The following is a 115,343-nucleotide window of genomic DNA, read 5'->3' on the forward strand; positions in this document are numbered from 1 at the left end:
CGACAGATAGAAGCCTAAAACAAAGACTGGAACCTATTAAAACAGTGGATAGAATCTTCTAGATACATATAGAATTGTTAAATACTTCTTAGTCATGTAAAATAAAAGATATAATATTCTGATAATTTTAATTTTTGAATAGTTTATTATCAAGAATATATTTCATAACATCTAAATACATTGGATGATAGGAAATGTGAGAATTGACAGTGCAAAGGGGATTTTTAAATGAGAGAAGTGGTGATTGTATCAGCTGTTCGTACAGCAGTTGGTAGAAGTAAAGGTGCATTAAGCAATGTTCGAGCAGATGATTTAGCAGCAGATGTGCTGCAAGAAGTGGTGCAACGGGCAGGCATCAACAAGGATCAGGTGGAGGATGTTATTTTTGGCTGTGTGACTCAAACTGCCGAACAAGGAGCAAATATAGCCCGTACTGCTTTATTAATGGCAGGCTTTCCAGAAAGTGTCCCAGGTGTGACAATCGATCGTCAATGTGGCTCGAGTCAGCAGGCTGTCCATTTCGCCGCACAGGCTATTTTAGCAGGCGATATGGACATTGTTATTGCTGGTGGGGTTGAAAGCATGACGAGAGTGTCAATGGGGTCTAACATGAAGGGTGCTCACGCAGGTAAACGACTACAAGACAACTATACAATTATTCATCAAGGGTTATCAGCCGAGAAAATAGCGGGAAAATGGAACTTATCAAAAGAACAGCTAAATAGCTATGCTTACAATAGTCATAGACGAGCATTAGCTGCAATTGAGGCAGGCCATTTTAAAAAGGAAATACTGCCTGTCCAAGTTACACAAGAAGACGGCGCGCTTACAACGTTTTCTGTTGACGAGGGACCTCGGGCAGAAACGACAGTTGATAAATTAAATGGACTAAAAACCGTTTTCCAGGAAGATGGTGTAATAACAGCTGGCAACGCAAGTCAAATGAGTGATGGTGCCTCAGCTGTAGTGATTATGTCTTTAGAAAAGGCACAAGAGCTTGGCATCCAACCGCTTGCTAAAATTGTTACAAGAGTTGTCGTTGGTTCAGATCCGACGTTAATGTTAACTGGTCCAATTGAGGCAACTAGACAAGCACTAAAACGTTCAGGTCTGACGATAGAAGAAATTGATACGTACGAAGTGAATGAAGCTTTCGCGCCTGTGCCACTTGTTTGGTTGCAGGAAATTGGAGCAGATCCAAATAAATTAAATCCAGATGGAGGGGCAATTGCTTTAGGGCATCCATTGGGAGCGACTGGTACAAAGCTGTTAACAACGATGCTATACAGAATGGAACGGGAAAATTTACGTTTTGGCTTACTTGCAATTTGCGAAGGCATGGGAATGGCGAATGCCACTATTATAGAAAAAATGTAAAAGGGGTTGTGTTTGATGAATAATGTAATAGCAGTTGTAACAGGGGGAGCATCTGGTTTAGGAGAGGCGACTGTTCGCAAAATTGTAGCGGAGGGTGGCAAAGCAGTAATTTTTGATCTTAATGACGAGCGAGGACATGCACTTGTAGAGGAGTTAGGAGAGAATGTCCAATATGCACGTGTGGATGTCACAAAGGACGCTGATGTAGCGGCAGGGCTTGAGCAAGCAGTAGCAGGATTTGGGTCTATTAATGTCACAGTGAATTGTGCTGGAATTGCTGATGCAAGTAAAGTACTTTCTAAGCGAGGTGTACATGCGCTCGATTTATTTGAAAAGGTGATTTCGGTAAATTTAATCGGTACTTTCAATGTTATTCGCCTAGCAGCTGAGAAGATGCAACATAATGACCCAAACGAGGATGGTCAGCGTGGTGTTATTATTAATACTGCATCTGTGGCAGCATTTGATGGGCAAATAGGACAAGCTGCATATAGCGCATCAAAGGGAGGTGTGGCAGCGATGACGTTACCGATTGCCAGGGAGCTTGCTGAAATTGGTGTGCGTGTTATGACTATTGCTCCAGGTTTAGTAGAAACACCAATGTTTGCATCGTTACCAGAGCCAGCAAGAACAGCGCTTGCTCAAATGACTCCATTCCCTAAACGACTTGGAAAGCCATCAGAATACGCGCTATTAGTTGAAAGTATCATCAAAAATGGTTTATTAAATGGTGAAGTAATTCGCTTGGACGGCGCGATTCGTATGCAGCCGAAGTAGGAATAACTTAAACGTGCTTGACTCCTGCAAAATAAGCTAGACAGATAAAGCCTCCTTATGTCGAGGCATAATTAATCTCGTTTGTAATTATTGGTAGTAGCATTCAGCCTTGGACGATTCAAAAATTTATGAACAAAGGGGAGCGTTTTTATGCATATGATGGATACACCTTTATTATTAACAAGCTTTTTGGATCGAGCAGAACGATTTTTTTATGCGAAAAAAATATATTCGCGGACAAGTCCTACAACAATTCACGAGTTTACTTATAAAGAATATGTAAAACGAACTCGAAAGCTAGCAGATGCCCTTACTAAGCTGGGAATGGAGCGAGGTATGAAGGTAGGTACCTTTGCTTGGAATCACCATCGCCATTTAGAAGCTTATTTTGCAGTACCATGTGCGGGTGCTGTCTTGCATATGATTAATATTCGATTAGCACCTGAACATATTGCTTATGTTATTAATCATGCAGAAGCTGAAATATTACTAATTGATGATAACTTAGTTCAGCTTATTGCACCGATTGTCTCACAGCTTAAAACAGTTAAGCATTTTATCGTAATGGGAGATGCTGTCGAGCTAGAAAACATCCCATTACCGAATGCTCTTTCTTATGAGGCATTACTCGAAGAGGCGAATGATAATTTTAGATTTCCAGATGATTTAGATGAAAATACACCTGCTGGCATGTGTTACACAAGTGCAACTACAGGAATGCCAAAGGGTGTAGTATATACTCATCGTAGTATTGTTCTCCATACTATGGCAGCAGGAATCTCCGATAGTATTGCGATTGGCGAGGCTGATGTTTTACTACCTGTAGTTCCGATGTTCCATGCGAATGCATGGGGATTTCCGTTTGCTGGTGTATTATTTGGCGCTACACAGGTGCTTCCTGGGCCAATGTTTACACCGCAGCTACTACTTGATTTATTTGAAAAATATAAGGTAACGTTGACTGCAGGAGTACCAACAATTTGGCTCGGGGTATTACAGGAGCAACGTAAAAATCCTCGTGATTTGTCTTCGATAAGATTGATTGTATGTGGTGGTTCAGCATCGCCGCTCGGTCTAACTCGTGGCTTTGAAGAGGAGCTTAAAATTCCTTACATGACTGGCTACGGTATGACCGAGACATCACCACTTGTTAGCATATCGACGTATTTAACACATATGCAAGATTATACGATGGATGAAAAAATGGATGTTCGTATTACGCAAGGAATAACAGTGCCGCTTATTGAAACGCGCGTAGTCAATGAAAACGGTGAAGTACCTTGGGATGGCCAAACAATGGGCGAATTGACAATTAGGGGCCCGTGGATTGCTGCCGAGTATTATAACGATGAACGAACAACGGAAGCTTTTAAAGATGGCTGGCTCTACACTGGTGATATTGCTGTAGTGACAGGAGATGGTTATATTAAAATTTCAGATCGCACAAAAGATTTAATAAAAAGTGGTGGAGAATGGATTTCCTCAGTAGATCTTGAAAATGCTTTAATGTCACATCCTAAAGTGTTTGAGGCTGCTGTTATAGCTATTCCCCACGAAAAATGGCTTGAACGACCGCTAGCGTGTGTTGTACCAAAGCCTGAATTTAAGGATTCTATTACGAAATCAGAGTTACTAGAAGATTTACGATCGCAATTCCATAAAACATGGATTCCTGATGATGTTGTATTTTTAAATGAAATACCGAAAACCTCTGTAGGAAAATTCATGAAAGTAAAATTATGAGAAGAATTAAAGAATTATCGAGTAGAGGTTTAGTAGACTAAAAACTGTTGAAGGTGGTGACTAACTACCTTCATTTTTTACGTAAAAATTTAGGGGATTAGGTTTATCCCCATAACGAGGGTTCCGACTGGGAGCTATGCCGCTGACGCTTCGCTTTCGCGCAGAGCAGAGCTTCCTGGGGACGTCAGATGAGCTGCTTGGAACAAAAGGAATATGTCATGGAATAGGCTTTTATGCTTGCACAAAGCTTATTCCAGACGCAATTATAGTGAGGCATAATTGATCTAGTTACGTATAACAAATGGCGAAGAGAATATTTTAGCTGAAATAATGAAAGAATGAAAAGAAAAATGAAACTATTTTTTCCATATTGCCGTATAATCTTTATTAATGAGAGGATGTGGATGTGTTGTCAATTGCAATGATTGCGATTATTGGAGGAGTAATTATTAGTTTAGCAGGGATTTTTACAGATGCTCAAACAAAAAAACAAAAAATTAAATTAAAGGCTATTGAGAAGGAAGTAGAGCTAGAAAAGCTCAGATTAGAAACGTATACGGTGGAGACAGAAAAAATGCGTCTAGAATTAGAGCAATCCAAAGTGTTATTATTAGAGGAAAAACAAAACTCAACTAAGTAACTTGGATTACATGTGAAAGACTATTTCAGGAATGGCACTTTTCAGCTATAATGGAAATACGTCGCTAGAGGGGAAGAAGACCGCATGTCTGATTATGAACAGTTTATAGAAGGTATAAAGCGCAAGACAGGAATAGATTTAGCGCTGTATAAAGAAGCGCAAATGAAAAGACGATTAACATCTCTGTATGAGAAAAAGGGACATCGTAATTTTGTGGACTTTCTAAAGGCGCTTGAACAAGATCGTGATTTAATGAATGAGTTTTTAGATCGTATGACGATCAACGTTTCTGAATTTTATCGCAATGGAAAGCGTTGGGAAGTTTTACAGAAAAAAATATTTCCGAAATTACTGCAATCTAATAAGCGTTTAAAAATTTGGAGTGCTGCTTGTTCAACTGGGGAAGAACCTTATTCTTTAGTCATGGTATTATCGCAATTAGTGCCATTATCTCAAATTCAAATCATTGCTACTGATCTAGATGAGAATGTCATTCAAAAGGCGAAATTAGGTGTGTATCCAGAGCGCTCATTAGCTGAAGTGCCGAGTGATATTAAAGCCAAGTATTTTGAGCAAGAAGGTTCCTTTTATAGGGTCAAGGATGAGATTAAACGTTGTGTGACTTTTAAGAAGCATAATTTACTTAATGATCAATATGAGTCTAATTATGATTTGATTGTTTGTCGCAATGTTATGATTTATTTTACTGAAGAAGCGAAGGATCAGATTTATACGAATTTTAGTAAAGCATTGCGCAAGGATGGAATTTTATTTGTTGGATCAACAGAGCAAATTTTTAATCCATCTCGTTATGAGTTTGAAGTCGAAGATACATTCTTCTATAGACGAAAATAGTTAATAATATGAGAAAAGCATTCGTACAGTAGACAATATGAATGTCATGTACATATTTTAAAGCTTTAGACATAGATGAATCGTACGCTTTTCGCTTGTTAATAGCAAAAAGCGTATTTTTTATTAGTTCTCGGAACAACGGCAGTTAGACTACAACCTCAAAATTTAGCTAAAGCTTGGGTAAGGGATTAACTGATTAGTGAAGACTAATAATAAGTGAGATGAAGATCCTTTTCTAAACGAATCGTTCAGAATATTCTAATTTAACGAAGTGGACAGTTGTTGAAACAATTCGAAATTTGTAAACAATTAAAACGAGTCTTAAAAGACATTTGCAAAAGGACTGTTTTTTTAGAGAATATATGTTATAGTGAAAAATACATACTTTAGCGAGTTGAAGGGAGAAAGTGTTTATGCGTTACTTAACAGCGGGAGAGTCACATGGACCCCAATTAACAACAATTATTGAGGGCTTACCGTCGCTCTTACCAATTACAACAGAAAAAATTAACCATGATTTAAAACGTCGTCAAGGAGGACATGGACGAGGTCGCCGTATGCAAATCGAAACGGATACAGTGGAAATAGTCGCTGGTGTTCGTCATGGACAAACACTTGGTTCTCCCGTTGCACTCGTAGTCACAAATGATGACTGGAAACATTGGACAAAAATAATGGGAGCAGAACCGTTAGCAGAAGATGTGAATCCTGAAGACATTAAGCGTCAAATTTCACGCCCTCGTCCAGGACATGCCGATTTAGTTGGAGGCATGAAATACGGACACCGTGATTTACGTAATGTGTTAGAGCGTTCCTCAGCACGTGAGACAACTGTACGTGTTGCAGTAGGTTCAGTTGCAAAAGCACTATTAAATGAACTAGGCATTTCCATTGTGGCACATGTAACAGAAATTATTGGTATTAAAGCAGACACTTCGTTAGTAGAAGGAAAATCTGCAGATGAAATTCGTGCAATTGTTGAGGCAGATCCATGCTATTGCGTTGACCCAGAGGCTTCTGCAAAAATGGTAGAGGCAATTGATGATGCGAAAAAAGCGGGTGACTCAATTGGTGGTGTAGTTGAAGTCATCGTTGAAGGAATGCCAGCTGGTGTTGGTTCATACGTTCATTATGATCGTAAGCTAGATTCAAAATTAGCCGCAGCAATGTTATCTATCAATGCATTTAAAGGTGTTGAATTTGGAATTGGCTTTGAAATGGCACGCCGTAAAGGCTCTGAAGTACATGATGAAATCATTTGGTCAGAGGAAGAAGGTTATACGCGTGCAACAAATCGACTTGGTGGTTTAGAAGGTGGAATGTCTACTGGAATGCCAATTGTCGTACGTGGTGTAATGAAACCAATTCCTACATTATATAAGCCGTTGCAAAGTGTTGATATTGAAACGAAAGAGCCATTTAAAGCTAGTGTAGAGCGCTCGGATAGCTGTGCAGTACCAGCAGCATCAGTTGTTGCTGAGCACGTTATTGCCTGGGAAATAGCGAATGCAATATTGGAACAATTCCATAGCGATCAATTACCTCAACTAAAAGCTCAAATCGACGAACACCGTCGTTATACAAAGGGGTTCTAATATGCGAGTACCAGTAGCAACGAAATCACATCAATATGAGGTTGTCCTTGGTCATAAATTTTTAGCAGAGGCAGTAAAAGCATTTGATGATAAACTTCAAAAAGCGGATAAGCTCATTGTGTTTACGGATGCTAATGTATGGGCGGCGCAAGGAGATTATTTCAAAGCTAATTTCCCTTATCATTTTGAGGTCTTTGTCTTACCAGGTGGTGAGGCATGTAAAACTTTCGAACAATACAAAGCAGCACAAACATTTTTACTTGAACAAAAATGCTCACGTAAATCATTTATTTTTGCATTTGGTGGGGGTGCTGTAGGTGATTTAACAGGCTTTGTGGCAGCCACTTATATGCGTGGGGTGCCGTTTATTCAAATCCCAACGACGATTTTAGCACATGACTCAGCAGTAGGCGGTAAAACAGCTATTAACCATCCACTAGGTAAGAATATGATTGGTGCATTTTATCAACCCGAGGGAGTTATTTACGATACTGTATTTATCGAAAGTTTACCTGAGCGTGAGGTACGTTCAGGAACAGCAGAAGTGATCAAGCATGCGATGATTTCTAATGCAATGTGGTTAGAGGAATTAATGGCTGCAGAGACGGTTATTCATTTCAACACAGAAGAATTAGCGAAGCAGCTTAGAAAAGGTATTGAAGTGAAGGCACAAATCGTAGCAGAGGACGAAACTGAGCAATCTGTGCGGAAATTTTTAAACTTAGGTCATACTTACGGGCATGCCATTGAAGCGGCCGCTGGTTATGGAAAAGTAGCGCATGGAGAGGCTGTGATGATTGGCCTCGTATATTGTTTATTATTAAGTGAACGATATGGTAAATTAGATCGTAACTTCACTACAGCATTTTTGCAATTTGCAGTAAAGAATGGCTATCCATTTGAAGCTGTGAAAGAATATACATTTGAACAGTTAACAGAGTATTTAATGAAAGATAAAAAAGCGGAGTATGGTATTTTACAATTTGTGTTGTTGGATAAAATTGGTAAACCTTTCGTGCGACCAATTGATATAGCAGAGTGCAGAGAAGTAGATGCCGAGTTCCGACAGCTATTAGCGGAGGTGCTTGTATGATTCGTGGACTTAGAGGAGCAATTACAATTGAATCTGACAAGCCAGAGCTTGTATGGGATGAGACAGCAAGATTAGTGCGTGAAGTAGTAGCAGCCAATAATGTGGAAGTAGACGATATTGCTTCCATACTAATATCCACAACACCTGATATTACGTCAGCATTTCCAGCACGTGCTGTAAGGTTAATGGATGGCTGGCAATATGTACCTGTCATGTGTACACATGAAATGGATGTGCCGAATGCATTGCCACTTTGTATTCGTGTATTAATACACGCGAATGTGGAAGTGGCACAAAAGGACGTAAAACACTTGTATCTCAATGATGCAGTGAAATTAAGACCAGATTTAGCCCAAGCTAAATGATAAGAGGAGATGTTTGAGATGAAATGGAAACAACAATTGGACGGTATGCAAGCATATAAGCCAGGTAAACCAATTGAAGAAGTACAACGTGAATATGGCTTACAAGAAGTCATCAAATTAGCATCTAATGAAAATCCATTTGGGTGCTCACCTAAGGTAACTGCTTATTTACAAAATAATTCAGTAAATCATGCTATCTATCCAGACGGCTATGCGCAAAATTTACGAACGGCTGTTGCAAATCATCTAGGTGTCAAAGAAACACAGCTTCTTTTTGGTAACGGCTCCGACGATATCATTGCAATTATTACTCGTGCATTGTTGTATCCAGGTGTAAACACAGTGATGGCAGACCCATCCTTCTCTCAATACTGGCACAATGCTGAAATAGAAGGCGCAGAGGTACGCAAAGTCCCTTGTATCGAAGGTGCACATGATCTAGATGCAATGGTAGCAGCAATTGATGATAGCACTTCGATCGTTTGGGTTTGTAGTCCAAATAATCCAACAGGTGTTGTGATACCTGATGTTGAATTGCGTGCGTTTTTAGCTAAGGTACCAAGTGATGTGCTTGTAGTATTAGATGAAGCATATATCGAATACGTAACGCATCCTGGTCACAAAAATACTCTACCGCTAATTAACGAGTTTCCCAATGTACTATTGATGCGTACATTCTCAAAAGCGTATGGTCTTGCTTCTTTCCGAGTTGGTTATGCAATTGGGCAACCAGAAGTAATTGCAAAGCTTGATCCAATAAGAGCGCCATTTAATAATACAATTTTAAGTCAAGCAGTTGCGGCAATTGCTTTAAGTGATCAAGAATACCTAAATGCTTGCCGTGAAGCAAATGAAATAGGTAAAAAACAATATATTGAATTCTGCGAAAAACATAATTTGAAATACTTCCCTTCTGATACGAACTTTATTTTCTTTAATACGAATACTGATAGTGATGTTGTTTTTTATGAGCTAATGAAACGAGGCTTTATAGTCCGTAGTGGAAATGCGTTAGGATTACCTGGGTTTATCCGCGTGACAATCGGAACAGAGGCTCAAAACGAAGCGTTATTAGGTCACCTTGAAAACGTCCTAAAAGAGCAAGGAGTTTTTGCATGACACGCAACGTGCTCGTTATTGGGCTTGGTCTAATTGGAGGCTCTATTGCCTTGGCTTTGCAAAAGGCACCAGAAACAAAAATTATAGGCTATGATATGGATTTGAAAACACGTGAACATGCGAAAACATTAAATATTGTTCATGATATTGTGACAGACCCAAAAGAAGTTGCGGAAGAAGTGGATGTAATTATTTTTGGAACACCCGTCAACGCAACGCTTGAATGGATGGAACAATTAAAAACATGGCCGTTAAAAAATAAAGTAATCGTAACAGATACAGGTAGTACAAAAAAGATGATTATGCAAAAGGCTGGGGAGCTACGTGAGTTAGGAATTACCTTTATTGGAGGACATCCAATGGCAGGCTCACATAAAAGCGGTGTTTTAGCTGCAAAGGCTCACCTTTTTGAAAATGCGTATTATATGCTTACGCCGCTCGCAGGTGAAGAGATTGTCAATATGGCACAGCTTGAGAGTCTATTAAAATTTACACATGCAAAAGTTGTTAGTGTATCTGCCCGTGAGCATGATCATATGACAGCTGTAGTTAGTCATTTTCCACATGTCGTTGCTGCTTCTCTTGTGCATCAGTTGGGCGGAGAAAATGGGGAGTATCCAATGACTCGTTCACTTGCTGCAGGCGGCTTCCGTGATGTAACGCGTATTGCCTCGTCCAATCCGATTTTATGGCGTGATATTACATTACAAAATCGAGATGAGCTTATTGCACAGCTAGAAGGCTGGGAAAAGGAAATGAGTCAAGTGAAGGAGCTGCTTGTAAATGGTAGCTCGGATGACATAGAAACATATTTTGCGGTTGCCAAAGAGCTAAGAGATGAATTACCGATTAGTGCAGGAGCTATGTTTACATCATTTGACTTATATGTTGATGTTCCTGACTATCCAGGGGTTATTTCTGAGGTGACAGGCTTACTTGCAGACGAAGCGATTAGTATTACGAATTTACGTATCGTAGAGTCACGTGAGGACGTTTTCGGGATTCTTGTTATTAGCTTACAAAGCGAAAGTGACCGTGAACGTGCAGCAGCGTGTATACAAAAGCGGGCAAATTATGAAACATATATTTCATAGGTAACATAGACTTGTTTAAAAGAAAGCGTCGGAAAATACGGCGCTTTCTATCTTCATATTGGGGGGAAGAAAACGATGAGTGAAAAAGTATTACAATATGATAAACCTTCCTTACAAGGGACTTTAACGATTCCAGGTGATAAATCTATTTCTCACCGTTCCGTTATGTTTGGAGCTATTGCAACGGGTAAAACGACAGTTGACGGCTTTTTATTAGGTGAAGATTGTTTGAGTACAATTGATTGTTTCCGAAAACTTGGTGTAAAAATTGACGTGGAAGGAACAAATGTATCCATCGACAGCCCAGGTATAGAGGGGTGGCAAGAGCCGACAGAAGTACTATACACAGGAAACTCTGGTACGACGACACGCTTAATGTTAGGGATTTTAGCTGGATCTACTGTACATTCAGTGATGACAGGAGATGCGTCAATTGGAAAGCGACCGATGCGCCGTGTTATTGATCCGTTACGTCAAATGGGTGCTCACATTACCGGAAGAGCAGATGGGCAATATACGCCATTAGCCATTCAAGGTACGACAGTACAAGCTATTGATTACCAAATGCCTGTTGCAAGTGCACAGGTAAAGTCAGCTATTTTACTTGCGGGTTTACGTGCTGAAGGTACTACAATTGTGCGAGAAACTGAAGTATCTCGAGATCATACCGAGAGAATGCTACGTCAATTTGGTGCGCAGGTTGATGAGATGGATGGTGTTATTTCGTTAAAAGGAGGGCAAACTTTAACAGGGACGCATGTTTCTGTACCAGGTGATATTTCATCTGCAGCCTTTTTCTTAGTAGCGGGAGCTATCTGTGAGGATAGTAAAATAACGCTAGAAAATGTCGGAATTAATCCAACACGAGATGGTATCATTGAAGTACTTCATAATATGGGAGCTTCTATGACAATTATACCGAATGAAGATAGCCAATCAGAGCCGACAGCAACAATTACAATTGAAACGTCAGCTTTAAAAGGAACTACAATTGAGGGAGATATTATTCCTCGTCTTATCGATGAAATCCCGATCCTTGCTTTATTAGCGACGCAGGCAAATGGGAGAACTATAATTAAGGATGCCGAGGAATTAAAAGTGAAGGAAACAGACCGGATAACGGCTGTAGTGGATGAATTGAAAAAACTAGGTGCTAATATTGAAGCAACTGAGGATGGAATGATTATTGAAGGACCAACTCCATTACGAAGTGCTTGCCTTCAAACTTATGGTGATCATCGTATAGGAATGATGGGCGCAGTTGCAGCATTAATAACGGATGGGGCTGTTACTTTAGATGACGCAGAATGTATTGCGGTTTCTTATCCATCGTTTTTCGAGCATATAGAGGAAGTAAGATAAAGTCTATGCTTGACTCTCCAAGTCTTTTGGGGAGTTTTTTCTTGTTTCGAAAGAAAATGTTTTGTAGCATAAAGATATTAATGAAAGAATAGGTGAATGACTGTGAACAATGCGATGACTGAAATGATGCAAGCACTTGAACAAGGGGACTTAGCATTAATTGAACAGCTACTTGAAACATTTTTAACGAAGGAGCTACCTGAGGAAATTTATGCGCTATCTGAAGTTTTTATGCAGTATGGATATATGAAGGAAGCTGACCGTGTACTGGAGCATCTACAATTTTTATTTCCAGAAGAGGCACAGTTAAAAATTGATCGTGCAAACGTCTTAATGGAACTTGGTGATGAAGATGAAGCGTTAGACTTTTTATTAGAAGTAGAGGAGTCATCTCCTGAATATCCTCAAGCATTATTAGTATTAGCAGATTATTATCAAATGCAAGGGTTATTTGAAGTAGCAGAAATGCGCATCAATGAGGCATTATCTATATTACCCGAAGAGCCATTACTACAATTTGCAAAAGCGGAGCTTTTATTTGAAACGGGTCGTTTTTTAGAGGCTGCGAGATTATATGAAGATTTGTATGAACAACAAGTTGAATTTGCTGGGGTAAGTCTTGTTGAAAGACTTGCTGAGGTATATCGTGCAGGAGCTGCCTATGAAACGGCTTTAGATTACTATTTAAAAGCACTTGATGATGAAGTAAAGCCAGATGTTTTATTTGGTGCTGCGTATTCAGCCTTTCAATCACAAAAATATGAAATGGCCATTAAACAATTAGAGGAATTAAAAGAATTAGACCCTGATTATTTTTCAGCCTATTTACTACTTGCTGAAAGCTATGCAATGACGGAGGACAATAAAAAAGCATACGCAGCCATTCTGGAAGGATTAAAGCGTGACGAATATGATAAGTCCTTATTCTTATTCGCTGGTAAAATGGCTTTGAAAACGGGTTTGCCAGCTGAAGGCGAGCAGCATCTCCGTGAAGCCATTGCTTTAGATCCTGAATACATGGAGGCAGTATTAGCATTAATCTCTGTGTTGTCACAACAAGAGCGTCATGAGGATGTAATAGAATTATTTGAAACGTTGCAAAAAAATGATTTTGAATGGAGTACTTTATACCCATTTGCTGCAGTTGCATATGAAAATTTAGAATTGTACGACCGTGCATACGAATTTTACCGTTTGGCATATAATGATTTTAAGGAAGATGCAGCATTTTTAGAAAAGTATGTTTATTTCTTATTAGAGGAAGGAAAGCGTTCAGAAGCTAAAGAAGTGCTCGGTCAATTAATAACTATTCAGCCGGGTGAACTTGAGTGGCAAGAGAAGTTAGAAACCTTAGAATTTGAGTAAAGGAGGGAGTGGGTATGACTGCTTCTGTATCAGTTGTCGATAAAAAAGCATTTGTTAGATGGTTTTTAAAAAATTATCAATTGAAACGTCGTGAGTGTGTATGGATATTGAATTACTTATTAAGTAACGATGAGTTATTAACACGAATTCGATTTGTTGAAGAAGCTCACTATTGCCCTAGAGCAATGGTAATGTCAACGGTCGATTCAACAGGAGTGCCGTTTCGTTTTTACAAAGGCAATGTAATGACAGCAGATGCTGAGAAATCCTTCCATGATTTACGTTTACATGAGCATGAAGATATGTATATACAATTGAATTTTCCAAATGTACCACCAAGTGCACAATACTTAGCAGTTCTTGAAGAAAACCCTTATATGCCGGAAGCACTGATTGTCAGTGAAAAAGATCGTTTACTGGCAGAAGAGCTGCTTTCCAACAGCTTACTCGTATTCCAAGAAGAAAAATTACTCGCACAAATTGATGAAGCCCTCGATCAGGGAGATGAAGAGCGCTTTTATGAATTGTCTAATTTGTTACAAGCATTAAAGGAAACGGCTAATTTACATTAGTTTTAGGGAAAATTGAATGTCCTTTATCTACCTCAATATGATAACATAACAAGTGAATGATTGTTTTCACTTTTTATTGGCTATCCTTATTGAAGAGTGGAGAAGGGCATTTTTTTTATCTTCATTCAGTGGTACCAAACACCTACTGAAATAGAGGAACTCACTACGTCCTGTGGCTTACTGAATGACCACATTGTGTCGGCCTTACAGGCCCTGGCAAGCGGCAAATACGCCAAGACGAAATTGATTTATGCAACATGAGGAGGTTTATGAGATGTATTTTAATGCAAACGATGTGACATCGTTTATGGCACAGAAGGAATTTATCGATACAGCAATTGTTCCACTCGTAACCGTCGATTTAACTCCTGAAAAAATGAAACAGAGTGGTGCAGAGGCGGATTTTTTGTTATCGCTCATAGCTTTTATCGAACAACAGTTTAAAGGCCGTCTATTACTGATGCCACCATTTTCGTATAGTGCAACATTAAAAAACGAAGATATGCCAAAGCAATTAGAGACACAATTACATAATGCTGGTTTTAAGCATGTGTTCTTCATTACTTGTGACCATTTTTGGACAAATATTGGAGATGAAGTAAATGTTATTTGGCTACCAGCGATTCCGTTAGAAAGTATGGATAAAGGTGTGAAAAATTCTATTCTCGAAGATCAATTACGTCAAGTGATTCCGATGTTTTCGACTAAATGGACACAGATTTAACAATTTGTTTCAATAATTGTTCACATTCTCCAGCTTTCCACAGAATGCTATATTGACCAAGCTATGGAGTTGATATATCATAGATATGTCCTAGTATTACTATTTGTAAAAGAATGTCCGTTGGACTGACCTTTAAGTTAGAGGGGGGAAAAAAATGAGTAATAATCGAGTTTCACGTCGTCAATTCCTAAGCTATACACTAACTGGTGTAGGTGGATTTATGGCGGCAGGTATGCTGATGCCAATGCTTCGTTTTGCAATAGACCCAGTACTACAAAGTCATGCTGGTGGCAACTTTGTAAAAACAGAGCATAAAATCGCTGATATTACTGACAAACCTGTTAAAGTTGACTTAACATTCGAACAAGTTGATGCATGGTACAAATCAGACGTAACAAACGTAGCATGGGTTTTCAAACAAGGCGATCAAATCGTAGCATTATCTCCTGTTTGTAAGCATTTAGGATGTATGGTGGACTGGGGATCAGATTCAACACACCCAGATCAATTCTTCTGTGCTTGTCATGGTGGACGTTACGAAAAAAATGGTAAAAATGTACCAGGAACACCACCATTAGGTCCATTGGATGAATATGAAATTAAAGAAGATAATGGTTATTTATCTCTTGGTCCAATTCATGCAAATACTCTAGTTAAGTAAGGGGGTACAAAACAGTGCTAAATAAAATTTATGATTGGGTCGATGAACGCTTAGATATTACACCGATTTGGCGTGATATTGCCGACCACGAAGTGCCAGAGCACGTGAACCCTGCACATCATTTTTCAGCATTCGTTTACTGTTTCGGTGGATTAACTTTCTTCATCACGGTAATTCAAATTCTATCAGGTATGTTCTTAACAATGTACTATGTACCAGACGTAGTGAATGCTTGGAAATCAGTTTATTATTTACAAAACGAAGTAGCATTTGGTGAAATCGTACGCGGTATGCACCACTGGGGAGCTTCATTAGTAATTGTAATGATGTTCTTACATACGCTTCGTGTATTCTTTACAGGTTCTTATAAAAAACCTCGTGAATTAAACTGGATGGTTGGTGTAGGTATTTTTGGTGTAATGATGGGTCTTGGCTTTACAGGATACTTATTACCTTGGGATATGAAAGCATTATTCGCTACAAAAGTTGGTATCCAAATTGCTGCATCCGTACCGTTTATCGGTGAATGGATTAAAATCTTATTAGCGGGTGACTCAACTATTCTTGGTGCTCAAACGTTAACACGATTCTTTGCGATTCATGTATTCTTCTTACCTGCAGTATTGTTTGCGTTACTTGCAGCACACTTTATCATGATTCGTCGTCAAGGAATTTCAGGGCCGTTGTAATAGTTCTTGACGGTTCGATGATTTTTTAAAGGAGGGGACATAATGCATCGCGGAAAAGGAATGAAATTTGTTGGTGATTCTCGTATTAAAGCGAATCACAGAATGCCGAACGTTCCAAAGGATTATTCCGAATATCCAGGTAAGACGGAAGCCTTCTGGCCGAACTTCTTACTAAAAGAATGGATGGTTGGTGCTGTATTTTTAATAGGTTATTTAATATTAACAGTTGCACATCCATCACCACTTGAAGGACCAGCTGATCCGACAAGACAATACGTGCCATTACCGGACTGGTACTTCTTATTCTTGTATCAATTATTAAAATATTCATTTGCTTCAGGTCCGTATAATGTTATTGGAGCAATTGTAATTCCAGGTCTTGCATTTGGATCGCTATTATTAATGCCATTTTTAGATAAAAGTCCAGAACGTCGTCCATCTAAACGTCCGCTACCAACAGCGTTTATGTTATTGACACTGGCAGCTATGTTTTACTTAACATGGGAAGCAGTTGTAAACCATGATTGGGAAGCTCAAAAAGCAATGGGTGCAATTGAAGAAGAAGTTGATGTTGATATTGATGAATCGCTTCCAGGATTTGCGATTTGGAATGGTGATACAGGAGAACAAGCTAAATCTTGTATCGGATGTCATGCTGCTGATTTAAAAGGTGGCCCAGCTGCTCCAAAATTACTAGGTAATGAGCTAACAGCTGAACAAGTTGAAGATATTATTCATAATGGTCGTAATGGAATGCCACCTGGTCAATTCCATGGTACAGATGAAGAAGCGAAGCAATTAGCAGAATTTATTGCGAGCTTAAAGGCTAAGAAATAAGCTTTGTTTTAAAAGAGTCAGGAAACTGGCTCTTTTTTTCTTCTTGCTTAGTAATGTGACTATTACAACTTCAAAAAAGTTCCCGTAAAATAAATTTTAGTTCTATAATATTTATTTGGATATACATAATACAATTTAAGATAGAGGTAAATGCCCTCCCACAACTGCAGAATTGGCTATTCAAGACCTGACAGTGTTTGTGTGAACAAATTAAGGAGCCTAGGTGTCAGTCAGCGATTATTGAAAATGTGGCAAATTAAAGACTATTTTATACATAATAACAATTAAAAAAGGCATCTTAGAAAAGACAGAACATAAAGGAGTTTTAAATATGCAAATTACACGTGCAAACATCTGGTATCTCCTTACGCATAAGTCATTTTTAATTCTATTACTTATTATCAATTTATTAGGAACTATTTACGGTTATTATTGGTATGGATGGCAACTTGCCATCACGAAGCCAATTTTTTATATTTTCGTACCGGATAGCCCGACAGCTAGCTTATTCTTTTGCTTTGTATTGATAGCTTGGATTATGGATAAAAAATGGCCGCTAATGGAAGTTCTAGCACTTATTACGTCGGTGAAATATGGAATCTGGGCTGATGTGATGAATATTTGGACGTTGATTGAAACTGGATCTATAGGTTGGCAAGGCTGGATGCTTGTGGGCTCGCATTTTGCTATGGCAGTCCAAGTAATTTTGTATCTTGGTAAATATGTTTTTTCATATTGGCATATTGCCGTGGCAGCGGTATGGACATTGCATAATGATGTAATTGATTATGTATTTGGGCAAATGCCGATGTATCGTGATTTAGCAGATTATACGAGCTATATTGGCTATTTTACTTTCTGGTTATCAGTTACATGCATTTTTTTAGCGATCTTCTCAATTAGGTGGCGCAAATATTTGCCGAATTAGGTAAATGATTATAGAATTATAGTATCGAAGTAGAAAGGGGTTAGAAAATTGTCAACAAGTATGTATATTGTTTATTTTGCAATAATAATGCTACTACCGCTTTACGCACAGATGAAAGTAAAGGGTACGTACAATAAGTTTGCAAAAGAACGAACAATGAAGGGACAAACAGGTGCAGAGGTAGCGCGTGCGATTTTAGATGCGAACGGCTTATATGATGTACGAGTTGTTCCAACACAAGGTGTGTTGTCTGATCACTATAATCCGGCGACAAAAACAGTTGCTTTATCGGAAAGTAACTTCTACGAGGCTAGTATTGCTGGTGCTGCAGTTGCTGCCCACGAGGTTGGCCATGCCATCCAGCATAAAGAAGCTTATTCAATGCTGACATTACGCAGTAAGCTAGTGCCAGTTGCAAATATTTCATCAAATATGTCTTGGATATTTGTCATGATTGGTATTTTTGCAAGTAGCGCAAATATGTTACTTTTAGGTATCGTATTATTGGCAGCAGGTGTAGTTTTCCAATTAGTAACGTTACCAGTAGAGTTTGATGCATCGAAGCGTGCGTTAGTGCAAATGAATTCTCTAGGAATTATTACAAATGAAGAAGAACGTCCAGCACGAAAAGTGTTAAGTGCTGCAGCATTAACATATGTGGCCGCAGCAGCGGTAGCTGTATTAGAATTATTACGTTTAGTATTAATCTTTACAAATATGCGAAATGACGACTAATAAAAAACTTGTTGTAGTGGTAATTCACTATAGCAAGTTTTTTAATCCGTTAATTTACTATGAAAAAAGCCTACCTTCAACGAAAAAGTAAAAAGTTTCGAGGAGAGCAGGCTAAATTGTTATTTTTAGTGCAGCGGCTGTTTTTTGTCGTCTAGCGTGAAGCCTTCTCCTGCAACATCTCGTACTTCTATTATAGATACGAAGGCGTGTGGATCAACCTCATGAACAATAGCTTTTAAGCGTACAACCTCATTGCGGCCAATGACACAATAAATAACTTCTTTTTGTTGCTTAGTAAAGTGGCCATGTCCTTCAAGAATAGTAATGCCACGTTCCATTCGTAAGGCAATCATCTCAGCAATAGTGCTAGATTTTTCAGAAATAATAAGTGCTCCACGTGCTGCATATGCTCCTTCTTGAACAAAATCAATGACTCGTGCACCAACAAATACCGCAACGAGGGTATACATCATTGAGCGTGCATCTAAAAATGTTAACCATGATAGGATAATGACAATTGCGTCAAAGATGAACATCGTTTTACCCATACTCCAACCAAAATATTTATGCCCAAGGCGAGCCAAAATATCTACACCGCCGGTTGTACCACCGAAGCGAAAGACGATACCGAGCCCTAGTCCAACAAAAACCCCTGCAAAAAGAGCAACAAGTAGCATATCGTCCTCTAAATGAATAGTAAATTGATACTTTTGGAAAACTTTAAGGAAAACTGAAACAGATAAAGTTCCAACAAGCGTATAAATAAATGATTTTTTCCCAAGTAAACGATAACCAATAATAAACATAGGAATATTTAATAGTAAATTCATTAAAGCAGGGTCCCAGCCAAGTGTAAAATAAAGTATGAGTGTAATGCCACTGAGGCCACCTTCACCAAGTTGATTTTGCATGTTGAAGTGGACGAAGCCGAAGCTAAAAATTGCAGCTCCGAGCATTATTGCGATGATATTGCTAATTTTGATCTGTTTTAGCATATGACCTCCTGAAGTTCCAAACAAATGAAGTAGTGTTATCTATTATCTGACATTTTATTGTTTTTGACAACAATGGTGTAAATTTTATACGATGGTAAGTAGGAGTGTGATTTAGATGACTGAACAAGTGACAATGCATGCTTTACAGCAGCGTGTGGATGATTATATAGGGCAATTTAAAGAAGGCTACTTCCCACCATTTGAGCTACTGGCACGGCTAACCGAGGAGCTTGGTGAATTGTCTCGTGAGGTGCAGGACGTTTACGGGCAAAAGAAGAAAAAGAGTACAGAAGAAACAAACAGTATTGAAGAAGAATTAGGTGACTTTTTCTTTGTTTTAGTGTGCTTTGCAAATGCGCAGGGCATTAAATTAGATGAAGCACTTTTACGCGTTATACATAAATTTGAAACAAGGGATAAAGATCGCTGGACTAGAAAGGATGGAGAATAATGTCAATTCGTGTAGCAATAGCAGGACCTAGGGGAAAAATGGGGGCTGAGGCTGTACATACGGTCATGAAGCATGACAAAATGGAATTAGTAGCTGTGCTAGATTATAAAGAAGTAGGAAAAACATTAGCTGATTTGGAGATGTTTCCGGCAAGTTATACGGCTCCAATCTTTACGGATATGTCTGAACTTGTAGAGGCGACTGCACCAGATGTATTAGTTGATTTAACAAGCCCGCATGCAGTATATAAACATACTAAAGAGGCCTTGAATTTGAATGTACGACCTGTAATTGGTACAACAGGCTTTACAGATGAACAACTAGTAGAATTATCAGCAATTGCGAAAGAAAAAGAGCTAGGCTGTATTATTGCTCCAAACTTTGCGATAGGGGCAATCCTTATGATGAAATTTGCTAAGGAAGCGGCAAAATATTTACCTGATGTTGAAATTATTGAAATGCACCACGATCAAAAGCTGGATGCGCCATCTGGAACAGCTGTTAAAACGGCACAATTGATTCAAGAGGTGCGAACACAAAAAATGCAAGGACATCCAGAGGAAAAAGAAACAATTGAGGGTGCAAGAGGGGCAGAATTTGATGGCATGCGTATTCACTCTGTTCGTTTACCTGGTTTAGTGGCACACCAGCAAGTGTTATTTGGCGGAGATGGGCAGCTATTAACTATTCGTCATGATTCGTTAAATCGTAATTCTTTTATGTCGGGTGTAGCATTTTGCGTAGAAGAGGTCATGAAAATGGATCAACTTGTATATGGTTTAGAAAACATCATTTAAAGATTGGGATGGAAGCATTATGAAAATCGCATTAATTGCACATGATCGTAAAAAAGATAATTTAGTACAGTTTGCTATTGCATACCAAAATATTTTAAATGAGCATAAGTTGTTTGCTACGGGTACAACAGGACAGCGTGTTATTGAAGCTACAGGCTTAGAGGTAACACGTTTTCGTTCAGGACCACTCGGAGGAGATCAACAAATTGGCGCAATGATTGCCAATAATGATATGGACATGGTCATTTTTTTCCGTGATCCTTTAACAGCACAACCACATGAGCCAGATGTTTCTGCACTTATTCGTCTTTGTGATGTTTACCAAGTGCCACTGGCCACAAATATGGGAACAGCAGAAATATTACTAAAAGGCCTACAAGAAGGCTTTGTGGATTGGAGACTGATTCAAGAAAGACGAAATTAAAAAAGACGTGATTTAGAAAGGATGATAATCGAATGAAAAAGCTAAAAATCGGCATTACCTGTTATCCAACAGTTGGAGGCTCTGGTGTTATTGCAACAGAATTAGGAAAAATGCTTGCAGAGAGGGGACACGAGATTCATTTCATCACCTCAAGCGTACCATTTCGATTGAATAAAATTTATCCAACCGTCTTTTTCCATGAAGTAGAAGTTAACAATTATTCAGTATTTCAATATTCGCCATATGATATAGCATTAGCGAGTAAAATGGCGGACGTGATTAAGGATGAAGAACTAGATGTGCTTCATGTGCATTATGCAATACCACATGCTGTCTGTGCTGTTTTAGCACGTGAAATGAGTGGTCGCGACATTGGGATTGTCACAACGTTACACGGTACAGATATTTCGGTGCTTGGGCAGGATTCCACTCTTTCACAGGCAATTAAGTATGGCATTGACAAATCTGATATCGTTACGACAGTGTCAGAGGCATTAAAGCAGCAAACCTATGAGCTTATCGATACAGTAAAGCCGATTAACACGATTTATAACTTTGTTGATGAACGTGAATACTTCCCACGAAATTCAGGAACCCTTAAGGAACAATTTGGAATTGAAGAGGATGAAAAAGTTATTATTCACGTATCAAACTTCCGTAAAATTAAAAATCTTCCGCATATTATAGACGCCTTTATGAAGATTCGTGCAAACATGAAGGCAAAGCTATTGCTTGTAGGAGATGGCCCAGAAAAGCATCGTGTAATGGATCAAGTAAAGGAAAGCCCTTATATGGAGGATGTTCTATTTTTAGGCAAACAAGAAAATTTGGCTGAATTGTATGCGATCAGTGACCTTAAATTATTATTATCACAGCAGGAATCTTTCGGGTTAGTCTTACTTGAAGCAATGGCTTGTGGTGTACCTTGTATTGGATCAGCTGTAGGCGGTATTCCAGAAGTCATTGAGCATGGTGTAGATGGCTATATAGTAGAATTAGGTGATACGGACGCAGTGGCAGAGTATGCCGTAAACCTATTAAATGATGAAGAGAAACTACAACGTTTCCGTGAAGCAGCTATCCGTGCTGTTGATGAAAAATTCCATTCATCTAAAATTGTAGAACAATATGAAAAATTGTATGAAAAGGTTGCTGAAAGAAATCATGCAAAACAATAAAGAATGGCAAGCAGCCTATTCAGTTATTGAAAAACTAGAAAACGCAGGCTTTGAAGCAGTGATAGTCGGCGGCGCGGTTCGAGATGCTATACTCGGTCGTCCTGCTCACGATGTAGACGTTGCAACAAATGCCATGCCAGACGAAGTAAAGTCTATCTTTAATCACACGGTTGATATAGGGATTCAGCATGGGACGGTACTTGTTATCGTGCCAGCTGGATCGGTGGAAGTAACGACATATCGCACAGATGGTGAATATACGGATCACCGTAGACCCGAAGAAGTGCAATTTGTACGTTCGTTAAAAGAAGATTTACAGCGCCGAGACTTTACGATGAATGCCATTGCGATGCGTCGTGATGGTTCTTTTGTTGATTTTTATGGAGGACGCCAAGATATTGAGGCTGGTATAATTCGAGCTGTTGGTAACGCGCAGAAACGCTTTTCGGAAGATGCATTACGAATGCTACGAGCCGTGCGTTTTTCAGCTCAGCTCGGTTTTCTAATTGAATCAGAAACCTTGAAAGCAATGCAGGACAAGGCTGATAATATTTCTTGGATTGCGAAGGAGCGCATAAAGGCAGAGCTCGATAAGCTATGGGTAGGGAAAGATGTTTTTAACGGTATAAGAAAGCTTGAAGAAAGTAGCTTGGTGAATTATTTGAATGGTACTTTTCAAGCTGATGACTGGTTTGAATTTAACACACAGGACAAGCTATTAGGCTGGGCATATTTTGCGGCTTTACAGGGTGATCATTGGCGTGAAGTGCTAGGTGACTATCGTTTATCGAATAAGGAGATGGCATTTGTCAAAGCTGTGTTAGAAGCTTTAAAAGCTTTAAAAAGTGGCTGGTCGAAAATGGATTACTTTTTATATACACAACAGGAACTAGAGACAGCTTGTTATTTTGCGAAGCTGAGACAGCTTGACGTGCAAATGCCACAGCTAAGTATTCATGAAATACAGACGAAGCTTCCCATTAAACACAAGCGAGAGCTAATTGTAAACGGTACAGATTTAATAAAATGGTCTGGAAAAAAAGGTGGACCATGGGTAAAAGAAGCTTTGCAGGTGATGCTTGAAGCAGTTGTTAATGGCAAGCTTCAAAATGATCGACAACAGATAAAAAATTGGATAGAACACGATTATTTCAACAAAGAATATTAAAGATAGATTTAAAAACGGGGAGCCGGTCTCAAAAAATGAATGAGACGGCTCCTTATTAATTTATTTGCTCTATTTTTTGGATGGTCAGAAATTGGAGGTTACATTGATTGGAGTGAAGATAACTAGTAGCTAAAAGATATTTGATGATAGATTGTGGTCAATTGTCATAATTTACAGTATGATTAATACAATTGAATCAATATTCAAATAAAAAAATATAGCAGAGTTTAATAAAGGATTGATTAGCATGAGTACTTCTATGAAGGATGAAATTTTAAAAAGAATATTAGCTGCTAATGGTGAAGCGGTTTCGGGTCAGGAGCTAGCAGATTCCCTTGGAGTATCACGTACAGCTGTATGGAAACATATGCAGTCGCTACAGGAGGAAGGCTATACATTTGAAACGGTAAAGAAAAAGGGCTATGTACTGACTGGTGTGCCAAATAGCTTAAGTCCAACACAAATTGAACTATTTTTAAATACAGAACATTTTGGACGTGAAATTCATTATTTTGATGTTGTAGATTCAACACAAACAATCGCTCATAAGTTTGCACAAGAAGGCGCTCCGCATGGCACGATAATAATCGGGGAGGAGCAAACTGCTGGTCGTGGTCGTATGGCGCGTCCATGGGAATCTGCAAATGGTACAGGTATTTGGATGACCGTGATTGTGAGACCTGATGTTACTCCTCAGCAAGCTTCATCGTATACGCTTGTCGTAGCTGTTGCGGTTACGATGGCTATTAAAACATTATATAAACATGTTGAACCAGCCATTAAATGGCCAAATGATTTACTCATTAAAGGGAAAAAATGTACTGGTATATTAACAGAAATGCAGGCTGAGGCAGACCGTGTACAAGCACTGCTAGTAGGCATAGGTATTAATGCAAATCAAGGTGAATCAGACTTCTCCCCAGAAATTGCTGATATTGCGACATCCTTACGTTTAGAAGCGGGTGAGGAAATTAATCGTGCAGCCCTTGTTGCATCTATTCTTCAATATTTAGAACAATTCACGGATCTATACGTGAGAGATGGCTTTGCTAGCATTAAAAAGCTATGGGAACAAATGTCATGCACCATTGGACAACGTATTGAAGTAACAACTTTACGCGGGCGCTTTGAAGGCATTGCCAGTGGGGTTACGGATGAAGGTGTACTACAGCTAAAAGAGGATGATGGCACAGTTCGAACAATTTATTCTGGAGATATAAAAATTTTGTAGAGCATAGGGTTACTCTGTTATTGTATTTAGTATGTACTGGTTTATCTGTTAAAAAAATTAAATCAAGAACGTATATTTTCAATTTGAGAATATACGTTCTTTCATATTTTTAGATTATAACAGTTTCGCATAGTTCCCTATTTTATTTTTTCTGTAACCTCATCAATATCACTCCATACATAAATAAGCTCTTCTACTATTTTTCCACCAATTTTTATTTCTACATTATTGACATACTGTGCACCATAATATTCATAGAAATAGCGTGTTTTATTTTCTGCTAATACTTCAACAAATACTTTTTCGTATCCTTTTTGTTTAAAATAGGTGAATATTTCTTTGAGTAGTTGTTTACCGATTCCCGTCCCTTGATATTCTTCTAATAGATAGATAGACGTTAAATCAGTTGCATTGGGTACTGAATTAGTTTTTCGCGTGCCACCAGTTGCAAAGCCAATTATTTCACCTAGTTCATTTTCCGCCACCAGTACATAATTCGAAGTATCTGAAATATTCTTCTTCCAAAGTTCTGTTCGCTGCTTGTAAGATAAATTATTCAAAAAATCATCTGGAAGAATGTCTTTATAAGTTGTTCTCCAACTGTCAACATGTACTTTTCCGATACCTTGAGCATCTTCAAAGTTTGCTTTTCTAATTTTCATATTGATCACCTCAAAAATCGTATTTTTTATCTAAGATGATGCCATAATTGACGCGCGACAGCGACAAATGTTTTCTGTGCGAAAGCGAAGCGTCAGCAACAAATGTTTACTGTGCGAAAGCGAAGCGTCAGCAACAAATGTTTTCTGTGCGAAAGCGAAGCGTCAGCAACAAAGCGCCTAGCCGGAACGGAAATCAACTCCTCATTTTGCCAAATCTCTTTACTTCAACATTAATTGTAAGTCACCGTAAGAAAGTGTTACTTTTAGCTGGTTATCACCCTTATATATTTGTGATACCTTGCTGTTTTGATCTTCCTTATCAACTGAAAGATCCCCGAAGTCAGTTTCTAATTCATAGCCAAGCTCACTTTTCTTGTTTTGTAAGTGAAGTGTTGTATCTCCAAAGTCAGACGTAATAGTGGATTGACCATTTAATGTTCCATCTATGTTAATATCACCATGTTCACTTTCGGCAACGAAGCCATTACTTGAAAATTGTTGTAGCTTCATATCACCAAATGATTGTGTAATCTCTGTTTTATCACCAGTAGAGTCTTTAAATAGTATGTCTCCAAAATCTTCAATTAAATTTAACTCTTGATATTTCAAACCACGAATCGTTGTATCTCCAAAATTACTATTAAGGACAATGGTTTTCAATTTTATATCTGAAGGAACATAGATTTTGATGGAAGGAGTACTGAAGTTAAAAAATCCGAATTCGAAACCATTCTTCTTCTTACTCTTTGTTTCAACAGTTAATGTATTGTCTTTAATAATGTACGTCACATCATCATCTTTAATAACATTTGTTTCTAATGCATAACGATCACTAGTAACAATTTCAACATCTCCATAGTGATTGATAATATTGAGATTAGTGAAATCATCTAGTTTATAGGAATTGTTTACTAGTTTATTGTTCTCAGGCAGTTGGATACCTTCATCATTTATCACAAAACTCCATTTTCCACCAGAGAAATAACCAACTAAAGCTAACAATACGCCTAAAGCAATCATTGTAATGGCAATATGGGTATGTCGAGACGTCATTAGTATCCCTCCTTTTGCTTCTTCGTTATTATATGGAATAGTTTACCTAATGCTTCAACACAAACAACAACGATTGTTTTGATTAAACGAGCAACGATTGGGAAAAGTAGGATGCCCAAACCTGTTACGATAAAGCCAACACCCATAAAGAGTGATGCTGTTGGCCAGTCCTTAGTTAAAATGAAGAAGCCTGAAATAAGTGCAGCGATTCCACCGAAAAAGATACCAAGTACAGTTGCGATAATTGCGATGATAACGCTGAATACAACTGCTCCAAATGAAAAAATAAGTGCTATAGCTACTGCAAGTAGCGGTAAAGAAAGTGGGGCAGATAATATTGCTAGAATGATAAGCCAAATCGCAGACATATTCTTCTTAGTTGAAGCTGAAGTTGAAGTTGAAGTTGAAGTTGCTTCTATATCCTTTAATGCATAGTCTGCCATTATTTGTGATGCAACATGAGAAGGGGAGCCTAGTTGTTGTATGACCCGCTGTTCATTTTCCTCTCCTGCTTCATCGAAATATTCCTCATAATAGGCAAGCGCAGCATCAATCTCATGCGCTGGAAGACGTTGTAATTTCCCCCGTAGCTTTTTCAAAAAGCTTGCTCTATTCATCTTATTTCCCTCCTATAAGTACACAATCAACCTTTTCTTTATACTTGTGCCATTCTTTTAATAGTTCCAGTAATCGTATTCGGCCTTGCTCGGTAATTTGGTAATACCGTCTATTTCTGCCTTGGTAGGGCTGATCGTAGGTTGTTAAGCAATTTGCTTTTTGTAAACGACGTAATACTGGGTACAGCGTAGATTCTGATATATCCATCACGGATTGTATTTGCTGTGTTAATGAGTAACCATAAGCATCCTCTTTATCGACGATGGCGAGTACACAAGCGTCAAGTAAAGCTGAGCCAAGTTGAAATGTCATTTTCTCTCACCTCACATTGTAATACCTATACAAGGTTTTATATTATACGTCGTATAGTATGGTGGAAGTATATTACATATCATGTTGAATTGTCAAATTTTAATCAATTATGCCTCGGCATAATTGCGTCCAAAATCGGCTTTGTGCTTAGGCCTGCGATGCAGACTATAAACATATTATCGATGAAATTACGGATACGAGTAATTCTCCTACAAAAACAATCATTAAATTATTTAATTTTCTTGGAGAGTACATGAAGGAGAACGTATCAACAGTTGGCAAAATCCAATTTGAGCTTACGATTTTATGTGCTAACAATCCAGAAAGAGAAAAGAAAATTTTATCGAACATTTACGAGAATGAAAGTGGGCAATATTTGATGCAACAAATTTTTCATTCAATCCATAAGGGTATTTCTTCAGGCTGCTTTAAGCCTGAGATTTCGATAGAGGATTTATCTACCTTTATGATGACATCCATTGATGGCATTGTGAGAGACGTTGTTTTGCAAAAATGTTACGGGATGTTCCCAAATAAAAATGTTCAACTTGATGAAATTCGTTTAATGAATACACTTTGCAAATCCGTATTGTTACTATTGAGTACGAATGAAGGAGAGGATACAAGTTGGGTTTAGAGATAAGGAGATTTCTATTTTATACCTTTGCTACGTCTTGGATAATATGGGGCAGTTTGGCCTTATTAACACAGCTGAATTTACTGAAGTTTGGCAATGCAATATATATGCTATTGTTTATTCTCGGCGGAATTACTCCTGCAATTTGTGAGATTTGGTTGAAAAAGAAATATTCGACTAAAGAAGAGTTTAAATTATTTATCCATAATGTGAAAAATCCAAAACATCCTGTATCTTGGTGTATTTTTGTAATCGGATTGGCATTTGCGCCTTTTTTTACCAACGCTATGGGGCGGAGCAACTATGGAGAATCCAATATATCTGGCGTTACTTGAATTGCCAATCATGATTATAGGAGGAGGGGTGGAAGAAATCGGCTGGCGTGGTTTTTTACAGCCTACATTACAAAAAAGATGGTCTCCCTTCACGAGCACAATGATTGTGGGCGTTATTTGGGCAGTCTGGCATCTGCCATTATGGTTTGTCATAGGGTCAAATCAAATGAACATGAACTTCCTATGGTTTTCTCTAATAACTTTAGCGTTATCCTTTTTATTGACGATCATTTACCAATCCACTAAAAGTATTTTTCTCTGTATTATTTTCCACGCATTAACCAATTCATTTTGGGATGTCTTTGTACCAGTTACAAATGTAATTTCTGGTATATTCACATTTTTATTTGCCTTGTTCCTATTTACAATGTTTGAAGTTTATCGAAAATCAATCTTTCAGAAACGAATGGTTTAAAATTGGAATTACTATTGATCGTAATTATTAGAAAATAATAATTGAAGATTACTAGGAGAATCTGTTATAGTATGTGCGAAGGGCAGTATCCTTTTGTGAACGGCACCTTCAAAACGTAAGAACAATTTACAATAAATATCTGCCTTGATCTTTTAATGACAGGGACGGAAGAAAACAAGCGTTCAAAAATATAACTTGAGTCAATGGAATGGGCAATTCTCTCAAAGAGATTTGCTTCGATATCCCTTTATTAAGTTATGGCCTCTAATCTAAAACAAGAGGTGATTTTTGAAAACGAACGAAACACTACCCTTCTGTCTATTTTAGGAACAGAGGGGTTTTTCTGTTTTCTTTCCTTAAAAAAGGAGGACTACATGATGAAAACAACTTCAGATTTTTTAAAGATGAAGGCTGCAGGTGAGAAGATCGTTATGCTTACTGCATATGATTATCCTGCAGCAAAATTTGCCGAGGAAGCAGGCGTCGATATGATTCTAGTGGGAGATTCACTAGGTATGGTAGTACTAGGCTATGATTCTACAATGCCAGTAACAGTAGCCGATATGGTTCATCATGCAAAAGCAGTGCGCCGAGGGGCAAAGGAGACGTTTGTTGTTGTTGATATGCCATTTGGTTCGTACCACGGTGATGTACACGAGACGTTGAAAACGGGGGTAACTATGATGCAAGAAACAGGAGCAGATGCACTGAAGTTAGAGGGTGCAGACGATGTTCTACCAGCAATTCGTAAATTAACGTCAGCTGGCATTCCGGTGGTAGCTCATTTAGGTTTACTACCTCAATCAGCAGGAGTACTTGGTGGCTACAAGGTTCAGGGTAAAACAGCTGAACAGGCAACGAAACTCATTGAAGATGCAAAAAAATGTCAAGAGGCTGGAGCATGTGCAGTCGTTTTAGAATGTATTCCGCATCAGCTAACAGAGATGGTATCTGCTAATCTCATTATTCCAACAATCGGCATTGGAGCTGGTGTAGAGGCTGATGGACAAGTTTTGGTTTATCATGACATGTTAAGCTACGGTTCGCATCATGTGCCAAAATTTGTAGAACAGTTTGCTAATATGGGTCAAGAAGCAAGCCGTGGAATTGCTGGTTACGTAGAAGCGGTAAAGGCAGGTACATTCCCTGCGCCGAAGCATTTCTTCACGATGAAAGAGGAAGCGTTGGATCAGCTATATGGGGGCGTAAAATAATGAAAGTCGTCACTACAATCCAAGCACTAACCGTAGAAATCCAAGCAGCTAAGCAAGCTCAAAAAACAATTGGACTCGTTCCAACAATGGGGTACTTACATGAGGGCCATTTAACGCTAGCGAAAACAGCTCGTGCAGAAAATGATTTAGTTGTTATGAGTATCTTTGTAAACCCAACACAATTTGGGCCAGACGAAGATTTTGAAAGCTATCCGCGTGATTTACCACGGGATACTGCTTTGGCAGAGTCTGTCGGTGTAGATATTGTTTTCGCACCGAGTGTTGAAGAAATGTATCCGCATGATGGTGGTATTCGTATTCATGCTGGTGAACAGGCAACAATTCTTTGTGGAGCGAGCCGTCCAGGACATTTTGATGGCGTTTTACAAGTCGTTTCAAAATTATTTCACCTAGCACAGCCGACACGAGCTTATTTTGGACAAAAAGATGCACAGCAGGTTGCTATTATTGCTACGATGGTACGCGATTTTAATTTCCCTTTAGAAATGCGAGTAGTACCCATTGTACGGGAAGAGGACGGTTTAGCGAAATCCTCTCGAAATGTGTATTTAAGTGAAGCGGAGCGTCTTGAGGCACCCGCCATTAATGAAGCGCTACAGCTTGCTCGTAATAGCTTTTTAGCGCATAGGGACGCGGCAAATGCGCTTGCAAAAGCAAAGGCACACATTGCAGCGCGCACACATGGCGATATAGACTATATTGAACTATTAGCGTATCCAGATTTAACACCCGTTTTTGCTGAAACGGAGCAAGTGCTTTTAGCAGTAGCTGTCTATATTGGTAAAACTCGTTTAATTGATAATTGTATCTTTAATGTGAAAGAAGGATTGTAATATGTTACGAATGATGATGAACAGTAAAATCCACCGTGCTACAGTGACACAAGCAGATTTAAACTATGTTGGATCTATTACGATTGACGAGGATATTTTAGATGCAGTAGGGATGCTTCCAAACGAAAAGGTGCATATCGTCAATAACAACAATGGCGCACGTTTTGAAACTTATATTATTGCAGGGGAACGTGGATCAGGCGTTATTTGTGTGAACGGTGCAGCCGCACGCCTAGTACAACGTGGCGATATTGTGATTATTATTTCTTATGTGTATGTAGATAACGAAGAGGCAAAAGATCATAAGCCAACAGTAGCTATTATGGGCGAGGGCAATAAAATTAAAGAAATGATTGCCTATGAGCCAGAAGCAACAGTGATGTAAAGCGAGGAAGCGTGTACAAATTGTACATGCTTCTTTTTGTGTACTATCTATAGGGGTAGAGGGATGCCGTTGAGCCAAATATATGATAAAATTCATCTATCTAATGTGAACTGTGAGTTGAGATGTATGATGGAAAGTCAAAAGTATGCAATTGTTGATTTAGAGACGACTGGTCATTCACCGGCAAATGGGGACCGAATGATTCAAATCGCAATTGTTATTATGAAAGATTGGAAAATTGAGCGTACCTTTACGAAGTTTATTTATCCAGGTAAAGCTATACCAACTTTCATTCAGGATTTAACGCATATTACGGATGAGGATGTAAAGGATGCCTTGCCGTTTGAGGCACATGCCGACTACATATATGAACTGCTTGCTGATTGTGTATTTGTCGCGCATAATGCGGATTTTGACTTATCCTTTTTACAAGCAGAATTCAAGCGTGCAGGTTTACCGAAATGGCAAGGTAAAAAGATGGACACGGTTGAGCTTGCCAAAATACTATTTCCAATGTCGCTGAGCTTTAAGCTAGGTGATTTAGCGGCGGATTTAAATATAGAGCTAACGAATGCACACCGAGCTGATGACGATGCCCGTGCAACGGCAGAGCTCTTTAAACAATGCTGGAGAGAGCTACTCAGTCTCCCGCAGCTAACTCTTGAACAAATGCATAAACGTTCGTTCAGATTGAAATCAAATTTATCCCAACTTTTCTTCGAGGCTCTTCAAATTAAACGACAGCATGTAACTGCTAATGAGAATGTCTCGTACTATCGTAATTTGGCTATTTGTGATGGTCGAAAAAAGCATACAAATAATGCAGAGATTGTATCATATCCACAAACAGAAGCTGACAAAACAGCATTAATGACAAAGGCGATGCCAAATTTTGAACAAAGACCTGCACAATTCGAAATGATGGACACTATTTGGCAGGCGCTCAATGACAAAAGGGAGTGCGTGATAGAGGCCTCAACAGGTATTGGTAAAACAGCTGGTTATCTACTCCCAGCGATTTTGTATGCTCGAGCAGTCGATAAAAAAATTGCGATTAGCACATATACGTCACACTTGCAGGAGCAGCTAGTTGAGGAAGAGCTCCCAAAAATTGAAAAAATCCTTGGCACTAAAGTAAATATTGCTGTTCTTAAAGGCATGCAGCATTATATTGACGTTGCACGCTTTGAGCAATGTATGGCTTATGCTGATGAAACTTATGATGATACATTTACGATTTTGCAAATTCTCGTTTGGCTGACTAAAACAGAAACAGGTGTGTTAAGTGAGCTCAATGTTTCTGGTGGTGGACAACTATTTTTAGAGAAAATCCGCAAAATGCCTGATGAAAAACCTTCTAAGGGCTTTGATTTCTATGAGCAGGCGTTAAAAAATAGTGAATTTGCCGATTGCATTGTAACCAATCATTCTATGGTACTCAGTGATTTAGTCCGTCAAACACCCATCTTTACACAAATTGACGGATGGATTATTGACGAAGCACATCAATTTATACAATCTGCCATGCAGCAGGACGAAATTGTCTTCTCCTATACGCAGTGGAAGTACATTTTCGGTCAAATAGGAACGATGGAGGAAGCTGCTTTGTTCCAGCAATTCAGTCAGGCAGCTAAGAAAAAACAACGTGTTTCTATGCAAAGCTTGCAACGACTAGATGCACAATTTATACGACTGCAACGGACATTCGATGACACTATTCTGCGGGCTGTTCAAAAAATGCAGCAACAAATAAAAGGAAAACAGGCTAGTAGCAAATGTACTTTGTTTTTAGAGGATGTATCGTTAGCAAAAGAACCGCTTTTACAAGTGAGTAAGTTCACACAGCAGTGGCTTGACCTTGCGACGGAAGTGGGGCAAGCCTTTGAAAATAATATTGAGCAACTAGATAAAAATGAGCACTATATATTATCGGAATGGCATTATTGGATCCGTGAATTAAAAGTAAAAATCGCTGAATGGGAGGAAATCTTCCTATCGTCACAGAATGATAATTCAGTATGGTTAGAATTTGATTTACGAAGTGTTCCAGGTAGTTTGCAAGTTTTTAAAAAGCCAGTTAATGTCACACCTATCATTGAAAAAGTACTTGCACCGCTTCGCAAGCAGGCTAGTATTGTATGGACTTCAGGTACTTTAACTGTTCCGGGTAATGAGCGTTTTGTGACGCGTCAACTCGGTATTTCCGATAGTGTGCAAGTAAGAAAGCTCCAAGCTCCAGCATCCTATTATGCAGGAGCGAAGGCATTTATTGTTACAGATATGCCTGATATTCAACATGTGTCACAGGATGAATATATTGAAGCGGTCGCTCATGCGATTACACGTACAGTGCGAATGACGGAAGGACGTTGTTTTGTCCTATTTACCGCACAGGACATGCTTCGAAAAACAGTGGAGCTTATTCAAGATAGTGAACTCCTTGATGACTATATGCTCTTTGCACAAGGTGTAACGGGTGGTAGCCGCATGCGCATCCTGAAATCATTCCAAAAATTTAGCCATGCTGTTCTTTTTGGTACAAATAGCTTCTGGGAAGGTGTAGACGTTCCAGGTGACGCACTTGCATCGGTTATCGTTGTACGTCTGCCGTTCTCCTCACCAGAAGAGCCTGTTTTTAAGGCGCGAGCAAAGCATATTACTGCACAAGGTCGCAATTCCTTTAACGAGCTATCACTACCAGAAGCCATCATGCGTTTTAAACAAGGCTTTGGTCGTTTAATTCGTTCATCACAGGATAAAGGAGCCTTTATCGTTTTAGATCGCCGAATTTCAACAAAGTCGTACGGCAAAGAATTTGTCAAAGCTTTACCACCGATTGATGTTAAGAAATTACAGCTACCTGAGTTGTTAAAGGAACTTAATAATTGGCAGAAATAACTGGAACCCCTTTTAGCAGTTTTGCTAGAAGGGGTTTTCGTATTCCCGGTTTCTTGGGACAGCGAATCTCATACAAGGATGATACTCTTCACTTATATGAATGAGAAGGATTGGCACGCTTTTTATGAATGTATAAATGAGACTATCATCTAGAAGGGGAGAGCAGGGTAGGGTTTACCCCTTGATACGAATGAAATCCGACTTGATGGTGTCTCGTATGACCTATCTCAAAAGTTCATGCTAATATAAACACTATAAAGTAGGAAATATAAACTGTAAAAGAGGTTGGTTTTATGACTAAATACAATTACTTTACATATGCCATTATGAATACCATAATATTTTTGCCTTATTTTCTTTTTACTATTATTGGTAATACTTACAATACAATTTTGAACGGTTGGTTTCCGCTAATAATCTTTTACGCTTTCCAAAACACAGGTACCTTTCTTATTAACTCATTCAGGAAAAAGGTAAACACCCGCGAATTATTGTTAGGTTTTCTTATCCTCGCAATTATCGGGACAATATGCGGAGCTTTAGCACCATTTTCATCAATTTGGATTGAACTATCTGCTGTTTTTATGGGGATTGCAGTGAGTATTTTGTTGCCACTCTACACTACAACTCAATATCATGAAAAGCACTTTTTTAGAACTACAATGAAATCAAAGCAATATTTATTCGCGTTACTAACTATTATCATAATCGTTCCATTAATTTTATTTACTGCTAACTCTAATCATCCAAGTTTAGCTTTTGTGATTTATGGGGTTGCTTTATCAATATGCTATATTTCATTAAGACATATGCCGATATACCCGATTGCCATATTGCATTCTTCTCGTTTTTCAGCATCATCATTTATATTATTTATTTTATTCACTTTATTACTTTTTGTTATAAAAGCTACCCGTGAAACAAACTTTCAAATTCTTACCGTATTATTAATTGTAAGTATCCTGATTACAATGACGGTTCTTACGTTAATGATTACAAAATCAAAAATTCAACTTCGTCTTCCGAAGTTTATTTATTTTTTTTCCTTTATCCAAGGTATGGTAGTTAATTTTTATCTATTGTACGGTACTTTTTTTGCATTATCGCAAAAAAGTAGTTCTTTCGCGATTTATAATATTTATATGCCATATGGATTAGGTATTATATTTTCATTATTTATAGGAAATAAAATCATAAATTATTTTAAACAATATCACCCACTAACCGTCATCAATATCGCTTTTGTTTTAGGAATTTTACTCACTGTGATACCTTGGACAATAGCAATTGGTGGTTTCCTTATAGGTTTCTTTTCATCACTACAGGCTGTAAGATTAAATCGCCTTGCTTATGATGCAACTGATTCATTTAAAGATTCCAGTCTTCTATTACGTAGTAGTTGGTCTAAACTAGGAAGTATAATCAATCAAATGTGTTTCTTTTTCTTCATTTTAATAAACAGCTTTATCAATCATATACCACTAAACGAAGTGTTCTTAGCGCTCAGTGGAAAGACTTTTTACTACAAAAATCAAATGTTTACCGATTTAATAACAACGGCTATTTTAATCATTACTATAATTGGATGTCTCTTATTGTTTGGATCATGGAAATTAAAACGAACATACAAATCCCCTTAACAAACTTGTTAAGGGGATGGATATATTACTTAGCATGAGGAGTAAATGTATGTTTTGATAATTTTGCAGGGGTTGCATACAAAAATTCAACACAGTTTCTCCCTCGTTCTTTTGCTTGATATAACGCTTTATCACATCTTGATAATAATGTATTTCGTGTATCACCATCTACATAGCTAGTTACACCGAAGCTACTAGTTTTTCGTTGTACAATAGGGAATTCATGAATTTCTAATTGTTGACGAAGCTTTTCAGAAAGCTTTACAGCATCATCTAGTGTAGTTTGAGGACAAATAACTAAAAATTCCTCGCCACCCCATCTTCCAATTGTATCTTGTTCTCGAATAGTATTTTGTAATATCTCTGCTACGCTCATTAAAACTAAGTCGCCTACTTGATGGCCAAACTCATCATTTACTTCTTTAAAATAATCAATATCTAATAGAATAATAGAGAACGGAACCTCTTGATGGTGAGCATGTTGAAATGCTTCATCTAAAACATCATCTAACCTTACACGATTTGGAATTTGAGTTAGGCGATCTGTATTTGCCAACTTTTCAAGCTCAAGCTTTGCTCTTTCTAGCTCTTGTGTCCGCTCCTTTACTTTATGTTCGAGCGTTTCATTTAGCGTTTGTTGCATTTTTTGATGTTCTTTTTTAATAATATTAATTTTATCGCCTAATGCTAATGATAAAAATATAGATTCAAAAATAGCACCAATTGCAGGAACTTCTTCAAATATAACTGGATGGAATGGAATTAAACTTAAAAAGGCCAATGCTTGTACAATAATGGAACCAAGTAGAACAGTCCAACCTACCATATAAAACCTAGCCATTTTCTGACCTTTTAGCAACACAAATATTCCTGATAACCAAAGAAAAATAAAGACAACTACAGAGAAAATAATTGTAAAATTATTTGTAATCGAAACATCAGGGACAACGAATGAAGCAATTAATGAAAGTATAGTGATCCATAATAATAGATTTCCGATTTTGTGGAATCGAGGTAAATATTTTTTTAGTTCAAGAAATTCTTTGCAAAATAAAAGCATAAATAAAAGTAATAAATTTCCACTGATTGCGGGAGATTTTATTAAATACCATTTAGGTAAATATTGACTTGCTATTTCAATATCTAAAGAATTCAATGTAGCTTGATAGAGGATAAAACTAAACATATACAAAACATAGTAAAAGTAAGCCTTCTCTTTTAACGAAAAAAATAAAAATAAATTGTAAATTAATAATGCTGATAAGAACCCATAAAAAATTCCTGTTAAATATTTATAGTCAATAATTTTATTGATAAAGCTATCCGTTGTAAAAAGATAAGAAATTGAATTTAATGGTAATTCACCATCTAATTTAATATAAATTTCTTTGATGGAGGTGTCTTGGATTTGAAATAAATTAGAGCGATAATGAATGCTTTGATTGTCAATATTTGAAATTCCTCTTTTTTGAATACTATAGGTGCCATCTTTTTTCACTAAATACATTTCAATGCTATCTAGCTTGTCTGTTACTTCAAACCAGTAAGACTCCTGTTTATCCTTTAATATTTCATCGGCATCTAATCGTAGCCAAATTGTATCATTTGTATGCCAAAAGAATAAATAATTCTCTTTACTAGTGACAAATGAATTGTCATATGTACCACTTAATAAATCTTCTATCGTAATTTTTTTTGACGAATCACGAAAAATATCATAATGCTTTCCCAATATAGTAGGTTCTGAAAGTTCTGCAGCATGACATGGTAAGCTGAATTGTGTAAAAGTAAATATGAGTACGATAAAAAAATAAAATATTAGGTTAGCTTTTATAATTTTTTTTTTCAACATTTATTCTTTCTCCTATCCTAATCCCTAACCTTTAGTTACTAGTAAGGATGTTAATTAAAGGTAAAATAAGGTGCTCTAAAAATAGAGTTTTTCCCGTGGCAACGAGCAGTAATTTATTTGTACCGAAAGCGAAGCGTAAGCTACAAGACTTTCATCTTCAATTTCAGTAAATGCAAAGAAGCTGGGTGGGAGATTAGCTGCTCGAAAAGGTACGATTGGTAAAGACAATTAATCAGTGGGGGATGAAGAAACCCTAACTGAATTAAGTTTAACTTTATGTAAATATATCACAATTATTATATGTTTAGGATTTTTACGAATTGCAAATAAAGGATTAACATAAAAGTTACGATAACTGAAAGAAGATAATTTGGTTAGGATTCCTTCGATTTTTTCAAAGACCATAAGAGCAAGAATGAGGACGAAATGAATGAATACTTCCTGATAATATGATGGCTAGGTAAATCAATAAGAAGGTATTTCAGAAGGGGTGTTGAGTTAACAGGCTATGTAGTTGGGATATGGAGAAAGGAATGACTACTTAAGCATGAAAAATCAAAATTTAAATGGTTTAAAAAAGGGAGGTGAGCCTATTAATGTTGGCAGAAATACACGGAAAGATTAGTAGTAGTGGCTCTAATTTAACGGATCGATTAGAGGACAATTTAACGGGTATGATTTTCGGTTCCCTGCGTTATTTATCATTTCAAAGCGGTATAGGAAAAATATTAGCTAAAGGTGTAAATAATGAACAAATCTGTAAAGAGCTACTTAAACTTACATATGATATGTGGGCTGAAAATATTACATTCTGGCCTTATGATAAGGAAGGCGAAATAGACGTAATTATTGAATTTGAGTCAGTTATTATTGGTATTGAGGTTAAATATCAAAGTGGTTTGTCATCAGATGATGAGGTTTATAACATTAAAGAAAATACAGAAACGAACATTAGCAAAAATCAATTAGCAAGGGAATCTAATATTTTAAAAAATAAAGCACCACATAAGCAGAAAATCTTGTTGTTTATAGCAGATCGTACATTCTGCAAAGCTGTATGTGATATCGTAATGGAACGCAACATTATTGCAGAAGATGTTGCTCTAACTTATATTTCTTGGCAAGATTTTTTATATCAGATGAAACAGCTGACAATTTCTGACTCATTCCAGCGTGTTGCTGTACAGGATATGATTCAGCTACTTTCAAAAAAAGGTTTTGATGATTTTAATACAATGAGTATAGGAGATGCACCGACTATAAATGCGGTGGATTATTTTAGTTTTAATCAACAAAAAAAGACTCACTTTAAGCTATTGCTGAAAAGGATTACTGGGGATTAAAATCTATAAAAAGTAAAAAAGTGAGCTTAATGGAAATAAACGCTGACAATGTAATTGAAAAAGTATTTAGCACCTTTGATTCTTTATAAACTGTGAAATAAAGTTCTAAATAGTCATTTTCTTTGTTTGTAACATAACTTAGCCTAGGTTGCATTTTGTATAAATAAGCGGTTATTGCTAAAAATAAGACCGTCAAAATGAGCGATTTAATTACAATAATTATTTGTAGTTTTCTCACTTGTTATGACAGGTTTTTTAGCAATATCGACGTTTTTTATATATGAGAAGATGGAACTTCAAGTGTATAACTGGCTTCGTTATTACAAATGAAGGAGGTGTAAAAATGAGCGTAGTTTATAGAATCGCTTTAGTGTTAGTTATCATTGGAGCAATCAACTGGGGACTTATAGGATTTTTTAGATTTGACTTAGTTGCCTATTTGTTCGGTGGACAAACAGCAGTATTGTCACGATGGATTTACGCATTCGTTGGATTAGCAGGACTAATATCCTTACCTATTCTTATTATGCGATTTGATGAGGACGAAGATCTTGTTCCTGATTTAAATGATGATCATGACCATCATACTCGCATAGACAGAAATCCAAGCTATGGTATGGAATTTGGTGATGAAGCAGATTTTACTGCATTAAAAACAACTAATGTACTAAAAGAAGAAAAAAAGGATTCACATAGCAAACATAAAAATAAAAACAAAAATAAGAAATAACCTCGAGTTTATTCCTCAAAAAACTGATGACCATTGAACTGCCCCGTAAAAGTTAGACACCAATCTAACTTTTACGGGGGTTTTTTTTATGGCAAAAGTAAGTCCTGAACAACGTATTCAAGCAGTCCAACGATACTTAAATGGAAATGAGCCTATGATTGAAATAGCGAAAGATATCGGAGTGTCAGAACAGGTTGTAAGTGAATGGGTTCGCCGTTATCAAAAAAATGGGGTAGAGACTTTCTTATAGTCCTATAACGCGATTTTACAGCGAAAAAAATGAACGAGAAATGGGTAACAGACGTGACAGAATTCCATCTATTTGGTGAGAAACGCTATTTATCACCTGTCCTTGATTTATGCAATGGCGAAATCATTGCATACACGGTAATGAATCGTCCAGTATATAATTTAGTCCATAATATGTTAGAACAAGCATTGGAGCGCCTTCAATCAGGTGATCAAGTCATTCTTCATTCGGATCAAGGTTGGCATTATCAAATGAAAAAGTATCAACAAACATTAAAACAACATGGAATTACACAGAGTATGTCCCGTAAGGCAATTGTTTGGATAACGCAGTCATTGAAAATTTCTTTGGCTTATTAAAATCTGAACTCCTGTATCTACAAGAATTCGAATCCATGCACATTTTGAACAGGAACTCCAAGACTATATTCACTATTACAATCACAAACGAATGAAGGGAAAATTAAAAGACCTAAGCCCGGTGGAGTACCGAACTCAGGTCTTAGAAGTTGCTTAACTAAATATGTCTAACTTTTTTGGGTTAGATCACATTTGGTTCGTCAGTTTTTTCGATATGGCTTAGAGAACACTTTTAGTGAAAATCCGCAAAGATATAAGGGTGGATACCCAGATAACGAAGCGGATTTATACTAGAAGCTCTTTCATTCGTATGTCCCATTAGCCTTATTACCTAGAAAGACAAGGGATCGGATTCATTATCTTCTTTAAAACTTATTTTGGAATTGCTTAGACTTTAGTAGAAACATACTTGATCGGAACCGAAATCTTATAGTGATAAGATTTATTGGTGCGTCAACACATCCTCAATCAAAAATGCAATATAGAGATTTGTTTTTGTAAATGGGTTACTTAAGTCCATATCTAATAGCGTTTCTATTTTTTTAGTTTTATAAAGTACTGTGTTGCGATGAATAAATAGGCGCTCACTAATCCTACGGGTACTTCCATTTTCATCGAGATAAATGCGTAAAAATTGTACATAATCTGAGTTATGCAATTCATCATAGCGATAAAGCACCCCTAAGATGTCTTGGCTATATGATTTGATTAATGTTTGATTTTGCACAGCCATGATAATTTTGTAGGCACCAATTTCTTTATATTTATATAGGAAACGATTGTTATGAAGCTTTGCTAATTGGATTACTGTTAATGACTCATCATAGCTTTTGCGGACATTTTCAAGCTCTTTATGAAAATTTCCTTTACCAATGATAATATCCAAGTAACCATTTTTTTGCGTAATTTTGTCGTAAATTTCTTCAACAACTTTTGAGAAGGGAGTATTTGGCGTAATAATTTGTGCTCTGTCGATTAAAAAGATGAGGTGATTTTTATGCTTTAGTTTTAAGAAGCGTTTATATCTATTTTGAAGTGCAAATTGGATCATGACCTCGTAACGGTCAATATTAGCTTGTGCACCATTTGTTGTGCATGAAATGATGGCTAGCTCCCTACTTTGTGGAAAACCTAATAGTGCTAATTGATCTTTAATGTAGTCGGCGTTTTGTTTGTAGTGAAAAAGTAAGTTATAAAGAACCTTTTCCTCGATAGAAAGCTCTTGATGGTGATTGGCAATAAATTGAAATGTTGTTTTTAATAAATCTGCTATTCGATAATTCCATGGCATGTGAAAAATAGGGAAATCATGTTCGTTGGCAAAAGTGATGACTGATTCTGGTATATTTGGAATGTATGGGCCGGTATTGATGATAAAACCTGCTACTTTTTTAGAGAAAGCTAGTTTTACAAGTTGCTCTAAGGAATCTCCTTCTGAAGATAAATTAATACCTGTAGTCACGACTAATTCATTAGGTCTACAAAACATAATTAGATCAATGCTTTCTACTACGTTAATCCCGGTAACTCTCCGAAAAGTTCCGCTCTGTCCAGCTACTAATGTTAGCATTGGGAATTGGACTCCCTCTACAATTTTGCGAATTGTCCCCATTTTTTCCCCCCTTATTATGAACATAATTTAACATATATTATGTGCAGTTGCACATATTTTTTTAGTTTGCTATCTATATCTCATAATTTTTATCTTTTATAGAATGTGTATAACTACTGTGAAAGAGAGGACTTGCATATGTATAAGTGTAATAGTAGACGATTGCAAGAGTTAATTGAACAATTTAGTCAATTTGGAGCTACTGAAAATGGTGGCGTAACTCGTTTGTCTCTTTCGAATGAGGATGTATTAGCAAGAAACTATTTTTGTGAGTGTTGTGATGAATTAGGGATGGATATCAAAGTCGATGATATGGGTAATATTTATGCTATTCTACCTGGGAAAAAGGATGTCCCTCCAATTGTTATGGGGTCGCATTTAGATTCCGTTGAAAAGGGTGGGAAATTTGATGGTGTATTAGGCGTTTTAACTGCAATAGAGGCCGTAAGAACGTTAAAGGAGAACGAGATCGAGCTAGATATCCCTATAATGATTGTGAATTTTACAAATGAAGAAGGTGCTCGTTTTGATCCTGCAATGATGAGCTCTGGTGTCATCTCAGCAAAATTTGAAAAAGAAAAAATGCTGCAATCTGTAGATAAAAATGGCACTAGTTTCAAAGCAGCACTGCAAGCAAGTGGTTATGAGGGAGATCAAGAAAATCGATTAAATGAAGCACTTGCTTATATCGAATTGCATATCGAGCAAGGGCCAGTTCTAGAGGCGAAGCAACTGGAAATAGGAGTTGTTGAAGGTGTATTAGGGATGGTTTGCTATGAAATTGCGGTTTCAGGACAGTCAAATCATGCTGGAACGACACCAATGACAATGCGTCAAGATCCGATGATCGTAACTTCAAAAATCATTACGTATTTACATGAAGAGCTCGGAAAAATTGATGAACAACTAGTGTTTACCTTTGGCCGAATGAATGTTTCTCCAAATATCCATACCGTGATACCGAACAATGTGACTTTTACGATAGATTCACGTCATCAAAAACCAGAAGTTATGCAAAAGGTTGAGGACATACTGAATAATCTTCCTACAGAGGATATGGGCTGTAGCATTAAACCAGTTAAGCTATGGGGTAGAGATACAGTATATTTTGATACTCATATTTGTAATGAAGTGGAAAGGGCTTGTCAGAGTTTCGGCTATACTGCTCATCGTATGTTTAGCGGGGCAGGGCATGATGCGCAATATATTGCAAGCATTGTTCCATCAGCGATGATTTTCGTACCTAGTATTAATGGTAAGAGTCATTGCGAGGAAGAGGAAACAACATTTGAGGATTGTGCGAAAGGAGCAGATGTATTACTTGAAACAGTGTTGACGCTGCAAACAAAGTTCAGTATGGGAGAGACCTACACTTTACATTAAGGTATGTTTCCTAACATTTTCATGATTGAGCATTCTCCATTATTTTACGAAGGGTGAGGGGCAGAATGAAAAAAATTATTAAAGGTGGACGAGTGGCGACAGCTGCAGATGTTTTTGAGGCAGACATTTTAATTGAAAACGGAAAAATTGTTCAAATTGGCAAAAATCTATCCGACGTTGGGGCAGAAGTTATTGATGCTACTGGTAAATATGTGATGCCCGGAGGAATTGATCCGCACACACATTTAGATATGCCATTTAATAATACTGTAACAGATGATGATTGGAAATCTGGTACCATTGCCGCAGCTTTTGGTGGAACAACTACTATTTTGGATTTCTGCTTAACGGCTGGCGAGGAAAAACTATCAGCTGCAGTTGAAAAGTGGCATGACAAGGCGAAGGGGAAATCAGCTATCGACTACGGATTCCACTTAATGATTGGTGATTTAACCCCTGAAACAGAAGCTGAATTACCGCAAATCTTAGAGCAGGAGGGCATTACTTCTGTAAAGGTATTTATGGCTTATGCAAAAGAATTTCAAGCAACAGATCGCACCCTTTTTAAGGCTTTTAAAATAGCGAAAGACCTCGGTGCTGTTGTTATGGTGCACTGTGAAAATGGTTCAGTTATTGATGAGCTTGTAGAAGAGGCGCGACGTGCAGGTCATAAGGAGCCGATTTATCATGCGCTCACTCGCCCAGCTGAATTAGAAGGCGAAGCGACAAAACGTGCAATTGAGTTAGCCCATATTGCTGGCGCTACCCTTTATGTTGTCCATGTAACATGTAAAGAGGCGGTAGATGAGATCATTGCTGCGCGTGAAAAAGGCTATGACGTCTATGGAGAAACATGTCCACCATATTTAACTTTGGATCAATCTGCTTTAGCACAACCTGGTTTTGAGGGTGCAAAATATGTTTGGTCCCCACCACTTCGCCCGAAATACCATCAGGATCATTTATGGAATGCTCTTAAAGCAAAACAACTGCAAACAATTGGCTCTGATCAGTGCTCATTTAGTTTTAAGGGTAAGAAGCAGTTAGGATTAAATGATTTTTCTAAAATTCCTAACGGTGGACCTTTTATTGAAGACCGTTTCAGTATTTTATATTCAGAAGGTGTTGCAAAAGGGAAAATTTCCATTCATGAGTTTGTCGATATGATTTCCACAAGTGCAGCGAAAATATTTGGTTTATTCCCACAAAAAGGAACAATTGCAATTGGTTCTGATGCCGATATCGTTATTTTTGATCCAGAGGTTAAACGAGAAATTTCGGCTAAAACACATCATATGAACGTGGATTATAACCCATATGAGGGATGGGAAGTAACAGGTGAACCAGTAAGTGTTCTAGTACGTGGAGAATATGTCATTAAAAATAAAGAATTTGTTGGTGTATTAGGTAGTGGGAAATATATCAAACGTGCATTAAAAACAATGGCTGCAGAAGCACTAAACATTTAGTACTGACCGATTGCTTTGGATGGAGAGCAGAGCAATCGGTTTCGTAATATTTTCATTTAGCTACAGAAGACTATTTATCCCTATACGTGGTGAGATGAATGTTGAATGTAGCTCTTTTTTCAATGGTGTAATCAATAATGCTCATCACCAAAAGTTGTGGATGACATATGTTCAAACGTATGCCATGTATATAGGCTGATTGGAGCGCAGCGGGTGTTTTATGTGCGAAAGCGTTGCGACAGCAATTGTTTTATCTGTGCGAAAGCGAAGCGACAGCTACAACAAAGCGACTAGCTGGAACGGAAATCAACCACACGTTATGGTGACGAGCCATTATAAGAAGGAAAAAATGAACACATGAGGGGGATGTGGAAATGGCTCCGAATCAAGAAAATACAATGTCTCAACAGCTAAACCGTAATTTTATGGAATTGACTAGCAGGATGACAAAGAATGAAGCAATTGAGGAATCTAATCGTTGCCTGTATTGCTATGATGCACCGTGCATTAAAGCATGTCCAACGAGTATTCAAATCCCAAATTTCATAAAAAAAATTGCATCTGGTAATATGAAGGGCTCTGCTACGACTATATTAGAAGCAAATCCAATTGGTGCAAGCTGTGCAAGGGTTTGTCCAACGGAGGAACTATGTGAAGGGGCGTGTGTGTTAAATTCCTCAACAAAGCCAATTAAAATCGGAGAGCTACAGCGCTATGCAACAGATTGGGCAATGGAAACGAATGCTCAGCTATTTAAGCAAGGGCAAAGAAACGGACTAAAGGTAGCGATTATTGGTTCAGGTCCCGCTGGTTTATCAGCTGCTCGTGAACTAAGTCGATTTGGTTATCAGGTTACTATTTATGAGGCTGAATCGAAAGCTGGTGGCTTAGGGAGCTATGGTATTGTGTCGTTCCGTTTACCAAACAATGTCGTTGATTGGGAAATTGAACAAATCAAAAATCTTGGAGTGGAAATCAAAACAAACACAACTGTCGGTGTTGATATTTCTGCTGATGAAATCCTAGAACAATATGACAGTGTTGTTTTATCAGTCGGTATGGGCGCTGTGCCGAATCTGGGTATTGAGGGAGAAGATTTAGACGGTGTTCATGATGCGATAGAATTTGTCAGAAAGACAAAAATGGGACCGCTTACAAAAGATATTGTTGGGAAGCGAGTGGCTGTCATCGGTGCAGGAAATACCGCGATTGACGGTGCTACATGTGCTGTCCGATTAGGTGCTGACAATGTTCAAATTCTTTATAGACGAACACAAAAGGAAATGACTGCGTACAAATTTGAATATGAATTTGCCAAGCAGGATAGTGTGGAGTTTAAGTGGCTAACAGCACCGAAAAAAATTATTGGCAATGAGTCAGGTGAGGTCGTAGGCATTGAATGTGTGAAAATGAAGCTCGGTGAAGCGGGTGCTGATGGTCGACAAAGACCTGAGGAGATTGAAGGGTCCAATTTTATTATTGAAGTGGATGCTGTTATTAAGGCAATTGGGCAAACACGTTTTGTGGCATTGATTGAAGCATTTGGCTTACGGCATACAAATGGCGTTGTCGATATTGATGAAACGACAATGCAAACTTCGAAAGACAAAGTATTTGCATGTGGAGATGTCGTCTTCGGGAATGGCCAGGGCGAAGCGATGGTTGTAACAGCTGTACAGCAAGGAAAAGACGCAGCATACAAGATCCATGAACGTTTAACTTCTTTCAGCGGAAGTCTCCCACATATATAGTTGGTGAGATGAATGCAGATTTAAGCTACTTTTCAATAGGTGTCCAAACACCAGCTGAAATAGAGGAACTCAGGCTAAGAACTTCACATCCTGTGAAAACGCCTGAGTGACCGACATCGTGTCGGCCTAAAGCCTCCGGCGGATGTCGCGGAATCGAAAAGGAGTTCTTTGTGCAAGCACAAAGCCGATTCCAGACACAATTATGCGGAGGCATAATTGATGAAATCCAAGTGAAATTGCATAAGGGAGGAACTAATATGGCAGACTTACGCATCGACTTAGCAGGCATCAAATCACCGAATCCATTTTGGCTTGCGTCAGCACCACCAACGAATTCAGGCTATCAAGTACAACGAGCATTTGAAGCGGGGTGGGGTGGAGCTGTTTGGAAAACATTAGGAGATCCGATTTTGAATGTTTCTTCACGCTTTGCAGCTGTTAACTTTAACGGACAAAAAGTAGCAGGCTTTAATAATATTGAACTGATTACGGATCGTCCGTTAGAGGTAAATTTACAAGAAATTTATGAAACGAAAAAAAAGTTTCCAAATCACGCAATCATCGCTTCCTTAATGGTGGAGCCAAAGCAAGAAAAGTGGCATGAGATTGTTAAACGAGTAGAAGATGTAGGGGTTGATGGTCTTGAGCTTAACTTTGGTTGTCCACATGGGATGGCAGAACGAGGAATGGGATCTGCCTCTGGTCAAGTACCTGAATTGGTGGAAAAGCAAACATACTGGGTGAAAGAGGCAGCGAAAACACCAGTAATTGTGAAGTTAACACCAAACATTACCGACATTACGGTAACTGCAGAAGCGGCTACAAGAGGTGGAGCAGATGCTGTTAGTATGATTAATACAATTAACAGTTTAGCAGGTGTTGACTTAGATACATGGAATACAGTGCCTCATGTAGCAGGAAAGGGTGCACATGGTGGCTATTGTGGTCCTGCCGTTAAACCAATTGCACTCAATATGGTTGCAGAGTGTGCTCGTAACCCATTAATCAATGTTCCGATTTCGGGCATTGGTGGTATTTCCAACTGGCAAGATGCTGCCGAGTTTATATTAATGGGAGCAACTGGCGTGCAAGTTTGTACAGCAGCAATGCATCATGGCTTTAGTATTGTTGAGGATATGATTGATGGACTCAATAACTATTTAGACGATAAAGGCATTGCTTCTGTCATGGATTTGGTAGGTCGCTCAGTTTCTAGATATTCCAATTGGGGTGACTTGGACTTAAATTATAAAATCGTGGCTGAAATTAATAACGATGTTTGTATTAACTGTAACAAGTGCCATATCGCATGTGAGGATACATCGCATCAATGTATTGACTTATATTCAGAAGATGGTCGCCCAATGCTGAAAGTTAGGGAAGAGGATTGTGTAGGTTGTAATTTATGCTCAATCGTTTGTCCTGTTGATGGTGCTATTACAATGGTTGAACGTAAATCTACAGTTCCACCAATGACTTGGAATGAACGTCAATCTCTAATTAGCAGTCTATCTAAGTAAAAAGTCTAAAATCAATTTTGCTTTGGCGTTATTGCGTTTGGAGGCTTAATCTTCATTCGTATGGAGTTTGAATTCACCTCACCACTCTCCGAGGTAGGAGAATTTTGCCGAATGAAGATAAACTGAAATTCCATCTTCCTTCAGCATTTTCGTTGAAGGAAGGAATAACCTCATGGAAGTTGTCACGGAAATTTGAAAAAAGAAGGAGAGATTGTATGGAACGTGATGGGAATTATTTAAAATCCCCAGATTTACTTCCAGTGACACATCAACAAAGAAATATTGGAACATTTGGTTTTGCAGTAATTTGGATAGGGATGGCAATTGTATTAGCGGCTTTTGCAATCGGTGGCACGGCAATCATAAACTTACCATTGCCAATGGTGATTTTAGCAACGTTGATAGGCTCTTGTCTAATTGGTGTATTTATGACGTTAATTGGAGATATAGGCATTGAACATGGCTTATCATTCCCAGTATATATGCGTGCTCCGTTCGGTACATTTGGCACACATATTCCGTCGCTTGTCCGAGGTGTAACGGCTGCATGTTGGTTCGGTCTGAACACTTATTTTGGAGCATTAGCGATAAACGGCATTTTAAATTTACTTTTTGGTTTTGACAATTGGTTTGTCTGTTTCATTGTCTTTGCAGCACTTCAGTTATTTAATACATCATTAGGTATTAAATCTATTGAACGCTTTGCAGATTTAGCAGCACCAGTTATTATTTTAATTTCCTGCTGGATGTATTATACACTGGCAGATAATGCAGTAGCTCAAGGGAAAAATATTTGGACGTGGGTGGAAGCGCCAACAACAGGATTCTCAGCCTTCACTGCATTTATGGTAGTGATCATGGCAAATATGGGATTTTGGTCGACGCTAGCAGCCGATATGCCTTCACTTTCACGCTTCTTTAAAGCACCAAAAAATGAACGCAGCTGGTTCAAACGCAATAAAACGCAGTTGGTAGGCTCATTAATCGTCATGCCGATTACCAATACTTTCATCGTGACAATTGGTGCTGTGTGCTATATGGCTGTTGCCTCTGCTGATCCGATCAATGCACTACAACAAAGTGCAAGTGGCTTTATTTTAGGAATATTACTGTTAATGATTGTATTAGCACAATGGTCGACTAACACCTCAGCAAATGTTATCCCAGCGGCAACTATTTTCTCAAATATAGGTGGGCCAAAAGTGCCGTTTTGGGTTGGAGTTGTTATTGCGGGAATAATTGGTATTCTAGCACAGCCTTGGAGTTTATTTGATGTGTTAGTCAATGCACTTTTAATTATCGGGGGAATTTTAACAGCCATCGTTGGTATTTTATATGCTGATTATTATTTAATCCGTAAGCGTCGCGTACATGTAAAAGCGCTGTATGAATTAGATGGCCAATTTAAATATTGGAATGGCTTTAATTTAGCTGGTTTAATCGCTTGGGTTATCGGTGGTGCAGTGGCAAATATATTCTCCACTTATTCTTCATTAGTAGGGTTCTTTGTAGGGGCACTTGTATATTATGTATTAGCGAAGTATTGGTGGTTCAAAAAATACCCTCAAGCCGAGCTAGAAGACCCAAGTGATGCAAAATATTTAGGGATTACAGTTGGTCACAATTTGGATGAACTATTTGGACAGCAACAAACGCCTGCTCCAACCGTTGTTCCAGATGAGAATGATGTCGTTGAACAACCAGATCCGCTGTTGGATATAAAAGGTGCTGATTAAAGTGAAACTTTAATCAGTGGGATTTCTTCATTGCCCACTGATTATTAGTCTAAAGCGGGATAATATTAAACACCTAACAGAATATCAAGAGGTTGATTAATGGAAAGGTGAGGTGATTGCATGTCAGAACATCAACAAAGCACAGAAGAAATAAAAAAAGTGGATCATTATTTAGATAGCGGCTTTAAAATTAAATATGTTTATGAAAATTTAAGTGGTATGTTTGTAGAATTTGCACGTCAAGAAGAGGTTATTTTGATGCAAATTCTAACAGCAGATGCACGCAAATATTTCTCTGCAAAGCTTCAAGAACAAACGTTATTGCAGTAAAAAAGTAGACTCTATTCCATTCGGTGGAATAGAGTTTTTTTACGGATCAAGTAGGTTTTTACCCTAGGTTGATTCGTTTACGGCCAAAGTGACGGATAGAGATAGAACTGCCGAAGTGACGGATAGAACCACCGAAGTGACGGATAGAACCACCTAAATGATGGATAGAATCACCGGAATGACGGATAGACCACCAAGGTAACGGATATAACACCAAAATGCTCAGAATTCTTGCCATAATTTTGTTTTTCCTAAAAATACAATTGTGTTTTTCAACAGAATTTATTATTATTATAAAATAATTGATCGTAGAAAGAACTTTAGAGAAAGAGGCGTAATTTAGTGGCAAATAAGGAATTAAAAAGGGGATTAGAGGCACGTCATATCCAAATGATTGCTCTTGGTGGTACGATTGGCGTGGGCTTGTTTATGGGGTCTGCTAGTGCCATTCAGTGGACAGGGCCTTCAGTGCTCCTTGCATATGCTATAGCAGGTATATTTATTTTTTTCATTATGCGAGCAATGGGCGAGATGCTGTATGTGGAGCCAAGTACAGGTTCCTTTGCAACGTTTGGCTATAAATATATACACCCGTTAGCAGGTTATTTAACGGCATGGAGTAACTGGTTTCAATGGATTATTGTTGGAATGTCAGAGGTTATTGCAGTAGGAACATATATGCAGTATTGGTATCCAGATTTACCTACATGGATTCCAGGTTTAATAGCAATGGTGATTTTAGGTATTGCCAACTTTATTTCTGTTAAATCTTTTGGAGAATTTGAATTTTGGTTTGCCATGATTAAAATTGTGACGATTGTATTAATGATTATTGCTGGCTTTGGTCTTATTTTCTTTGGGATTGGTAATGGTGGCGTGGCAATCGGATTATCAAATCTTTGGAACCATGGAGGCTTCTTTACAGGTGGCTGGACGGGCTTCTTCTTTGCATTATCATTAGTAGTTGCAGCCTATCAAGGCGTTGAGCTAATTGGGATTACTGCTGGAGAAGCAAAAAATCCTAAAAAAACGATTACGAATGCGATTCAAAGTATTATTTGGCGTATTTTAATATTTTATATAGGTGCAATCTTTGTCATTGTAACAGTCTATCCATGGAATGAATTGGGTACGATTGGTAGTCCATTTGTTGCAACTTTTGCAAAGGTTGGAATTACAGCTGCGGCAGGAATTATTAATTTTGTTGTTATTACAGCGGCAATGTCAGGCTGTAATAGTGGGATTTATAGTGCGGGACGTATGCTGTATACGCTTGCCATGAATGGACAAGCACCTAAATTTTTTGCGAAGCTTTCTAGTAATGGTGTTCCGATTTTCGGAACAGCAGGCGTACTAGTTGGTTTGGTTATTGGTGTTATTTTAAGCTATATTGCTCCAGAGAATTTATTTGTATATGTGTATAGTGCAAGTGTATTACCGGGGATGATTCCGTGGTTTGTTATTTTAATAAGTCAAATACGATTTAGAAAAATAAAAGGGGAAGAACTGTCAAAGCACCCATTCAAAATGCCCTTTGCACCATTTACAAACTATATAACGATTGCCTTTTTAGTAATGGTGCTAATCGGTATGTGGTTTAATGATGATACTAGAGTTTCTCTTATTGTGGGAATTATTTTCTTAGCTCTTGTTATCATTAGCTATTATGTTTTTAGAATTGGAAAAGAACGTCCGGTAAATAAATAATGAAATTGAAAGAGTGTATCTCTATTATGAGATACATCCTTTTTTGTTTTGTACTAAAGAGTTTACCCATTTTAAATGCTTATTTCAGCTTTTCAAAAATCTAACTATTTTACAGTTGAATCATTAAGACAAAACAAAAAGCATCTTCAGTGGTTTCATCACTATGTTGAATGAATATCTGAAAGAAAATGTGCAGTAAAAAAAGATGGGGTTTCCCATCTATGTATTCTACTTATCTAGCTTTTCGGATATATTCCTTAGAATTTCGTTTTGTTCCTTCTGTAAGTTGTTTTGTTCTTCCTGTAAGTTAATGAATTTAATCAAAAACCAAATTAAAAATATAAAAAATAATATCACAAGCATTATTCTAATAAAACCCCTTTTTGTGTGATTATACCATAACTGTAATGGGATTAAGAAAGAAGGGAAATGGCAATCGTGTCTGAAAGAAATTGTTCAATAAAGTTATTTATCTTTTAGGGGTTTTACAAAGAATGAAATGAACATAACAGAAAGCCCTATAGTAATGAATGTTATTGCAAAACAATATGAGTAAATAAAATAAGAAAATCAACTACTTATTACGAACATCCAAAAATTTATGAGATTTAAAAGGGACAATCCACCAGGAATGGATTGTCCCTTTAACTATTGTTCTTTACGCATAATAAAGCTTAAGTGTCTGCCAGCCTGTTTATCTTGACGGTAGGAAAAACCATCTGGGCTAAGGAATGTACACGTTGAATCAATTAAAATCTGCTTAGAAGGAATACCTGCAAGCTCACATTGTTTTTTGACAGTTTGTTGATTATCGATATGATATTTATTTGTTTCTAAGTTGTAATACATAAAGTCCTCAGCATAGCCTAGGTTGTGGAATTTTTCATAAACATCAGCATCCACCTCAAATTTCTGCTGACTAAGTGCCATACCAATTTGGACGTGAAAATCTTGTGGATTGCATTTTTCATGCTCCATCAAATGTTGGAAAAGCTTTGTTGTGACTTCCTTGACAGTACCTTGCCAGCCTGAGTGCACTACGCCAATAAGGCCATTGACTTCATTATAAAAAATGACAGGTACGCAATCTGCTGTAAAACTACATAAAAGTAAATTTGGCTCTAAAGTATAAAGTGCATCAGTATTACTTATAGCAGTGTCCATTTGCTCAGCGCCGCGTCCTTTATCAAAAATCGTTACTTTATGGAAATTAGCACTATGTGTTTGTTGAGTGCAAATAAAATTATTTAAATCACAATGTAAAGTAGCTGCTAATTTTTTTCGATTTTCAAGCACATCCGCTTCATTCACACATGTATGCAGTGCCATATTGTTATGTTCTAGCTCGATTTCATCCTTTAAGGTAGTGCCTGCGATAAATTGTTCGTTATCAAAATAAATTTTATTTTTCATATCATCACCTCGTCTTACTATATATGATTGGCTAATGAATGTATAGGCGCTTACTGTTAAGATTTTTAAGAGCCTTGAGTAACTTGCAAACCTTCTTTAATTCTTTTGACATAAACAATAGATTTCTTCACATATAGTATCGAAGAATCAATATTAGAGGGAAGGAGTTTGTAAATATGACGAAAGAGATATTCTTACTAATCTGCCAATTAGGCTCGGGGCTTTTTTGGATTATTACATACATACTCGTCATCAAACAAGGATTTCAAGATAAGAAATATGGCATGCCTATGGCCGCAATATGTGCCAATATTTCATGGGAATTTATCTTTTCATTTATGTATCCGCAAAACGATTTGCAAAAGATTATTAATTTGCTGTGGTTTCTTTTAGATGTCTTCATTCTGTTGCAATTTTTACGTTATGGTTATAAGGAGTATAAAAAAATTATTCCGAGAAAGATATTTTATTCATCTTTTTTCATCACACTCGCCATAAGCTATTTCACGATTTTAGCGATGATGCATGAATTCGAAGATATGATAGGCATGTATGCAGCATTTTTACAAAATCTGATGATGTCAGGGCTTTTTATCGCCTTATTCATACAAAGAGGGAACTTAAGTGGACAATCAATGGGCATAGCCGTCTGTAAAATGATCGGTACTGTGTTTGCAGCAATTGGCTTCTATATGTCATTTAGAACACCATTGATTACTATTATTTCGCTTGCAACCCTGATTTATGATTGGATATATATAGTATTAATCTATAGGTTTTATGTGAAATATGCTAAATAAAAATTTCCCTTCATCTAAAATAGCACTCTACAAAGTCATTCAACTTTGTAGAGTGTTTTTTACTTAAGAAGTTAAAGCCTCCTTTTCGATTCCGGACGCAATTATACCGAGGCATAATTGATTTTAAGAACAAATAAAAATGCTGAAATGAAACACACTATTAGCAATACACGAATAAGATGTCTCTGTAGTATGACGATAGGGTAGGTGTTTTATTTGAAAAAGAAGTGGATGACCACGCTATGTATTATTTGTACCATTGGGCTAATTGGCTGTCAGGGGAAATCTGAGGATGAGAAAAAACAAGAACAACAAATTCAAGAGTCAACGGAAAAAGCTGAGGATGTAAAAAAGCCTGTTACCTTTGAACAACAACAAACAGAGCGCGTTGTTGTTGAAATTGTGGATCCTTCAACAAAAGCCATCATTCAAACAATATCACCGAAAGAAATGGACTATGAACGTGATAGACAATCGTATATAAAACAAATTGAACAGTTAGTAAAAGAGTTAGCGAGAGGGAATGAAAAAACAGCCGGCTATGATAAGCGTATGATACTCGATAAGCTGGACGATCAAGGAAAGGTAATTAAAGGAAGTCCATTAATTGTTTTAAAAGAAAGTGAATTAATTGAGAAAATATTAGGAGTATCATCAACCGGTGGTAAAGTGGAGATGCCTCTTTATATTACAGAAAGCGGATATTATTTTGAAGATATTCCTTCTTTAGAAAACGTAGTTGTTGCATCCTATACAACTTACTTCAATACCCATGATGTAGGAAGAAATAAAAATATTGAACTTTCTGCGAAGGCAATCAATAATGTAATCGTTGGTAGTGGAGATTATTTCTCCTTTAATACTGTCGTTGGGCCTAGAGACGAAGTGAATGGTTATCAGCCTGCTCCGGAAATCATCAACAAAAAGGTGGTGATGGGCATTGGAGGAGGTATCTGTCAAACGTCCTCAACCTTATTTAACGCAGTTGATCAAATGCCAGTAAAATTTGTTGAACGTCATCACCATTCTTTAGATGTTGGGTATGTTCCGAAAGGAAGAGACGCTACAGTTTCTTATGGTGGCTTAGATTTTAGATTTCAAAATACAACTGACGTACCATTTTTAATTAAAGCTAACTATAGTAAAAATTCTCTTACAATTGAGATAAGAACTGCAGAAAAATATGTAGAAATCTTGAAAAAGCCATAGTAGTTTTTCGAAGACACTTATGCCAATGGTGTCTTTTTTTAGGTGACATGCTATAGTTAAATTGAGGTATTTCAGTATAAATGTGTTATGAAAAAGGGGGGAGAGTAATGCATCCGAAACTTCAGGCAGCAATAGATTCTATTGATTTTTACCAAGTAACATATCCAGAAGATGCTTGTATTATAGTTGCTGATACTGAGAAAGTCATTGCCTATAAGCCAGGTAAACAAGTGGACTTAAAGATTAAAGTTGGTGATCCTGTAGTAAAGTATCGAGGAACAACAACTGAAAATGCTCTTAGCTCAGGTAATTTTATTAGGGAAGAGCGAGGTTCTGAGGATTTTGGAATGGCGTACATTGCCTCAGCACAGCCTATTTTTGAAGGTAGGAAAGTAGTTGGTGTGTTAAGTGCCATTATTTCGAATGAAAAAATGGATGGTATGCGTTTATTAGCGACGGAGCTTTCTAGTTCTGTTGAAGAAATGACCGCAACGAATGAAGAGTTAGCAGTAGCAAGTGTAGATGTGTCAAATCGCTTGGAGGAGCTATCAAAATTTTCGGAATCAATGACTGAAGATATTCAACAAATCAATACGATTGTAAATTTAGTAAAAGATTTAGCCATGAAATCTAAAATTCTTGGGTTAAATGCTTCCATTGAGGCTGCTCGCTCAGGTGAGCATGGACGAGGCTTTGCTGTAGTAGCATCTGAAATACAGAAAATGTCTCAAAGTAGTAATGAAAGTGCCAATAGCATTACAAATCAATTAGAAAGCATTAAACAATCTATTGATCAAGTCAATGAATCAGCAAATCAAATCACAGCGTTTACTCAGCAATTTTCTGTGAGTATGCAGGAATTAACCGATACTTATAAAGGAATTAACAGCACAGCAGAAAAATTAATGCATATTAGCGAGGTAAAAGCCTAACATATAAAAAGGATAATAGCAATTTAATCGCTATTATCCTCTTCATTTAAATGATATTTAAAATTTCTTGTGGTGTAGCAACTTTGTACTCGGGTTCCTCTTGCTGTACAACTTCAATAGCGTCATATCCCCAACCAACCCAAATAATAGGTACGCCTACTTTTTTGCAGGCTACGATATCTCTTAGCTCATCACCGATGTATAAAACTTCTGATGGTGTAATGTTTGAGTCTTTTAAAAATTTCTTTATTACTTTATCCTTTCCAAAAATACGGTTTGAGCAAAGAACATTTGATACACAATGAATGCTGTTCATTTTTAGGAATTCTAAAATGTTCTCCTGTGAATTGGAGGAAATAATAAGGATTTTATAGCCTCTTTTATCAATATCCATAAGGACTTCTTTAATACCATCATAAAGATGAACATCATTTAACGACTGACGATACAAGCGATAAAACTGTGGTAAAATCATGGGCAATTTATACATAGGAAAGTCGAATAATTTACTACGTTCCGCTATAGATAATTTTTTCAAGGCTTCAATTTCCTTTAACTCAATTCCTTTAAATTTATATTTTAGCGCAAGTGTATTCCAAGCTGATGCAAACACTGCCGTAGAATCTGCCAATGTTCCATCAAAATCAAAGATAATATATTTCATGATTAATTTTCTCCTTTATAATCTAGTTGTAAAGACGTTTGTATCTTGAAAATGTTACTGCCTATCCATAAAAAAATGACATGATTATACAGGATATGAAACATCGTATTGTAAATAACCCTTGATAAATAATTTTTTTACAGGCAAATATTTTTTCCGGTTCTTTGGTAAATATTGTACTGAAAAATGCGTTAAATTCAATAACGAAATCATCAAAAAATACCTGTCACCCATAGTATTGAATTGAGTGACAGGTACGACTATTACTAAGCGTTTTCTATTTTTTCTCGTTTTTTTGTTAAATAATATGCATTTACTGAGGAAGTAATAGGAATGATAAGTGCTATTCCAATGCCTGCGCAAAATATCATGATAATTTCAGTCACAAATATTTTAGAATTTATAATTTCGCCAATTGAATAAGACAAATCTTTAAACCATATTAGCAAGCTTAGATATCCACCAAAGAAAGCGAAAAATAATGTATTTGTATCTGTACCTAAAATGTCCTTTCCTATCCTTACCCCTGATGTAAATAAATTTTTTCTGCTAATTAATGGGTTATGGTGAAGAATCTCATGCATGGAAGTAGCGATGGAAATGGCAACATCCAAAATTGCCCCAATCGTACTCATAATAATAACGGAAGCTCCAATTTGCACAAAATTGACGCCGATATAAAGTGAAAATATGCTAATTTCTTCTGTGGATTCTTCCCCAAATCCTCTAATCATTGACTTGTCCGCTACAAAAACAATGAATAGTAATAAAATTACAATTGTAATCATCGTAGAAATGAAAGCGGTCATCGTTTTACTGCTCATTCCATTTATAAAAAATAAGCTAATCCAACTTATGACGGTACAGGCAATGAGCGTTAATATAATCGGACTATTCTTTTGATTAGTCATTAAAAAGATAGTGATAAAGAGTACTCCAAAGTTTAAAAATAAAGATAGAAAAGATCGTACTCCTTTTTTTCCACCAATAGCGATCATCAATATGAATAAAATGGCAGTTAAACATACTATTACATTCATTATTTTGCCCTCTTTCGATTAATGAAAAAAATAGAAGTGTATAGACTGATCGGAATCGTTATGACAACACCGATTCCACCTGCTAGGGCCCGAGCTAATTCTAACGAAAGATTCAAGGAAAGTGTTTGCCCTAATGGATAAGAATTTTTTAAATATAAAATTAACATAGGAATTGAGCCACAAATATAAACAAAAAACAAAATACTTGTAATCGTTCCCATAATGTCTTTCCCGATATCCATCCCTGAGGTTCTCAGTGCTTTGTCAGAAATATTTTGATTTTGCTCAAATAAAGCGAACATTGAAGAAGCCATTGTAATGGAGACATCCATAACAGCCCCTAGTGCTCCAATAAATAACCCAGCCATAAATATCACTCGATAAGGTCGTGTTAAAAATTGCATTTCTTCATATCGAATTCCATTCTCGTTTGTGATCCACAGAACTAAAGCGCTAATCAATAACGAAATGAATGTTCCGATAAGTGTTGCAACAATCCCTGCAAATGTTTTTTCATTTAAACCGTTAATGAGTATTAATGAAATGACCGTAAATAAAAGAACACATATCCCACTTATAAATATCAAATTTATATTTGATTTTACATATAAATCCAAGGCGAAGGATAGAACAAGAGAATTTACAATTAAACTTATGATTGAAAAAAATCCTTGTCTTTTACCAACAATCAACAAAGCGAAAATAAAAATCCATGCTATTATCAAGACGAACTGATCACGTTTTACGTCTAAAATAGTTCCGGTTAAATCTCCATTTTTGTCAGTATTTGCTTTAATGGAAGCAAATAATTTATTCCCAACATGGTACTCTTGATCGTAGGCACCAGATGCTGAATATTCATTTGTAAAATGAATAAGCTTCCCCTTTTCTTCACCGTTTTTTAATACAGCTGTAATAAGCTGAGTATATAAGTGATCATCATTTTCATACATATCCGTTATAGGGCCTGACTCTTGTAATTCCGTTTTTATAACTTCAGCAATTGGACGATCATAAAATGCTTCATTGTGATAAACGAAAAAAACAGAAGCGATAAAGCAAATTGCCATAAAGGTATAAAATATAACTTTGTTAAAAGATTTTTTTTTCAAGATGTTTTGCAATAAAAAAACCTCCAGTGTGAGAAGGGAATCTAATCATAATCGTTGCGTCCATTGTTAGAATTGCCACGAACAATGACTCAAAATATCACTATGAATTTATAATGTCAATTTGATAAAAAAAGTGCCATTATAAATTAACGTGCTAATTGAATAGAGGTTCCTTAAATATATAGTCGAGGCTAAAGTGCCTTTTAGCTTACTTAGTTAGTTATAGCATATTTAAATTATTGTTATTCTTTGTGTAAGCATATTCGCTTAAAGACCAATAGTATGGTAAATAGTGGTGTTTATTAAGGAAATATAGACAACTTATCATATGAAGAAAGCGGAAAGATACAGAGAAATCTTCATTATTACAGGGGGAGATAATTGAATTGGCAGTGCGATCGACAATCTATCTGGTAACTTCGAGCGGGGCAGCCATTTAAGCTTGCACCTACCTATATTTACGTAGCCTCCGATGACTCATCCTTCGTTACTGGTCAGGTACTACATATGAATGGGGGTATAATGATGGAAACTTAGGCAATTAAGGGATTTGTGTTCTTTAACGTTTTGTGATAGATTAGTAGATACTAAATTCGAAAGGAGGTAAAAGTGATGGAAACTATATTCGCGAAAGGCTTAGCAGAAAAAGAGGTAAAATCTTACATGCTTGGTGGGAGATTTGCTGTCAAAGGGAGAAGTCTGCCCTTTTTTAAGCAAATTTCATATCGAAAACAGATTCCGGAAGCTTTTGCCTTCTTATTTTAACAATTGTTGTCATTAATTTTTGATTAACTTGTATAAATATAATTACGCATTGTGGCGCCGGTTCTGTCGGCGCTTTTTTACGTTCAATTGTGAAATATAAGAAATCTTTCCCTGCTTGTAGGGTTTTTTCGCACTTTTAAGGCGCCGTTCTTTCGGCGTCTTTTTTGTGTTAAAGGAGTGAAAAGAGATGTGTAACCTTATATGTCCATTTATCTGTTAAGCGTCTTTAGCTTTGCAAAAGAGATGGTCAAAATCTATAAGGAGATTAAATAAATGATACTTCAATTAAATGGAATTAGTAAAAGCTATTTGGGAGATCCAGTTCTGTCAAATATAACGATGAAAATTGAGCGAGGAGATAAAATTGGCCTCATAGGTGTTAATGGGGCTGGTAAATCCACATTATTAAAGATAATTGCGGGAGACCTTCCTTATGATAATGGAGAGCTGTACATCGGAAAAGGCATTAAAATTGGTTATTTGCGTCAAGACAGTGGGTTGAAGCTAGATAATACAATTTGGGCTGAAATGTTAGAAGCGTTACCTGACCTACTTGAGGTTGAAAAAGAACTTCGAGAGCTTGAAAAGAAAATGAGCGAGCCGACGTTCATAGACAATCCTAAAAAAATTGAAAAAATTATGGATCGATATGCAATAAAATCAGAATGGTTTATGCAGCATGGTGGCTATGAAATGGAAGCTAAAATTAACAGTATTCTGAATGGCATGGGCTTTGAAAGTACGTCAAAAAATACCCCTATTCATCAGCTAAGTGGTGGACAAAAGACTCGACTTGCATTAGCGAAAATTTTACTGGAGCAGCCAGATTTACTAATGTTAGATGAGCCGACGAATCATTTGGATTTTACAACATTAAATTGGCTTGAAGCGTATTTACACTCATACCAAGGTTCCATTCTTGTCATTTCGCATGATCGATATTTTTTAGATGCACTTGTAAACGGTATTTATGAGATTGAGCGAACAGAAGTCAGGAAATATGTTGGCAATTACTCTAAGTATGTAGAAGTAAAAGAAAAAAATCGTAACTTGCTCGAAAAAAAATATGTCTTGCAACAGCAAAAAATTTCGAAAATGGAAGACTATATACAACGCAATATTACTATGGCTACTTCTTCTAAAAGTGCAAAAAACAAAAGAAAACAGCTTGAGAGAATAGAACGAATTGAAAAACCTCTAAAAGATTTAAAACATACACAGATGGCATTTTCAATGGAAAAAAACTCTCATAAGGAAGTGTTAAAGGTACGAGATTTATCAGTTTCCTTTACGGTAGAATGCGAGCAACAACCGCTATTAAAAAATATTAATTTTCAGCTACATCGTGGTGATAAGGTTGCATTAATTGGTCCGAATGGTGTTGGAAAATCAACACTAATAAAGACGCTGTTAAAGGAGATTAATCCAGATAGTGGTGTTATCACTTGGGGGAACGGTGTAACGGTAGGTTACTACGATCAAGAGCAATCGAACTTGCACCCAAATAACACGATTTTACATGAAGTCTGGGGTATGTTCCCACACATTGAAGAAGCAAGAGTTCGTACTGTTTTAGGGAATTTTTTATTTACTGGTGAAGATGTCTTTAAAAAGATATCTACCCTCAGTGGGGGTGAGAGGGCACGAGTAGCTTTAACGAAACTCGTATTACAAAAAGCCAACGTGCTTATTATGGATGAGCCAACTAATCACCTTGATTTATTTAGTAAAGAAGTATTAGAACAGGCTCTTTTAAATTTTGAGGGAACACTTTTCTTTATTTCACATGATCGATATTTTCTTAATAAGCTAGCACGCAAAATGGTCGAGCTTTCCCCAATTGGCACGAGTATCTTTAACGGTAATTATGACGATTACATGAAAATGAAATCAAACTAAGGGCCATAAGTATGGAAAGACAAAGGGGACCTCCTATTAAGAAAATATTTGTGATTAATAAAATATAAAAGTGAAAAGAGGAAGAGAATATGACAAACAATCAAATTGCAGTTATTACAGGATCAGGTAGTGGAATTGGTAGAGCAACTAGTATTAAATTTGCTGAAAATGGCTATAAAGTTGTGCTTGTTGATTTTAACGAGAAAACTGGAGAAGAGACCCTAAAATTAATTCAACAAAATGGCGGTGAAGGAATATTCGTTAAAGCGGATGTTTCCAAAGTAGAGGATGTTCAGAATTATGTACAGCAAACGGTAAACACATATGGACGTATAGATGTATTCTTCAATAACGCTGGCATTATTCAAAAATTCGCACCGTTTACAGCGGTAGAATTGGAAGAATACGATCGTCTTATGGATATCAATGTAAAAGGTATTTTTCTTGGCATGAAATATGTCATCCCAGTAATGGAAAAGCAGGGTAAAGGGTCGATTATAAATACTGCTTCATCGGCAGGTATTCGTCCAGAACACAGTATCGCCGTATACTCCGCAAGTAAACATGCAGTAATCGGTTTAACGAAAGGCGTAGCGATCGAGTATGCAAATAAAGGTATTCGTATAAATGCTGTGTGTCCAGGTGGTATCGTTACACCATTATTTCATAGTGTTGGTGAAACACTTGCAAAAACAGGATACGTGCCAGAAGAAATGTCACGTGTACGTATGGGACGCCATGGTGAACCAGAAGAAGTAGCAGAAGCGGTTCTATTCTTAGCTTCAGATAAAGCAAGCTTCATGGCTGGTGCTGTTGTCTCTGTTGATGGTAGTTTGACTGTTTAAATTTAACTTCTTTCAGCAAGTTTTTTATGTAACGTAAGTGAAACGACAGTTACAGAAGTCTCTATGGAACAGCCACACCTTTGATCTTTATTAATGATCAAAGGTGTGGCTTGTTTTATGTAGTGAATGTGAAATTGATTAGAGTAAATTTTTATAAACAATTATCTGGATAATATAATAAAATAGTGTTATCGTAAGAAATAGCTAAATAAAAATATCCTTCAGGGTAGGGTGAAATTCCCAATCGGCGGTGATGAAGTAATTCAAAGTCCGTGAGCGCAAGCTGATTTGGTGCAAATCCAAAACCGACAGTTATAGTCTGGATGGGAGAAGGGTAAAAGTGTGAGCTTTTTAAATTCGCTTGAGTTTATAAGGTTTATTTGAGTATACTTTTTAACTACTTCCCATCGTTTCGTCGGGAAGTAGTTTTTTGTTTTATTTGGCTAAAAAATTGAATAGTAGTAGTTCTTCGGGGTAGGGTGAAATTCCCAATCGGCGGTGATGAAGCAATTCAAAGTCCGTGAGCGCAAGCTGATTTGGTGCAAATCCAAAACCGACAGTGACAGTCTGGATGGGAGAAGAACGATGAGATGACAGCCTATGGAAAAAATTTATATCCATGAGGTTTATTTGTTGACGTCTTATGTATATGAACTCCCAAACCCCTTTAAATTAAGGGGTTTTTTGTTTGAACGAAAATTATTAAATGATTGAAAGTAGGTGAAAAAATGTTTACGGGAATTGTTGAGGATATTGGTACCTTAAAAACCATGCAAAGCGATCGACAAAGTATGAAAATTACCGTTATTTCAAAGAAAATGGTAGAGGATGTAAAGCTCGGGGACAGTATAGCGGTCAATGGTGTTTGTTTAACAGTGATACATTTTAATGAACAAGAGCTAACGATGGATGTAATGCCTGAAACAGTAAGCGCAACAAATTTACAGCAGCTCGCAGTTGGAGATCCGGTAAATTTAGAGCGCGCTATGTCAGCTAATGGGCGTTTCGGTGGTCATTTTGTCTCCGGACATGTAGACGGGGTAGGGAAAATAGTACGCAAGCGGCCATTGGCAAATGCAGTCTATATTGATATTGAATTATCAAAGGAGCTAACGGGCTACTGTATTCCAAAGGGCTCCATCACAATTGATGGAACGAGTCTAACACTCTTTCAGGTCGAGAAAAACGGTGTCACAGTATCCCTGATACCCCACACTTACAAAGAAACGATTTTAGGTAAGAAGAAGATTGGTGATCTCGTCAATGTAGAAACCGATTTAGTTGGTAAATACATTTTGCATCAACTTAAGTATGGACAGGAACCGCCGACCATCACAAGAGACTTCTTAGCACAAAACGGGTTTTAAACAACACTTTAAGAACAGGAGGTGGCGATTTTGCTACATTCAATTGAAGAAGCAATTGAGGATTTAAAACAAGGTAAGATGATTATTGTAGTAGATGACGAGGACCGAGAAAACGAAGGGGACTTACTCGCTCTTGCGGAATTTATGACACCTGAAACGATTAACTTTATGGCGACCTATGGAAGAGGTCTTATATGTACACCGATTTCACAGCAACTTGCACAAAAATTAGCATTAGCGCCTATGGTCAGTATTAATACAGATAATCATCAAACGGCATTTACCGTTAGTGTAGATCATGTAGACACAACAACTGGAATTAGCGCCTTTGAACGGGCAATGACTATACAAAAAATGCTAGAGCCACAAGCAAAAGCTGCGGATTTTCGTAGACCGGGCCATGTATTCCCGTTAATTGCAAAGGACAATGGTGTATTAGAGCGTAGAGGACATACAGAAGCTACAATTGATTTGGCCAAGCTTTGTCATAGTATTCCTGCGGGCATTATTTGTGAAATTATGGGGTACAATGGCAAAATGCTACGCTTTAATGACCTTGTTAAATATGCAGCACAACATCATTTAAAAATGATTTCAATTGAAGCATTGGCAACATATCGTCGTCAACAAATAATAGAAGAAAACACACAGACAATATAAAGGATCATCAATAAAAGTTTGGAATAACATTTGTAAAAAGTACTCTAGTATATAAGTTGATTGGAGTGGAGACTGGGTGACTCCTTGGGGATTAGCGTCACAGATGAGACCATGGAGCGCAAGCGAAGCGGCTCATCGGACGCCCCCAGGAAAGCGCCCAGTCGGAACGGAAATCAACCCCACTTTATGATGATTAGACAAGATAAAAGAGGAGAGATTAAAAATGGTTAAAACATTTGAAGCACAATTAATTGGTACGGATTTAAAAATAGCAGTAATAGTAGGTCGTTTCAACGAATTTATTACAAGTAAATTATTAGACGGAGCATTAGATGGTTTAAAGCGTCATGGTGTGGATGAGGATTCTATTGATGTAGCATGGGTTCCAGGTGCATTTGAAGTGCCATTCATTGCAAAACAGTTAGCTGAAACAAAGAAATATGATGCCATTATTGGATTAGGTACAGTAATCCGTGGCTCAACAACACATTATGATTATGTATGTAATGAATCAGCAAAAGGAATTGCAAATGTGTCATTAACTACAAATGTACCAGTTATTTTTGGCATTGTTACTACTGAAAATATTGAACAAGCGATTGAACGTGCAGGTACTAAATCAGGAAATAAAGGTTATGACGCGGCAATGTCTGCTATTGAAATGGCAAATTTAAAGAAGATGATTAGATAAATCATTCCTAATAATAGAATGGAAATTCCATAGGTAAATTATTCTGAAAAACATTTTGAAATGAATATTTTTTTTAAGCATGGGGAAAATATCCGTAAGTGTATCTATGTTGTTACTCATAAATGTACTAATTTGGAGCTGGCTCAGTAGGAGATGAGGAATATTTCATCAATGGAACAAGAGTTAAATTTGAAATCTTTGAAGTCACTATTTCAACGCTCTGCTGATGTGAAATTCCAAGAGTATTTCTTTCAGCAACATAAAGTACATCTGATAAAATGTGAAGAGATGATTAATGAGCGTTTACTGCAGACCGTTATTGTACAACGAGTTCAATCATTATTTACTGCAACATCGGAGGAAATGTTAGAAGAACATATACAAAACAATTTACGCGTTCCCCATCTTCAGAAAATATCAAGTAAAGATGATGCCATCACAAGAGTTTATAAAGGACATGTTTTAATCTATTTTGAAGATATGAATTTGCTGTATTCAAGTTATATCGCTAATAAACCGAATCGGGAGCCTAAAGAAACAACTCTTGAATTAATTGTCAAAGGTCCGAGAGATGATTTTATTGAGGATGTTTTTATCAATATTGCTTTATTACGAAAACGATTACCTACTAATTCATTAAGTGTTGAGACGTATGAACTTGGTAAACGATCCAGAACAACCGTAGCTGTACTTTATTTTGAAGATGTCGTAAATCAACAGATGCTTGAGAAAATAAAACTACAGCTACAACAAATTGATACGGATATTGTATTTAGTGGAGATTTATTGATGGAAAGAATTGAGCAGGGTGGTAGGATTCTACCTAAACATGATTATACTGGACGCCCTGATTTTGCTGTACAAGCTTTAAGTAGAGGACGCATTATCATCATAGTTGATGGTGTATCATATGCAATCATTACCCCAGCTAATTCAATGTTACTTTTTAAAACTGGTGAGGATAATGAGTATCCGATTATCGTAAGTTCTATGGAGCGTATTCTACGAATTATAGCTATTTTTATCAGTGTACTTTTACCAGGTTTTTGGCTCGCCTTAACAACCCACCATCAAGAGCAATTGCCATTCATCCTATTAGCAACAGTTGTTGAATCAAGAATGGGGCTTCCATTTCCAACTATTCTTGAAATATTAATGATGCTTTTTATGTTTGAATTATTTCGAGAGGCAAATATACATTTACCCAATGTTATTAGTGGTTCAATAAGTGTTGTTGGGGGATTAATAATTGGAGATGCAGCCATTAAATCTGGTGTTACGAGCCCTTCAATGATTGTAGTTATAGCTACTTCAAGTATTGCAGCTTTTACACTGATAAACCAATCTATTGTAACATCAATGAGTATTCTCAGGTTAATCATTATTTTAGCATCTGCTTTTTTAGGGTTATTTGGATTTTTCGTTTCGGTGTTTTTCATACTTCTTTATACTGCAAATTTACGTGTATTAGGTGTTCCATACTTGAGTATGGGAGCAGATTTAGATTGGCAGGACATTAAAAGATCTTTAGTCCGCCTATCTCCTTCAGGCTATCGTAAGCGACCGAAATTTTTAAATACACAGGATGATACAAAGACATCGAGTAGGAAAAAATAAATACTTAGCACGTAGAGATCAGGCTTTTATAGGCCTGATTTTTTTTGTCTTTTTTCACTTGACCTTTTATTTACTTGAAGCTTTACGATAAATATAGAAAACCAATTACATTATATAAGGAGAGAAAAGAAATGAGATCTTATGAAGAATTAATCGTAGAAGTTATAAATGTAAGGGGTAGTTACTATCAAATTGGACTTCAGCAAAGTAAAGAACTACTGTCAACTTCTTATCCAATACAGAATGAATCTTTGGATTTTAAAAATGTCCAAATGGCAAAACAATTATTACAATATCATTCTCCAAGTCTCTTGCAAGAAATGGAAGGATTGGCCGTTGGATTAGCTCAAACACTGGATTCAGTCATTGATATGTATAGTGGCTATAATATTACCTTTCCAGAAATGGGTTGCACATCTTTTGTGCAAAACGGGAATTATATTAGAAACTATGATTTTAGTCCAATATTGTATGATGCAAGACTGGTATTTTCTAATCCAATGAATGGATATGCAAGTGTTGGATTTAGCCAACAAATTATCGGTAGACTTGATGGAATGAATGAGTATGGCTTAGTTGTCGGTCTGCATTTTGTCAACAATGAGTACCATGGTGAGGGCTTTATCGCTTCAACGATTGTCCGAATATTATTGGAGCAATGTAAAAATATTGAAGAAGCACTTAAAATAATTAGGTTAGGGAACTCCCACATGGTTATTGTTACAATTACTCAATGACAGATCAAAGCGGTCAATCTATAGTAGTAGAAGCTTCCCCACAAAAGCAGGAATTAAGAAATGGGAATCCATTAATTTGTACGAACCATTTTCAAGCAACGAGTATGAAAGAGAAAAATAAGAAAAATATTCAGGGGTCCATCAAGCGAAAACATTTTATAAATAATTTATTCGAAAAGAATTTGACTACAATGGATGCTTACCGACATTTTAATAATGGAAATTCTCCGTTATTTTTTAAATACTATCAAGAATACTTTGGCACATTACATACCGTAGTTTATTCGCCAAAGCTTCTAGAAGTTATCGTTGGAATAGGACAGGACGCAGAACCAATAACAATTTCTTTTAAAGATTATTTAGACGAAGCTCTAACGCTTCCTGAAAGATTAAAAGGTTGGATTGATCTAAACAACAAAGATGGAATAGAATAAGCAATATATAATAAGGAGGGGGTATGATAAAATGCTTCTCCTTTTTAGTTTACTTTCTAGAGAAGGATTATTAAACTAATGGTTACGACTAGAAGTTTTGCTCGAAAAATAAAAATTGTTTTAGGATTTTATCAATTCCTGACAGACTTCTCCAACGTCAATAATGGGGAGGAGATAGCCCAAAAAGTAAGCGGCGATAAATGTGGGTTGGTAATAGTCAAAATTCACTTGGGATGATAAGATAAGAACGAATATTTTTATTTAGAGCTGCGAAGAAACCTGAATCGTATGCATTTACCCAAGCCGATTCTGGACTTAATTATGCCGAGACATAATTGAACAACCATAAAAAAGAAGTTTACTATAGTATAATAGAAATATTGGATTGAAACCGTTTCTCTAGTGGAGAGTATGACATGATGTGAACTTCGGCAAAGATTTTTGTATTTGCGAAAGCCAAGCCCAACTAAATTAAGGCATTATTCATGTCTATAGATAAGGAAGTACCAGTTTGTATGAAAACACGAAAAATAAAACTAATTTTAATACTATCAACTCTCTTATTAGTACTGTTTACAAGTTTAAACATCTTTACATCTTATATAAAAATGAAAAAGACAGTAGAAGAGTCAATAGCGAACCAAAGTCTGAAAGCGGCTATTTCTATCGCATCTACTATTGATGTAGAGGCGTACAAACAATTTTTAGATAACCCCGAGGAAAATGAGTATTACTGGCAAATAAGAAGTTACTTAAACGATGCAAGAGTAAAAATAGGTGCTTTATTTGTTTATACATTAGATATTGAAAATCCAAAGGTATCCAAAGCAATGATTATGGGTTTACCAAGTGAAGTTAAAGGCTTTTATATCGGAATGGACTGTACAGTACCCGAGACACAAGTGCAAAAAGCTTATAATGGAGAAACATTTACAACAGATGTATTACAAGATTCTATATATGGCTCCTACTTAACTGTTGGTGCACCGATTAAGGATGAAACAGGGGCGGTCATTGCATACATAGGAATTGATATTAGTGCAGACACATTAAATGACATTAAGGGAAAAGTGATCGAAGACAATCTTTTAGTCTTTATTTTTAATGGTGTACTTATTTTAATCGTGATTGGCTCTGTTTTCTTCTTACAGAGATGGTATCAAAAAGAAGTAGCGAAGGAAGTTGGGGCGACAGAAGATACATATCAATCAGAAATTAAAACTTTAATCACTTCAGTGTCATCTTTAAGACATGATTTCACAAATCATATACAAGTATTGCATGGATTTCTGCAATTAGACAAACCTGATCAGGCCAAACAATATTTATATTCACTATCCAAAGAGGTTCAGGCTATTAGGTCCCTCAAATTAAATATTGATCACCCAGGCTTGTCGATTTTATTACAAACGAAAAAACTAACTGCACAAAATCATAATATTGATATGGATTTTTCAGTATCACAGGATGCATTTAATAAAATTAAAACGACAGATTTAATCAAAATCTTGTCGAATTTAATAGATAATGCGATTGATGCGGCAAATGAATTATCGGATGAGCAACGTAAAATAACAATTTGCTGTAAAGCTGATGACAAGCAATATGAATTTAAGGTTACAAATACTGGACCAAATATTGTAGAAGCAGGGCAAATATTCAAGCAAGGATTTTCTACTAAAAAACCAGAAAATGGTAAAATAAGAGGGCAGGGCCTGTTTATTGTAAATGAAATTGTCAATAAGTACGAAGGTCAAATTTCTATCGATTCAACCGAGCATTTAGAGACAACGGCAATAGTAACCATTCCAATAAAGTAAATTTCTAAACTTCCTACTGAAAATTGTAGGAAGTTTTTTATCTTTATTGATTAAAGTTCGCGACCGGCGCAATAGAGAGTTTTAGCGGCGAAGTAAAGGGGTTTGCCGGCGCAATAGAGAGTTTTAGCGGCGAAGTAAAGGGGTTTGCCGGCGCAATAGAGAGTTTTAGCGGCGAAGTAAAAGAGTTTGCCGGCGCAAGAGGAAGTTTTAGCAGCAAAGTAAAAGGGTTTAAGTAACTCCTTCGCTGCAAAACAACTTTCATATTTACATTTTCTAAGCAAATCATTTCATACATTACTAATAATCAACGTGGTATTCTATTAGGAGGAGATGAAATATTTGGATAAATCAATTCTGGATTTATTGAAAAAGGGTGGATTCATTTTGTATGCAAGGCATGGTGAGGCAACTGTCGGGGTAGATCAGCCAACTTTAAATTTTCAAGATTGTTTTACTCAAAGAAATTTGTCTGAAGTTGGGCGAAGGGGAGCGATGTACTTTGGTCAACTGCTACGATATTTACAAATTCCGATCGGTTCACCAATTGTCGTAAGTCCTTTTTGTCGTACAATTGAAACGGCACAGCTCGCATTTCCTTATTCCTATATCCAAATTGATCCACTTGGATATGAAATTTATAAATTAGGTGGAAATATTCCAATCGTTGAAAAAACAAATATATTATCAAATCTACAATCAGTGCTAGAAAGAAAGCCGCCACAGGGGATGAATCAAGTGATCATTGCTCATAGCTTTCCTGAAGGTATTGGATTAGGGGAAATTTCAAACATGGGCATGGTTATTGTTAAACCTAGGGGTCCCGGAAACGGTTATGAACTAATAAAAAAATTAACCTTAGAAGATTTATCACTTTTAGGTAGTAGCTCAAATTAACTTCTTTCAGTAGAAGCCTCCCACCTCAATAGGTGGTGAGATGAATGCGGGTCTAAATTGCTTTTCAGCGGGTGTCTAAAGCTGAAAGAGGTTAAGCCTCTGACGGATTCCGTACACAATTTTGCTGAGGCATAATAATAAATGGATGGGAGAAAAGTATGGACATAAAAACGGTCTCACAATGCACTTTAGGGGAAACTTTAAAAACTTGGAATAAAGGCTTTGAGGGGTATTTTGTACAAATAGAAATGAATGAAGAGATGTTTTTAAACCGACTTGTTGGAGAAGGACTATCGCCAGAGTTTTCAATTGTCGCATTTGATCATAATAATCCTGTGGGTATTGTATTAAATGGCTTCAGACAAATAAATGGTAAGAAAATCTCATGGAATGGCGGAACAGGTATTTCTCCAGACTATCGTGGTAAAGGTGTTTCTCGTGTTTTAATGGAAGAAACGATCGCCATCTATGAAAGAGAGAATGTGGAAGTTGCAACGCTTGAAGCTATAAAAGAGAATAAAGTAGCAATTGCGTTATATAAGAAGTATGGCTATACAATTACTAATCAATTGCTATTTTTAAGTGGCGAATATGAAGCGAAAGTAGAGGAGCAAGTCGCAATTCATGTGGAAACAATTCGGCCAGAACAGCTTCCGTATTTATCATTTTATCAGGAAGATGTTCCTTGGCAATGTAGCTGGCAAAGTAATAAACATGGTGAAGCTAAAGTTTTTTACAACGAGGATAATGAAGCGCTTGGCTATATGTTATATAAAAAAGTATGGGGTGAGGATGGAGCCATCGACCACATAGTGCTTTATCAATTAGAGCTATTGGAGAATGGCAATGTAGAACATATTCCTCACTTTATCGCAAGCATCACAAATTACAAAGTAAAACTATCCACAGTTAACTTTTTAGCAAGCAATCCAGCGGCGCGCTATTTGATGGAAAATGGGCTAGACGTGAAGACAGAGCAAGTGCAAATGAAAAAGAACATGTTTGCGAGATGAGTAGAGAAAATTAGGAATGGTTAAAATGTCAACGTTAAGCTGAACACCAACGATTAATGGGCAACAACTACTTAATACGGTTTTACTTGAGGGCTAGCTTTAACAGGTTGTCAACATTTAATAATTCCAGTATACTAATCCGATAAAGAATGTAAATAAAGGATGAATTTAAATGACGTTTGAAGAGATATTACCACGCTTAAAAGCGGGAGAAAAAGTAATTCGTAAAGGTTGGGGCGGTGCTGAATTGTATGTGAAGCTTGTTGGACAAAGCGAACATGATGGCGAGGCTTTGAATCCTTATTTTTTAATTAATGTACGTGGTGAGGGCTATACAATGTTCACACCGACAGTTTGTGATTTATTAGCGGAAGATTGGATAATTGTCAATTAATCGAAAGTGCCATCTCAAATGAGGTGGTTTCTTTGTTTTTTGAGGAGAGATATGTATGAAGTATGAAGAATATATGGGCAAGACGGTATTTGTAACGGGGGCTGCTTCAGGTATTGGTCAAGCCCAAGCTATTGCATTTTTAGAAAATGGGGCTAGTGTATTCGGGTTTGATTTAGATGAGCAAGGGTTAGTAAATCTACATCACCAATTTCCTGAACAATTTGCTTTTAAAGTAGGCAGTGTATGCAATAGGAACGATGTAGAGCAAGCATTTGAAGCGGCGATTTCAATATTTAAACAGGTAGACATTTTATTAAATACTGCAGGCGTTTTAGATGGCTTTGCTAAAACGCTTGATACAGATGAAGCTCTTTGGGATAAAATTATGAATACCAATGTAAAAGGTACTTATTTTGTGACAAATACGATTTTACCCCATATGGTTAAACGAAAATCTGGCACAATCGTTAATATGGCATCTATTGCTGGACTTGTTGCAGGCGGTGGAGGTGCGGCATATACAGCGTCTAAACATGCAATTGTTGGTTATACGAAGCAGTTAGACCTAGATTATTGTCGTGCAGGAATACGAGCCAATGCCATAGCACCCGGAGCCATTCAAACTCCTATGAATAAAGCGGATTTTGAAGGTGATGGTGCAATGGCAAAATGGGTCGCCGATGAAACGCCTGCTGGACGCTGGGCTCAACCTAGTGAAGTGGCAAGTTTAACACTATATTTGACTAGTCAATCAGCTGATTATATACACGGTGCAATTATACCGATTGATGGCGGATGGCTTACTAAATAGTATTGTTCAATCGTAAATTCTTCTGCTATAATACGCAAGTAAGCAAATTTTAGCTTGCACTGCGGCACTTCAGATAGGGTGAAAAGCTCTCTTCCTTTGGCCGTAGTTATTACTAAAATAGCGAATATGCTATTTTACAAAGGAGAATAAAATTGCATACATCTATTGTAAAAGATTCAAGCCGTACTTCTGTAACAGAACTTACTAAGACGGCACTTGTTGCAGCTTTATATGTGGCTGTAACTGTTTTATTGTCAGTTATTAGTTTTGGGGCAGTTCAACTACGCTTGTCGGAGATGTTTAACTACCTGGCCCTATACAACAAGCGCTATGTGTTAGCAGTGACTCTAGGAGTAGTACTCGCCAATTTCATGTCACCAACGTGGGTATTAGATGTCCCTATTGGCGGAATTGCGACATTTCTCGTTTTAATTCTTTGCCGCAGAGTAACGAAAAATATAACAAATAATATTATGAAAATGGTTATAACTGCATTGATTTTTGCTATATCAATGTTCACCGTTGCAGGACAATTAACAATTCTCTATGATCTTCCGTTTTGGGCAACTTGGTTTACTGTAGGTATTGGAGAATTGCTATCCATGACTGTTGGAGGTATGACTATTTATTTATTAAATAAAAAAATTGATTTGACGAAATAAATTAAAGTAAAGCGAGTTACCATTAAAAGGTGACTTGCTTTTTTGGTTTTATAAGGGAAACTGCTTGCAATCAGTCTTAGGAGTGCCTGAACATTTATGAAGAGCCATATCCATCTGGCATCTGCTCTTTTTTACCGTCAAAACTGCTCTAGACAAAGCACCAGCATGGAACGGGGGCGTCCAAAATTTATAAGCATCTGCCGCAACTTTTCCTTTTAATTAAGAGTGGTCCTTTTGAGAATAGATGAATATTTACAGTTTGATAATATTTAATTAAATATCAATATGAGAATCAAAAATTAATTATATTTAACATCTTTTTACACCAAACTAGTGGAAAGGCATAGGAAGGTGATGGAATGAAGCAACAGCAATATAGTGCAGGGGATATAGTTTTTATTTTTTATCAACATCCATCTATTGATGATGTAGCAAACATACAGGAAGCGGCAATAGTGAACAATCCGGCTAATCAAAAGGAGCTAGCGCTATTTCTCTTTGAGACGTATTACCCGCTAACAAACGATATGTTAATATTTACATGCGAAATGGATGCCGAGCAAGCTTATCACCAATATTTTCATTGATAGAGGCTGAAAAAAGTAGTTCATTTATCATTTCTGAGATTGTTTTTGCCCTCATATATGAATTGTCTAAATAACAAATAATTTGTATAATCCCAATCTTGGTGGTAACGCTAACAGAGATAGGAATAAAGAAGGGGAGAATACAATATGGACTCATTTCAAGCAAATTGTTGGTCGGAGCATGAAGAGCTTAAGGTTGTTATGCTTTGCGCGCCTTCAAAATTAGATGTAACAGATTTAACAATAGCTGAAAATGTAGGATGGGATGCTACTGTCAATCATGTAAAAGCAATGGAGAATTTCATGGAATTTAAGACAGCGCTAGAAAATGCGGGTGTCCATGTTATCGACTATTCTAAAGAGCTAACAACTGAGCAGAAAACAGTAAGTGAACAGCTTATTAATAGATACTTTGTACGCGATCTTGCCTGTGTTATAGGAAATAGTATTTTTCTTGGAGAGGCAGGTAGTTCGCTAAGGCGCCCAGAGTATCCACATGCACACTCATTATTAAAAAAGTGGTTTCCAGAAAAAAATTTAAAAGTTAAACAACCTTCTACTGCATTGGAATGTGGAGATGTCCTCATTTTAAATAAAGATGCCGTACTTATTAATATAGGAATGAGAACTACATTAGAGGCTGTGGAAAGTATTAAGGATCGTATCTTCCAAGAAGGATTTTCGGAAATTGCGATCATTGATTTGCCAAGACGCTCCGATACACTTCATTTAGATATGAACTGTAATGTTACGAACGCTAATCTGCTAATAGCTAAAAACTTTATGCGTTATTTTCCTGTACATGTGTTCACAGCTCAAACAAATCGTTTTGAAATGACTGAGCAATTTTTAAATCACCATGGCTTTGATGTTTACTGGCTTGAAAAATATAATACAATCCCTGATATCAATTTTATCAATCTTAATCCCGAAACACTGTTGATTAGTAAGCAAGCATCAAAGCAGCAATGGACGAAGCATCCACTGTTGCAAAAAAAGAATTTGATTGAAATTGATGTCTCAGAGCTTGAAAAAGGCGGTGGTGGCATTCGTTGCATGACATTACCATTGTTAAGAAAGTAGCAAAGGCAGGAGGATTGATCAAAATGACATCTAAAACAAGTAAAGGGAGGTTGTCTTGGTGGCAGCTTTCACTTCTGGGTATAGGTTGTACACTAGGAACAGGATTTTTTCTTGGGACAAGTATGGCCATTCATAAAAGTGGTCCTGCTGTCGTGATTCCTTTTTTGTTAGCGGCGATTGCTACATACATTGTCTATGATGCTCTTGTTAAGATGTCAGTTGACAATCCAGATAAGGGTTCATTCCGTACTTATGCAAAGCAAGCTTTTGGCAATTGGGCAGGATTTAGTAATGGCTGGATTTACTTAATTTCTGAGATGCTCATTATGGGTAGTCAATTGACGGCGCTTGGTATTTTCACAAAACTGTGGTTTCCAACGCTTCCATTATGGGTTGCTGCGTCTATTTATGCTGCACTTGGATTAGCCGTTATTCTTACGGGTATGAAGGGCTTTGAAAAATTTCAAAATATTTTTGGTGCGTTAAAGGCAGCGGCGGTTGTGATGTTTATTATAGTAGCAGTTGTCTTAATAATAAAAGGGTTTAATTCGGAATCAACTACACTTGAGGCATTGCATGCGAATTATGAAGAATTTTTCTCACAAGGTGTGAAAGGGCTATGGCTTGGGCTGCTATATGCCTTTTATGCATTTGGTGGAATTGAGGTAATGGGATTAATGGTCATTGATTTAAAAAATCCTAAAGAAGCACCGAAAGCTGGAAAAGTGATGCTTATTGCTATAACTATCATTTTTTTAATGGCTATTATGCTTGCCTTGGCGCTTGTTTCTTGGAAGGACTTTAATATTGAGGAAAGCCCATTTATTACAGCGCTTAACGGTTATCATATACCTTTTTTTGCAGACATTTTTAATGGCGTGTTAATTATTGCAGGCTTTTCAACAATGGTGGCTTCTTTATATGCGGTTATAACGATTCTCATTACACTGGCAGAGGATCACGATGCCCCAGCTTCTCTAGCGAAAAAAGGGAAAATGAAGATTCCATTTCCTGCATTTATTTTTTTAGCTAGTGGTTTAATCGTCACTATTGTTGTAGGCTTTCTTATGCCAGAAAAGATTTTTGAATATTTGGTTACTGCTGCAGGCTTAATGCTAATTTATAACTGGCTCTTTATATTAGTAACATATAGGAAGCTAATGGAGCTGTCGAAGTGGGAGCATGTGAAGAATGGTATCGGTATGTTACTCATAGTGGTGACGGTGTCTGGGACGTTAGGGGAAAAAACAAGCAGACTCGGTTTTTTCGTGAGCCTGCTTTTTATCATCATCATAGGAATTGCGACTTGGATTGTTATGAAAAGGCAAAAACAAGGTAAATATGTTTAACTTCTTTTAGCGGGTGCCCAAACATCTGTACCTGTCGCTATGCTTTCGGTGCAAAAAACATTTGTTGGCACAAAGCCTCTGGCGGATGTCACGGAATTATGCCGAGGCATAATTGATTAATGCTCTTTGTTCTGCAGAGAATGTTGCATACGTAAAAAAGGGCATTTCGATGCACTACTATTATCATCACTTAAAAAATACTGCTTCCATTCATAACTACCTTCTTGCCCATACCATTTTAAATCAGTATGAGCTGGAATAGCGTCGTATTCGTTAATGCGTTGACGAATAAGTTTCTTTAATTTTCGACCAAAGACAGTAGAGTCGTTCATTTCTTCAAATATCCAACGGGGCTGAAATGCCATTAATAAAGTGGAGAAATTACGACTCTTACGCAATTGATGTGCGGGCGTTGCACAAGACACAAAATAAGGTTCACCGTTAAAACAAAATTCCCATTCATGATGCGACGGATCCGTTGGAATTCCCTTTGGCCAATCGATATCATCAAATTTAGTTAAATTGTTTAAAACTGACCAAAATAAATTTCTGTAATCTTCAACATCGAAATTTTTATGCATATCATTAGGTGTTTCGAAGAAAATGGTATGAGTTGTGTATTTTCCGAATGTTTGCGCGTTCTTATTGTATTCCTTTAAGCATAGTGATAACTTCTTTATCGATTGATCCTCTCGTGGATCTCCGATAAAACTATAGCGAAGCTCGTTCGATAAAAAACCTTTTCTAGCTGGAATACAGGGAAACGTATTTTCTTCATCTGCAACCATGGCAGCGAAGTCGGTATATGCTGACTGTTGCCATAATGGAAGTGTTTCAAAATGTTCTTCTATCCACTTCTTGTCTAAAACTGCTACTTCCACTTATGTCTCCTCCTTCTATACATCCTTAGACTATTAAAGAAAGAGCAAAAATGTGACGATGTAACTGTGCTAACGTTTTCTAAATGACAGAAGTTAGGAAAATAGCAAATAGTTCCGCTTTTTAAGAAAAATCGATTAATTTTATGATTTTGGATTAAAGACCTTTTCGTCAAGAATGATTAATGCATTATGAATGTCCTCTAAGTCTTTTTTAGATGCATGTTGAATAAGCTTTTGAAAGCGCTCCTCTATACAGGAAAATGCTTCCTCCATTACTTTTTCTCCAACTTCTGTAAGGCAAACGTAGTGCTTTCTACGATCATCGGTATCGCTAATTTTTTCAATAAACTTTCTTTCCTGTAATTTTCGTAATTCACGGCTCGTATTAGGTAGGGACATATGCTGACAATCACTAATTTCAGTAGGCGTAACTGGTTGGCTTACTTTTATATATTCTAAAATTTTATATTGTACAGGTGTAATATTATCGATTTTAACGTTTTGAGTTAGTTCATGCGTAACTTGATGTACCGCTGTTGTAAATGCTACAAACTGATTAAATAATTCTTTTTTGTCCAAACGAGATCACCTCTTATTGACAAGATAACAAAAAACTTATCTTAAAACAATTATCATTTGACAACTAAAAGTAGAGCGTTTATTATTTTGTTATCAAATGATAAGTAATGGAGGATGCATGATGAACACATTAATTATTTATACATATCCCAATCATAAAAGTTTGAATTATGCTTTTTTACAGGAGGTTATGAAGGGCTGTAATGACAATCCATTCATACAGGAGATTCAAGTATTAGATTTATACGAGGAACACTTTGATCCACTTTTAGTATTTCATGAACATAAACGCCGTCGTGATATGTTTCGTGATCCAAAGCTTGAGAAATATCGAGAGCAAATTAGGCGGGCTGATAAAATCGTTTTTGTTTATCCGATATGGTGGGGAAGACCACCAGCAATGCTTCTAGGGTATTTTGATCAATTGTTTGCGGCCAATTTTGCTTATAAAGATAAAAAGGGACTTTTTCCTGAGGGGCTTCTAAAAGGAAAATCAGTGGTGTGTATTTCGACAATGAAGGGGCCAACAAAATATCCACTATTATGGCTAAACAATGCTCATAAAATATTAATGAAAAGAGCGTTATTTAATTTTGTTGGCATTAAACAAGTGAAGTTTTTTGAATTTGGTAATATGGAAAGTAAGAAGGGTGGGCATAGCAGAAAACTCGAAAAAATTTATCAATATTTTAGAAAAGTAGCTTACTAGGTCATCAGTTAAATAGACTCGTGCAGACGAAAATTGAATCTCCTATGAGTTTGCACGAGTCTGATTTATTTCTAGTGGCAGCGTTACAAAAAATGTTGTAAATTCAGCAAGCTTGCTTTCAACAGTAATGGTTCCGTTATGCATATCGATGATTTTTTTTACGATAGATAGCCCTAAACCACTTCCGCCATTCTCAGCTGTCCTTGATAGGTCAGCCTTATAAAATCGTTCGAATACATGATTTTGTTGTTCCGGCGTTAAACCCATACCATTATCATGAATGGCAATAGTGATTGTGTCCATTTTCTTCAGCATAGATATTGTAATGGTGCCAGCAGCTGGCGTGAATTTAATGCTGTTGCTTAGTAAATTCATCCATACTTGATTCATTAAATCTTCATCAGCCATTACTGAAATGTTTTCTAATTGCATATCCATGTCGATATTTTTAGCTAGCCAATTTGGTTCAAGCGTTAGTACGACATTGCGCAATTGCTTATCAAGTCGGTATTGCCTCGGCTCGAAGGGGTGATGTTGAGATTCTAATGACGTTAGCTTTAGTAAATTGTCACTAATTTTTGATAGTCGATTACTTTCCATCTCAATGATTGTTAAATAATGCTGTCGCTTATCTTCAGGGAGGTCAATGTTTTTCAATGCTTTAGCAAAGCCATTAATCGATGTTAGAGGTGACTGAATTTCATGAGATACATTCGAAATAAATTCTTGACGCATCCTTTCCATTTCACCTAATTCGACTGCCATATGGTTGATGCCATGTATTAATTGACCAAATTGATCTTCGTCATCTGCTTTAAGATCTAATTTGACAGAAAAATCGCCTTTTGCAATCCGGCTTAATGCATCTACAATCGTATTCCAATAGTTCCGTTGTCTTTTTAGCCCAATTAAAAAGGTGATGATGACTGAGCAAGCAAAGAGCACAAAAACACCAACTACGGTCCATAATTGAAGCCAGAAACCTTTAGGATGTATGCCTAACCATTCATAAAGCCAGGCCGTTATATGGTAGGAAATAAAAGCAAAGACGATGCTAATGATAAGAAGAAGCATTAAAGTTAAAAAAAGCTTAAAATAATTTTTTAGTCTTTTCATGAAACAAGTTCCAAACGATAGCCTAGGCCGCGAATTGTACGAATAGAAAATCCACTTGTCTCCTGAGGGAAACGTTGCCGAAGTCTTTTAATGTGAACATCGACTGTACGTTCATCACCTTCATAGTCGTATCCCCAAATTTCTTCGATTAACTGTTCGCGGGAAAAAGTTTTCCCAGCATAGCTTGCTAATGTAAATAATAGTTCAAATTCCTTTAAACGAAGTGTTAAAGATTCACCGTTATACAAGACTTCATGTGTATTACGATTCAACTTAATATTGCCAGCTTCCACAAGTTGAGATAGGGAAATATGGTATCTTTTAAGTATTGATTTCACACGGACGATCAGCTCAGCTGGCTCAAATGGTTTAACAAGATAATCATCTGTTCCAAGATGAAAACCCTTTACCTTTTGTGAGGTTTCTCCCTTTGCAGTTAGCATTAAGATTGGTAGATGTTCATTAAATGAACGTATTTCTTCGCATAATTCCCAGCCATCCATATTCGGCATCATAATGTCCATAATAATCATATCCACCTTATCAGAATCCAATTTGGACAATGCATCCACACCGTCCATAGCCTCAATTACCTCCAAACCTTCATTTTGTAAAAATACCTTTAACAATTCTCGAATATGCGCATCATCATCTACAATTAATAGTTTTGTCATGGGTAACAAATCCCTTCGCTATTCCTCTTTAATACGTAATTGTTGCATGGCAAACTCTCGATACATGTTATGAGTCTCAAATAGAGTTTCGTGCGTGCCACTGCCTGTAATATGTCCTTTCTCTACAAAAAGTATTTGATCAGCATCCACTACTGTAGATAGGCGGTGTGCAATGACAAGAGTTGTTCTACCTTGCATTAAATTATCTAATGCATTTTGCACATAGATTTCTGATTTACTATCTAGACTAGATGTTGCTTCATCTAGCATTAATATTTGAGGGTCACGCAAAAGTGCTCTAGCGATAGAAATTCGTTGTCGTTGACCGCCAGAAAGCTTAATGCCTCGTTCTCCTACCTCTGTATCAAATTGCTCTGGTAATTCATTAATAAATTGATCGGCATAGGCCATTTTAGCAACCCTTTTAAGCTCTTCATCCTGTACTTCTCTATCAATACCATAGCAAATATTTTCACGAATCGTCCCAGATAGCAGTGCACTTTCCTGAGCAACGTAGCCGATTTGGCTTCTCCAAGAATGTAAGGAGTAAGTGTCGATAGGGGTTTCACCGAGTGTGATACTGCCATTAGTAGGCTGATAGTATCTTTCTAACAGAGAAAATGTTGTAGTTTTTCCTCCGCCACTAGGTCCGACGATGGCCGTAACTTTACCTGGTTCAATGGTAAAATTAATATTCGATAAAATTAGGTCTTCTCCATATGCAAAGTCAACATTTTTTACATAAATCGGTTGATCTACTTTTTCTAATGTGTTTCCTTCGAAAATATTTTCTTCCTTATGCTCAAGTAATGCACTAATTCGCTCTGTAGCACCCATTGCTTTTTGAAGCTGTGTAAAGAACATTGTTAATTGGGTCATCGGCATAATGATTTGGATTAAATATAAAATAAATGCTACCATGTCACCAGCTGTAAGCTCGCCTGAAGAAACTCGTACACCGCCATAACCAATAATAGCTACAAGGACTGACATTAATACAAACGAAATGAGTGGCGAAATAAGGGCATGGATTTTAGACTCTTTTAAGCCGAACTGAAAGAGGTTAGTAATTCCTTTCTTACCGCGCTCATATTCTATATTCTCAGCATTTGAAGCTTTTACTAACCGTGTCTCAGGTAAAACTTGACTGAGTATTGCTGTGAATTTTGCTGTCTCATCTTGCATTCCTTTTGAAATGACAAACATACGTCTTCCTAACAATATTAAAATAATCATAGCAAGCGGAACAGCAATTAGCATGACTAAGGTCATTTTCCAATCTAAAATTAATAGAATGATGACTGATCCAATAATAGATATAACGCCTGATAAACAGTTTGCAAGGTGTTCTGTAATGAGATCCTTAACAACAGCTGTGTCATTCGTAACACGACTTAAAGTTTCACCCGTATCGTTCTCATCATAATAAGGGATTGGTAAATGAAGTAACTTCTTCCAAAGTTGATCTCGTAATCTCGCTACAACATGATGTCCGACGCGATTTAAATAATAAATAGAGAGGCCACTTGCAATTGCCTGCGCGATAAAAGCAACACCTAACAAAATAATTTGCCAATAATCAAGTGATTCTAATGAAAAGCCATCGACTAGTTTTTTTGTAAATAACGGTACGATAAAGCCAACGCCCGTAGTTGCTAAACTCATCATTAATGCAATAATTAAAAGCCATATTGGTGGCTCAGCCTGTTTGACTAAGCGAACAAAACGCCGCCAATCCTTCAGTTTTGTTGTATCTTTTGATGCCTCCTGCAAAGTAAATCCTCCTTCAATTTCATCAACAATAAAATATGAATCTTTTATGTTACTAACTATAACATGTCAATATGAACTGAATATGAAATGAGGTGGGATGATAAGGAAAAAGGTTACTCAAAATTCTGAGTAACCTTCTTGTCTACCAATAGTGTGCTTATCCAAGAGCATGATTTAACAATTATTCATTAAACTATTAACCAGTAAAATTATCCTTATCGAAAGACTTCCCAATAAGTCGATAGATTCTTAATGCTAATTGAATTTGGAGTAATTCTTCATAGCTTTTTAAATCGGTTTTTAATATTTCTTTAATTTTATCAATTCGATAGATCAATGTATTGCGATGAATGAACATCTCTTTAGCTGTTTCACTTATGTTCATCTGATTAATAAAATAATTTTCTAACGTCAGAAGATAGCTCGTATTATGTACCTGATCATATTCAAAGAGTGTACCTATGCTTTCTAGGAAAAAGTCTTTTAATTTTTCTTCAGGAACATTGGAATCCAAAAAATGATAGATCGAGTGATCCGCAAAGTGGGCAACTGCTCCGCGCTCATGAAATCTTTGCATGAGTCGGAGTGCTTCATGTGCTTCAGAGAAGCTTTTATGAAGAAAACGAATGTTTTTATATTCTTTACCTATTCCAATTAAAAATGATGATTGATTTATGTGTTGGGTTAATAACTCTAAAATATTTTCAGCATACCGTTTAGTTTCCACGACAGAAATATCTTGTTTATCGTCATTTTGCGCAACTAAAATAATAATTTGATTGTTTCGGTATAAACATGTGATTTCACCGTTTATCGTATCAGAATGTTCCTGAATTAATTTTACACATTTTTTTGCTAAATTGTCCGATTCGTATTTTCTTGAAATCAAATCTTGATGTTCATCTAATTTGTCAGTGAAGACGGAAATAACGGTGCAATAATACTTATTATTTGGATTCAATCCATGTAGATCGTAAAGAGTTTGAAGCGTTTCACTTGATGTAATTCTACCAGTCAGTAAATCATCAAAAAATTCTTGTTTAATTTTTAATCGGACTTCCTCAATTTCCTTTTGTTTAATCCTTTCTAATGCCACAATCGTAGATGCCTGCTCTAAGACAAAAAAATCAAATTCTGTCAGATCACGAATTGTTTGCCAAATGACGATATAACCGTATATATAATTGGCAACCGCGACAGGAAGAATTCTGCACTTAACTGAGAAATCTTCAAAATTATACATCCTTGTAATAGATTTTTGCATTTCGTTTAAATCTTTTGGAATGGAGTTAATAAAATCTTTGGGAAAAGTTTGACGATGATTGTTTAAATTTACTACATAATCGAGTGGTATTGGATTGTCATCAAGCTCTGTGTAATGCAGTAAATTCCAATCCTTATCTAAAAATATGATCGGATTATTAATCGTTTCCGCTAACTTTGATGAGATTGATTTTATCCCACCACCCTCTAAAGCCACTTTAAATAAGGTATTGTGCATATCTAAAGATTTTCTATTGATTAAGTCGTAACCTCCAGATGCCTTTTCATTAATAATGGAGATGACTTTGGATAATGTGTAATTATAGGGTAGCTCTAATAAAGGCAAACCATATTTGTTTGCTGCATCTATCATGTTTTGAGGGGTCTTTTGAAGATAACGTCTCATTTTAATGACGAGGCCAGAGCAGTTGATTTTTGAAATCTCCTTAATAATTCTATTTTGTAATTCCTCATCATCTTGGAAGATATAACCGGTTGTTAAGAGTAATTCATTTGGTGTTAACCAGTCGAATGCATCAGGATTTTCAATGATATTTACAAGAGATATTTTATTATGAATTCCTTGCTCTCCAGCCACAATTTTTATCCCTTCAATTGCCTTGATTTCTAAGATATCCTTTATTGTCAGCAAATCCAATCCCCCCTTTGCCATAATTCTATCACAAATCATTGTGCATATTGCCTAAAACATATGCATTCTTTTTGGTTTTGCTAAACAATGATAAATTTAACTAAAAGGACTAAAATAATGCTTGTAAGAGAGAGTGTGAAATAATTAACAATCTCGTAGTTCATTTACTTTTAGATGAAATGAACAATAGGTCGGAAAATGGAGGTATGGAATTTGAAAGAAACAACTATTGTCTCAAAATTCTTAGAGGCTGCCGAAGCAGGAGATATCGATACTTTAAATGATTATCTAAAACAAGGTATAGATATTAATTCTCGGAATAAGCAAAAACGAACAGCAATATTAATTGCTGCTATGAATGATCAATTAGAAGCGGTGAAATTTTTGATTATGGAAGGAGCGGATATTGATCTTCAAGATCAAATTTGTCTGAATCCATTTTTATATGGCTGTATTAATGGGAAATTAGAACTTGTGAAAATGATGATCGAAGCAAATGCCGACTTAGAGCGCTTAACGCGTTTTGGTGGTGTTGGCGTGCATCCAGCAAGTGAGAAAGGCTTTGTAGAGGTTGTCCGAGAGCTTGTCACAAAGACTGATATCAATGTCAACCATACGAACATTTGTGGCTGGACACCGTTAATTGAAGCGATTCTTCTCAATGATGGAGAAGAAAAGCAACAAGAAATTGTTCAATTATTAATTGATCACGGTGCAGACACACAATTAGTTGATCAATATGGGGTTACACCTTTAGCTATGGCTAGAGAAAAAGGCTTCACTGAAATTGAAAAAATTCTACTAGAAGCGGGAGCAAAATAGTAGTACTGCTAAGACTTAAAGAGGTGTACAAATGATACACGTTAAATCAGGTGATACCTATTTCGTTCAACAAATAGTTGGCACTTTGTTTAAAGGGAATGTTCACAGTGTTTTTAAGCATGCATTAAACATTCTAAACTTAGAGAATGGTGAGATATTCACACTTACAACAAAAGATATGGACAATGCTCCGATAATCAGTTCCCACCAGGTAGCATGTTACCAAAAATCAAGGCGAGTTTAAGCTTCTTGGAGAATGGTGGCAACAGAGTCATTATTACAAATCCTGAAAGTCTAAAAGAAGCAATCAACAACCAAGCAGGTACTCATATTATTAACTAAAGTAGGAGGAGTTGCTGTATGGATTATATTAAATTAGCAGTTGAAAAAACAAAAGAAGGTATCGATCAAAATATCGGCGGACCATTCGGTGCAACGATTGTTAGAGGGGATGAAATCATCGCAGTTGTAGGAAATACAATGATGCGTGATACAGACCCATCAGCACATGCAGAAATGGTAGCAATTCGTGAGGCATGTAAAAAACTTGGCACGATGGATTTATCGGATTGTGTCATTTATGCAACATGTGAACCATGTCCAATGTGTGTATCTGCCATTATTTGGTCAGGTATAAAAGAAGTACATTATTGCAATACAGCAGAAGATGCGCACGAAAATGGATTCTCTGATCTGCATTTACGAGACTACTTAACGGGTAAAGATAAAAGTGTTCTAAACATGCAAAAAATAGAGTCTAGAGAAGACTGCGACGCATTATTCGCTCATTTTAATGAAAAAATAGCTGAAAATGTGAAGTAGCTTACAATCATTATTAGAGTAGGGATCTCGTTGTTGAGATTCCCTTTTCTAGTTGTATAATTAAATTCAATATAAACAATTAACAAGAATTGATGTTTTTTCATCTTCGTAATTCTTAAGAGGGAGTTGTTTACATGGTTTACAAAGAACGGTATCGACAATTATTAGATAAAATGAACCAATATAATTCAGGTGAAAAGGGAATTACGAGAGTTGCCTATACAAATGAAGAACAGGCCTGTTTACATGCCTTTGTTCGTTTATGCAAAGATGAAAATCTTCAAATTCATATTGACCATTGTGGAAATCTTATTGCTCGTAGAGAAGGCAGTGTGCCAGGATTACAACCAGTTGTCATGGGATCTCATTTAGATACTGTTTATCAAGGGGGTAAATATGATGGAGTAGTTGGTGTAACTGCTGCACTTGAGGTCATCAAACGACTAAATGAAAAGTCTATTCTGACAAAACACCCAATTGAAATTATTGCTTTCGCCTGTGAGGAGTCCTCTCGATTCGGTGTCTCAACTGTTGGCAGTAAAGCGATGGCTGATCTAATTGACAAAGAAAAATACCGTCATCTAGTAGATAGAGATGGTATTTCAATGGAACAAGCATTTGCTTATTGTGGCCTTGATTTTAGTAGTATTGATCAAGCAAGTAGAGTAGAGGAAGGTTTTCATGCCTTTTTTGAATTGCATATTGAGCAGGGCCCGATGCTAATCAGCTATGGTAAAAAAATTGGAATTGTTACAGGTATAGCAGCACCAGTCCGCATATTAATGAAACTGAGGGGGAAAGCCTCTCATTCAGGAACAACCCCAATGAGTATGAGGAAAGATGCCCTTCTTGGTGCATCAGAACTCGCATTAGAATTGGAAAAAGTAGCGATAGCAGAGCAAGATTTTGGGACTGTAGCAACGGTAGGTATTTTGGACGTTGTTGCGGGATCAATGAACGTTGTGCCAGGCGAAGTAGAGTTGACGATTGATATTCGTTCATCTTCTGTGGAATCTAGAGAGCGAGTGCTGAATCATCTGTATGCCACAATAGCTCTTGTTCAACAAAAAAGACAGCTTGCTATAGAATACAACATTATTAGTTCAGAGGAGCCTGTCCTACTATCTCCAATTCTAATGAAAGAACTAGAAGATATTTGTATTGAAAGGGACCTTTCGTATCAATATATGCAAAGCGGTGCAGGACACGATTCGATGAATATGACAAGACTTGGACCAGTGGGCCTTATCTTCATTCCATCTGAGGATGGATTAAGTCACCATCCCGATGAGTATACAGAGCTTGATGATATTTTATTAGGAATTGATGTTTTAGAAGAAGCGGTAATAAGGTATGCTTCAATCATTTAAATGACTTGTTGTGTAAAATAGCAATTTTAGAGCCTTAAAACATGAAAAGCTTTATACAAATGATACTGACTATCAAAAAAAGACGACTATTTCTCATGGTGAGGGAATATCGTCTTTTTCTGTTATCCTGGATAATTACTGAGAAATAAAAGCAGTATTCATCCCGCATTAACGGGCAGTAGGACTCCCATTTTAAAGTTCAGCGCAAGAAAAGAAGTAAGGTATAAGATAAACTGCCCGTAAAAGCCCGATTGGTGAAGACTAGTGGGGAAAGAAACCCCACTGATTAAGTTTCACTTTATCCCGCATTAACGGGCAGTAGGACTTCCATTTTAAAGTTCAGCGCAAGAAAAGAAGTAAGGTATAAGATAAACTGCCCGTAAAAGCCCAATTGGTGAAGACTAATAATCAGTGGGGGGGAAAGAAACCCCACTGATTAAATTTCACTTTATTTGCTGGCGCTTCTGATTACCAATTTTAACCTGAATGAGGATCATGGCAATGACGATGACCATCATGCCAATAATTGCGACTGTAAAGTTACCTGTATAATCTCGTACAAGACCAACAAATAAAGGTCCAAGTGCGGCAAAAACGAAGCCTACCGATTGAGTCATAGCTGCCAAAATACTTGCTTCCTTGATGTTTTTGGCTTCATCAATTGGTAATGTTAATCCTAATGAGAATAACCCACCTGCACCTATGCCAATGAAAAGACTGCTAAGCCAAGGGTTAACGGAAAATAGTAGCATAGATAGACCGATTAATTCTAACAATGAACAACTCACTAACCATACTGCTCTATGCTGAAAACGATTATTTAATATCGGTACTAAAAAAGTTGCAGGCATTTGGGCAACCGTTAATAATGTCAACATCATTCCGGCCTGTTGTTTACTATAGCCCAAATCTTCTACTATAGGTGGCAACCAAGCCATGATTGTATAAAACATGAAAGCCATTAAGCCAAAAAAAACAGTTAATAACCAAGCTTTTTGATCTGTTAAAAGTTGCTTTAAATTATTGTCAGCATTAGAAGTGTCTGATCTAGTGTTAGTTGCTGGCTTTTTCTCAATTGGTTTCCACCAAAAGAAAACAGCGATGACAGCAAGAATAGCCCATGAAGCAGCAGATGCTTGCCATGTATGAAAAAGGGCGCTTAAAGGTATGGAAAGCCCTGAACCGAGTGAAGCTCCTACAACTAATGCTAACGAATAAATACCAACAACACGAGAAGGATTCGTGAAATTTTGTTTAATAAAGCCTGATAGTAAAGGCCCTGCGATAGCGATGCCAATGCCAGCAAGAAAGGCTGTTAGCAGCATCACCCATGCAGAGTAGGCAAAAAACCTTGCAGCTGTTGCCAGTCCAATAAGAATAAGTGAGTAAGTAATAGCTCGTTCGAGACTAAAGCGATTGGCAAGTTTTATTGCAAATGGTGCAAATAGGCCCATGCATAGTACCGCTAGTGATGTTAATAAGCTGGCAGTAGCGGCACTCATGTGTAATGACTCTCGAATGGTTCCTAACAAAGGTGAAACGGAAGTTATCACGGGTCGTAGATTAAAGGAAGCTAAAATAATAGCGATAATTGGTAAAATCGTACTTTTTATATTCATTCTCTTTCAACTCCATCTAAGCATAATAATTACAAATTGAAGTCTATAACAACACAAATAATTGAGCAATACTATTATTACTATTACAATGATAGTTACAAACTATGATGGGTCGTGATACATTGGAAATACGTCATTTACACTATTTTATGGCTGTTTGTGAGGAGTTACATTTTACAAAAGCAGCTGAAAAACTTGGTATTTCCCAGCCGACGCTGAGTCAGCAAATTCGTGTACTCGAAGACGAAGTTGGTATGCCACTGTTTGATCGGATTGGCAAAAAAATTGTGCTGACTGAGGCAGGCACATTGCTGTTAAGTTATGGGACAGAAATATTAGATACATTACAAAATGTTAAAGACGCCATTAAAGATTTACAGGATATGAAAAGTGGCCATATACGAATAGGAATTATGCCATCAGATCTAGACTATCGAATAACACAGCTTGTCATCGATTTTCACGAAAAGTTCCCTAAAGTTAAATTAAAGATTATGTCGTCCATCGAAATTGTGCGGCAAGTTCTAGAAAATGAAGTTGATATTGGTATTGGTATTAATGTCCTACCAAATGACCGCCTTGTTACGATTCCTTTATGTAGGGAGGAATACGTGCTAACTGTATCGAAGGAGCATCCGATGGCCAATCGAGAAAGTATAAACATAGCAGAGTTGAAAAATCTACCAGTGATTATGTATCCAGAAGGTTTTTTTGGGCGTGAAATTGTGGAGGAGACCGTTAAAAAACATGGTTTTCAATTAAATTCTGTGCTAGAGACATCTTCAGTTACGTCGATTATTAATCTTGTTAAAGCGAACATAGGTGCAACTGTACAGCCCTATCCGTTAATTAAAGAGATGAATGACCCTACCTTGCATATCATACACATTGAGGACGAAGCACCAAGCCGCAGTTTGTCGATTATTTATCGGGTAGAGCGTTATTTAAGTCAAGCAACAAAAGTGTTAATTAAACAAATTGAAGTTTATTTTCAAGGCTAGTCCGAAAGAGGGCTAGCTTTTTCTAATGTTGCAAAAAGTGAATACTCTGGGGGAAGTTGAATAACAAGAGTATGAAAAAAGAAAAATAAAATAAAAAAAGAGGTTCCTTTTTTTGGATAGGTGCCATATAATATCTATAAACCGACAGTCGGTCTATATACAAATAGATCTCTTACATTTTACAAAATAGTGGGGTTCTTATTGCTAAAAATGTCTTGGAGTGCACAAATTGAGTGGCTCATTTGGTTAAGTATTATGAGTGTTTTTAGTAATGCCATTCTTCTTGCGATACAAAAAAATAGTCATTTTCATAGACATTGCAAATCTTCATATTCAAGAGTGTCGTAAATATTAGTTACTTTAATAGTTCTCAAAGAAAGGGGTTTAATGAATGGAATCACAGATTAAAAGAAAAGGTTTTTCAAAAGATTTTAACCTGATGGTGATAGGGCAAATTATTTCTATTTTAGGATCTGCGCTTTTAAGGTTTGCCTTATCACTGTATGTACTAGATATTACAGGACGTGCAGATCTTTTTGCAGTACTATTTGCGATATCGAGTGTCCCAATTTTACTTGCACCGCTTGGAGGAGCAATTGCTGATAGGTTTAATCGGCGTAATTTAATGGTGATTTTCGATTTTACGAGTAGCATAATTGTTTTTATTTTCTTTGCAATGCTAGCTATTGGTAATAGCTCTGTTTTGCTTATTGGTGTTGTGATGGTACTACTGTCCTTTGTTAGTGCTATGTATGCGCCTGCAGTGATGGCCAGTATTCCAGTTCTTGTAGAAGAGGAAAAGCTTGAGCAAGCAAATGGAATTGTTAATGGTATTCAAGCATTGTCTAATGTAGCTGCTCCTGTATTAGGAGGAATACTGTACGGTATGATTGGCTTAAAAGTGCTTGTCGTGTTAAGTGGTGTGTTCTTTTTCCTTTCTGCCATATTAGAGATGTTTATTCATATACCATTTATCCAACGAGAGCAGAGCGGACATATTATTCCGACGCTTGTAAATGATTTGAAAGAGGGCTTTAGCTATGTAGTGAAGCAATCTTTTATATTCAAATGTATGATTTTAGCGGCATTATTAAATTTATTATTAACACCGCTGTTTGTCGTAGGGGTTCCGATTATTCTCCGAGTTACGATGCAAAGTAGTGATACATTGTATGGAGTAGGAATGGGGTTAATTGATTTTGCTACCATTTTAGGAGCTTTATCGATGGGGTACTTTGCAAAAAAAATGGGTATCAATAATTTGTATATTTGGATTTTCATCACTGCTTTATTGATTGTCCCAATGTCTCTATCGGTGACACCTTTACTGCTTAATATTGGCTATTATCCATCCTATACTTTATTTGTTGTAAGTTCACTTCTAATCGCTATGATTATGACGATCATCTCTATTTACGTTATTACAGTTGTACAAAAAGAAACACCAAATGAAAACTTAGGGAAGGTCATGGCTATCATTATTGCCGTTTCACAATGTATGGCACCAATTGGGCAAATATTGTACGGTGTTTTATTTGAGGTATTTAATGTTAAAGTCTACGTTCCTATTTTAATGATTAGTATTGCCATGGTAGTTATGGCAATTGTAACTAAGAGAATTTTACGCTTTGAAAAGAGCGAAGCAGCAGAATGATTGAAAGTAATCTGCTATTCTATGTTGTACTATTCAATAATTCTAAACAAAATTAAATACTATTTTCAAATGATTAACCTTTAAGTCCCTTTAATGCACATTAAAAGGGGCTTTTTTGTAAATAAAAAAGACGTGTTGAATTGGAAAATATAGAGATGGTTAACTATCCCTGATAATACATTAATATGGAAAATAACACTTGACCTTCAAGTTAGTTGAAGGTTTACATTGGAGTTAGGAGAGGTGTGATGATTTGAAAAAATATATGACAATTCAAGAATTCTCTGAAAGAACTGGTATAGCCAAAAGTACATTACGATTTTATGAAACTAAAAATTTACTGTTACCGGAGGAAAGAAGTTCAAATGGCTATCGAGTTTATGCGGATAGTCAAATTGCAACTGTAAAGTTAATATCCACTTTACGATTAGCAGATGTATCTATTCATGAAATTCAAAATTATTTACACGAGCAGGATGAAACGACTCGCCAGGAGATGATGAAAACGTGGATTCAAAATATGAAACAAAAACGAGATTTGTTGGATATTAGCTTACGTTACTTAGAAAGTAATTCCATTCGAGATGATATCTATTTGATTGATAAAAATGATGAAAAAATTATTTGGTATACAGCTCAATCCACAACGGGTAAATTTGGAGCGCACTTTGAAAAAAGAGCAAATGAATTAAAACAATTGAATATTAGCATTAAAAGTTATTATTTAAATTATTTATCTGGCCAAGATGTAATCAAAGCTCAAATCGGCTTTGGTGTTCCAGCAAATACAAACATAAATAATATAGCTGAAAGTGATTTTATTGAACATATGCCTTCTTGTATTTGTTTGGCGTTACCATTTAAAGAACAAATGTCAACGATCAAGGACGGATACATAAAATTACTTCAATACGCGCTTCAACACAAATGGGTACCGACACGCTCCATTCTTGAATGGTATCGAGGTGATGATTTTACTCAACTAGATTTATTGTTACCTGTTATACAAATTGAGAAGGGATAGAAAGAAAATACTGGGGATATGAGGAAGGTGCAATATGAAACGATTCATCCGCTTTTGTATGAAAAATGCTTTAACAATGATATTAGTAATACCTCTTATTATTGTAGGAGGAATTTATTCATTACAAACATTACATAGTGAGAAGTACCCGAATATTGATATTCCATATTTAACAGTAGTTATTCCTTATCAAGGAGCTTCACCCGAACAAGCGATGAATGATATAGGGGAGCAAATGGAAAGGGAATTTATGAAGCTAGAAGGGAGAAAAAATGTTTATACAAACGGTGTAGCCAATGCCGTATATTCAACTATTGAATTTGAAATGACAATGAATATGAAGGATGCAGAGCAACTCGTAAGGAGAAGTATAGATAAATTACAGTTGCCTAAATTTGCAGGGGAACCGAAGTATGAATTAACTAAACCTGGTGGAAACCCAATAATTTTCTCAATGGGTATATATGCTTCAGAAAAAAATGACGAAGTCGAAACCTTTGTAAAGAATACTATCATTCCACAACTTTCTGTAATAGAAGGAATAAGTGATATAGAAATTAGTGGAACAACGGAAAAGTTTGTTATGATTCAACTCTTGCCACATCAATTGATGACAAGGGGAATTACTTTAAATGATGTTCGAGAAGCCATTTTGGCAAATAATCTTTCAATGCCGACTGGAGACATCGCCATTTCAAATGAAGTATTGCCAGTGCGAATAAATAGCAAGCTAAAATCTATTGAGGACATTAAAGACATAAAACTTTTTACTAAAGAAGTAAATTCGCAAAATATTACAACCACGAATTTAGGCGAAATAGCTGAAATTTCATATGAAAATGATTACACAAACAATATGACGCGCATTAACGGAAAACAGGGCGTAAGTTTCAGCATTATTCCGGAAGGTGGTGCTAATACAGTAGCAATCGTTGATCAAGTGAAAAAAGAAATAAATAATTTAGCTATTCCGGAAGATTATAAAGTCGAAATCTTACGTGATCAATCCATCGAAATTAATCAATCGGTCCATTCTATGCTATGTGAAGTATTTTTAGGGGCATTAATGACAATCATCATCACCTTATTATTTTTAAAAAATATTCGTTCGACCATTATTGCCGTCATCTCCATTCCGGTCTCAATTTTTGCATCTTTTCTTTTGTTGAAAGCAATGGGATACACATTAAATATTATGACACTGGCTGGTATTGCTGTAGCAGTTGGACGAGTTGTAGATGATTCAATTGTCGTCATTGAAAATATATTTAGAAGAGTTAGAGCTTCAAAAGAAAGAAATGTAGAAATAATAGAGGAAGCTACAAGTGAAGTAGCATCTGCGATTACTTCCTCAACGATAACAACTGTTGCTGTTTTCTTACCACTGGCCTTTGTGCCTGGAATTGTAGGAGGTTTTTTTAAGCCACTTGCATGGACTATTGTTATTTCATTGTTGATTTCATTAATTGTTGCTGTAACTATTGTTCCAATATTGTCCAAGATCTTTTTATTAAAAATTACTCCTAAAGAATCACATGAAAATAGACTTCAAACTTGGTATCGAAACAGTTTGACTTGGGTTTTACAGCATCGTTTAGTTACTTTAACCTTGGCATTAATAATTTTGATAGGTTCTATTTTCATTATTGCACCGAGGTTAGGGACAACCTTCTTACCACAAGAGAATGTGAATGATTTCAAGATCGACATCACAATGGCAAAAGGAACTGCTCCAATGAAAACAGCTGATGTCGTAAGTAGAGTAGAAAATATATTATTAAATCGAAAGGACATTAACCTTATAAATACTAATATTGACGGACAATCCGGAAGTGCGACGATTTCATTTGTTGTCATTGATTCTGTTGGTAATTTGACCGAATATGTAAATGATGTTCGACTACAATTAACTACGATCACTGAACCAGAGGAAATGACAGTCGCAGGTATAGGTGGAATTATAGGAGGAGCAGAAAGCAGATACACACTAGTTGTAAATGGGGCGGATTTCGAGGATATTAAAAAAGCAAGTGAGCAGATCACTGCTGCTTTAAAAGAAGTACAAGGAATGGAGGATGTGACAACATCTTTAGAAGGAGAAGTACCTGAAATCGTTTTCGATTTGGATAATGAAAAACTTGCTGAAAAAGGAATAACTCCGGCTATAGTTGCACAAAGCCTTCGAACACTCATTAATGGTGATGTAGTAACGACCTTGAGGGTTGAAGAGGAAACGAGAGAAGTGAACCTAGGGTTGAAAATGGATGAAGTTACATCCCTTGAAGATTTAGGTCAGCTCCAAATCAGTAATGCATTGGGAATGCCTGTCTTTCTTTATGAAATAGGAGAGCTCAAGAAGGTTAATAATGTAACTTCAATTACTCATCTAAATGGCAATGAATATATCATGGTGTATGGAACTATTACTGATGAAAAAGTAGGAGATGTCACTGCTCAAGCAGATAAGGTAATTAATAACTTACGGCTTCCTAAAAATATTAGCTATTATAAGGAAGGTGTATCTGCATCGATGGATGATGGTTTCAAAAATTTGTCGATTGCCATAGCAATTAGTGTTATCTTAGTTTATTTGGTTATGGTTTTCACCTTCAAAGAAGGAAAAGCACCGTTTGTTATCTTGTTCGCTATTCCATTTTCTATTATTGGCGCATTAATTGGACTTTATATTATGAAGGAACCAATCGGTATGCCAGCAATGATCGGTTTACTCATGCTAAATGGAATTGTCGTAACGAATGCTATCGTTCTAGTTGATAAGGTGAAGCAATTTGAAAGATGTGGAATGACCAAGCAAAAAGCTTTAATTGAAGCAGGGGTCGTACGTATTCGCCCAATTTTGATGACAGCAATTGCAACAATGGGTGCATTAATCCCGATGGCTATTTCGAATGAAACTGGGATGATATCAAAGTCTCTTTCTGTTGTAGTTATAGGCGGGCTATCTACTTCTACTTTTCTAACATTGTTTATTGTACCTATTCTTTATAGCCTATTTAAAAAGAATTAAAAAATTATAAAAACCACCCCGTAATAATTAGATTTTTTTATCTATCTTTTACGGGGCAGTTCATTTAAAAGGTGGTTTTATATTTGTGACATTAGTACCATCTTCTCCGACGCCTTGCAGGTATTCTTTGTCGAGATAGAAACTCAGTAGACGGGAAGATTGGTTGAGGAATGCTTTCAATAACAGAACGAACAATTTGATGTTCCGGGAGTTTTACATTTGAAAAAGTGATATTTTGAGTAGTGTTCAAGAGTGGTGAAGATAGCTGATTATACTCCACATTGTCTTCTAAGTAAGTTGTTTCAGTAGAGTGAGTAATGTTTTTAGTACTAGTTAAGAGAGGGATAGTTTGAGGAGTATATTCTATTTCGTCTTCTAAATACGTTGTTTGCAAAGAAGCTTGAGAGTAGTCAACTATTTTTTCAGGTGGCGTGATGTGTGGAGTAGTGTTCAAGAGTGGTACAGTATGCTCATTATTGCCCGTAACAATATGAGCGTCGTAATGATTCTGTTCTGGTGAATACTCTATTTCATGGTGTTGGATTTCAGCATGTTGCTCTTGCGCAGGGTGAACGTCCTTCATGACGAGTATTGGCCGCATCATGTCATGATCTTCATGTTCTAGGAAATGACAATGCCACATATAATGGCCGACATGATCTTTCCAATGCATAATAATTTTCGTAACCTTCCCTGCTTCAGCTTTTACAGTATCCTTCCACCCTTGCTCATAGTCATGCGGTTTTTCAGAGGGACCTGTAAATGCCAATCTACCTTCATTTTGATATAACTCTATATCGAAAGGCCGTCGTTCTATTATTTTAAATTGAATTAAATGTAGATGAATAGGGTGATCAAACTGTGTGGCATTTATAAAATTCCATATTTCTATACTATCAAGTGCAGGCTTTTCAGTAGCAGGGTCATAATACATACGATTATTTAATAATAACATTGGCCGACCAAATTCATCTGTCGTAGCAGTTAATGGTAAATGTCTCTCGATATGTGCATCGTGTGGATGTAAATCCATTGATACTGCAAGCCTTTCAGGTATTTCACTCGTGTCCTCACAGTTTAGAGGAAGACATACTTTAAACTGCATGATTTCTCTCGTATGTTCATCTATGAAATCTTCATCAGAATTAACTAACGTTATTTCCTGACCTTCATATTTTGAAAAATCGACAATGATATCTGTTCGTTCTGCCGGCAATAACTCAACAGATTGAATTTCTTGAGGAGCAGTTAAAAAGCCTCCGTCGGTTCCTATTTGTATCATAGACTCACCGTTCGAAAGGCTAATGACATAACCTCTTCTATTGGAGCCATTAAGAAAACGAAATCTATATTTACGAGGTTCGACATTTAAATATGGCCATACCTTGCCGTTTACAACGATGGTATTACCAACAAAGCCAGGTGTAATAGATGGGTGTACAGGAACTGGAAATGGTGGTTCATCAGGATAGAAAAGTGAGCCGTCTTCATTAAATGATTTATCTTGAATTAAGATAGGGTACTCATAGTCACCACAAGGTAAGTTAGAACGCTCCTCAAGTGAATCCCGAAGTAAATAAAAACCTGCTAATCCTGCATACACATTTAAACGAGTTAGCGCCATTGCATGATCATGATACCACAGTGTAGCACCGGATTGATGATTGGTATATTCATGTATTTCTTTACTGAATTTTGGACCTGTTTGTGCATAATCTCTTGTATACCATGCCTCGGGATGGCCATCACTTTCCCAATCTACATTTGCGCCATGTAAATGTGTAACAGTCCTTACTTCTTTAGAATCGTTTGCCGCATGAAGTGTAAAATCGACGGGTAAGAAGTGCTTTAAGGGTAATTGGTTTGAATATCTAACATAAATGCTTTTGTCTTTTGTAGCTTCAATTGTCGGTCCGGGATAAAGTCCGTTATAGCCCCAAATGATTGATTTTGGGAAATCTTTATGGAAACAATGCTCTGCTTGCATCATTTTAAGTTCATAATAATCTTTTCTCTGTTGGCCCTTAAAGTATTTAGGTTTAGCGGTAACCGGTTTTGGCAGCTCATCCACAAATTTTGGTATTGTCGCTGGATCTGTAGGATTAACTTCTATAGTCAAAACATCACGTCCCTTTTTCAATTCTTAAAATTGCTCATTACCTTATAATATGGGTAAAAATAATAGGCAACTAGGCCAATAATGGAGATAATTGTACTTATATAAAATATCTACTGTTTATCGCTTATTAACTGCCAGAAGAGACTTAGACGATAAAAGGTATCATCATGGGCGTTTGTGTCAATTACAATAAATATTTTTATAGTAGCAGGCAAATGGATGCTTGTACCGCGCTATTTGTGAATTATTAAAAGGTTTTTTGCGGAAAATATTACTTCCTATTTGCAATTGTGAATAGGAATTTTTTTAATGAAAGGGTTAACATTTTTCTGGGCTGAACTAAAAAGAAATAAATTACTACTCGAATCATTTGAAAACGTTAATTTATCAACGTACAATATATGAAATTAAGAAACACGACAGCGCAAAATTGTTGTATAATGTTGTGGTATGAGGAAAGAAAGCAGGTTGACAAAAATGGAAAGCAAAATGAATGTATACGCAGTTATAGACATGCAAAAGCATCAGGCGTTCGTGTTAAAAAAAACGCTAGATGTGAAACATAAGGTGAATATATGAAAAACTGGTTGATTTTCATTTCTGTCTTTATGGTTTCATTGTCACTTGTCATTAGTATTTTAGTACTCTGGAAAGCCGAGGCTCCATTCCGATCAATTGAAGATCAGGCTGAACAGTTGGCACTCGATGCCAAAGCCCTCGCAATTGTCTCGGAGTCTTACACATATAATGGCAAACATTCGTATGTCACTGTGTTCGGGGTAGATGAATATGGTGATAAAAAAGCTGTCTTTGTTCCGACGAATCTAGAAGCTGATTCGATTAAGGAAGTACTTTTAGAAGATGGTATTACGGAAAAGCAGGCATTATCGGTTTTAAAAAAAGAAGGCAATGTACAAAAGGTCCTTAATATCAAATTAGGCTATGAGGAGCCAGGTGCTGTTTGGGAAATTACATACCTAAACGATCACGATAAGCTCAACTATGTCTATATTATGTTTAAGGACGGCGACTGGTGGAAGCGCATTACGAATTTATAAGAGGAGTAGATCCCGTATGAAAAATTTATTAGCAAACCGTGTAAAAACTTTAACACCTTCTTCAACTTTAGCAATTACTGCAAAAGCAAAGGAATTAAAAGAGCAAGGTATTGATGTTATTGGTCTAGGTGCTGGTGAGCCAGACTTCAACACGCCACAAAATATTTTAAACGCAGCCATTGACTCGATGGAAAAAGGTTTAACAAAATATACACCTGCTGGCGGTCTTCCAGTACTTAAAAAAGCGATTATCGATAAACTTCAACGCGACAACAATCTTACATACAAGCCGAATGAAGTGATTGTAGGTGTTGGTGCAAAACATATTCTTTATACTTTATTCCAAGTTATTTTAAACGAGGGCGATGAAGTTATTATTCCGATTCCTTATTGGGTATCTTATCCTGAGCAAGTAAAATTAGCAGGTGGTGTACCTGTTTATGTGGAAGGCACACGTGAGCAAGGCTATAAAATTACTGCGGATCAATTAAGAGCTGCTGTGACAGATAAAACAAAAGCAGTTATTATTAACTCTCCTAGCAACCCATCAGGTATGATTTATTCTCGTGAAGAGATTGCTGAAATTGCTGCTGTTGCAGAAGAAAAAGATATTTTAATCGTGTCAGATGAAATTTATGAGAAGCTTGTATACAATGGTATTGAGCATTTTTCAATTGCACAGTTATCTGATGCAGTGAAAGCACGTACAATCGTTGTAAATGGTGTTGCGAAATCTCACTCTATGACAGGCTGGCGTATCGGGTATGCTGCAGGGGATGCGGACATTATCAAGTCAATGACTGACCTTGCATCACACTCAACATCAAACGCAACAACAACTGCACAATATGCAACAGTGGAAGCGTACAATGGACCACAAGACGCTGTAGAAGAAATGCGTCAAGCATTCGAATCTCGTCTTGAAAAAATTTATCCACAGTTAAGTGCAATTCCTGGCTTCAACGTTTTAAAACCTCAGGGTGCATTCTACTTATTACCAGATGTAGCAGAAGCTATGGCTCACACTGGCTATGATTCAGTAGATGCATTCGCTTCGGATATTTTAACAGAAGCAAACGTAGCAGTGATTCCAGGTTCTGGCTTTGGTGCACCAACAACAATGCGATTATCTTATGCTACATCTTTAGACTTATTAGAAGAGGCAGTCCGTCGAATTGATACATTTGTAAAATCAAAATGGCAAGACTAATCCTTTTAACCAACTTTGGAGGATTTCTATGAAAAAAATTATGATTCAAGATATGCCAAAACATATCGGTGAAACCGTCAAGCTAGGAGCTTGGTTAGCGAACAAACGATCAAGTGGGAAAATTGCCTTCTTGCAATTACGTGATGGTTCTGGCTTTGTTCAGGGCGTTGTTGTAAAAGAAGAAGTAGGCGAAGAAATTTTCGCCATTGCAAAAGGTATGACTCAAGAAACTTCAATGTACATTACGGGAGAGGTTAAAGCTGATGAGCGTTCAAGCTTTGGCTGTGAAATTGCTGTAACTGGTATTGAAGTACTACATGCTGCAACTGATTTCCCTATTACACCAAAAGAACATGGTCCAGAGTTTTTAATGGATAACCGTCACTTATGGCTACGTTCTCGTAAGCAACATGCGATCATGAAAATTCGTAACGAAATTATTCGTGCAACTTACGAGTTTTTCAACGACAATGGCTTTACAAAAATGGACCCACCGATTTTAACTGGATCAGCTCCTGAAGGTACTTCTGAGCTATTCCACACAAAATATTTTGATGAGGATGCATATCTTTCTCAATCTGGTCAACTTTATATGGAAGCGGCTGCAATGGCATTAGGTAAAGTATTCTCATTCGGTCCTACATTCCGTGCAGAAAAATCTAAAACACGCCGTCACTTAATCGAATTTTGGATGATTGAACCGGAAATGGCATTTGTGGAATTTGAAGAAAACCTAGAAGTACAAGAACAGTATGTATCGCATATTGTGCAATCAGTTCTGGCAAACTGCAAATTAGAATTAGAGCGACTTGGTCGTGATACATCAAAACTTGAAAATATCAAAGCGCCATTCCCTCGTATTTCTTACGACGATGCCATTAAATTATTACATGAACAAGGATTTGACGATATTGAATGGGGCGATGATTTCGGTGCACCACATGAAACAGCAATTGCTAATTCATTTGACAAACCTGTATTCATCACTTGTTACCCAGTAGGCATTAAGCCATTCTACATGCAACCACATCCTGACCGTGATGATGTAGTATTATGTGCAGATTTAATTGCACCAGAAGGTTATGGTGAAATAATTGGTGGTTCTGAGCGTATTCATGACTTTGATTTATTAAAATCACGTCTTGAAGAACATCAATTATCTTTAGATGCTTATGCATGGTATTTAGAGTTACGTAAACAAGGTTCTGTGCCACATTCAGGCTTCGGTCTTGGATTAGAACGTACAGTAGCATGGATTTCTGGCACGGAGCACATTCGTGAAACGATTCCATTCCCACGTTTACTAAACCGTTTATACCCATAAGCAACAACTCTTGCCAAAAATTGAGGTAGGAGACTTGTACCTGACGCTTCACTTTCGGTACTGATAAAATATTGCCTTTAAAGCAGTTAAAATTAAAAGTCGCGTAGTATGTCTACGCGGCTTTTCTACTTACGATGGAAAAAGGAGTCAAGTATAATATGAGCACAAATAACAATCGACTCCGTACATGGACTGAGCAGAAAATGATTCAAATTCCTCACCTTTTTTTTCAGTTTTATAAGGAGTTAAATATTGAGGATGATGAGGCACTTATTGTTATGCATTTACTTGCGTTCCATATGGAGGGTAATGATTTTCCAACGCCTAATGATTTGATGAATCGTCTCACAATGCCTGGCAATGACGTTACTTCACGTCTACAGCGATTAATGCAAAAAGGTTTCCTTGAAATAACAAGCGACGTTGATGCAAGTGGGAAATTATATGAAAAATATTCGGTATATCCACTTTGGGAGCGTATTATGCAGATGATTGAAATGAAGGAACATCAAAAATCAGCAGCATCACTTCGACAAGAAGAGGGTGAAATATTCCGGTTATTTGAAGAGGAAATGGGGCGTCTTTTATCTCCTTTAGAGCTAGAAAAAATTGGGTCTTGGCTAGATGAAGATAAGCACAGTCCAGCGCTTATTAAAGAGGCGCTTAAGGAGGCTGTGTTTGCTGGTAAGCTAAGTATTCGTTATATTGATCGAATATTATTAGAGTGGAAAAAGAAAAATATTACGACACCACAGGCTGCACAGAAGCAAAGCGAGCAGTTCCGTGAAAAACAAACATTTAACAGACCACCAGCTCGTTCAATTCAGCAAGAAACGCAGTCGACAAATAAAGTACCATTTTATAATTGGTTAGAAGAAAGAGAATAGGGGGCTTCCGATATGTTAACAAAAACACAATGGGAGCATTGTCTAGCGGAAATGGATCGTATGTTTCCTGATGCACATTGTGAGCTAGTACATGACAATCCGTTTGAGCTGACTATTGCTACGTTATTATCGGCACAGTGTACGGATGTACTTGTAAACAAAGTAACGAAAACATTGTTTCAAAAATATAAAAAGCCAGAAGATTATTTAGCTGTATCCCTAGAGGAGCTACAACAGGATATTCGTTCCATCGGTCTGTATCGAAATAAGGCGAAAAATATTCAAGCATTATGTCAACGACTATTAGAAGAGTACAATGCTGAAATACCAGCAAGCCGAGAGGCACTAGTCACATTGCCTGGTGTTGGTCGTAAGACAGCTAATGTCGTGTTGTCGGTAGCTTTTGATATTCCTGCACTTGCAGTGGATACACATGTAGAGCGTGTGTCTAAACGATTAGGGCTTTGTCGCTGGAAGGATACAGTGCTAGAAGTCGAAGAAACAATTATGAAAAAAACACCGATGGACAAGTGGTCGAAAACACATCATCAGTTAATTTTTTTCGGTCGTTATCATTGTAAAGCTCAAAACCCTAACTGTCACACATGTCCTTTACTTGATGATTGTAGAGAAGGACAGAAGCGTTTAAAAAAAGGGCTGGTGAAGGAAGCGTGAATGTAGAAGCAATTGCGAAGGTAAAAATAGATGCTTGGTTTGCAGAGTGGACAGAACTAGAAGCTAAAATTCATGCAGCTCATGATGCAAGGAATGGCGAAGCAAAAGGCTTGATGGAAATGGCCATTTTATTGTTTGATCGTCTAGTGCAAGAAGCAGGCGATGAAGTGTTGCCTATTAACGGTATTGAACGATTAACCTTTATAAAAGCAAAGCCTAGCCAATATGCCTGTTATCGTCAGCTCGGTGAATTATTTAAGGAAACGAAAAAACGAGCAGCACGGCTACGCTTGCAGGCTGCAAAAAAATAATACAACAAATAAACACAAAAATATAAAAAGAGGCTGGTACATAACTGGTCAAACCTGAAAAGCGCGAGAAATCAATTTTAGAAATGTTGATTTCTCGCGCTTTTCTGTGGTCAGAGTTGAGCGAAGCGACAGCAACAAAGAAAGCGCCCAACCGGAACGGAAAATCAATATAGTTCCCCAACAACAAAAAGGCAGAGTAGCGTTAAGCTACTCTGCTTTATTTTACTCAGTACTTCCTTTACCATCATCCGGTGCGGTTGGTTCAGTTGGCGTTGTTGGTGGCTTGTTACCATTATTGTTACCATTGTTTCCTGGTGGGGTACCATTATTTCCTGTATTGCCGCTGTTACCATTCCCACCAGCGTTACCATTGCCATTAGTATTACCATTGCCGTTAGTATTACCATTACCATTGCCACTACCGTTGTTATTGTTATTGTTACCATTATGGTTACCGTTGTCTCCGTTATCACCATTTTGATCAGGTGCTGTAGGTTCCTCAACATCTGGTTGATCCGGAGTATCTGGTTCTTTTTCTTCATCAGTCGTACCTGTTACTTGGAAGGTAGCTGTACCTGGTTTACTGCGTGTACCATCAACAACTGCTACGACAGAAATCGTGTAATTGCCATCTTCTAGTTGTTTACTGCTAATTGTTAAGCCTTTGCTTTCCGTTGTGCCAAGAGAAATAGTCTCTCCACCTTCTCGTTTTGCAGAAACCTCGAAGGTAGTTGGTAGCGGTTCATCTGTTTCCGGATTAAGCATTGCATCATGCTCCCATGAAATATTGATAGATTCACCTTCTAAATCTAGGCTTGCACTTACATTGTAAGGTGAAGAAAGTTCTGGCATTGCGTATTCATTTGAAACTTCCTTAGGCTCTGTACCACGTACAAATAGCTCTGTTTGACGTTTCTCACTTGGAGTAAAGTTACTTGCTAATTTAAGTGGCTTTGTGCCTACTTCAATTGTAGCTTCTACAACTGAGTTTGGTTTTTTGAAACGTGGTGTTTCAACGTTTGCCGAAATTTCTTTCATAATTTGTTTGAATAAATGTTGTGGTAAACGACGTTCATCCCAAGTAGTAATAGGATCAAAGTGTTCTTCATAACCACTCCAAATAGCGATTGAATAGTTTGATGTGTAACCAGCAAACCAAGAATCCGGCACACTTGTATCCGGTAAATTATGCTTGCTAAAATCAGCAGCTGCGTAGTTTGTTGTACCTGTTTTACCTGCGATATCTAATCCAGATACATTGGCTGCTGTACCTGATGCATCAGGTTTATTGCCGACAACATCACGTAACATATCTGTCACCATATAAGCTGTATAATCGCTCATTGCTACATTAGACTCTGGTGTGTAGTCTTTTGTTGTTTTACCGTCACGGTAAACGATTTTTGTAATTGAATAAGGATCAGTGTAAACACCATTATTTCCAAATGCTGCAAAGGAAGCAGCCATTTGCGTAGGAGACATCGTAATATCCCCACCACCGATCGCATCAGATTCATAAATATTTTTAGCATCAATACCTAAACGACCAATAAATTCTTTAGCTTTATCAATACCAACTTCTTGTAATGCTTTAACAGCTGGAACGTTACGTGAAGCATATAAAGCTTTACGTGCTGTTATTGCTCCCATATATTTATTATCCCAGTTCGTAATGGTTTGTTTCGATCCTGTGTAGTTCATTGGTTTATCCACAAGTGTTTGACCTGTTGACCATTTTAAATTTTCGATTGCTGGACCATAGTCTATTAAAGGTTTCATTGTTGAGCCTGGTTGATGATGTAAGTCATATGCATAGTTCCAACCACGTTCAGCCCCGTAATTGCGTCCGCCACCAATTGCTTGAATTTGACCAGTTTTCGTATCAACGACAGCCACACCTGATTGAATTTCTTTTGTTGGGAAATTACTGTCATCATTCATAATGTTTTCAACAGTTTGTTGTGCTTTCGGGTCAAGTGTAGTATATACTTTAATTCCTTCAGCCATTGCACTACCATCACCGTTTTTCTCTAGTTCATTAATAACGACATCAAGGAAGGCATCATATTTAGAGCCAGAAAATTTTTGACGCGTCGCATCATCAGCTAGGCCGGCTTGAACGTTTACTTTCTTAGCTTCTTCCATCTGAGCTTTTGTAATTTTACCATGTTGATACATTAATCCTAGAACTGTATTACGACGTTTTTCTGCAAGTTCAGGATTTTTCAATGGATTGTAAGCGTTTGGACGTTGTACTAATCCTGCAAGTAATGCTTCTTCATCTAAAGTTAAATCTTTTAGTTCTTTACCATAGAAATATTGGGCAGCTGTTCCGAAGCCATAAACACGACCTGACATCAGCATTTTGTTAAAGTACATTTCAAAAATTTCTTCTTTAGAATATTTACGTTCTAATTGGAAGGAAAGCCAAGCTTCCTGTGCCTTACGTTTTAATTTTTTTTCATTTTGTAAAAATGAGTTTTTAACAACTTGTTGTGTTAATGTCGAAGCCCCTTGTGCCCCGAATCCATCACGGAAGTTAGCGAGTATTGCACCGCCAAGGCGATAAAAATCCATACCACCGTGTTCGAAAAAGCGTACATCTTCCGTTGCAAGGATCGCGTTAATCATATCCTGAGGTATATCTTCGTATTTTACATATTTACGGTTTTCTGCACCAATTGTTGCAAATAAATCACCGTTTTTATCATAGAACTCTGAGGAAACGGGGTCCTTCAGTAAGTTTTCATCTAGTTTTGGTGCGGAACTTGCATAATAGGCGAATAACCCAGCACCTCCAATAAAACATGCAGCTACAATAGCTACAAGTGTTAACGTAATGCGCTTAAACCATTTTTTCTTCGATGGTTTCGGAGCGCTTTTTTTATTTTTTTGAGCGAGAGCTTTTTGATGCTCACCGCGTGTTGGACGACGTTCAGTCATTCTACTATCTCCTCACTTTCAGAACCATGGCTTTTTGCTTCAATTAGCTGTTGGACAATCGGTAGATAATCGATGCGTGGATAATAGCTCGTAGGAATTTCAAAAGCTTCCTTTTCTATAGTTGAAAAGGGTATCGATTTACGTTCACCGTTTTCCATCGCTAGCCAGGCCTTTTGTAAAACATCGTATGGCACAATAAAATATCGTTCAAAAGCTGAGAAACGAACGATAATAAAAGCCACACCATTTTGTTCCGTCACTTGCTGCATATGTGTCATTTGATGTAAGTGAACATTCTTTAGGGGAAAACTGGTTTTGGAAGCAGTTTCCTTTGCATCAAAATCAATATAATGCCCGTTCCAAACACCATTATAGTCTGTTGTCGAGGGTGTTCGGAAATAAGCCTCACGAATAACTGCAGCACTTCGTGATGGGTACTCTACTTTGACGATTTGCACAGGAACAGGTTTCTTATGAATGATAGCAAGTCGCCTTTTTACATAATAATCGTTTGCTTCATTAATTTCATCTTCTAGTGTTTTTCCTCGATTACTAAAAGAAAAATCTTTTTCCTTTCCCTTTTTTGCTGTTTTTTGAACAGCTGGATTAGGGGAATATAATTTCCCGTTCGGATAACGAATTGTCACTTAGTTCACCCTCTATAATACTGCTATTATACAATAGTTTACCATGATTAAGTAGCAGTTCTCTACATCCATTAATAGTATGATTGATGCTAAATTAACGGTGGTCGAAATTACCAATATAAAAATCGGTCATTGGGCAATTTTCGCCTCTTAAAGTCGAAAAATATCATGAATTATAACTAGTTCTTTCACGCAAATCGTCAAAATAACTGATGATATTCCCATGCGAATTACATAGAAAAAACTGTACTCCACGTTAGCTTCTCTACTAGATAGACTAATTTGAAGAGGACAAAATTTAATAGACTAGTTTAATTAAATTTTATCGAAATTCTTCTTCTTTCAGCTAACTTACGCTTATTTTGTCACGCATGAAGGTAATTTTATACATGCGGGGAATACATAAATTAAAGCAAAGGAGGCGTTATTTTGAACAAGTTAAAACAATTAGTTGCGCAGTTGGATCTGGTCAATCAATTACTGTTAACGAGAGTGTCTTTGGAAAAAAATGCACAGAGCATGCAATTTTTTATGCAGCTCAAATCTGTTAGCCAGAAAGTAAGCTTAGCAGAAAAGCACTGGCAAGTAAAGAATGCTTGTTCGCCTATTAGTAGTGAAAAATGATAGACTTTGGTACACTTATCTCATATGCAATTTAAATAACCCAATATGAGTATTTTTCATACATTTTTTACCACGAAGAGTGGTGTACTAGGGCTTATTAGCAGAAGTTAGGGATGTCATTTTCTTGACTGAGATGCCATTATTTTAAATTGATTGAAGTGAGACTAGGCGACACCTTGGTCACAGATGGTATCGAGAACGAGCCAGTAGTGGGACGAAGGCTAAAAATATCAAGTACTGTGATTACGCTTTTGTGACTAACATCATGCTCTGTCGTTGTACTTCACTCAGTCGTAACCGAAATTAATCCTAAGTTGTGGTAATGAGCCAATAATAAAGCTTTTATAGATCATTGGGAGTAAAATTACTCATATGATATAAATAATTTAGTAGACTAAGATAGAATGAATTTTAAAATAGTAGGTTCGGAAAATGAGCTTTGAAATGATATTATGCGTTCACGTAAATGCAGATGAATCTTCATTTTAAGGATGGATTCAACCTAAATATGATAAAAATTTAAGGTTCATCACCAAGAGCTGTGTTGAAATGTGCGACTGGTTAAGGCTTTCGCATAGAAGAAGTGCATAGTCGTAACGGAGTCAATCCTAGGTTATGGTGATGGACCTTCATTGATGAGATGAGGTGCGAAATTGTTATTAATACAGCAAACTTCCAAATTAATAGATGAATGTGAAAAATGTGTTTCACGCTTTTGGCAAATGCGTGAGGAGAATCGTACGCCCGACTTTTTTGTTGAGGTTAAGCCATACGCTGATGTCATTCACCAGCTTTTAAAAGAATGGCAGCAAGAGGCGAATGAGTGGATTCGAAAAAATAAACCTAAATATATGCATACGCAACAAATTGCTTCAGCGGTAGAATCGATGGAGCAATTTGTTGTGCAATCCTTTTATAAAGAAACAAGTAAAAAGCGTTTTTTAGATGCGATTCATTCAACCTCGTATACGTTAAATATTTTTGACCGGCTAGTGAAGGAGATAGAAATAGATGTTATCGAAAAAAAGGACCATTAGTGAACTATTAAACGAGTGGAGATATGATGAGGAATTGAAGGAGCGCATTTTACACTGGCAAACGCTTGAAGGGCGTGAAGCTAAATATGCACCTTTACCAGAAAATTTACATCCTTCACTTGTAAAAGCTCTTCGAACAAGAGGGATAGAGCAACTGTATACCCATCAACGTCAGGCGTTTGATTACGCAATGGAGGGTGTTTCTTTTACTGCCGTTACACCAACAGCGTCTGGAAAATCATATTGCTACCATTTGCCGGTACTTCAAAAAATATTAGAAGATAAAAATTCGCGCGCTATTTACTTATTTCCAACGAAAGCTTTAGCGCAGGATCAAAAAAATGATCTAAATGAATTAATCGAACAAAGCGGTGAAGAAATTTTAAGCTATACGTATGATGGAGATACCGCGCCTGGCATCCGCCAAAAGGTTCGTAAGGCAGGGCATATTGTGATGACAAATCCTGATATGCTTCATTCGGGGATTTTGCCACATCATACGAAGTGGGTTTCACTATTTGAAAATTTACAGTATATCGTTATTGATGAGTTGCATACATATAAAGGTGTGTTCGGTTCACATGTTGCGCATGTAATTCGAAGGTTAAAACGTATTTGTGAGTTTTATGGCAGTAAGCCAATTTTTATTTGTACATCAGCAACTATTAAAAATCCAAAAGAGTTAGCGGAATCCCTAACGAATGAAAGCCATGCCCTAATTAGCGATTCCGGAGCGCCGGTTGGGAAAAAGACATTTCTTTTTTATAACCCACCTATCGTCCATAAAACATTTGGCGTGCGTCGAAGTGCTGTTTTAGAGGTGAGTGACCTCGCGAAAAGATTATATACAGCAGGTATTCAAACTATTATTTTTGCTAAAAGTCGCGTACGAGTAGAAATGATTGTGACATATTTAAAGGAACTAACACGCAATAAACTTTTAGATGAATCGGTGCGAGGTTATCGAGGTGGTTATTTACCATCTGAGCGACGTGTTATTGAACGAGGTCTTCGTGACGGTACTATTCAAACAGTGGTTAGTACAAATGCGCTGGAATTAGGCGTCGATATTGGCCAATTACAAGCATGTATCATGACAGGGTATCCTGGAAATATCGCAAGTGCTTGGCAGCAAGCAGGTCGTGCTGGTCGCCGTCAGGATGAAGCACTAATTATTTATGTAGCACAATCTGCAGCACTTGACCAGTACGTAGTGAACCATCCACTCTTTTTACTTGGCAGTGCACCAGAGGAAGCGCGTATTTATCCTGAAAATATGCTGATATTAATGGATCATTTGAAATGTGCAGCATTTGAGCTACCATTTTCCACGCATGATACGTATGGTGAATATGATATTCAAGAGTTACTTGAATATTTAGCGGAGGAAGGCGTTGTGTTTAAAACGAGTGAGAAGTGGCATTGGATGAGTGATCGTTTTCCTGCACATGATATTAGTCTTCGTTCTGCTTCACAAGAAAATGTTGTGATAATTGATATGACCGTCCCTGCACAAACAAAGGTTATTGGTGAAATGGATCGCCATAGTGCGATGACATTGCTACATGAAGAGGCTATTTATTTGCATCAGGGCATTCAATTTCAAGTAGAAAAGCTTGATTGGGAGGAAAAGAAAGCATTTGTACGAGAAGTAGATGTCGATTACTATACTGACGCTAATCTTGCAGTTGAGATGAAAGTACTAAAGGAAGATCGGAGCAGAGATTATCAGGGTGGTGTTATTGGTTTCGGTGATGTTGGCTTAGTCGCGCAGGCAACAATGTTTAAAAAAATACGCTTCGGTACACACGATAATATCGGTTCTGGCCCTATTCATTTACCACCGGATGAAATGCATACAAGTTCTTCATGGCTATCATTCTCTGCGCTAGAAAAATGGTCGGAGGCGGAGCTAACAGACGCCATGACAGGAACTGCATATGCGATGAATGCGTTCATACCATTGTTTATTCAATGTGATAGTAGCGATGTAGCAGTTGTCCCACAGGTAAAGGCAACTCATAATGAGCAACCGACATTTTTTGTTTATGATAAGTATCCTGGTGGTATTGGATTAAGTGAAAAGGTTTATGATTTATGGGAAGATTTGTTGACTAAGACGCGGGAGCATGTAACGAGCTGTGCTTGTGAATCAGGCTGTCCATCATGTATAGGAGCTCAAGATAGCTTACAGCAAGCAAAGAAAAAAGTAATAGAGCTTCTTCAAATTTTAAATTAGAACACTAAAAGGGCTTGAAGAGGAAAAAGTCTAAAAAACTATTCCTACAAGCCCTTTTTCATTATTATATAATTCATTTTACGGTTATTACTTGCCAATTCTTTATGTATATTCTTTCGTTGTTATTTTTGGATATGCTGATTCGATTTTACATTGTAAATTAAATTTAACCCTATTGAACTTGAACCTATCGCACACTAGCAGATTCTATATTTTAACCAGAAATAGCACATCTTCTCTTTGTGCAGAAGCTAAAAGATGCGCTATGATTAATATAGGTTATACTTGTGGTAAAAAAGAACAATCCTTAATTTTGAAAGTGTGATAATCATATTATAACAAGCGTTTTATCCACTATCATAAGGATGATTTCACAATTTTTGATGAGTACTCTGATGGGTATGGTAGCAGCATGAAGGCTGTGATTGTGATTCAGTCTTTCCAACAAGATAGTTTAAAGGACCAAAAAGTACTATAGGTATTAGAAATCTTTCATGCAGAAAATGGTGAAATAAATGTCTTACGAAAATAAAATTTTACAAATGAAAAAAATGCTCGGGAAAAAAACGACGACAACTCCAAAAAAAGAGGATAAACCTGCATATCAAAAACCTGTTGCTCCAAGCTATACTGAGCGGTGGGGAAATGCTGGACTAACAATTGTAGAAAATGAATTCGGTATCGTTTTTAAACGACAGGTGCGTTATCCGTTTAGTTATCAGCATGGAAATTATAAGTTGCAATCATTTTTTGATGCATTAGTAAAATGGCAAGAGGCAAAGTTCGAACATCCATATGCATTAGAAATGAATGAAAAGGTATTGTTTTTTGATACAGAAACTACTGGCTTGAAGGGTGTAGGGACACAAATTTTTCTTTTAGGCTTTTTAGAAGTATCAGAGGAAAATGAAAGCTTTATTTTAACTCAATATATTTTAGCTGACCCTGCACATGAGGCAGCGTTACTTTTTGAATCAAAGCTTTGGCAAAAAACAGCGACGGTTATTACCTACAATGGAAAAAGCTTTGACTGGCCGCAACTTGAAACACGTTGGACACTCAACCAAAAACAATTACCTAAACTGCGTACGCAACGGCATATCGATTTATTGCATAGTTCAAAGCGTTTATGGAAAAATGATATGGAAAGAATGAAATTAAAAGCTGTGGAAGAAGAGAAGCTTGGCTTTTCTCGCATAGGAGATATACCAGGATATCTTGCACCTATTATATATTTAGATGCAATCAAAAGCGGTATTCCAGATGCCCTTATGAAAGTCCTACTTCATAATGAATGGGATTTACTTTCACTGATTACGCTTTATGTCCACTCTACAAATTTGCTATTTGAAGAGACGACCGAAGAATCAGCAAAAACGTTTACAAATATCGGGAAATGGTATGCTGATTTAAAAGAGAGTTCACAGAGTGTAAAGGTTTTAGAAAAGGTTACGACCCAATTTGATGCACTTGAAGCGGGAAATGCACAATATTATTTAGCAATACAACATAAAAGAAATAAAAAGTTTAGTGAAGCGATTGATTCATTTGTGGCCGCACTACATTTCGTTGATCAACGAAAAAAGTTGCATGTATTAGAACAGCTAGCAATGCTATATGAGCATCAAATGAAAGATTATGACCAGGCCTTTTATTATACGCAAGAGGGCATAAAATTAATAAAAAAGAATGAGCAATGGAGAGTAGAACAAAAGCAGAAATGGGAAATTTCTTGGGAAAAGAGGTTACTCCGGTTAGGAAATAAGAAATAATTTCCCGGGTAAGCGCAAGAAACGACAAGTTTAGCCTTACATTTGGTGTTTTCAAACGATATAATGTGATGAAGTGTGCTATAATTAAACGTATGTAGTGTGAGGAAGGGCGATGTGAATGGATATTAAATTAACGTCAAAAATGATCCTTGAAAAGGAATTTAAGAAAAATTTTAAAGGCTACAATGTAGAAGAAGTCGATTCATTTCTTGATGAAATAATACAAGACTATGAAACGTTCGAAAAAGTGGTGGCCCAACTTCGTGAAGATAATAAACAATTAAAAGAAGAAATTGATAATACGCCTAAGAGACAACCTGTTGCATCGGCAGCTGGTACGACAAACTTTGATATTTTAAAACGTCTTTCGAATTTAGAGAAACACGTATTTGGTAGTAAGTTGTACGAATAATTTTTGTCAATTATATTGTATTTATCATAAAACTCTAGTATAATCTTTTTTATCATCATGAAATTCTGGTAATCGCTGCGGCGCTAGACGTCGTAGAGGAAAGTCCATGCTCGCACGGTTCTGAGATGACCGTAGTGTTCGTGCTTACTGAAAAAATAAGGTAAGGCAGCTGTAAAGGCTGACGGCGGAAGGAAAACCTAAGTCTTAATGATATGGTTGAAACTTCCTGAAAGTGCCACAGTGACGTAGCTTGCTTGGAAACATGCAAGGTGGAACGAGGTAAACCCCACGAGTGAGAAACCCAAATTATGGTAGGGGCACTCTCTAAAAGGAATTGAACGGATAGAGGGACAGAGTTAACTCTGTAGATAGATGATTACTACCCGGCCGTACGAGGCGATAGCTGTTTGAGTACTCGGGAACAAAACATGGCTTATGGAATTTTTTGATGCTTATTTATGAAATGACAAGCGCTCTCCAATTTGGTGGAGAGCTTTTCTTTTGAATAAAGTAAGAAAAAGTTATTTTTAATCATGTCTAGACATGTGCGATATTCGTTTGAGAATAAGGCTGTACACTGTTGGTCATGCCTCTGTAGCTACGATTCGAAACAAAACATCTAATAAACTGTTATCGCAACGCTATACATATTGTCTACATACGAGTAGACTTGCGCAAAAGCGCTTTTCTAAAAATGAGGGTAGTAAAGAGAGATAGGATGGAGTAGAAACATGAACGGTGTGAACGATAGTCTGGAGAAGCTAAATTCAATTTCCAAATATCCTACAGCCTTAATAACAAAAATCTTCGAAAATGTATCTGAAGGCATCATGATCACGGATAAAGATAAAAGAATAACAATGGTCAATCCTGCTTTTGAATTTGTAACTGGTTATAAGCGTAATGAAGTGATTGGAAAAACACCAGCCGTTCTACAGTCAGGTGTACATGAATTGCAATTTTATTTAGATATGTGGCAAAAGATACGACAAGAAGGCATTTGGCAGGGGGAAATATGGAATCGTCGTAAAACCGGAGACGTATATCCAGAATGGTTAACAATTGTCGGTGTAGCCAACGATGAGGGAGAGATCACAAATTACTGTGGGATCTTCACAGATTTGTCTGAAAGAAAAATAGTAGAAGATGAACTAGAAAAGCGTCTATTAACAGACTCATTAACGGAAGTATCAAATCGATTTGCTTATATTGAAAGAATGGATAATCTATTAGAATCAACATCTACGATCTCTCATTCAGTACAGCATGCAGTCTATTTTTTAGATTTAGATCGATTTAAGCAAATTAATGATACGTTAGGTCATGCAGTCGGAGATACTATTCTAGTAGAAGTGGCAAAGCGCTTAAAAACGTTGTTAAAAAATAAAGATATCATTGCTAGATATGGCGGTGATGAGTTTATTATTACGTTAACAAACGTGAAGAATGCTAAAGAAGCCGCAAATTTTGCTGAACAAATTATTGGGATTATTGAAAAGCCTTTGGATATTAATGGTCAGGATATTTTTATTTCGACGAGTATTGGTATCAGCATGTATCCATTAGATGGTGAAACAACGGAGCAATTGATTCATTGTGCTGACAAGGCAATGACTTATTCGAAAAAGAATGGTCTTAATGACTATGCTTTTTATTTTGATGAATTGAAGACTGACTCTCAGCGTGTTTTATTATTAGATTCAGAACTACGGAGAGCTATTGAAAATCGAGAATTTGAGCTGCATTTTCAGCCTAAAATATCTATGGAAAATGAAGAGATTCAAGGTTTAGAGGCACTTGTTCGTTGGAATAGTGAAAGACTAGGATTTGTTTCTCCAGTAGAATTTATTCCTTATGCTGAGGAAACAGGTTTAATCATTCCTTTAAGCGAAGTGATTATTGAAAAAGCTTGTGAGGCAGTTAAAGAGATGCGTCAAAGTGGTTACAAGACTCCGGTTGCTATCAATATTTCAAGTATTCACTTTAAGCAACAAAACTTTTTAGACTCAGTTCAAGCGATATTAGAGCGTTATAACACGCCTGCTAACAATTTTGAAATCGAAGTTACAGAACGTACTGTAATGAACAGTGCAAATGAAACGGTTAGCAAACTTGTGCGACTTAAGAAAATGGGCTTTAAAATTTCTATTGACGATTTTGGGACAGGCTATTCGTCTCTTAGTTATTTAGTTCGCTTCCCCCTCGATTATTTAAAAATCGATCGAAGCTTCATTCAACATATTGGCTCACTCGATGAAAAACAGGCAGTGGTGGATGCGATTATTCAAATGTCGCATCGCTTAAAAATGAAAGTTGTTGCTGAAGGTGTAGAACAAGCACAACAAGTGGATATACTACGTAAAATGAACTGTGATATAATTCAAGGCTATTATTACAGCAAACCGTTGCCACTTCACGAACTTATCGAGTTTATGGAGTATTGGGAAATTGAGCATCAAG

The 115,343-nt window shown here is 36.9% G+C and carries 105 protein-coding genes, 1 other RNA gene, 4 pseudogenes and 2 riboswitches (1 of these 112 only partly in view); of the genes and pseudogenes, 88 read left to right on the plus strand and 22 right to left on the minus strand.

Annotated features, from left to right (window positions below; genetic code table 11):
* Positions 1-228 precede the first annotated feature (228 nt).
* From ACFVT8_RS13260 to ACFVT8_RS13350, 19 genes are all read left to right on the plus strand, one after another.
* Positions 229-1,377 carry a thiolase family protein gene (locus ACFVT8_RS13260; protein ID WP_387080835.1) on the plus strand — a complete coding sequence of 383 codons (1,149 nt, stop codon included), beginning with the start codon at positions 229-231 and terminating at the stop codon, positions 1,375-1,377.
* A gap of 15 nt (positions 1,378-1,392) precedes the next feature.
* Positions 1,393-2,154, plus strand: coding sequence for a 3-hydroxyacyl-CoA dehydrogenase (locus ACFVT8_RS13265; RefSeq protein ID WP_387080837.1), 762 nt, complete (start codon positions 1,393-1,395; stop codon positions 2,152-2,154).
* 150 nt (positions 2,155-2,304) lie between these two features.
* A complete protein-coding gene (locus tag ACFVT8_RS13270) occupies positions 2,305-3,897 on the plus strand; it encodes a long-chain fatty acid--CoA ligase (protein ID WP_387080839.1) in 1,593 nt (530 codons plus the stop codon).
* Positions 3,898-4,306: 409 nt separating this feature from the next.
* Positions 4,307-4,537, plus strand: a complete 231-nt coding sequence (locus ACFVT8_RS13275) for a hypothetical protein (RefSeq protein WP_387080840.1) — start codon at positions 4,307-4,309, stop codon at positions 4,535-4,537.
* 84 nt (positions 4,538-4,621) lie between these two features.
* A complete protein-coding gene (locus tag ACFVT8_RS13280; protein WP_387080842.1) occupies positions 4,622-5,392 on the plus strand; it encodes a CheR family methyltransferase in 771 nt (256 codons plus the stop codon).
* Positions 5,393-5,805: 413 nt separating this feature from the next.
* Positions 5,806-6,987, plus strand: a complete 1,182-nt coding sequence (gene aroC, locus ACFVT8_RS13285) for a chorismate synthase (RefSeq protein WP_387080844.1) — start codon at positions 5,806-5,808, stop codon at positions 6,985-6,987.
* Between the two features lies 1 nt (position 6,988).
* Positions 6,989-8,080, plus strand: a complete 1,092-nt coding sequence (gene aroB / locus ACFVT8_RS13290; protein WP_387080846.1) for a 3-dehydroquinate synthase — start codon at positions 6,989-6,991, stop codon at positions 8,078-8,080.
* Positions 8,077-8,445 (plus strand): chorismate mutase, encoded by a 369-nt coding sequence (gene aroH, locus ACFVT8_RS13295; protein WP_053482554.1) that lies wholly within the window; start codon positions 8,077-8,079, stop codon positions 8,443-8,445. The genes aroB and aroH overlap by 4 nt, the downstream gene beginning before the upstream one ends.
* Before the next feature lie 18 nt (positions 8,446-8,463).
* On the plus strand, positions 8,464-9,564 hold the full coding sequence (hisC, locus tag ACFVT8_RS13300) for a histidinol-phosphate transaminase (protein ID WP_387080848.1): 1,101 nt from the start codon (positions 8,464-8,466) through the stop codon (positions 9,562-9,564).
* On the plus strand, positions 9,561-10,658 hold the full coding sequence (locus tag ACFVT8_RS13305) for a prephenate dehydrogenase (protein WP_387080849.1): 1,098 nt from the start codon (positions 9,561-9,563) through the stop codon (positions 10,656-10,658). Before hisC ends, ACFVT8_RS13305 begins: the two co-directional genes overlap by 4 nt.
* Positions 10,659-10,733: 75 nt before the next feature.
* The gene (gene aroA / locus ACFVT8_RS13310; RefSeq protein ID WP_387080851.1) at positions 10,734-12,020 is read left to right on the plus strand and encodes a 3-phosphoshikimate 1-carboxyvinyltransferase; all 1,287 of its coding nucleotides are present in this window, start codon (positions 10,734-10,736) and stop codon (positions 12,018-12,020) included.
* A gap of 96 nt (positions 12,021-12,116) precedes the next feature.
* A complete protein-coding gene (locus ACFVT8_RS13315) occupies positions 12,117-13,385 on the plus strand; it encodes a tetratricopeptide repeat protein (RefSeq protein WP_387080853.1) in 1,269 nt (422 codons plus the stop codon).
* Between the two features lie 14 nt (positions 13,386-13,399).
* On the plus strand, positions 13,400-13,957 hold the full coding sequence (locus ACFVT8_RS13320) for a ReoY family proteolytic degradation factor (protein ID WP_370047958.1): 558 nt from the start codon (positions 13,400-13,402) through the stop codon (positions 13,955-13,957).
* A 274-nt stretch (positions 13,958-14,231) separates the two neighbouring features.
* On the plus strand, positions 14,232-14,681 hold the full coding sequence (locus ACFVT8_RS13325) for a DUF2487 family protein (protein ID WP_387080854.1): 450 nt from the start codon (positions 14,232-14,234) through the stop codon (positions 14,679-14,681).
* A gap of 154 nt (positions 14,682-14,835) precedes the next feature.
* The gene (locus tag ACFVT8_RS13330; protein WP_387080856.1) at positions 14,836-15,342 is read left to right on the plus strand and encodes a Rieske (2Fe-2S) protein; all 507 of its coding nucleotides are present in this window, start codon (positions 14,836-14,838) and stop codon (positions 15,340-15,342) included.
* Between the two features lie 14 nt (positions 15,343-15,356).
* Positions 15,357-16,031, plus strand: a complete 675-nt coding sequence (qcrB, locus tag ACFVT8_RS13335; RefSeq protein WP_053482547.1) for a menaquinol-cytochrome c reductase cytochrome b subunit — start codon at positions 15,357-15,359, stop codon at positions 16,029-16,031.
* Between the two features lie 42 nt (positions 16,032-16,073).
* Positions 16,074-16,868, plus strand: a complete 795-nt coding sequence (locus ACFVT8_RS13340; RefSeq protein WP_387080858.1) for a menaquinol-cytochrome c reductase cytochrome b/c subunit — start codon at positions 16,074-16,076, stop codon at positions 16,866-16,868.
* Positions 16,869-17,199: 331 nt separating this feature from the next.
* Complete coding sequence (gene lhaT / locus ACFVT8_RS13345) at positions 17,200-17,796, plus strand: lipoprotein heptaprenylglyceryl N-acetyltransferase LhaT (RefSeq protein WP_387080859.1); 597 nt, start codon at positions 17,200-17,202, stop codon at positions 17,794-17,796.
* 60 nt (positions 17,797-17,856) lie between these two features.
* Positions 17,857-18,531, plus strand: coding sequence for a zinc metallopeptidase (locus tag ACFVT8_RS13350; protein WP_427562006.1), 675 nt, complete (start codon positions 17,857-17,859; stop codon positions 18,529-18,531).
* 125 nt (positions 18,532-18,656) lie between these two features.
* Here the strand turns inward: ACFVT8_RS13350 and ACFVT8_RS13355 are convergent, their stop codons facing one another.
* On the minus strand, positions 18,657-19,526 hold the full coding sequence (locus ACFVT8_RS13355) for a YitT family protein (protein ID WP_387080862.1): 870 nt from the start codon (positions 19,524-19,526) through the stop codon (positions 18,657-18,659).
* 115 nt (positions 19,527-19,641) lie between these two features.
* Between ACFVT8_RS13355 and ACFVT8_RS13360 the strand changes: the two genes are divergently transcribed.
* From ACFVT8_RS13360 to ACFVT8_RS13385, 6 genes are all read left to right on the plus strand, one after another.
* Entirely contained in the window at positions 19,642-19,977 is a 336-nt protein-coding gene (locus ACFVT8_RS13360) for a nucleotide pyrophosphohydrolase (protein WP_387080863.1), read from the plus strand.
* Complete coding sequence (dapB, locus tag ACFVT8_RS13365) at positions 19,977-20,774, plus strand: 4-hydroxy-tetrahydrodipicolinate reductase (protein ID WP_387080864.1); 798 nt, start codon at positions 19,977-19,979, stop codon at positions 20,772-20,774. Before ACFVT8_RS13360 ends, dapB begins: the two co-directional genes overlap by 1 nt.
* A 19-nt stretch (positions 20,775-20,793) precedes the next feature.
* Positions 20,794-21,198 carry a methylglyoxal synthase gene (gene mgsA, locus ACFVT8_RS13370; RefSeq protein ID WP_387080866.1) on the plus strand — a complete coding sequence of 135 codons (405 nt, stop codon included), beginning with the start codon at positions 20,794-20,796 and terminating at the stop codon, positions 21,196-21,198.
* 32 nt (positions 21,199-21,230) lie between these two features.
* Positions 21,231-22,376 carry an N-acetyl-alpha-D-glucosaminyl L-malate synthase BshA gene (gene bshA, locus ACFVT8_RS13375; RefSeq protein WP_387080868.1) on the plus strand — a complete coding sequence of 382 codons (1,146 nt, stop codon included), beginning with the start codon at positions 21,231-21,233 and terminating at the stop codon, positions 22,374-22,376.
* Positions 22,363-23,544 carry a CCA tRNA nucleotidyltransferase gene (locus ACFVT8_RS13380; protein WP_387080870.1) on the plus strand — a complete coding sequence of 394 codons (1,182 nt, stop codon included), beginning with the start codon at positions 22,363-22,365 and terminating at the stop codon, positions 23,542-23,544. The genes bshA and ACFVT8_RS13380 overlap by 14 nt, the downstream gene beginning before the upstream one ends.
* A 247-nt stretch (positions 23,545-23,791) precedes the next feature.
* The gene (locus tag ACFVT8_RS13385) at positions 23,792-24,775 is read left to right on the plus strand and encodes a biotin--[acetyl-CoA-carboxylase] ligase (RefSeq protein WP_387080871.1); all 984 of its coding nucleotides are present in this window, start codon (positions 23,792-23,794) and stop codon (positions 24,773-24,775) included.
* A 137-nt stretch (positions 24,776-24,912) separates the two neighbouring features.
* On the opposite strand, the gene ACFVT8_RS13390 is transcribed toward ACFVT8_RS13385, so the two are convergent.
* From ACFVT8_RS13390 to ACFVT8_RS13405, 4 genes are all read right to left on the minus strand, one after another.
* Positions 24,913-25,437, minus strand: a complete 525-nt coding sequence (locus ACFVT8_RS13390) for a GNAT family N-acetyltransferase (RefSeq protein ID WP_387080873.1) — start codon at positions 25,435-25,437, stop codon at positions 24,913-24,915.
* A gap of 219 nt (positions 25,438-25,656) precedes the next feature.
* A complete protein-coding gene (locus tag ACFVT8_RS13395) occupies positions 25,657-26,490 on the minus strand; it encodes a DUF4097 family beta strand repeat-containing protein (protein ID WP_387080875.1) in 834 nt (277 codons plus the stop codon).
* Complete coding sequence (locus tag ACFVT8_RS13400) at positions 26,490-27,107, minus strand: DUF1700 domain-containing protein (RefSeq protein ID WP_387080876.1); 618 nt, start codon at positions 27,105-27,107, stop codon at positions 26,490-26,492. Before ACFVT8_RS13400 ends, ACFVT8_RS13395 begins: the two co-directional genes overlap by 1 nt.
* A 1-nt stretch (position 27,108) precedes the next feature.
* Positions 27,109-27,420, minus strand: a complete 312-nt coding sequence (locus tag ACFVT8_RS13405; protein WP_387080878.1) for a PadR family transcriptional regulator — start codon at positions 27,418-27,420, stop codon at positions 27,109-27,111.
* Between the two features lie 253 nt (positions 27,421-27,673).
* Between ACFVT8_RS13405 and ACFVT8_RS13410 the strand changes: the two genes are divergently transcribed.
* From ACFVT8_RS13410 to ACFVT8_RS13440, 7 genes and pseudogenes are all read left to right on the plus strand, one after another.
* Positions 27,674-28,057, plus strand: coding sequence for a hypothetical protein (locus tag ACFVT8_RS13410; protein ID WP_387080880.1), 384 nt, complete (start codon positions 27,674-27,676; stop codon positions 28,055-28,057).
* Positions 28,048-28,807: pseudogene (locus ACFVT8_RS13415) on the plus strand (lysostaphin resistance A-like protein). Before ACFVT8_RS13410 ends, ACFVT8_RS13415 begins: the two are co-directional and overlap by 10 nt.
* Positions 28,808-29,184: 377 nt before the next feature.
* Positions 29,185-30,021 carry a 3-methyl-2-oxobutanoate hydroxymethyltransferase gene (panB, locus tag ACFVT8_RS13420; protein WP_387081515.1) on the plus strand — a complete coding sequence of 279 codons (837 nt, stop codon included), beginning with the start codon at positions 29,185-29,187 and terminating at the stop codon, positions 30,019-30,021.
* A complete protein-coding gene (gene panC, locus ACFVT8_RS13425; RefSeq protein WP_387080882.1) occupies positions 30,021-30,875 on the plus strand; it encodes a pantoate--beta-alanine ligase in 855 nt (284 codons plus the stop codon). The genes panB and panC overlap by 1 nt, the downstream gene beginning before the upstream one ends.
* Position 30,876: 1 nt before the next feature.
* A complete protein-coding gene (panD, locus tag ACFVT8_RS13430; RefSeq protein ID WP_387080884.1) occupies positions 30,877-31,260 on the plus strand; it encodes an aspartate 1-decarboxylase in 384 nt (127 codons plus the stop codon).
* A gap of 126 nt (positions 31,261-31,386) precedes the next feature.
* On the plus strand, positions 31,387-34,158 hold the full coding sequence (gene dinG, locus ACFVT8_RS13435) for an ATP-dependent DNA helicase DinG (RefSeq protein ID WP_387080886.1): 2,772 nt from the start codon (positions 31,387-31,389) through the stop codon (positions 34,156-34,158).
* Between the two features lie 293 nt (positions 34,159-34,451).
* On the plus strand, positions 34,452-35,798 hold the full coding sequence (locus tag ACFVT8_RS13440; RefSeq protein WP_387080888.1) for a hypothetical protein: 1,347 nt from the start codon (positions 34,452-34,454) through the stop codon (positions 35,796-35,798).
* 25 nt (positions 35,799-35,823) lie between these two features.
* Here ACFVT8_RS13440 and ACFVT8_RS13445 read toward each other — a convergent pair whose 3' ends face one another.
* Positions 35,824-37,650 (minus strand): sensor domain-containing diguanylate cyclase, encoded by a 1,827-nt coding sequence (locus ACFVT8_RS13445; protein ID WP_387080890.1) that lies wholly within the window; start codon positions 37,648-37,650, stop codon positions 35,824-35,826.
* A 596-nt stretch (positions 37,651-38,246) separates the two neighbouring features.
* On the opposite strand from ACFVT8_RS13445, the gene ACFVT8_RS13450 reads away from it, so the two are divergent.
* The 5 genes and pseudogenes from ACFVT8_RS13450 (at position 38,247) to ACFVT8_RS13470 (ending at position 40,489) form a co-directional block, all read left to right on the plus strand.
* Entirely contained in the window at positions 38,247-38,993 is a 747-nt protein-coding gene (locus tag ACFVT8_RS13450; protein ID WP_387080892.1) for a hypothetical protein, read from the plus strand.
* Positions 38,994-39,336: 343 nt separating this feature from the next.
* Positions 39,337-39,723, plus strand: coding sequence for a DUF378 domain-containing protein (locus ACFVT8_RS13455; protein ID WP_387080894.1), 387 nt, complete (start codon positions 39,337-39,339; stop codon positions 39,721-39,723).
* An 88-nt stretch (positions 39,724-39,811) separates the two neighbouring features.
* Entirely contained in the window at positions 39,812-39,973 is a 162-nt protein-coding gene (locus ACFVT8_RS13460) for a transposase (RefSeq protein WP_387080896.1), read from the plus strand.
* A gap of 29 nt (positions 39,974-40,002) precedes the next feature.
* Positions 40,003-40,332, plus strand: coding sequence for a DDE-type integrase/transposase/recombinase (locus ACFVT8_RS13465; protein ID WP_387080897.1), 330 nt, complete (start codon positions 40,003-40,005; stop codon positions 40,330-40,332).
* A 35-nt stretch (positions 40,333-40,367) separates the two neighbouring features.
* Positions 40,368-40,489 (plus strand): annotated as a pseudogene (locus tag ACFVT8_RS13470) (IS3 family transposase).
* A 285-nt stretch (positions 40,490-40,774) separates the two neighbouring features.
* Here the strand turns inward: ACFVT8_RS13470 and ACFVT8_RS13475 are convergent.
* The gene (locus tag ACFVT8_RS13475; protein WP_387080898.1) at positions 40,775-41,944 is read right to left on the minus strand and encodes a PucR family transcriptional regulator; all 1,170 of its coding nucleotides are present in this window, start codon (positions 41,942-41,944) and stop codon (positions 40,775-40,777) included.
* Between the two features lie 138 nt (positions 41,945-42,082).
* Here ACFVT8_RS13475 and ACFVT8_RS13480 point away from each other — a divergent pair, with 138 nt between their 5' ends.
* From ACFVT8_RS13480 to ACFVT8_RS13505, 6 genes are all read left to right on the plus strand, one after another.
* Positions 42,083-43,327: a Zn-dependent hydrolase gene (locus tag ACFVT8_RS13480; RefSeq protein WP_387080900.1), complete on the plus strand. Its 1,245-nt coding sequence runs from the start codon at positions 42,083-42,085 to the stop codon at positions 43,325-43,327.
* Between the two features lie 65 nt (positions 43,328-43,392).
* Complete coding sequence (gene hydA / locus ACFVT8_RS13485; protein ID WP_387080902.1) at positions 43,393-44,796, plus strand: dihydropyrimidinase; 1,404 nt, start codon at positions 43,393-43,395, stop codon at positions 44,794-44,796.
* 374 nt (positions 44,797-45,170) lie between these two features.
* Positions 45,171-46,547: an NAD(P)-dependent oxidoreductase gene (locus ACFVT8_RS13490; protein ID WP_387080904.1), complete on the plus strand. Its 1,377-nt coding sequence runs from the start codon at positions 45,171-45,173 to the stop codon at positions 46,545-46,547.
* A gap of 257 nt (positions 46,548-46,804) precedes the next feature.
* Positions 46,805-48,067, plus strand: a complete 1,263-nt coding sequence (preA, locus tag ACFVT8_RS13495) for an NAD-dependent dihydropyrimidine dehydrogenase subunit PreA (protein WP_387080906.1) — start codon at positions 46,805-46,807, stop codon at positions 48,065-48,067.
* A 215-nt stretch (positions 48,068-48,282) separates the two neighbouring features.
* A complete protein-coding gene (locus tag ACFVT8_RS13500) occupies positions 48,283-49,803 on the plus strand; it encodes an NCS1 family transporter (protein WP_387080907.1) in 1,521 nt (506 codons plus the stop codon).
* A gap of 120 nt (positions 49,804-49,923) precedes the next feature.
* Positions 49,924-50,133, plus strand: a complete 210-nt coding sequence (locus ACFVT8_RS13505; protein ID WP_053482520.1) for a hypothetical protein — start codon at positions 49,924-49,926, stop codon at positions 50,131-50,133.
* A 58-nt stretch (positions 50,134-50,191) separates the two neighbouring features.
* Here the strand turns inward: ACFVT8_RS13505 and ACFVT8_RS13510 are convergent, their stop codons facing one another.
* The gene (locus tag ACFVT8_RS13510) at positions 50,192-50,371 is read right to left on the minus strand and encodes a hypothetical protein (protein ID WP_387080909.1); all 180 of its coding nucleotides are present in this window, start codon (positions 50,369-50,371) and stop codon (positions 50,192-50,194) included.
* Between the two features lie 104 nt (positions 50,372-50,475).
* On the opposite strand from ACFVT8_RS13510, the gene ACFVT8_RS13515 reads away from it, so the two are divergent.
* Complete coding sequence (locus ACFVT8_RS13515; RefSeq protein ID WP_387080910.1) at positions 50,476-51,840, plus strand: amino acid permease; 1,365 nt, start codon at positions 50,476-50,478, stop codon at positions 51,838-51,840.
* A gap of 648 nt (positions 51,841-52,488) precedes the next feature.
* On the opposite strand, the gene pgeF is transcribed toward ACFVT8_RS13515, so the two are convergent.
* Positions 52,489-53,253, minus strand: a complete 765-nt coding sequence (gene pgeF / locus ACFVT8_RS13520) for a peptidoglycan editing factor PgeF (RefSeq protein ID WP_387080912.1) — start codon at positions 53,251-53,253, stop codon at positions 52,489-52,491.
* A gap of 176 nt (positions 53,254-53,429) precedes the next feature.
* On the opposite strand from pgeF, the gene ACFVT8_RS13525 reads away from it, so the two are divergent.
* The 3 genes from ACFVT8_RS13525 (at position 53,430) to ACFVT8_RS13535 (ending at position 56,194) form a co-directional block, all read left to right on the plus strand.
* On the plus strand, positions 53,430-54,053 hold the full coding sequence (locus tag ACFVT8_RS13525; protein WP_387080913.1) for a transmembrane-type terpene cyclase: 624 nt from the start codon (positions 53,430-53,432) through the stop codon (positions 54,051-54,053).
* Between the two features lie 216 nt (positions 54,054-54,269).
* Entirely contained in the window at positions 54,270-55,262 is a 993-nt protein-coding gene (locus tag ACFVT8_RS13530) for a VanW family protein (RefSeq protein WP_387080915.1), read from the plus strand.
* A 107-nt stretch (positions 55,263-55,369) separates the two neighbouring features.
* Positions 55,370-56,194 carry a methyl-accepting chemotaxis protein gene (locus ACFVT8_RS13535; protein WP_387080917.1) on the plus strand — a complete coding sequence of 275 codons (825 nt, stop codon included), beginning with the start codon at positions 55,370-55,372 and terminating at the stop codon, positions 56,192-56,194.
* 46 nt (positions 56,195-56,240) lie between these two features.
* Here ACFVT8_RS13535 and ACFVT8_RS13540 read toward each other — a convergent pair whose 3' ends face one another.
* The 3 genes from ACFVT8_RS13540 to ACFVT8_RS13550 all read right to left on the minus strand — a co-directional run bounded on the left by ACFVT8_RS13540 (position 56,241) and on the right by ACFVT8_RS13550 (position 58,968).
* Entirely contained in the window at positions 56,241-56,858 is a 618-nt protein-coding gene (locus ACFVT8_RS13540) for an HAD hydrolase-like protein (RefSeq protein ID WP_387080918.1), read from the minus strand.
* A gap of 266 nt (positions 56,859-57,124) precedes the next feature.
* Positions 57,125-57,898 (minus strand): YibE/F family protein, encoded by a 774-nt coding sequence (locus tag ACFVT8_RS13545; RefSeq protein ID WP_387080919.1) that lies wholly within the window; start codon positions 57,896-57,898, stop codon positions 57,125-57,127.
* On the minus strand, positions 57,898-58,968 hold the full coding sequence (locus tag ACFVT8_RS13550) for a YibE/F family protein (protein WP_387081516.1): 1,071 nt from the start codon (positions 58,966-58,968) through the stop codon (positions 57,898-57,900). The genes ACFVT8_RS13545 and ACFVT8_RS13550 overlap by 1 nt, the downstream gene beginning before the upstream one ends.
* Before the next feature lie 462 nt (positions 58,969-59,430).
* Between ACFVT8_RS13550 and ACFVT8_RS13555 the strand changes: the two are divergent.
* From ACFVT8_RS13555 to ACFVT8_RS13645, 19 genes and pseudogenes are all read left to right on the plus strand, one after another.
* Positions 59,431-59,547 (plus strand): annotated as a pseudogene (locus ACFVT8_RS13555) (NAD(P)-dependent oxidoreductase); the annotation flags it as partial.
* A gap of 75 nt (positions 59,548-59,622) precedes the next feature.
* Positions 59,623-59,775 carry a hypothetical protein gene (locus tag ACFVT8_RS13560; RefSeq protein ID WP_387080921.1) on the plus strand — a complete coding sequence of 51 codons (153 nt, stop codon included), beginning with the start codon at positions 59,623-59,625 and terminating at the stop codon, positions 59,773-59,775.
* 273 nt (positions 59,776-60,048) lie between these two features.
* Positions 60,049-61,674: a ribosomal protection-like ABC-F family protein gene (abc-f, locus tag ACFVT8_RS13565; RefSeq protein WP_387080923.1), complete on the plus strand. Its 1,626-nt coding sequence runs from the start codon at positions 60,049-60,051 to the stop codon at positions 61,672-61,674.
* Positions 61,675-61,763: 89 nt separating this feature from the next.
* Positions 61,764-62,519: an SDR family NAD(P)-dependent oxidoreductase gene (locus ACFVT8_RS13570; protein ID WP_387080924.1), complete on the plus strand. Its 756-nt coding sequence runs from the start codon at positions 61,764-61,766 to the stop codon at positions 62,517-62,519.
* A 213-nt stretch (positions 62,520-62,732) separates the two neighbouring features.
* Positions 62,733-62,858, plus strand: a riboswitch (FMN riboswitch).
* Between the two features lie 122 nt (positions 62,859-62,980).
* Positions 62,981-63,106, plus strand: a riboswitch (FMN riboswitch).
* Between the two features lie 141 nt (positions 63,107-63,247).
* The gene (ribE, locus tag ACFVT8_RS13575; protein WP_387080926.1) at positions 63,248-63,886 is read left to right on the plus strand and encodes a riboflavin synthase; all 639 of its coding nucleotides are present in this window, start codon (positions 63,248-63,250) and stop codon (positions 63,884-63,886) included.
* A 30-nt stretch (positions 63,887-63,916) separates the two neighbouring features.
* A pseudogene (ribB, locus tag ACFVT8_RS13580) lies at positions 63,917-64,510 on the plus strand (3,4-dihydroxy-2-butanone-4-phosphate synthase); the annotation flags it as partial.
* A gap of 259 nt (positions 64,511-64,769) precedes the next feature.
* Positions 64,770-65,237: a 6,7-dimethyl-8-ribityllumazine synthase gene (ribH, locus tag ACFVT8_RS13585; protein ID WP_387080927.1), complete on the plus strand. Its 468-nt coding sequence runs from the start codon at positions 64,770-64,772 to the stop codon at positions 65,235-65,237.
* Positions 65,238-65,408: 171 nt separating this feature from the next.
* A complete protein-coding gene (locus tag ACFVT8_RS13590) occupies positions 65,409-66,854 on the plus strand; it encodes a spore germination protein (RefSeq protein WP_387080929.1) in 1,446 nt (481 codons plus the stop codon).
* A gap of 131 nt (positions 66,855-66,985) precedes the next feature.
* Positions 66,986-67,591, plus strand: coding sequence for a C45 family autoproteolytic acyltransferase/hydrolase (locus tag ACFVT8_RS13595; protein ID WP_387080930.1), 606 nt, complete (start codon positions 66,986-66,988; stop codon positions 67,589-67,591).
* The gene (locus tag ACFVT8_RS13600) at positions 67,588-68,025 is read left to right on the plus strand and encodes a carcinine hydrolase/isopenicillin-N N-acyltransferase family protein (protein WP_387080932.1); all 438 of its coding nucleotides are present in this window, start codon (positions 67,588-67,590) and stop codon (positions 68,023-68,025) included. The genes ACFVT8_RS13595 and ACFVT8_RS13600 overlap by 4 nt, the downstream gene beginning before the upstream one ends.
* 515 nt (positions 68,026-68,540) lie before the next feature.
* Positions 68,541-69,845 carry a sensor histidine kinase gene (locus tag ACFVT8_RS13605; protein WP_387080933.1) on the plus strand — a complete coding sequence of 435 codons (1,305 nt, stop codon included), beginning with the start codon at positions 68,541-68,543 and terminating at the stop codon, positions 69,843-69,845.
* Positions 69,846-70,175: 330 nt separating this feature from the next.
* Entirely contained in the window at positions 70,176-70,739 is a 564-nt protein-coding gene (locus ACFVT8_RS13610) for a histidine phosphatase family protein (protein ID WP_387080935.1), read from the plus strand.
* 158 nt (positions 70,740-70,897) lie between these two features.
* The gene (locus ACFVT8_RS13615; protein ID WP_387080937.1) at positions 70,898-71,752 is read left to right on the plus strand and encodes a GNAT family N-acetyltransferase; all 855 of its coding nucleotides are present in this window, start codon (positions 70,898-70,900) and stop codon (positions 71,750-71,752) included.
* A 172-nt stretch (positions 71,753-71,924) separates the two neighbouring features.
* Positions 71,925-72,146 carry a DUF2829 domain-containing protein gene (locus ACFVT8_RS13620; protein WP_049666662.1) on the plus strand — a complete coding sequence of 74 codons (222 nt, stop codon included), beginning with the start codon at positions 71,925-71,927 and terminating at the stop codon, positions 72,144-72,146.
* 55 nt (positions 72,147-72,201) lie between these two features.
* Entirely contained in the window at positions 72,202-72,957 is a 756-nt protein-coding gene (locus tag ACFVT8_RS13625; protein WP_387080938.1) for a 3-oxoacyl-ACP reductase, read from the plus strand.
* 152 nt (positions 72,958-73,109) lie between these two features.
* Positions 73,110-73,619, plus strand: coding sequence for a QueT transporter family protein (locus tag ACFVT8_RS13630; protein ID WP_387080939.1), 510 nt, complete (start codon positions 73,110-73,112; stop codon positions 73,617-73,619).
* Between the two features lie 359 nt (positions 73,620-73,978).
* Positions 73,979-74,206 (plus strand): transcriptional regulator SplA domain-containing protein, encoded by a 228-nt coding sequence (locus ACFVT8_RS13635; RefSeq protein ID WP_387080940.1) that lies wholly within the window; start codon positions 73,979-73,981, stop codon positions 74,204-74,206.
* Positions 74,207-74,353: 147 nt separating this feature from the next.
* Positions 74,354-75,289, plus strand: a complete 936-nt coding sequence (locus ACFVT8_RS13640; RefSeq protein WP_387080941.1) for an arginine deiminase family protein — start codon at positions 74,354-74,356, stop codon at positions 75,287-75,289.
* A gap of 23 nt (positions 75,290-75,312) precedes the next feature.
* Complete coding sequence (locus ACFVT8_RS13645) at positions 75,313-76,638, plus strand: amino acid permease (RefSeq protein ID WP_387080943.1); 1,326 nt, start codon at positions 75,313-75,315, stop codon at positions 76,636-76,638.
* A 116-nt stretch (positions 76,639-76,754) separates the two neighbouring features.
* Here ACFVT8_RS13645 and ACFVT8_RS13650 read toward each other — a convergent pair whose 3' ends face one another.
* Together ACFVT8_RS13650 and ACFVT8_RS13655 are read right to left on the minus strand one after the other, a co-directional pair.
* Positions 76,755-77,519 (minus strand): YqcI/YcgG family protein, encoded by a 765-nt coding sequence (locus ACFVT8_RS13650; protein WP_387080945.1) that lies wholly within the window; start codon positions 77,517-77,519, stop codon positions 76,755-76,757.
* Positions 77,520-77,660: 141 nt separating this feature from the next.
* On the minus strand, positions 77,661-78,098 hold the full coding sequence (locus ACFVT8_RS13655) for a MarR family winged helix-turn-helix transcriptional regulator (protein WP_387080946.1): 438 nt from the start codon (positions 78,096-78,098) through the stop codon (positions 77,661-77,663).
* A gap of 121 nt (positions 78,099-78,219) precedes the next feature.
* Between ACFVT8_RS13655 and ACFVT8_RS13660 the strand changes: the two genes are divergently transcribed.
* Entirely contained in the window at positions 78,220-78,807 is a 588-nt protein-coding gene (locus tag ACFVT8_RS13660; RefSeq protein WP_387081518.1) for an NAD(P)H-dependent oxidoreductase, read from the plus strand.
* Positions 78,808-78,849: 42 nt separating this feature from the next.
* On the opposite strand, the gene ACFVT8_RS13665 is transcribed toward ACFVT8_RS13660, so the two are convergent.
* The 4 genes from ACFVT8_RS13665 to ACFVT8_RS13680 form a co-directional block, all read right to left on the minus strand.
* Positions 78,850-79,923: a HAMP domain-containing sensor histidine kinase gene (locus tag ACFVT8_RS13665; protein WP_387080948.1), complete on the minus strand. Its 1,074-nt coding sequence runs from the start codon at positions 79,921-79,923 to the stop codon at positions 78,850-78,852.
* Entirely contained in the window at positions 79,920-80,597 is a 678-nt protein-coding gene (locus tag ACFVT8_RS13670; protein ID WP_387080950.1) for a response regulator transcription factor, read from the minus strand. The genes ACFVT8_RS13665 and ACFVT8_RS13670 overlap by 4 nt, the downstream gene beginning before the upstream one ends.
* 18 nt (positions 80,598-80,615) lie before the next feature.
* On the minus strand, positions 80,616-82,370 hold the full coding sequence (locus tag ACFVT8_RS13675) for an ABC transporter ATP-binding protein (protein WP_387080952.1): 1,755 nt from the start codon (positions 82,368-82,370) through the stop codon (positions 80,616-80,618).
* Between the two features lie 196 nt (positions 82,371-82,566).
* Complete coding sequence (locus ACFVT8_RS13680) at positions 82,567-84,285, minus strand: PucR family transcriptional regulator ligand-binding domain-containing protein (RefSeq protein WP_387080953.1); 1,719 nt, start codon at positions 84,283-84,285, stop codon at positions 82,567-82,569.
* A 213-nt stretch (positions 84,286-84,498) separates the two neighbouring features.
* Here ACFVT8_RS13680 and ACFVT8_RS13685 point away from each other — a divergent pair, with 213 nt between their 5' ends.
* The 4 genes from ACFVT8_RS13685 to ACFVT8_RS13700 all read left to right on the plus strand — a co-directional run bounded on the left by ACFVT8_RS13685 (position 84,499) and on the right by ACFVT8_RS13700 (position 87,299).
* Positions 84,499-85,107, plus strand: a complete 609-nt coding sequence (locus ACFVT8_RS13685; protein ID WP_387080954.1) for an ankyrin repeat domain-containing protein — start codon at positions 84,499-84,501, stop codon at positions 85,105-85,107.
* Between the two features lie 31 nt (positions 85,108-85,138).
* Positions 85,139-85,351, plus strand: coding sequence for a hypothetical protein (locus ACFVT8_RS13690; RefSeq protein ID WP_387224278.1), 213 nt, complete (start codon positions 85,139-85,141; stop codon positions 85,349-85,351).
* 116 nt (positions 85,352-85,467) lie between these two features.
* A complete protein-coding gene (locus tag ACFVT8_RS13695; protein ID WP_387080956.1) occupies positions 85,468-85,929 on the plus strand; it encodes a nucleoside deaminase in 462 nt (153 codons plus the stop codon).
* Positions 85,930-86,063: 134 nt separating this feature from the next.
* Entirely contained in the window at positions 86,064-87,299 is a 1,236-nt protein-coding gene (locus tag ACFVT8_RS13700; protein WP_387080957.1) for a Zn-dependent hydrolase, read from the plus strand.
* 443 nt (positions 87,300-87,742) lie between these two features.
* Here the strand turns inward: ACFVT8_RS13700 and ACFVT8_RS13705 are convergent, their stop codons facing one another.
* Complete coding sequence (locus ACFVT8_RS13705) at positions 87,743-88,918, minus strand: MFS transporter (protein WP_387080958.1); 1,176 nt, start codon at positions 88,916-88,918, stop codon at positions 87,743-87,745.
* A 104-nt stretch (positions 88,919-89,022) separates the two neighbouring features.
* Here ACFVT8_RS13705 and ACFVT8_RS13710 point away from each other — a divergent pair, with 104 nt between their 5' ends.
* From ACFVT8_RS13710 to ACFVT8_RS13725, 4 genes are all read left to right on the plus strand, one after another.
* Positions 89,023-89,919 (plus strand): LysR family transcriptional regulator, encoded by an 897-nt coding sequence (locus tag ACFVT8_RS13710; RefSeq protein WP_387080960.1) that lies wholly within the window; start codon positions 89,023-89,025, stop codon positions 89,917-89,919.
* Between the two features lie 391 nt (positions 89,920-90,310).
* Entirely contained in the window at positions 90,311-91,573 is a 1,263-nt protein-coding gene (locus ACFVT8_RS13715; protein WP_387080961.1) for an MFS transporter, read from the plus strand.
* A 253-nt stretch (positions 91,574-91,826) separates the two neighbouring features.
* Positions 91,827-92,597, plus strand: coding sequence for a MerR family transcriptional regulator (locus ACFVT8_RS13720; protein ID WP_387080962.1), 771 nt, complete (start codon positions 91,827-91,829; stop codon positions 92,595-92,597).
* A gap of 34 nt (positions 92,598-92,631) precedes the next feature.
* Positions 92,632-95,625: an efflux RND transporter permease subunit gene (locus ACFVT8_RS13725; protein WP_387080963.1), complete on the plus strand. Its 2,994-nt coding sequence runs from the start codon at positions 92,632-92,634 to the stop codon at positions 95,623-95,625.
* A gap of 91 nt (positions 95,626-95,716) precedes the next feature.
* Here ACFVT8_RS13725 and ACFVT8_RS13730 read toward each other — a convergent pair whose 3' ends face one another.
* Entirely contained in the window at positions 95,717-97,738 is a 2,022-nt protein-coding gene (locus ACFVT8_RS13730) for a multicopper oxidase family protein (protein WP_387081519.1), read from the minus strand.
* Between the two features lie 581 nt (positions 97,739-98,319).
* Between ACFVT8_RS13730 and ACFVT8_RS13735 the strand changes: the two genes are divergently transcribed.
* The 6 genes from ACFVT8_RS13735 (at position 98,320) to ACFVT8_RS13760 (ending at position 103,209) form a co-directional block, all read left to right on the plus strand.
* Positions 98,320-98,802 (plus strand): cell wall elongation regulator TseB-like domain-containing protein, encoded by a 483-nt coding sequence (locus tag ACFVT8_RS13735; protein WP_387080964.1) that lies wholly within the window; start codon positions 98,320-98,322, stop codon positions 98,800-98,802.
* 16 nt (positions 98,803-98,818) lie between these two features.
* Positions 98,819-100,012: a pyridoxal phosphate-dependent aminotransferase gene (locus ACFVT8_RS13740; protein WP_387080966.1), complete on the plus strand. Its 1,194-nt coding sequence runs from the start codon at positions 98,819-98,821 to the stop codon at positions 100,010-100,012.
* Between the two features lie 28 nt (positions 100,013-100,040).
* Positions 100,041-101,336 carry an asparagine--tRNA ligase gene (asnS, locus tag ACFVT8_RS13745; RefSeq protein WP_387080967.1) on the plus strand — a complete coding sequence of 432 codons (1,296 nt, stop codon included), beginning with the start codon at positions 100,041-100,043 and terminating at the stop codon, positions 101,334-101,336.
* Between the two features lie 158 nt (positions 101,337-101,494).
* Positions 101,495-102,223, plus strand: coding sequence for a DnaD domain-containing protein (locus tag ACFVT8_RS13750; RefSeq protein WP_387080969.1), 729 nt, complete (start codon positions 101,495-101,497; stop codon positions 102,221-102,223).
* A 12-nt stretch (positions 102,224-102,235) separates the two neighbouring features.
* A complete protein-coding gene (nth, locus tag ACFVT8_RS13755; protein ID WP_387080971.1) occupies positions 102,236-102,898 on the plus strand; it encodes an endonuclease III in 663 nt (220 codons plus the stop codon).
* Positions 102,895-103,209 (plus strand): YpoC family protein, encoded by a 315-nt coding sequence (locus ACFVT8_RS13760; RefSeq protein ID WP_387080973.1) that lies wholly within the window; start codon positions 102,895-102,897, stop codon positions 103,207-103,209. Before nth ends, ACFVT8_RS13760 begins: the two co-directional genes overlap by 4 nt.
* A 222-nt stretch (positions 103,210-103,431) precedes the next feature.
* Here the strand turns inward: ACFVT8_RS13760 and ACFVT8_RS13765 are convergent, their stop codons facing one another.
* Positions 103,432-106,152 (minus strand): PBP1A family penicillin-binding protein, encoded by a 2,721-nt coding sequence (locus tag ACFVT8_RS13765; protein ID WP_387080975.1) that lies wholly within the window; start codon positions 106,150-106,152, stop codon positions 103,432-103,434.
* Positions 106,149-106,799 (minus strand): Holliday junction resolvase RecU, encoded by a 651-nt coding sequence (recU, locus tag ACFVT8_RS13770; RefSeq protein WP_387080976.1) that lies wholly within the window; start codon positions 106,797-106,799, stop codon positions 106,149-106,151. Before recU ends, ACFVT8_RS13765 begins: the two co-directional genes overlap by 4 nt.
* Positions 106,800-107,228: 429 nt before the next feature.
* On the opposite strand from recU, the gene ACFVT8_RS13775 reads away from it, so the two are divergent.
* The 7 genes from ACFVT8_RS13775 to ACFVT8_RS13805 all read left to right on the plus strand — a co-directional run.
* Positions 107,229-107,423, plus strand: a complete 195-nt coding sequence (locus ACFVT8_RS13775; RefSeq protein WP_387080978.1) for an endonuclease — start codon at positions 107,229-107,231, stop codon at positions 107,421-107,423.
* Between the two features lie 653 nt (positions 107,424-108,076).
* Positions 108,077-108,460 carry a YppE family protein gene (locus ACFVT8_RS13780; RefSeq protein ID WP_387080979.1) on the plus strand — a complete coding sequence of 128 codons (384 nt, stop codon included), beginning with the start codon at positions 108,077-108,079 and terminating at the stop codon, positions 108,458-108,460.
* Positions 108,435-110,699: a DEAD/DEAH box helicase gene (locus ACFVT8_RS13785; protein ID WP_387080981.1), complete on the plus strand. Its 2,265-nt coding sequence runs from the start codon at positions 108,435-108,437 to the stop codon at positions 110,697-110,699. Before ACFVT8_RS13780 ends, ACFVT8_RS13785 begins: the two co-directional genes overlap by 26 nt.
* Before the next feature lie 515 nt (positions 110,700-111,214).
* Positions 111,215-112,471: a ribonuclease H-like domain-containing protein gene (locus ACFVT8_RS13790; protein ID WP_387080983.1), complete on the plus strand. Its 1,257-nt coding sequence runs from the start codon at positions 111,215-111,217 to the stop codon at positions 112,469-112,471.
* A 118-nt stretch (positions 112,472-112,589) separates the two neighbouring features.
* Positions 112,590-112,883: a cell division regulator GpsB gene (gpsB, locus tag ACFVT8_RS13795; protein ID WP_387080984.1), complete on the plus strand. Its 294-nt coding sequence runs from the start codon at positions 112,590-112,592 to the stop codon at positions 112,881-112,883.
* Between the two features lie 60 nt (positions 112,884-112,943).
* Positions 112,944-113,324, plus strand: an RNA gene (rnpB, locus tag ACFVT8_RS13800) — RNase P RNA component class B.
* A gap of 290 nt (positions 113,325-113,614) precedes the next feature.
* Positions 113,615-115,343: the 5' portion of an EAL domain-containing protein gene (locus tag ACFVT8_RS13805; protein WP_387080985.1), read on the plus strand. It continues 11 nt past the right edge of the window; 1,729 of the gene's 1,740 nt are visible here — the first part of the coding sequence; the start codon lies at positions 113,615-113,617; the stop codon falls past the right edge of the window.

It is taken from the genome of Lysinibacillus sp. NPDC058147 (genome assembly GCF_042884205.1).
Lineage (GTDB): Bacteria > Bacillota > Bacilli > Bacillales_A > Planococcaceae > Lysinibacillus.

Coding starts and splice junctions, on each gene's coding strand:
- ACFVT8_RS13670 (WP_387080950.1), bottom strand. CDS start 80,597: ATGACAAAACTATTAATTGTAGATGATGATGCGCATATTCGAGAATTG.
- ACFVT8_RS13440 (WP_387080888.1), top strand. CDS start 34,452: ATGACTAAATACAATTACTTTACATATGCCATTATGAATACCATAATA.
- ACFVT8_RS13725 (WP_387080963.1), top strand. CDS start 92,632: ATGAAACGATTCATCCGCTTTTGTATGAAAAATGCTTTAACAATGATA.
- ACFVT8_RS13400 (WP_387080876.1), bottom strand. CDS start 27,107: ATGAATAGAGCAAGCTTTTTGAAAAAGCTACGGGGGAAATTACAACGT.
- ACFVT8_RS13545 (WP_387080919.1), bottom strand. CDS start 57,898: ATGAATGTAATAGTATGTTTAACTGCCATTTTATTCATATTGATGATC.
- ACFVT8_RS13360 (WP_387080863.1), top strand. CDS start 19,642: ATGACTGAACAAGTGACAATGCATGCTTTACAGCAGCGTGTGGATGAT.
- ACFVT8_RS13590 (WP_387080929.1), top strand. CDS start 65,409: ATGGAACAAGAGTTAAATTTGAAATCTTTGAAGTCACTATTTCAACGC.
- ACFVT8_RS13505 (WP_053482520.1), top strand. CDS start 49,924: ATGTCAGAACATCAACAAAGCACAGAAGAAATAAAAAAAGTGGATCAT.
- pgeF (WP_387080912.1), bottom strand. CDS start 53,253: ATGAAAAATAAAATTTATTTTGATAACGAACAATTTATCGCAGGCACT.
- hydA (WP_387080902.1), top strand. CDS start 43,393: ATGAAAAAAATTATTAAAGGTGGACGAGTGGCGACAGCTGCAGATGTT.
- ACFVT8_RS13265 (WP_387080837.1), top strand. CDS start 1,393: ATGAATAATGTAATAGCAGTTGTAACAGGGGGAGCATCTGGTTTAGGA.
- ACFVT8_RS13385 (WP_387080871.1), top strand. CDS start 23,792: ATGAGTACTTCTATGAAGGATGAAATTTTAAAAAGAATATTAGCTGCT.
- ACFVT8_RS13595 (WP_387080930.1), top strand. CDS start 66,986: ATGAGATCTTATGAAGAATTAATCGTAGAAGTTATAAATGTAAGGGGT.
- panC (WP_387080882.1), top strand. CDS start 30,021: ATGAAAGTCGTCACTACAATCCAAGCACTAACCGTAGAAATCCAAGCA.
- panB (WP_387081515.1), top strand. CDS start 29,185: ATGAAAACAACTTCAGATTTTTTAAAGATGAAGGCTGCAGGTGAGAAG.
- ACFVT8_RS13260 (WP_387080835.1), top strand. CDS start 229: ATGAGAGAAGTGGTGATTGTATCAGCTGTTCGTACAGCAGTTGGTAGA.
- aroH (WP_053482554.1), top strand. CDS start 8,077: ATGATTCGTGGACTTAGAGGAGCAATTACAATTGAATCTGACAAGCCA.
- ACFVT8_RS13465 (WP_387080897.1), top strand. CDS start 40,003: ATGAACGAGAAATGGGTAACAGACGTGACAGAATTCCATCTATTTGGT.
- ACFVT8_RS13740 (WP_387080966.1), top strand. CDS start 98,819: ATGAAAAATTTATTAGCAAACCGTGTAAAAACTTTAACACCTTCTTCA.
- panD (WP_387080884.1), top strand. CDS start 30,877: ATGTTACGAATGATGATGAACAGTAAAATCCACCGTGCTACAGTGACA.
- ACFVT8_RS13355 (WP_387080862.1), bottom strand. CDS start 19,526: ATGCTAAAACAGATCAAAATTAGCAATATCATCGCAATAATGCTCGGA.
- ACFVT8_RS13340 (WP_387080858.1), top strand. CDS start 16,074: ATGCATCGCGGAAAAGGAATGAAATTTGTTGGTGATTCTCGTATTAAA.
- ACFVT8_RS13690 (WP_387224278.1), top strand. CDS start 85,139: ATGATACACGTTAAATCAGGTGATACCTATTTCGTTCAACAAATAGTT.
- ACFVT8_RS13455 (WP_387080894.1), top strand. CDS start 39,337: ATGAGCGTAGTTTATAGAATCGCTTTAGTGTTAGTTATCATTGGAGCA.
- ACFVT8_RS13445 (WP_387080890.1), bottom strand. CDS start 37,650: ATGTTGAAAAAAAAAATTATAAAAGCTAACCTAATATTTTATTTTTTT.
- bshA (WP_387080868.1), top strand. CDS start 21,231: ATGAAAAAGCTAAAAATCGGCATTACCTGTTATCCAACAGTTGGAGGC.
- hisC (WP_387080848.1), top strand. CDS start 8,464: ATGAAATGGAAACAACAATTGGACGGTATGCAAGCATATAAGCCAGGT.
- mgsA (WP_387080866.1), top strand. CDS start 20,794: ATGAAAATCGCATTAATTGCACATGATCGTAAAAAAGATAATTTAGTA.
- lhaT (WP_387080859.1), top strand. CDS start 17,200: ATGCAAATTACACGTGCAAACATCTGGTATCTCCTTACGCATAAGTCA.
- ACFVT8_RS13525 (WP_387080913.1), top strand. CDS start 53,430: ATGACGAAAGAGATATTCTTACTAATCTGCCAATTAGGCTCGGGGCTT.
- dapB (WP_387080864.1), top strand. CDS start 19,977: ATGTCAATTCGTGTAGCAATAGCAGGACCTAGGGGAAAAATGGGGGCT.
- ACFVT8_RS13715 (WP_387080961.1), top strand. CDS start 90,311: ATGGAATCACAGATTAAAAGAAAAGGTTTTTCAAAAGATTTTAACCTG.
- ACFVT8_RS13350 (WP_427562006.1), top strand. CDS start 17,857: ATGTATATTGTTTATTTTGCAATAATAATGCTACTACCGCTTTACGCA.
- aroA (WP_387080851.1), top strand. CDS start 10,734: ATGAGTGAAAAAGTATTACAATATGATAAACCTTCCTTACAAGGGACT.
- ACFVT8_RS13615 (WP_387080937.1), top strand. CDS start 70,898: ATGGACATAAAAACGGTCTCACAATGCACTTTAGGGGAAACTTTAAAA.
- ribE (WP_387080926.1), top strand. CDS start 63,248: ATGTTTACGGGAATTGTTGAGGATATTGGTACCTTAAAAACCATGCAA.
- ACFVT8_RS13710 (WP_387080960.1), top strand. CDS start 89,023: ATGATGGGTCGTGATACATTGGAAATACGTCATTTACACTATTTTATG.
- ACFVT8_RS13390 (WP_387080873.1), bottom strand. CDS start 25,437: ATGAAAATTAGAAAAGCAAACTTTGAAGATGCTCAAGGTATCGGAAAA.
- asnS (WP_387080967.1), top strand. CDS start 100,041: ATGAAAAAAATTATGATTCAAGATATGCCAAAACATATCGGTGAAACC.
- aroB (WP_387080846.1), top strand. CDS start 6,989: ATGCGAGTACCAGTAGCAACGAAATCACATCAATATGAGGTTGTCCTT.
- ACFVT8_RS13705 (WP_387080958.1), bottom strand. CDS start 88,918: ATGAATATAAAAAGTACGATTTTACCAATTATCGCTATTATTTTAGCT.
- ACFVT8_RS13635 (WP_387080940.1), top strand. CDS start 73,979: ATGAAGCAACAGCAATATAGTGCAGGGGATATAGTTTTTATTTTTTAT.
- ACFVT8_RS13640 (WP_387080941.1), top strand. CDS start 74,354: ATGGACTCATTTCAAGCAAATTGTTGGTCGGAGCATGAAGAGCTTAAG.
- ACFVT8_RS13380 (WP_387080870.1), top strand. CDS start 22,363: ATGCAAAACAATAAAGAATGGCAAGCAGCCTATTCAGTTATTGAAAAA.
- ACFVT8_RS13610 (WP_387080935.1), top strand. CDS start 70,176: ATGAAATATTTGGATAAATCAATTCTGGATTTATTGAAAAAGGGTGGA.
- ACFVT8_RS13790 (WP_387080983.1), top strand. CDS start 111,215: ATGTCTTACGAAAATAAAATTTTACAAATGAAAAAAATGCTCGGGAAA.
- aroC (WP_387080844.1), top strand. CDS start 5,806: ATGCGTTACTTAACAGCGGGAGAGTCACATGGACCCCAATTAACAACA.
- ACFVT8_RS13660 (WP_387081518.1), top strand. CDS start 78,220: ATGAACACATTAATTATTTATACATATCCCAATCATAAAAGTTTGAAT.
- ACFVT8_RS13405 (WP_387080878.1), bottom strand. CDS start 27,420: ATGACATTTCAACTTGGCTCAGCTTTACTTGACGCTTGTGTACTCGCC.
- ACFVT8_RS13410 (WP_387080880.1), top strand. CDS start 27,674: ATGAAGGAGAACGTATCAACAGTTGGCAAAATCCAATTTGAGCTTACG.
- ACFVT8_RS13270 (WP_387080839.1), top strand. CDS start 2,305: ATGCATATGATGGATACACCTTTATTATTAACAAGCTTTTTGGATCGA.
- dinG (WP_387080886.1), top strand. CDS start 31,387: ATGATGGAAAGTCAAAAGTATGCAATTGTTGATTTAGAGACGACTGGT.
- preA (WP_387080906.1), top strand. CDS start 46,805: ATGGCAGACTTACGCATCGACTTAGCAGGCATCAAATCACCGAATCCA.
- nth (WP_387080971.1), top strand. CDS start 102,236: ATGTTAACAAAAACACAATGGGAGCATTGTCTAGCGGAAATGGATCGT.
- ACFVT8_RS13320 (WP_370047958.1), top strand. CDS start 13,400: ATGACTGCTTCTGTATCAGTTGTCGATAAAAAAGCATTTGTTAGATGG.
- ACFVT8_RS13700 (WP_387080957.1), top strand. CDS start 86,064: ATGGTTTACAAAGAACGGTATCGACAATTATTAGATAAAATGAACCAA.
- ACFVT8_RS13665 (WP_387080948.1), bottom strand. CDS start 79,923: ATGAAAAGACTAAAAAATTATTTTAAGCTTTTTTTAACTTTAATGCTT.
- gpsB (WP_387080984.1), top strand. CDS start 112,590: ATGGATATTAAATTAACGTCAAAAATGATCCTTGAAAAGGAATTTAAG.
- ACFVT8_RS13330 (WP_387080856.1), top strand. CDS start 14,836: ATGAGTAATAATCGAGTTTCACGTCGTCAATTCCTAAGCTATACACTA.
- ACFVT8_RS13540 (WP_387080918.1), bottom strand. CDS start 56,858: ATGAAATATATTATCTTTGATTTTGATGGAACATTGGCAGATTCTACG.
- ACFVT8_RS13325 (WP_387080854.1), top strand. CDS start 14,232: ATGTATTTTAATGCAAACGATGTGACATCGTTTATGGCACAGAAGGAA.
- ACFVT8_RS13695 (WP_387080956.1), top strand. CDS start 85,468: ATGGATTATATTAAATTAGCAGTTGAAAAAACAAAAGAAGGTATCGAT.
- ribH (WP_387080927.1), top strand. CDS start 64,770: ATGGTTAAAACATTTGAAGCACAATTAATTGGTACGGATTTAAAAATA.
- ACFVT8_RS13605 (WP_387080933.1), top strand. CDS start 68,541: ATGAAAACACGAAAAATAAAACTAATTTTAATACTATCAACTCTCTTA.
- abc-f (WP_387080923.1), top strand. CDS start 60,049: ATGATACTTCAATTAAATGGAATTAGTAAAAGCTATTTGGGAGATCCA.
- ACFVT8_RS13460 (WP_387080896.1), top strand. CDS start 39,812: ATGGCAAAAGTAAGTCCTGAACAACGTATTCAAGCAGTCCAACGATAC.
- ACFVT8_RS13475 (WP_387080898.1), bottom strand. CDS start 41,944: ATGGGGACAATTCGCAAAATTGTAGAGGGAGTCCAATTCCCAATGCTA.
- ACFVT8_RS13750 (WP_387080969.1), top strand. CDS start 101,495: ATGAGCACAAATAACAATCGACTCCGTACATGGACTGAGCAGAAAATG.
- ACFVT8_RS13735 (WP_387080964.1), top strand. CDS start 98,320: ATGAAAAACTGGTTGATTTTCATTTCTGTCTTTATGGTTTCATTGTCA.
- ACFVT8_RS13490 (WP_387080904.1), top strand. CDS start 45,171: ATGGCTCCGAATCAAGAAAATACAATGTCTCAACAGCTAAACCGTAAT.
- ACFVT8_RS13550 (WP_387081516.1), bottom strand. CDS start 58,968: ATGGCAATTTGCTTTATCGCTTCTGTTTTTTTCGTTTATCACAATGAA.
- ACFVT8_RS13500 (WP_387080907.1), top strand. CDS start 48,283: ATGGAACGTGATGGGAATTATTTAAAATCCCCAGATTTACTTCCAGTG.
- ACFVT8_RS13315 (WP_387080853.1), top strand. CDS start 12,117: ATGACTGTGAACAATGCGATGACTGAAATGATGCAAGCACTTGAACAA.
- ACFVT8_RS13645 (WP_387080943.1), top strand. CDS start 75,313: ATGACATCTAAAACAAGTAAAGGGAGGTTGTCTTGGTGGCAGCTTTCA.
- ACFVT8_RS13765 (WP_387080975.1), bottom strand. CDS start 106,152: ATGACTGAACGTCGTCCAACACGCGGTGAGCATCAAAAAGCTCTCGCT.
- ACFVT8_RS13625 (WP_387080938.1), top strand. CDS start 72,202: ATGAAGTATGAAGAATATATGGGCAAGACGGTATTTGTAACGGGGGCT.
- ACFVT8_RS13450 (WP_387080892.1), top strand. CDS start 38,247: ATGTTGGCAGAAATACACGGAAAGATTAGTAGTAGTGGCTCTAATTTA.
- ACFVT8_RS13535 (WP_387080917.1), top strand. CDS start 55,370: ATGCATCCGAAACTTCAGGCAGCAATAGATTCTATTGATTTTTACCAA.
- ACFVT8_RS13600 (WP_387080932.1), top strand. CDS start 67,588: ATGACAGATCAAAGCGGTCAATCTATAGTAGTAGAAGCTTCCCCACAA.
- ACFVT8_RS13570 (WP_387080924.1), top strand. CDS start 61,764: ATGACAAACAATCAAATTGCAGTTATTACAGGATCAGGTAGTGGAATT.
- ACFVT8_RS13305 (WP_387080849.1), top strand. CDS start 9,561: ATGACACGCAACGTGCTCGTTATTGGGCTTGGTCTAATTGGAGGCTCT.
- ACFVT8_RS13480 (WP_387080900.1), top strand. CDS start 42,083: ATGTATAAGTGTAATAGTAGACGATTGCAAGAGTTAATTGAACAATTT.
- ACFVT8_RS13620 (WP_049666662.1), top strand. CDS start 71,925: ATGACGTTTGAAGAGATATTACCACGCTTAAAAGCGGGAGAAAAAGTA.
- ACFVT8_RS13395 (WP_387080875.1), bottom strand. CDS start 26,490: ATGACGTCTCGACATACCCATATTGCCATTACAATGATTGCTTTAGGC.
- ACFVT8_RS13785 (WP_387080981.1), top strand. CDS start 108,435: ATGTTATCGAAAAAAAGGACCATTAGTGAACTATTAAACGAGTGGAGA.
- ACFVT8_RS13560 (WP_387080921.1), top strand. CDS start 59,623: ATGGAAACTATATTCGCGAAAGGCTTAGCAGAAAAAGAGGTAAAATCT.
- ACFVT8_RS13510 (WP_387080909.1), bottom strand. CDS start 50,371: ATGGCAAGAATTCTGAGCATTTTGGTGTTATATCCGTTACCTTGGTGG.
- ACFVT8_RS13280 (WP_387080842.1), top strand. CDS start 4,622: ATGTCTGATTATGAACAGTTTATAGAAGGTATAAAGCGCAAGACAGGA.